Genomic DNA, 111360 nt, shown 5'->3' with positions numbered 1-111360 from the left:
GCGCGGCGAGCACCCGCACCCGGTTGCTGTCCCGGTGGCGTACGACGATGCCGCCGCGCGCGGTCACCGTCCAACTCCGCGACGGCAGCGACACCTCGGTGCTCCGCGCGCCCCGCCGCCCGGCCGCGTCGTACGTCAGCCGGAACACGCCCTTGCCCGCGTCGTACGTGGAGGAGCGCACCGTCCCCGCGACGGCCTCCCCGTACGGCTCGGCGGTCAGCTCCTTGTTGGTGCGCAGGGCGCCCTTGTCGTCGACGGCGCAGTAACCGCCGCCGTAGCACCACACGTAGCCCGCCCAGCCGGAGGAGTAGCGGGCCAGCGACGCCATCGCGTCACGGTAGAAACGGCGCATGTTCGGCAGGGAGTTGTTCAGCGGCCCCCACTCGCCGACGACGACCGGCACCTTGTACTGGCGCGGGTACTGCGTCACCGCCTTCTCGTACGTGTCGACCCAGCCGGCCGCCGGATCGTAGTCGGCGCCCGCCTCCATCGCCGTGTTGTAGAAGTGCGGCGCGTACACCACCTTCTTGTCGTGGACGCGGCCGAGGCCCGTCGGCACGCCCTCGCCGACGATGGGTGTCGGCTCGATGAACACCCAGCCCTTCCGGTCCACTTGGCGGATCGCGCGGGCCACCCGGTCGTACATGGGCGTCAGTTGGTCGCGTTCGATGCGCCGGGCCGACGTCGGCAGGTCCTCGCCGGGGCGCAGCTCGCCCATCGGCTCGTTGATGACGTCGTAGCCGAGGACCGCCGGGTGATGCCCGAAGCGGTCGGCGAGCTCGCGCCACATGCGCTCCTGCGCGCGCCGCAGGTCGGCGTCCTCGTACAGATGCGTGAACGCGCGCTGCACCGCCGGCTGGAAGTACTCCGCGAACCAGTCGTCGGGGTCGCGCTGGAACGGCAGCCCGTCCGTCCGCGTCGCCCACTCCGGGATGCCCCGGTGCCCGAACGCGGGCCCGAACACGTCCTGATGGGCGTCAAGCACCACCTTCACGTCGTAACGGTCCGCCCAGTCGAGCACCCGCCGGATCTTCCTCAGATAGCCCTCGCTGTAGTGCCCACGCGTCGGCTCCAGGTCGTCCCAGAACACGAGCAGCCGCGCGAACCCGAACCCCTTCGCCCGCATGTCACGGAACGTCTTCTCGGTGATCGCGGAGAGCGCGGCGTCGCCCCGGTGCTCCTTGTCCTCCACGTTCCAGCCGCGCAGCGTCAGCGTCCGCCCCTGCGCGTCCGTGACGGCGGGCGCGGGGGCGGTGGGCGCGGGTGCGGGGGTGCGGGCCGGTCTCTCGGCGGCGGCCACGGCCGTCACGGGAAGCAGGGCGGCCGTCAGGGCGGCCACCAGGGTCACACGCAGCAAGGCGGACTCCACGGTGCGAACATGCCAGCCGCCCCCACCCCGCTCCGCGGACCGGCGACGCCTGATCAACGACGTGTCGCACGAGGTTCTACCGGTCCCCACGACGCAGGGGAATGCTTTGAACAGGGTTATTTGAGAGGGGAGTTGGAACGGGTGTGTCGAGCGGGGCGCCGGGCGGCCCCGGCGGGCGGTCTCGGCGGGCGGGGGAGAGGGTTGTGAGCGGAGGATGGCAGGATCGGGGGGTATGAGATTTGATGATCGTCGTGTGGTGATCACCGCCGCCGGGCGCGACTTCGGACGGACCCTCGCCCTGCACCTCGCCGGACTCGGCGCCGAGGTGTTCCTGTCCGCGCGGACCCTCGCCGCCGCCGCGCACGTGCGGGACGAGATCCGGGCGCGGGGCGGGATGGCGCACGCGTTCGCCTGCGATCTGACCGACCCCGCCTCGATCCGGGGCTTCGCCGACGACGTCGCGGCGCGCACCGGGCACGTGGATGTGCTGGTCAACAACGGCTCGCGCTACCTCGAAGGGCCCGACCTGCTGTCCGTGTCCGACTCCGACGTCGTCGACACCCTCGCCTCGGGCGGTACGGGGACCGTCCTCGCGGTGAAGAACTTCCTTCCCCTGCTGCTGCGTTCGAGCACGCCCGACATCGTGACGATGGTCTCCGCGTGCGGCGAGGCCGGGCACCACCGCTCGGATGCGCACGACGCCTTCTACGCGGCCAAGAACGCCCAGGCCGGCTTCACGGAGATCCTCTCCCGGCGACTGCGGCCCCAGGGCGTACGCGTCATCTCCCTGTACCCGCCCGACTTCGAGAACCCCGACCCGCTCTCGCCGGGCTGGGACGACACGCCGCGCGGGTCCGGGGACGCGCTGACCGCGCAGTCCGTCCTGGAGTGCGTCGTCTTCGCGCTGTCCCAGCCCCGCGACTGCTTCATCAAGGCGTTCCACTTCGAGCAGGTCTGACGCGGGCGGATCGCTGCGGCGGCAGAGCCCGTTCCGAACAGGTCCACGCCCCGCCCGAGCCGGCCCGGACGTACGACGATCACGCGCCCGGCGCCGCGTTGCGGCCATCGGACGGGAGTCGCCGCGTGTCGCCGCCCGTCCGGGCCCGGCCGCCGGTGGAGCCTTGGGGCATGAGCGACCCGACCCAGGACCCCCGTTTCCTCCGGGACCCGTACCCGGCGTACGCGGCCATGCGCGCCGCCTGCCCGGTACAGGCCGTGCCCACCGGCTCGGCAGGGCGCACGAGTTACGTCGTCACGGGCTACGAGGCGGCCCGCGAGGCGCTGCGCGACGCGCGGCTCTCCAAGGACACGGCCGCCTTCTTCGCGGGAGCGGACTCCCGCCGCGACCTGCACCCGGCGCTCGCCCGTACCCTGCTCGCCACCGACCCGCCCGCACATGCCCGGCTCCGCGCGCACGTCACGAAGGCCCTGACGACCGGCGCCGTCGCCCGGCTGCGTCCCTTCATCACCCGCGTCACGCACGAACTCCTCGACGCGTGGCGGCTGGACGAACCGTTCGACTTCGTCGCCGGGGTCGCCGAGCCGCTGCCCGTCACCGTCATCTGCGAACTCCTCGGCGTCCCGCACACCGACCGCGCCGACGTCCGCCGCTGGTCGGCGGAGCTGTTCGCTGCGGGGCAGCCCGAGGTCATCGACGCGGCCTCGCACGCGCTCGCCGAGTACATGACGGACCTCATCGCCGCCCGCCGCCGGACCCCCGCCGACGACACCCTCCTCGACCGGCTCATCGCCGCGCGCGAAGGCGACGACCGGCTCAGCGAGCCCGAACTCGTCTCCCTGGCCGCCCTGTTGCTCGTCGCCGGACACGAGACCACCACGCACGCCCTCGGCAACGCCCTCCTCGCCCTGCTGCGCCACCCGGACCACCTCGACCGGCTGCGCCGCGCCCCGCACGAGATCCCCGCCGCCGTCGACGAACTGCTGCGCCACGACTCGCCGGTGAGCACGTCCACGTTCCGGTTCACCACCGAGCCCGTCACCCTCGGCGGCACCGAGATCCCGGCCGGCGCGCCCGTCCTCGTCGCCCTCGGCGCCGCCAACCGGGACCCGGCCCGCTTCCCCGACCCCGACGCCCTCGACCCCGACCGGGACGCCACCGCCCACCTCGCCTTCGGCCACGGCATCCACCGCTGCGCCGGGGCGGCGCTCGCCCGCGCGGAGATGGAGATCGCCCTGGAGGCGGTACTCACCCGCTTCCCGACCCTCACCCTCGCGGTCTCAGACCCCGAACTAACCTGGCTGCACACCCGCTTGGTCCGAGGCCTGACATCCCTCCCCGTCCTGGCGACCCAGGCTTGACAGCCCCAGGGGCCGGGAGGAGTGCACGTAGATCTCACCGGCGTCCGGGTGTTCCACGGCCGGGGAGAGGCGCAATTCACTAGTTTTCCCGACGTGGTAGGGGTACAGGCCGAACTCGCCCGGTTTCGGCCCGCACTCTCCCGCCGCGAAATTGACGGCTACCCATGTGTCGCCGCCCGCGGGGACGGTGTCCACTCCCCAGGAGAAGGGGCATTCCGGCTTGGTGTCGGCCTTCTCCATCAGGTCGCTCAGCTGGAGCTGTGCGCCGTCGGAGATGACTCCTCTGCCACCTTTGGCGAAGGTGATCCAGTCACCGCCGTTGTTCTTCCACGAGCCGACGATCTCTCCATCGCTCGGAACAGAGTCCGAAGCGGAGTCCGCAGTAGTTGAAGACTCCGATTGCTCTGCGCAACTGATCGTTCCCGTGACGAGGAAGGCGGAGACGGAGACGGCGAGAAGCGCACGCCGCCCGCTCCTCATTCGGTACACAGACTCCCTCGATCCAGTTGATCCGTACGGTGATGTCCCTGTGGCCGTCGGGCCGGATGTGCTTGACGGCGTCGTAGCCGCCGCTACAGCCAGTCGCGGTGTTTGAAGATTACGTAGAGGCCCGTGCAGACGGCTGCCATGAGGAGGAGGGCGAAGGGGTAGCCCAGCGTCCAGTGCAGCTCCGGCATGCGGTCGAAGTTCATGCCGTAGATCGTGCCGACGAGGGTCGGGGCGAAGAGGATGGCCGCCCATGAGGAGATCTTCTTGACCTCCTCGTTCTGTTCGAAGCCCGCTTCGGCGAGCGCCCGCATCTCCGCGTTCTGCTGCTGCGTCACCAGCGTCGCGTTCACCGTCAGGATCTCGCTGAGCGCCTGGCGGAAGCCGTCGACGCGCTCGCTGATGTGCGTGACGTGGTCGGCGACATCGCGCAGGTAGCGCTGGAGTTCCTCGTCGGTGCCGTACTTGGCGAAGCCCGCCATCAGGCCGTGCAGCATCGACACCAGCGGACGCGTCGCGCGCTGGAACTCGACCATTTCGCGCGAGAGTTCGTAGATGCGCCGGGAGACCTCGGGGGCGCCGGAGAACACCTCGGTCTCGATCTCGTCCACGTCGTTCTGCACGCCGTCCACGACCGGGGCGTACCCGTCGACGACCGCGTCGAGGATCGCGTACAGGACCGCCTCCGGGCCCCGGCGCAGCAGATCGGGGGTGTCCTCCATGCGGCGCCGGACCGCCGACAGGTCGGGTGCCGCGCCGTGCCGGACGGTGATCACGAAGTCGGGGCCGACGAAGACGTGCAGCTCGCCGAAGTCGACCTCCTCCGGCGCGTCCAGGTAGCGGGCCGCCCGCAACACGACGAACAGGGTCTCCCCGTACCGCTCCAGCTTCGGCCGCTGATGCGCCTCCAGCGCGTCCTCGACCGCCAGTTGATGCAGGTCGAACTCGGCGGCGAGGGACTTCAGCTCGGCCTCCGTCGGGCGGGCGAGACCGATCCACGCCATCGTGCGGGGCGCCTCGCGCAACTGCCGGTACGTCTCCGTCAGCGACTCCGGGCTCGCCACCCGCACCCCGTCGCGGTACAGCGCCGCGTGTACGACACTGCCGGTCTCCGGCGCGGACCCCCGGGCGTCCTCGTCGGGCGTGACCTCGGGGTCCGGCGCGGGCGGGCGCGGGTCGGCGCCCCGGCGCCAGGCGTAGCGGCGCCCGCCGCCCCGGTCGTTCCTGTCCTGCCGTCGCGGCATCGCCGCCTCCTTCCGCCGGTCCCGTCCGGGCAGGGTAACGAGACGAAGTGACCGCCACGCGGAACGCATCGCGGACACCCGCTGACCTACTGGGCCGGTACCGTCCCCCCATGACGACGAAGCCGCTGACCGCCCGCGCCCTCGGCCGCGCCACCCTGCACCGGCAACTCCTCCTGGAACGCGCCGAGTCGAGCGTCGACGACGCCGTCACCCATCTGCTCGGCCTCCAGGCGCAGGAGATCCGGCCGCCGTACGTCGCCCTCGCCGCCCGCCTCGCCGGCTTCCGGCCCGCCGACCTGTCGGCGGCCCTGGAGGAGCGCCGCGTCGGCCGCATCGCCACCATGCGCTCCACCGTCCATCTGCACACCGCCGACGACTGCCTCACCCTGCGCCCCCTCGTCCAGTCCACGCTGGAGCGCCAGGCCCGCGTCTACCGCAAGGGCCTCGCCGACGCCGACGTCGACCAGCTCGTCGCGCTCGCCCGTGACGCCGTGGAGAAGGAGCCCCGCACCCCCGGCGAACTGCGCGAACTCCTGCTCGCCCGGTGGCCGGACGCCGACCCGCACGACCTCATCATCACCGTCCGCTGCGCCCTGCCCCTCGTCCAGGCCACCCCGCGCGGCCTGTGGCGGCGCAGCGGCAGCGTCCGCCTGACGACGACCCGGCACTGGTTCGGCAGGGACGCCGCGCCCGCACCCGCGCCGGACGACACGGTCCTGCGCTATCTCGCCGCGTTCGGGCCCGCCTCCGTACGGGACTTCCAGCAGTGGTCGGGGCTGACCCGGACCAAGGACGCCTTCGAGCGGCTGCGCCCGCGCCTCGTGACGTTCCGCTCCGCGGCGGACGGCACCGAGCTGTTCGACCTGCCGGACGCGGCGCGGCCCGACGAGGACACGCCCGCGCCGCCCCGGCTGCTCGGCCAGTTCGACAACCTGCTGCTGTCGCACGCCGACCGCACGCGCGTCGTCCACGACGAGCACCGGGGACGGCACTGGCGGGTCAACACGGCCTACTCGACGTTCCTCGTCGACGGCTACCTCGCCGGGCTGTGGTCCATGAAGGAGGCGAAGGCGGGCAGCCGGCTCACCCTAGAACCGTACGGGGCCCTCACCCGCGCCCAGCGTGCCGAACTCGTCGCCGAGGCGGAGCACACCGCCACCGTCCTGGAGGCCCCGGGCCCCGTCACGGTCGACTTCGGCACGGTACGCGACGCGTGACCCGGCGGGTCACGGTCCGGCGGGGGTCCGACCCGGCGCCGGCGCCCGAAGCAGCCCCGCCCCGCCCGCATACCGCCCCCGTACGCCGAAGGCCCCGGGCTCAGTCCGCGCGGCCCGTCGCCGCCACCGTCACCCCGAGCCCTATCAGCGCGAACCCCCCGGTCCCGCCGATCAGGGACAGCCGCCGGTCCGAGCGGGCGAACCAGTCCCGTGCCGCCGACGCGGTGAGCCCCCACAGGGTGTCCGTGACCATGCCGATGCCGATCGGCACCAGCCCGAGCAACAGCATCTGCGTCGGCACATGACCCGCGTCATGGTTCACGAACTGCGGCAGCACCGCCGCGAAGAAGACCACGCCCTTCGGGTTCGTCACCCCGACGAGCAGCCCGTCGAACACGGTCCGCAGATCACCGCGCGCCGGACCCGCGGGCCCGCGTATGTCCGCCGCCTTCATCGCGTGCCGGTGCCGGAACGCCCGTACCCCCAGGTACACCAGGTAGGCGGCCCCGGCCAGCTTCACCGCGAGGAACACCTCCGCCGAGCGCTCCACCAGCGACCCGACGCCCAGCGCCACCGCGACCACCAGCAGATACGAGCCGAGCAGGTTGCCGAACGCGGTGGCGAGCGCCGTACGTCTGCCGTGGGCCAGCGCCCGCCCGATCACGAACAGGACGCTCGGCCCCGGGATCACGATCACCAGCAAGGACATCGCCGCGAACGCCAGCAGCCGGTCCGTCGACACCATGTACTTCCCCCCGTCGTAACTCCGTCACGGCCACGGCCACGGCTACCCCCACCGCCTCACCGTCACCGCCCCGTCAGCGTGACTCCTCCATTGAAGCCCACCCCACTGACAACGGCCCCGACCCGCCCCCCGGCGCCCGCCCGCCAGGCCACCTCACGGCAGCACCCCCGCCCGCCGCGCCGCCGCCACCGCCTCCCCGCGCGTATGCGCCCCGAGCTTGCGCATCGCCGCCCGGAGATAGCCCTTGACCGTCTCCGGGCGCAGCCCCAGCCGCTCCGCCGTCGCCGCGTTCGTCGCGCCGCCCGCCACACACGCCAGCACGTCCACCTCGCGCGGCGCGAGCACCACCGCCGCCGCCTCCCGCTCGGGCGGGGCGCTCGCCGATGCCAGCCGCCCGCACACCGCGAGCAGTTCCGCGCGCAGCGCCGGGTCCACGATGCGCGGCGCGAGGGCCCGCAGCGCCCCGTGTGCCTCACGGACCTCCTCCCAGGCGCCGCCCCCGGCCACGGCAGGGGCGCTCGCCGCCGCCAGCAGGGCGCGCACCTCGTCCCGTACGACCAGGGCCTGCTCCACGTCGCGGGCCGCCGCCATGGCCGCTGCGAGGGCCCGGTCGCCGAGGGGTTCGGCGGTGCGCAGCGCCCCGTACAGGACTCCGCGTACCCGGCGCCGTACCACCACCGGCACGGCGAGCACCGCGCGCAGGCCCTCGGCGGCGACGGCGCTGTCGTACTCGTGGGAGATGTGGCGCGAGCCGTGGTAGTCGGTGACCGCGCACGCCCGGGCGAGGCTGAGGGCCTTGCCGCCCAGGCCGCTGCCGGCCGCGATGGCGAGGCCCCGCAACGCGTGCGTGGACGCGCCGCTCAGCTCCGCGATGCGCACCTGGCGGACCTGGCCGGGCCCGGCCGTGAGCCCGCCGAACGCCACCGGCAGGCCCGTGCCCCGGCGCAGCCGCACCAGCGCCGCGCGCATCTCGACCGCCTCCGAGGTGTCTGCGCTCACCCTCGATCCCCTCGCCGTGCTCCGGTCACCCCCGTTCGGGGGTGGTGAGACCTGCGTCACGCCTACACGATGACAGATACGGTCCGCGACGACGCGGGACAAGAAGGACTCCCAGGAGCACACATGACGACGGCGAACGGCCCGACGCAGCAGTTCCGCACGGCCCGGGACTTCCTGTTGCAGCACGCGCACGACTACGAGACGGCGTACGAGGGCTTCGTCTGGCCGCGCCCCGAACGGTTCAACTGGGCCCTCGACTGGTTCGACGTCGTCGCCGAGGGCAACGGCCGTACCGCCCTGCACATCGTGGAGGAGGACGGCCGTGAGATCACCGTCTCGTACGCCGAGATGGCGCTGCGCTCCGCGCAGGTGGCGAACTGGCTGCGCGCGCAGGGCGTCGGCGCGGGCGACCGCATCCTGCTCATGCTCGGCAACCAGCAGGAACTGTGGATGACGATGCTCGCCGCGATGAAGCTGCGCGCGGTCGTCATCCCGGCGACGCCGCTGCTCGGCCCGGCCGATCTGCGTGACCGTATCGAGCGGGGCCGCGCCGCGCACGTCCTGGTGCGCGCGGAGGACACGCCCAAGTTCGACGAGGTGCCCGGCGACTACACCCGGATCGCCGTCAAGAACCCCGGCGCCGAGGCGGTGCCCGGCTGGCGGGACTTCGACGAGGCGTTCGAGGCGAGCGGCGACTTCACGTCCGACGGTGAGACCCTCGCCGACGACCCGCTGCTGCTGTACTTCACGTCCGGTACGACGGCCCGCCCCAAGCTCGTGGAGCACACGCACGTCTCGTACCCGATCGGCCATCTGGCGACGATGTACTGGATCGGGCTGCGTCCCGGCGACGTGCACCTGAACATCTCGTCGCCCGGCTGGGCCAAGCACGCCTGGTCGAACTTCTTCGCCCCGTGGAACGCGGAGGCGACGGTCTTCCTCTACAACTACACGCGCTTCGACGCGGGCCGGCTCATGGCGGCGATGGACCGGGCGGGCGTCACCTCGTTCTGCGCGCCGCCGACCGTGTGGCGCATGCTGATCCAGGCCGACCTGACCCAGTTGCGTACTCCGCCGCGCGAGGTCGTCGCGGCCGGCGAGCCGCTGAACCCGGAGGTCATCGAGCAGGTCAAGCGGGCCTGGAACGTGACGATCCGCGACGGCTTCGGGCAGACCGAGACGGCCGTGCAGGTCTCCAACAGTCCCGGCCAGCTCCTGAAGACCGGCTCCATGGGCCGCCCCAGCCCCGGCTTCACGGTCGAACTGCTCGACCCGGTGACCGGCGCGCCCGGCGCCGACGAGGGCGAGATCAGCCTCGACCTGTCCGCGCACCCGGTCGGCCTGATGGCCGGCTACCACGGCGACCCCGAGCGGACCGCCGAGGCCATGGCCGGCGGCCACTACCGCACCGGCGACATCGGCTCCCGCGACGCCGACGGCTACCTGACGTACGTGGGCCGCGCCGACGACGTCTTCAAGGCGTCCGACTACAAGATCAGCCCGTTCGAGCTGGAGAGCGCGCTGCTTGAGCACGAGGCGGTCGCCGAGGCGGCCGTCGTGCCCGCCCCCGACGAGCTGCGGCTCGCCGTCCCGAAGGCGTACGTGGTCCTCGCCGAGGGCTACGAGCCGGGCCCGGACACCGCGAAGCTGCTGTTCGAGCACTCGCGGGCCACGCTCGCCCCGTACAAGCGGCTGCGCCGCATCGAGTTCGGGGAGCTGCCCAAGACGGTCTCCGGCAAGATCCGCCGCATCGAGCTGCGCGAGGCCACGGCGAAGGGGTCGGCCGCCGAGTACCGCGAGGAGGACTTCCGGTGAGCGCACTGTCGTACACGCACGGGACGAGCACGACACCGCTCCTCGGCGACACGATCGGCGCCAACCTCCAGCGCGCCGTCGACGCCTGGCCGGACCGCGAGGCCCTGGTCGACGTGGTGAGCGGGCGTCGCTGGACGTACCGTCAGTTCGGCGCCGATGTCGCGGAGTTGGCGCGCGGGCTGCTCGCGCGCGGGGTCGGCAAGGGGGACCGGGTCGGCATCTGGGCGGTCAACTGCCCCGAGTGGGTCCTCGTCCAGTACGCCACCGCGCGGGTCGGCGCGATCATGGTGAACATCAACCCCGCTTACCGGGCGCACGAGTTGGCGTACGTGCTCAAGCAGTCCGGTGTCAGCGTGCTCGTCTCCTCGACCGGCCACAAGGGCACCGACTACCGCGAGCTGGTCCGCCAGGTCGCGCCCGAGTGCCCCGCGCTGCGCGAGCGGGTCTTCATCGGCGAGGAGTCCTGGGACGCGCTCGTCGCGGCGGGCGCGTCGGTGACGGGTGCTCAGCTCGCCGCCCGCGAGGCGGAGTTGTCGTGCGACGACCCGGTCAACATCCAGTACACCTCGGGTACGACGGGCTTCCCGAAGGGGGCCACGCTCTCCCACCACAACATCCTCAACAACGGTTACTGGGTGGGCGAGACGGTCGGCTACACGGAGCAGGACCGGGTGTGCCTGCCCGTTCCGTTCTACCACTGTTTCGGCATGGTGATGGGAAACCTGGGAGCCACGTCCCACGCCGCCTGCATCGTGATCCCCGCCCCCTCCTTCGACCCCGCCGCGACCCTGCGCGCGGTCCAGCAGGAGCGGTGTACGTCGCTGTACGGGGTGCCCACGATGTTCATCGCGGAGCTGAACCTGCCGGACTTCGCCTCGTACGATCTGCGCACCCTGCGCACCGGCATCATGGCCGGCTCACCGTGCCCGGTGGAGGTCATGAAGCGGGTCGTCGCCGAGATGCACATGGCGGAGGTGTCGATCTGCTACGGCATGACGGAGACCTCCCCGGTGTCGTTGCAGACGCGCCGCGACGACGACCTGGAGCGCCGCACCGGCACGGTCGGCCGGGTCCTGCCGCACATCGAGGTCAAGGTCGTCGACCCGGTCACCGGCGTCACCCTGCCGCGCGGCGAGCCCGGCGAGCTGTGCACCCGCGGCTACAGCGTGATGCTCGGCTACTGGGAGGAGCCGGAGAAGACCGCCGAGGTCATCGACGCGGGCCGCTGGATGCACACCGGCGACCTCGCCGTGCTGCGCGAGGACGGCTACGGGCAGATCGTCGGCCGCATCAAGGACATGATCATCCGCGGCGGCGAGAACATCTACCCGCGCGAGATCGAGGAGTTCCTGTACGCGCATCCGCGCATCGCCGACGTGCAGGTGGTGGGCGTGCCGCACGAGCGGTACGGGGAGGAGGTGCTCGCCTGTGTCATCCTGCGGGACCCGGACGAGCCGCTCACCCTGGAGGAACTGCGGGAGTTCTGCCGCGACCGGCTCGCCCACTACAAGATCCCGACGAGGTTGAGGGTGCTCGACTCGTTTCCGATGACGGTCAGCGGGAAGGTCCGGAAGGTAGAACTCCGCGAAGGATACGGGGAGTTGTGACACTCGGGGCGCTCGCGTCCCGGTTCACAGCTCGCGTCGCATACAGACCCTCGGCCACCGGTCGAGGCCGGCTTTTGCCTCGGCCGCGCGGATCGCGCGCAGCCCCGGCGTGAGCGCGTCCCCGGTGAGCCGGCGGAACCCGAGACGCTCGTAGTAGGGGGCGTTCCACGGCACGTCGGTGAAGGTGGTCAGAGTGAGACCGGCCAGGCCCTGGTCGCGCGCGCAGTCGGCGGCGTACGCGATCAGGGCCTGGCCCACTTTGCGCCGGGCGGCGTCCGGGTGGACGGTGACCTGCTCGATGTGGAAGGCGCCGTCCACGGGTTCGCCGACGAGGTAGGCGAGGGTGTGGTGCGGGGCGTCCTCGGCGGCGGCGACGAAGGCGTGCCCGGCCGCGCGGTAGCGCTCCAGGTCGGCGAGGGCGGGCGGGTCGTCGTCGGCGACGGCGTCCATCCCGACGTCCCGGAAGACGGCCCCCGCGGCGACCTCGATCTCCTGGATGCGGGGGAGGTCGGCGGGGACGGCGGCGCGGATGATCATGCGGCCAGCCTAAGGGTCGGGTCCCAGCCCAAGGGTCGGGTCAGGGGGTGGCGCCGGCCGCTATCAGTTCGTCGGCCGGCCCGTTGACCGGCTGGGGGACGCCCGCGAGGTCGAGGACGAAGAGGGGGACGCCGAGTTCGTCGGCGCGGGTGCGGGCGGCGTCGGCGTACCCGGCGAGGGAGAAGTAGGCGCAGGCCGCGGACTCGGTCATGGACTGGAGCCACAGGCACTCCACGTCGCGCAGGTCCGCGGGCCGTACCGACGGTTCGATCCCGGCGACGACGCCCCGCGCGGCGAGCCCTATGCCGGAGGGCGGGCGCTGGTCGGCGCGGCGCACGTCCCGGAAGCCGAGCCAGCGCAGATAGAGCGCGGCGGCGGTGACCGCGTCCCGCGCGGAGCGCACGGCGACCGGCTGGAACGCGGGCCGGGGCACGGGCGCGGTCCGCGGCAGCGGGATGTGCGCGGGCGCGGGGGCCTGCGCGGGCGCCTGGTCGTCGCTGTGTACGGGGACGCGCAGCACGGTGCCGCAGGGGCAGCCGAGTTCGGGCCGGGGCCAGCGGTCGTGGCGGCCGCACATCGGGCAGCGCAGGGTGACCCAGTCGTCGGCCCAGGTGCGGGCGCTGACCGCCTCGGCGGCGGCGTCGCGGCGCAGCGGGGGCGCGACGGGGGCGCCGCACGCGCAGGGCAGCGCCGCGGGTATGTAGTCGTGCTCCCGGCGGCATGCCGGGCACTGCACGCGCACGGCTTTGGCCATGGCACTTCCCCCCAGGGCGGCCGGTTTCGAACGGTCTCGGTCTCATCATCCACCTTGACGGCCCCGGAGAGGCCCCCTTACATTGCTTCCATATAGCAGAACCTAGTTTCCGCATAGTGAAAGTTTGCCCGGGGGGTCGCAGGCGGCCCGCCGGGTGCGTACGACACAGCTTCACCACGGAATTCACAGCTCGCCGCGGGGCGCGACGGGAGCGCGAATCCGACCGCCGTAGACAGCCACACAGCACAAGTCGGGAGCACTCATGGCTCGTATGACCGCCGCCCGCGCGGCCGTTGAGATCCTCAAGCGCGAGGGCGTCACGAACGCGTTCGGCGTGCCCGGTGCCGCCATCAACCCCTTCTACCGGGAGCTCAAGCTGAGCGGTGGCATCGACCACACGCTCGCCCGCCACGTCGAGGGCGCCTCGCACATGGCCGAGGGCTACACGCGGGCCAACCCGGGGAACATCGGCGTGTGCATCGGCACGTCCGGCCCCGCCGGCACCGACATGATCACCGGTCTGTACTCGGCCACCGGCGACTCCATCCCGATCCTGTGCATCACGGGCCAGGCCCCGAGCCACCTGCTGCACAAGGAGGACTTCCAGGCCGTCGACATCGCCTCGATCGCCAAGCCGGTCGCCAAGATGGCTGTCACCGTCCTGGAGGCCGCGCAGGTCCCCGGCGTCTTCCAGCAGGCGTTCCACCTGATGCGCTCGGGCCGCCCGGGCCCGGTCCTCATCGACCTGCCCGTCGACGTGCAGCAGACCGAGATCGAGTTCGACCCGGAGACGTACGAGCCGCTGCCGGTCTACAAGCCGACCGCGACCCGCGCCCAGATCGAGAAGGCGATCAAGCTCCTCGTCGCCTCCGAACGCCCGCTGATCATCGCGGGCGGCGGCATCATCAACGCCGACGCGTCCGACCTGCTCGTCGAGTTCGCCGAGATCACCAACACCCCGGTCGTGCCCACCCTGATGGGCTGGGGCACGATCCCCGACGACCACGAGCTGAACGCGGGCATGGTCGGCCAGCAGACCGGTCACCGCTACGGCAACGCCACGTTCCTGGAGTCGGACTTCGTCCTCGGCATCGGCAACCGCTGGGCCAACCGCCACACCGGCTACAAGCTGGACGTGTACCGCGAGGGCCGCACCTTCGTCCACGTCGACATCGAGCCGACCCAGATCGGCAAGATCTTCGCCCCGGACTACGGGATCACCTCCGACGCCAAGGCCGCGCTCGAACTGTTCGTCGAGGTCGCGCGCGAGCTGAAGGCCGCGGGCGAACTGCCCGACCGCAGCGCCTGGGTCGCCTCGCACCTGGAGCGCAAGGAGACCCTCCTGCGCCGTACGCACTTCGACAACATCCCGATGAAGCCGCAGCGCGTGTACGAGGAGATGAACAAGGCGTTCGGCCGTGACACGCGGTACGTGACGACCATCGGCCTCTCCCAGATCGCCGGCGCGCAGATGCTGCACGTCTACAAGCCGCGCCACTGGATCAACTGCGGCCAGGCAGGCCCCCTCGGCTGGACCATCCCGGCCGCGCTCGGCGTCGCCAAGGCCGACCCGGACACGCAGGTCGTCGCCCTCTCCGGCGACTACGACTTCCAGTTCATGATCGAGGAGCTGGCGGTCGGCGCGCAGCACCGCATCCCGTACGTCCACGTCCTCGTCAACAACGCCTACCTGGGCCTGATCCGGCAGGCGCAGATCGGCCTCGACATCAACTTCCAGGTCAACCTGGAGTTCGAGAACCAGAACAGCCCCGAGCTGGGCGTCTACGGCGTCGACCACGTGAAGGTCGCCGAGGGCCTCGGCTGCAAGGCCATCCGCGTCACCGACCCCAGCGAGTTGGGCCAGGCCCTGGAGCAGGCCAAGAAGCTCGCGCAGGAGCACCAGGTGCCGGTCGTCGTCGAGGCGATCCTGGAGCGCATCACCAACATCTCCATGAGCCCGACGGCGGACATCTCCGCGGTCAAGGAGTTCGAGGAACTGGCCACGGAACCGGGCCACGCCCCCACGTCCATCCGCCCGCTGAAGGTCTGACCGACCTGACCCGACCCACCCCGAAGGGGCGGCCCCCGGAACCCCGGGCGGCCGCCCCTTCGGCGTGCGTGGGCCTGTCCGCGCCTGCGCACGCGTCAGCGCCCGGTCTCATGCGCCCGCGCCTGCCTCTCCGCCTACGCGTGCGTATATGCGTGCACCAGCGCCAACGCCCAGGCGCGCGACCGCAGTTACTTCAAGGCCGTACCTGCGCCGGCGGGTGGGGGAGGGGCGTACGGCACGGCGGTTCCGTAGCCGACCCGCAGCCGCCCCGGTCACGGCCTGTTCCGCCCCACCGGGGGTGGGCTCCACAGGGGCGAACGCTCCGAACGCGCGAAAGGCCCCGCAAGAGGCTGCTGCCTCGTCGGGGCCTGGCCCCCACCGGTAGGCGCCGTAGGGGAGCGCTCGCGGTCGGGGCGAAGGGGTGCCAGGGGGGCCGGGCACACGGAGAACACCGAGAAAACGAAGAACGCCGAGCTCGGGACCGTCCGGGCTCGGCGTTCTGGCTGGGAGGTTGGGCCGTCCGACGGTGCGCGACTGGCGAAACATGCATGCGCGCCGCCGGACGGATTCCGGTGTCCCGTGAGGGAGTTGGTGGGGGCCGCGGCGGCTGAGCGACAGCCCTCCCGGTGCCCTCCCTCAGGTCGAGAGGGCGGCCGGGGGGCCTTCACCACCGCACTGGCTCGCACGAGCCGCCGCGGACCCCACGCGGCGCCGGCCGCGAAGCCGGCGCAGTCTCCCGCGTCCCGCCGCACCGCCACCCCTCATCCGGGCGGCGCGGCAGGCGCGGGCTTGTGCGTACGGAGCTGACCTCCCGTCAATCCCCGTACGCAGCCTGGGGGATCAGTCCTCGCGCAGGGCGCGGACCGCTTCCTCCACGCGCTTGCCGTACTCGGGGTCGGCGGCGTGGAAGTGGGCGAGGTTCTTCTCCACGATGTCGTCGCGGGAGACCTGCGAGAGGCCGCCGGCGATGTTGGCGACGAGGCGCTGCTTCTCGTCCTCCGACATCAGGCGGTACAGCTCGCCCGCCTGGAAGAAGTCGTCGTCCTTGGTGTGGGCCGGGGCCTCGTGCGTGCCCGTGTGGCCGGCGATGGCGAGCGGGGCGCTCAGCGGGCGGCCGGTCTCGGTCGGGCCGTCGAAGGAGTTCGGCTCGTAGTTCTTGCGGGCGCGGCCGTAGGCGTTGGTCGCCATGAGGCCGTCGCGGCCGTAGTTGTCGGCGCTGGTCGCCTTCGGGGCGTTGACCGGGAGCTGGGTGTGGTTGACGCCCAGGCGGTAGCGGTGCGCGTCCGCGTAGGCGAACAGGCGGCCCTGGAGCATCTTGTCGGGGGAGGGGCCGATGCCCGGAACGAAGTTGTTCGGGGAGAACGCGGCCTGCTCGACCTCGGCGAAGACGTTGTCGGGGTTGCGGTCGAGGACCAGCCGGCCCACGCGCTGCAACGGGTAGTCCTTGTGCGGCCACACCTTGGTCAGGTCGAACGGGTTGAAGCGGTAGTCCCCCGCCTCGGCCGCCGGCATGAGCTGCACGTACAGCGTCCAGGACGGGTTGACGCCGCGCTCGATGGCCTGGAGCAGGTCCGTCTGGTGGGAGTTCGGGTCCTTGCCCGCGATCTCCTGCGCCTGCTCGGTGGACAGGGAGCGGATGCCCTGGTTCGTCTTGAAGTGGTACTTCACGAAGAAGGCTTCGCCCTGCTCGTTGGTCCACTGGTAGGTGTGCGAGCCGTAGCCGTTCATGTGCCGGTACGAGGCCGGGATGCCGCGGTCGCCCATCAGCCAGGTCACCTGGTGCGTGGCCTCGGGGGCGTGCGCCCAGAAGTCCCAGACGTTCTCCGGCTCCTGCTTGCCCGTGAACGGGTCTCGCTTCTGGGAGTGGATGAAGTCGGGGAACTTCAGCGGGTCCTTGATGAAGAAGACCGGGGTGTTGTTGCCGACGAGGTCGTAGTTGCCCTCCTCGGTGTAGAACTTCACCGCGAAGCCGCGCGGGTCACGGACCGCGTCCGCGCCACCGAGGTTGTCGGCGACCGTGGAGAAGCGCAGGAAGACCTCGGTGCGCTTGCCGACGGTGTTCAGGAAGTCGGCGTACGTGTAGTCGGTGACGTCGTCGGTCACCTCGAAGTAGCCGTAGGCGCCGGAGCCCCGGGCGTGCACCACGCGCTCCGGGATACGCTCGCGGTTGAAGCGGGCGAGCTTCTCCAGCAGGTGCTGGTCCTGAAGCAGGATCGGGCCGCCCACGCCTGCGGTGGCGGAGTTCTGGTTGTCGGCGACAGGCGCGCCGGACTCGGTCGTGAGCACACGCTTCGGCATTATTCGAGGCGACCTTCCGTGCAGTGGCTGCTGGCGATGGAGCTGTCGATGTGGGGGAGCGTAAGGACCCCTGAACAGCCACGTCAACAGTTTGTTGAAGTTCTGGGTGGTGCTTGTTCAACATTTTGTTGAACCTATGGGTAAGGGTGTTCCGGGCCGCGGCGGCGCCTGGGCGCGACAGGACAGGTGTCAACGCCGCCGCGGCCCGGAAGTCTGTGGGCCTGCGCTTCCCGTGCGGGTTACGCGACCTGCTCGCCCGACAGGCGCTCGACGGCGCGCAGCAGGGCGGAGTGGTCGAGGCCGCCGTCGCCCTGGGCGCGCAGCGACGCGACGAGCTGGGCGACCACGGCACCGACGGGCAGGGCCGCGCCGACGTTGCGGGCGGCGTCGGTGACGATGCCCATGTCCTTGTGGTGCAGGTCGATGCGGAAGCCCGGCTTGAAGTCCCGGTTCAGGAAGTTGTCCTTCTTGCGGGTCAGCACGGTCGAGCCGGCGAGGCCGCCGTTGAGCACGTCGAGCGCGGCGCTCAGGTCCACGCCGGACTTCTCCAGGAAGACCACGGCCTCGGCGCACGCCTGGATGTTGACGGCGACGATGAGCTGGTTGGCGGCCTTCACGGTCTGGCCCGAGCCGTGCGGACCGCACAGCACGATGGTCTTGCCGAGGGCCTCAAGCAGCGGCTTGGCCTCGTCGAAGTCGGCCTGCTCACCGCCGACCATGATGGACAGGACGGCCTCGATGGCGCCGGCCTCGCCGCCGGAGACGGGCGCGTCGATGACGCGGATGCCCTTCTCCTTGGCGTTCTTCGCCAGGTCGACCGAGGTCTGCGGGGTGATCGAGGACATGTCGACCAGCAGCGCGCCGGACTTCGCGTTCTCCAGGATGCCCTCGGGGCCGTAGGCGATGGCCTCGACCTGCGGGGAGGCGGGGACCATCGTGACGATGACGTCGGCGTCCTTGACGGCTGCGGCGATCGAGCCGGCCGCCGTGCCGCCGGCCGCGGCGAGGCGGTCCAGCTTGTCCTGCTCCAGGGTGAAGCCCGTGACGTCGTAACCGGCCTTGATCAGGTTCTCCGACATGGGCGAGCCCATGATGCCGAGACCGATCCACGCGACCTTGGGGAGGTTGTTGCTCATGAGGGTGACTCCAAAGACTGAGTAAAGCGGTGATACGTCGCCGTGCCGTCGAAGCGGCGTCGTCAGGGCGGCGTCGTCAGGAACGGGACTCGCGCGGCAGCCAGTCGAAGGCCTCGGCGCTCGGGCGGTCGCCCGGCTTGTACTCCAGGCCGACATAGCCCTCGTACCCGGCCTTGGTGAGCTGGTCGAGCAGCTCCTCCAGCGGCAGCGAGCCGGTGCCCGGCGCGCCGCGGCCCGGGTTGTCGGCGATCTGCACATGCGCGGTCTTGTCGGTGTACGCGCTGATGATCTGCGGCAGGTCCTCGCCGTTCATGGACAGGTGGTAGAGGTCCATGAGGAACTTGGCGTTGCCGAGGCCGGTCGCCTCGTTCACCTTGTCCACGATCTCGATCGCCTTGGGCGCGCTCACGATCGGGCAGGCCGGGGACTCCGGCGCGTTCAGCGCCTCGATCAGCACGACGGCGCCCACCCGGTCGGCAGCGCGGGCCGCCAGCACCAGGTTCTCCAGGGCGAGTTCGTCCTGCACCGCCGGGTCGACGCCCTCCACGCGGTTGCCGTACAGCGCGTTGAGCGCCTTGCAGCCGAGGGAGGCGGCGAAGTCGGCGGCCACGTCGATGTTCGCGCGGAACTTCTCGCTCTCCTCGCCGGGGATCGACAGGGCGCCCCGGTCCGGGCCGGGCAGCTGGCCCGCGTAGAAGTTCAGGCCGGTGAGCTGCACGCCCGCGTCCTTGATCGCGTCCCGCAGGGCGTCGAGCTCGGACTGCGCGGGGGTGGGGGCGTCGACCCAGGGCCACCACAGCTCGACCGCGGTGAAGCCGGCCGCGGCGGCAGCCGCCGGGCGCTCCAGGAGCGGGAGTTCCGTGAAGAGGATCGACAGGTTGACGTTGAAGCGCTGGTCTGCGAATCCCATCGGGGTCGGCGCTCCCTTCCGGTTCGTGTTCCGTACGGAGAAGTCCGGGGCCGCCGGGCGGCCACCTGGGTAATTCCGTATTGCGGAAGTTCGTTTCTGCTTGATGGAAGGTTGCCCCCGACTCGGGGGAGCTGTCAAGAGGGGCTGCCGGAAAAACCCCGAACGGCGTTAGGTTGACGCTGTGCGATTGAGAGTGGAGTTCACGACCGAGCCCTTCGACCTCGACGAGGCGCCCCCGCACGCGGTGGTCGCCCGGGACGTCATCCAGGGCGCCGAGCTGGACGCGGTCGACGTCGGCCCGTTCGGCAACACCGCCGAGGGCGAGGCGGACCGCGTGCTCACCGCGGTGGACGGGCTGCTGCGGCGCGCCCTGGAAGCGGGCGCCACCCGCGTCTCCCTCCAGGTCAACGTGCTCGACGGCGCCGCCGGAGCAGGGGAGGGCGATAAGTGACCGCCATCGGGGACGACCCCTTCGTCAGAGCGGTCAAGCCGCTCGTGGACGCCATGGGCGCCGAGATGCTGCCGCCCGGCGAGGCCGGCAAGGACGACGTCGTACTGAGCTGGGAGGGCGCCGACGTCGTCGCCGTACGCCTGCCGCAGCTCGCCGACTCCCTCGACCACATCCTCGCGGCGATGGAGCGCACCGCGGGCATGCCGCTCGCCTCCCTCGACCGCAAGGAGAAGCAGGAGGTGGTCCGGGCCCTCGAAGCCCGCGGCGCCTTCTCCGTACGGCACGGCGTGGAGACCGTGGCCGGCGCGCTCGGTGTCTCGCGCTTCACCGTCTACAACTACCTGAACCGGGACAAGGCCACCTGACCTGCGATAACTCGCTTCGTGTGGCGCGATCCCCGAGCCGCCGTCCGGATATCGGACGGCGGCTTTTTGTCGCTCCAAGTTTTCAACAAAGTGTTGACGCAGTGTTTCCGAGGGCGTTAGCTATCCGCAGCCCGTCCAGCACAAGGCCACGGAGGCACCCCGTGACTTCAGGTTCGACGCCGGGGCTCACCCGGTTCAACGCCTCGGACGAGAGCGAGGCCACGGCCGCGCTCCACGAGGTGTGTGCTTCATCGGCGTGGGGGAGCAAGATCCTCGCCCAGCGCCCCTTCGCCACCGTCGAGTCCCTCTTCCAGGCCAGCGACGCCGCCATGGCCGAACTGACCGAACAGGACCTCGCCGAGGCGATGGCCGGCCACCCGCCGATCGGCCGCCCGAAGCCGGGAGACCCCACCTCGTCGCGCGAGCAGCGCGGCATGGCGGGCGCCTCCGAGGAGCTCAAGGCACAGATGCTCGAACTCAACCTGGCCTACCAGGAGCGGTTCGGGCACGTCTTCCTCATCTGCGCCACCGGCGCCACGGGGGAGCAGATGCTCGCGGCACTCAAGGACCGGATCGGCAACACGCCCGAGCGCGAACGCGAGATCGTCCGCGCCGAGCTGGGAAAGATCAACCGCATCCGCCTGACGCGCCTCGTGGAAGAAGGAGACAACGCCCGATGAGCACCGAGACCACCGCATCGGTGTCCACGCACATCCTGGACACCAGCATCGGACGCCCCGCCGAGGGCGTCGCCATCTCCCTTGCGGCGCGCGCCGGTTCGGACGCGGCCTGGGTCGCGCTCGGCGGCAGCGCCACCGACGCCGACGGGCGCTGCAAGGACCTGCCGGCCCTGCCGGAGGGCACCACCCATGTACGCCTCGACTTCGAGACCGAGGCGTACTTCCAGAAGAAGTCCGCGAACCAGCAAGCCGATGCGCAGCAGGACGCCCCCGCGAATCGGGACAGCGGCGCGAGGGGAGCGTTCTTCCCGGAGGTGGCGATCACGTTCGCCGTCGTCCCGGGCGAGCACTACCACGTACCGCTGCTGCTCAACCCGTTCGGCTACTCCGTTTACCGAGGGAGCTAGCAGACATGCCCACGATCCTGGGACAGAACCAGTACGGCAAGGCGGAGAACCGCGTTGTCAAGATCACGCGGGACGGCGACACCCACCACATCAAGGACCTGAACGTCTCGGTCGCCCTCAGCGGCGATCTCTCCGACGTGCACCTGACCGGGTCCAACGCCAACTGCCTGCCGACCGACACCACCAAGAACACCTGCTTCGCCTTCGCCAAGGAATACGGCATCGAGTCCGCGGAGCAGTACGGCATCGAGCTGGCCCGCCACTTCGTCGAGAGCCAGCCCTCCATCCACCGCGCGCGCATCCGCATCGAGGAGTACTCCTGGGAGCGCATCGCCGGCTCGGACGCGGGCTCCAAGTTCATCGGCGCCGACGAGGTCAAGCACTCCTTCGTCCGCAAGGGCCAGGAGACGCGCCTCGCCCAGATCACCTATGACGGCGAGAAGTTCGAGGTCCTCACCGGCCTCAAGGACCTCACCGTCATGAACACCACGAACTCCGAGTTCTGGGGCTACATCAAGGACAAGTACACGACGCTCCAGGAGGACTACGACCGCATCCTCGCCACGTCGCTGTCCACTTGGTGGCGTCACACCTGGACGGGCGAGGACGACGAGCGCACGCCCCACTGGAACAAGTCCTACGACCAGGCCAAGAAGCACATCCTCGAAGCCTTCGTCGAGACGTACTCGCTCTCGCTGCAGCAGACCCTCTTCCAGATGGGTTCGCGCGTCATCAACAACCGCAGCGAGATCGACGAGATCCGCTTCTCCGCGCCCAACAAGCACCACTTCCGCCAGGACCTGTCGTTCTGCGGGCTGGAGAACGAGGCGAAGGACGGCGCCGTGTACTACGCCGCCGACCGCCCCTACGGCCTCATCGAGGCCACGATCCTGCGGGACGGCGCCGACCAGCGCATCCCGGTCGACATGACCAACCTCTGACGCGGGGCGCGCGCCCCCGCCCGCCGCAGTCGGCGGGGGCGCGCCACACCGGAGGGAACATCGCAATGGCAGTGCCTGCAAAGGGGCCGGCGGAAGCCGAAGGCCCGTGTTCCACCCCACCGTCCGACGGCCTCGGCACGATCGAGGTCCACCCGGTGGACGAAAAGCTCCACTTCTCGCGGCTCGTCCCCGCCGCGCTCCAGCACATCGCCGCCATGTACGCCGGCGTCGTCACCCCGCCGCTCATCATCGGCCAGGCCGTCCACCTCGACACCGCGGGCCAGACCCGGCTGATCGCCGCGTCGCTGCTCATCGCGGGTGTGGCCACCCTCCTGCAGACGCTCGGCGTCAAGGGCTTCGTCGGAAACCGGCTGCCCTTCGTCAACGCCGCGTCCTCCGCCGGCATCGCACCGATGCTCGCCATCGCGGAGACCAACGCCAAAGGCGACCAACTCCCCGCCATCTACGGGGCGGTCATGGTCGCGGGCGTCTTCTGCCTCGCCATCGGACCGTTCTTCGGACGGCTGCTGCGCTTCTTCCCGCCGCTGGTCACCGGCGTCGTCATCACCCTCATCGGTGTGACGCTGATGCCCGTGCCGGTGAGCTGGGCCCAGGGCGGCGACAAGACCGCCGCCGACTACGGCGACATGCGCCATCTCGCGCTCGCCGGTTTCACCCTCGTCGTCATCCTGCTCATCCAGCGCTTCGGCCGGGGCTTCGTCAAGCAAGTCGCCCTGCTGTTCGGCCTGTTGATCGGCACGCTCGCCGCCATCCCGTTCGGCATGGCCGACTTCAGCGCCATCGAGTCCGCGCCGGTCGCGGCCCTGCCCACGCCGTTCGCCTTCGGCACCCCCGACTTCCAGCCCGCGGCCATCATCTCGCTCTGCCTCGTCATGCTCGTCCTGATGACCGAGTCCAGCGCCGGGATGCTCGCCATCGGGGAGATCTGCGAACGCGACTGCACCGGCAAGACCATCACCCGTGGCCTGCGCACCGACGGCATCGCCACCTTCCTCGGCCCGGTCTTCGGCGGCTTCCCCACCTCGGCCTTCGCCCAGAACGTCGGCGTCGTCTCGCTCACCAAGGTGCGCAGCCGGTACGTCGTCGCCGTCGCCGGCGCCACCCTGCTCGTCCTCGGCGCCTTCCCCGTCCTCGGCGCGGTCGTCTCCCTGGTCCCCATGCCGGTCCTCGGCGGCGCGGGCATCGTCCTGTTCGGCTCGATCGCCGTCAGCGGCATCCGCACCCTGTCCGAAGCGGGCCTCGACGACAGCTCCAACATCATCCTCGTGGCCGTCTCGCTCGGCGCCGGCATCATCCCCCTGGCCGCGCCCACCTTCTACGCCGACTTCCCCGCCTGGGCGCAGACCGTGCTCGGCTCCGGCATCAGCGCCGGCGCGCTCGTCGCCGTGTCGCTGAACCTCTTCTTCCACCATCTCGGCACCCGCGGCAGCGCCAACACCGCCGCGGCACTCAAATCCTCCTAGGGTCCTGCCGTGCCCACATCGCCACACGAAATGAATGAAGGAAGCACCATGGCACCTTCTTCGGCAGACCGCATCGTCATCGAGAACGTCGCCATCGCGACGGTCGACGCCCAGGACACCGAGTACGCCTCGGGCCACATCGTCGTCCATGGCAACAAGATCGAGTCCATCGGCGCGGGCAGCGCGCCCGAGGGACTGGAGAACGTCGTACGCCGTATCGACGGCACCGGCCACCTGGCCACGCCCGGCCTGGTCAACACGCACCACCACTTCTACCAGTGGATCACCAGGGGCCTGGCCACCGACCACAACCTGTTCAACTGGCTGGTGGCGCTGTACCCGACCTGGGCGCGCATCGACGAGCAGATGACGTACGCGGCGGCGCAGGGCTCGCTCGCGATGATGGCCCGCGGCGGTGTCACCACCGCCATGGACCACCACTACGTGTTCCCCAAGGGGTCGGGTGACCTCTCCGGATCGATCATCCGGGCCGCCTCCGAGATGGGCGTGCGCTTCACTCTGGCCCGCGGTTCCATGGACCGCAGCGAGAAGGACGGCGGCCTGCCGCCCGACTTCGCGGTCGAGACGCTGGAAGGCGCCCTCGCGGCGACCGAGGAGACCGTCGCCAAGCACCACGACGCCTCCTTCGACGCGATGACGCAGGTGGCGGTCGCCCCCTGCTCGCCGTTCTCCGTCTCCACCGAACTCCTCAAGCAGGGCGCCGAGTTGGCGCGCCGGCTCGGCGTACGGCTGCACACCCACGGCAGCGAGACCGTCGAGGAGGAGAAGTTCTGCCACGAACTGTTCGGCATGGGCCCCACCGACTACTTCGAGTCGACGGGCTGGCTCGGTGAGGACGTGTGGATGGCGCACAGCGTCCACATGAACGACTCCGACATCGCCGCGTTCGGCCGCACGAAGACGGGCGTCGCCCACTGCCCGTCCTCCAACGCGCGGCTCGCGGCCGGTATCGCCCGCGTCCCCGACATGCTGGCCGCGGGCGTCCCCGTCGGCCTCGGCGTCGACGGCACGGCCTCCAACGAGTCGGGCGAACTCCACACCGAACTGCGCAACGCGCTGCTCATCAACCGCCTCGGCGCCCACCGCGAGGCCGCTCTCACCGCCCGCCAGGCGCTGCGCCTCGGCACGTACGGCGGTGCCCAGGTGCTCGGCCGGGCCACCCAGATCGGGTCGCTCGAAACCGGCAAGCTGGCGGACCTGGTCCTGTGGAAGCTGGACACCCTGGCCCACTCGTCCATCGCCGACCCGGTCACCGCGCTCGTCTTCGGCGCGGCCGCACCGGTCACCCTCTCCCTCGTCAACGGCCGCCCGGTGGTGGAGGACAGCCGCCTGCTGCACGTCGATGAGGACGCCATCGCCCGCTCCACGCGGGACGAGGCACAGCGCCTCGCGCGGATCGCCGCGCGGGACTGATTCCAAGACTCCGGTCAGGGGGGACGGCCCCTGACCGGGGGCTCGAGCAGCCGAGCGGGCTGCTCGAGTGCCGCCCCGGAACGTGGCCCAAAGCCTCACGTTCCCGGGGCGGTCAGTACTACCTGGGCGCACGACAACTCCATACCGAGCACCACAGCACCACCTTGCACCACCTCCCAGAAGCGAAAAGCGCCGGCGACCGTCCGGGGCTGGAAAACAACCGGAGGAGCCGCAGTGGCGACGAAGCCCAGGTTCACCAAGCAAGGCACGACCCCCGACGAGTCCGCGCAGACCGCGGACGCCCCGGGGACGCATACCAAACATCCGGTCGACGAGACGCTGCCGCCGCTGAAGATGGCGACGACCGGTCTCCAGCACGTCGCCGCGATGTACGCGGGAGTCGTCGCACCCCCGCTGATCGTGGGCGCGGCCATCGGCCTCAGCCCGAAGGAGCTCACGTTCCTGACCGGCGCCTGCCTCTTCACGGCCGGCCTCGCCACGTTCCTCCAGACGCTCGGCATATGGAAGATAGGCGCCCGGCTGCCGTTCGTGAACGGCGTGACGTTCGCGGGCGTCGCCCCGATGCTCGCCGTCGTCGCCTCCACCAAGGACAAGACGAACGCCCTGCCGCTGATCTTCGGCGCGGTCATCGTCGCCGGTGTCCTCGGCTTCATCGCGGCCCCCTTCTTCTCGAAGATGGTCCGCTTCTTCCCGCCGGTCGTCACCGGTACGGTGATCACCCTCATCGGTGTCTCCCTGATGCCCGTCGCCTTCGGGTGGGCCCAGGGACCCAACCCCAAGGGCGCCGACTACGGCTCGATGAAGAATCTGGCGCTCGCCGGCATCACCCTCGTCATCGTGCTGCTGCTGCGCCGCTTCACCAGCGGGTTCGTCAAGCAGATCGCGGTCCTGCTCGGCCTGGTCGTCGGCACGCTCATCGCCATCCCGTTCGGCGTCACGGACTTCTCGCCCGTCGGCGAGGCGGACATCATCGGCTTCCCGACGCCGTTCCATTTCGGCGCGCCGCAGTTCGCGGGCGCGGCGATCGTCTCCCTGTGCGTCGTCATGGTCGTGTCGATGACCGAGTCGACCGCCGACATGCTGGCGCTCGGTGAGATCGTCGGCCGGCCCGCCGACGAGAAGACCATCGCCGCGGGGCTGCGCGCCGACACGCTCGGCTCGGCGCTGAGCCCGCTGTTCAACGGCTTCATGTGCAGCGCGTTCGCCCAGAACATCGGGCTGGTCGCCATGACGAAGATCCGCAGCCGGTTCGTCGTGGCGACGGGCGGCGGCTTCCTCGTCCTGATGGGCCTGTGCCCGATGGCCGCGTCGCTCATCGCGGTCGTGCCGCGGCCGGTGCTCGGCGGTGCCGGTGTGGTGCTGTTCGGGTCGGTCGCCGCGAGCGGTATCCAGACGCTGGTCAAGGCGGGTCTGGAGAAGGACAACAACGTCCTCATCGTCGCCGTCTCGCTGGCCGTGGGCCTCATCCCGATCGCGGCCCCGGGCTTCTACCACGCGTTCCCGCAGAACGCGAAGATCATCCTGGACTCCGGTATCTCTACGGGGTGTGTCGCGGCGGTCGTCCTGAACCTGCTGTTCAACCATGTCGGCCGGGGCCGCGAGGACGACGAGGTCACGGCGCCGATGGAATCGGGCGATGCGATTGCTGCGCAGCGGACGGGGACATCGACAGCCGGCGTCCACTGACCCCTGCCCCTCAACGGGCCCCGTCAGGGGCGCGGGGAACTGCGCGAGAACCCCCACGGACCTCGCGGTCGCGTCTGCCGGGCTGAGCTGCCACGGCGGGTGCGGCTCGTGGCGGGCGGGCCGCGCAGTTCCCCGCGCCCCTGGGGAGTTGGGGTGCGCCCTGTCAGGGGCGCGGGGAACGGCGCGAGTAGTCCGACGAAGTCGCGGTCGCGTCTGCCGGGTTGAGGTGCCATGGCGGGTGCGGCTTGTGGCGGGCTGGTCGCGCAGTTCCCCGCGCCCCTTTGGGGCGTTGAGGTGCGCCCCGTCAGGGGCGCGGGGAACGGCGCGAGAAGTCCGATGGACTCGCAGTTCCCCGCGCCCATGGGGAGTTGGGGTGCGGGGAACTGGGGATCAGGCGTCAGCCGATGTGGTACGGGTCGCCGTAGACCTTCCAGTCGAGCGGCGGATCAAGATTCAGGTTCCGCTTCCGCAGGAAAACCCGCTGAGCCGTATCGACCCGGCTCGTGTCACTGTGCGCCTCCTCCTGCTTCATCGCCCACACACGCGCGTCCAGAAACGCGTTGAGCCACCCCACCTCGTCCCCGCCGGAGGCCGGCGGCTTCGCCTTGCCGAGGGCCCGGCGCCGGATGGAGCTGAAACTGGTCGCGTCACCCCCGTCGCCGTGCATGACGATGGCGTCGTAGTACGCGAACTGGCCGAGGACGCCGACCCCGTCCGCCTTGCCCTGACGTACCGCCGGATTGAAGTACACGCGGTCACGCTCGTCGTCCTGCGCCCGCTGGAACGCCGGGTCCTGGGCCGCGCGCCGCCAGTCCTTCGGGAAATCCGGGTCGAGCCCGGCGTGCGAATCGCTGCCGTCGACCCTGCGCAGCGCGGGCAGATAGCGCGCGAGCACATTGCCCGGCTTGCGGTCGGTGTACAGCTTCACGAGGTCGAGCATGTCGCCGGTGCCGGAGCAGAAACCGATGATCCCGGCGGTGTAGCCGCGCCCGTCACCGATGTCCTCGATGTACCGGTACTGCGCCTTCCAGTCGAGCGAGGAGTTCTCCGCGCTCGACACCAACTGCATGGCGATCTCCTTCTTCGCCGGGTCGTCGAGCCCGCCCCCGCTCACCGAGGCGGTGGCCGCCCCGGCGAACTGGGTGGTGAGCAGCGGCGCGGCCACGACGGCGGCGCCGAGGAACGTGAGGAGAGTGCGACGGGAAGTGCCTGAGTGGGGGGTGGACACGGTTCCTCCTAGGGGGAGTTCGTCGTTCCGTCGACTGTTAGGAAGGTTTCCTACCAGAGTTTCGGGACGCCGTACACCCACCAAGGAGCAGTCCGTTACAGGGAGTTGAGACTCGGCGGGCGACTACAGGCCGAACGCCTCCGGGTTCCGCGCCAGCTTCCGGAAGACCTCCTTCGGGTCCTTCACCAGCCGCCGCTCACTCAGATCGAGCAGCCCGCCGACCGCGCTCACCTCGGCCGACACCGTGCCGTCGCTCTTGCGTACCGTCTGCGCGATCCGGAACGTCTTGCCCTCGCCCCACTCGAACGCGCACGTCACGTCCACCTCGTCCCCGGCGCGCAGCTCCCGCAGATACCGGATCGTCGTCTCCAGCGCGACGGGCCCCACCCCGTGCGCCAGCAGATCGCTCTGCTCGACCCCGGCGTGCCGCAGCATCGACCAGCGGGCGTGCTCGGCGTACTGGAGGTAGACGGCCTGGTTGAGATGGCCCTGCGAGTCGGTCTCGTAACCGCGGACCTCGATCCGGACGGAAAACGGCTCTGCCACGACGTGCCTTTCGACGAGGGGCGCGGGACGCGTGCGCGGCCCGCGACGACGGCCCTGAGCGCGTGCTCAGTACCGCCGTGGGGACAACTCCGGGGCCCGGGCCAGGAATTCCGGCCGCCCTCCACCCCGTACGGGCGCTACGCGCGTCTGGGCGAGGCCAGCAGATAGCGCCGCGCGGTGCGGCCCGGCGCGGAGTACGTGCCGACCTGCCAGCCCGCGCCGGTCAGCGCCGCCGCGCACGCCGTGAGCGCCGCCGGATCGGGGTGGTGGACGGCGACGGCCTCGGGCTGCGGGGTCTCCTCCACCCGGTACCCCGGCCCTGACGTGCTCGCCGGGGCGAGGCCCGCCGCTTCCAGGGCGAGGGCCGCCGCGTGCGTGAGCCGGCCCCGCTCCCAGGCGCAGGGGCGGTCGAGCGCGCCGTCCGCGTTCGTCATCCGGCGTATCTCCAGCAGGCCCTGCCACGCCGTGCGCACCTCGCGGGCCCGCGCCGGTGTCGGCTCGTACGCCCCGGGTTCGTCGCCGAGGCGCGCGGCGAACACCCCGTCCTGCGCGGCCGGTGGCGCTGCGGGCAGTGGTTCGTCCGTAGGCGGCGACTCCCGCACCCGATGGCCCTCGGGCGTCAGGAAGTGGTCGTGCGGCGGCCGCGGATGCCGGAACGCCAGCTTCAGCTTCACCAGCCGGGCGAGCTGCGTCTCACTGCCGCTGATCCGGCCCGTGCCGGGGTCCGCGGCCTCGATGATGCGCCGCTGCGCGGCGGTCGGCGGTCGGGTCATGGCGCACCTCCCCAGGGCAGTCACCCCACCTGCTCCCGATGGTGCACCACGCCACTGACAACGGCCCGACGCGACGGACGGCTCGACGCGAGGGACCACGGCCTGAGGCCGGGCTCAGGGCCGCAGGTTCCAGCCCGCGATCACCGGCCTGCCGTGCTCGGTGCTGATCCGGCTGACCGTGCCCGTCGCCAGCAGGAAGTGGGCGCCGTCGGCCGGGCTCAGACCGAGCCTGCGGGCGGTCAGCACGCGCAGGAAATGACTGTGGGAGACGAGCACGACGCTGCCCTCGTTGTTGGCGAGCGCCGCGTCGACCTTCGACAGCATGCGGTCCGCCCGGTCGCCCACCTCCTGCGGCGACTCACCCGGGTGCTCGGGCGGCCCCGGCTCCACGCCGTCGTCGAACAGGAACCAGTTCGGGCGGGTGCGCTGGATCTCCCGCGTCGTGACGCCCTCGTAGGCCCCGTAGTCCCATTCGCACAGGTCAGGGTCGACGAACGCGCCGTCGAGGCCCGCGCGCCTGGCCGTGTCCCGGGCGCGCTCCATCGGGCTCGTGAACACGGCCCCGATGTGATAGCTCCCGACGAGCGGCGCCACGCGGCGCGCCTGCTCCTTGCCGTTCTCGGTGAGCGGGATGTCCGTCCAGCTTGTGTGCCGGCCGTTCAGCGCCCACTCCGTCTCGCCGTGCCGGACGAGCAGCAGATCACCCAAGGTCCACGCCTGTTCTCGAAGGGGTCGTCACGTGCGCCGGCCATTCTCCCCGAGCCGCGGATCAAGGATTGTCAGACCCGGCCCGTAAGGTCGTAGACGGTCCTCGGACGAGGGCCGCCACGATCGAAGGACCAGCAGACGAGGGAGGTGGCGCGGGTGTCGCAGCCGCCGCATGTTCCGCCGGGCGCCGCCGCCGTCTTCCTGCCCGCTGCCCTGCCCCGCGAGGGCCGGATCGCGTTCTGGGCGCCGGACGGCCCGCCGCCGCCCGGAGCGGGCCAGGACCTGACCGTGGTCCGCCCGCACGGCCAGGGCGTACGCGGACGCACCGTGCCCGCGCTGATCGTGCCCGTCGCCGACGCGCTGCCGGCCCTCCTGCGCGCCCGCCGCACCCGGGGCGCCCACCCCGCCGCTGCCGCCTGGGGCGCCGCCGCCGCGCACGCCCTGCACCTGCTCGCCCGGGGCCGTCTGCTGCCCGGGCTCACTCCCACCGATCACGACGCCTGGCGCGCCGGCCCGCTCGACGAGGACGACATGGCGCAGTTGCGGGGGATCGCCGCCGCGCTGCCGCCCGAGGGGTACGCGACGCCCGTGCCGGGGCGCAAGCCGCTCGCCCTGCCGGAGCCGCTGGCGCTGGTCCGCGCGTTCGTGGACGCGGTGACCGACGCGCTGCCCCGCACCCCGGCCGCCGCGCACGCCGCCGGGGCCCCGTTCGCCGCGAGCGCCGCCCAGCACATCCCGCGCGCCCGCCCGTGGGCCGTCGAGGCGGCGGCGGGGCTGGACGCGGGCGTCAAGGTCTCCCTGCGCGTGGACCTGTCCCACCAGTCGTTCTTCGACCCGGCCGAGGAGGACGGCGCCGCCGTGGGCGCGGACGAGGACACCCCGGGGGCCGAGGAACCTGCCGCGCGCCGGGCGGGCGCCGCCGTCGTCCAGGTGCACAGCCTCGCCGACCCCACCCGCGTGGTGGACGCCGCCGCGCTGTGGGCGGGGGAGGCCGACGAGCACTTCGGGCCCCGCGCCCGGATCGACGCCGTCCTCGCCGTGCGCCGGGCCGTCGCCGCCTGGGCCCCGCTCGGCCGCCTCCTGGAGCAGGACGTGCCCGACGTCCTCGCCCTCGGCGAGAGCGAGCTGATCGACCTGCTCGGACCCGGCGCGGCCCACCTCGCGCGCGCGGGCGTCACCGTGCACTGGCCGCGCGAGCTGGCCCGCTCCCTCACCGCCACCGCCGTGGTCCGCGCGCAGACGGCCCCGGGCTCGGCGACGGACGGCACGCCGTTCTTCGACAGCGAGGAACTGCTTTCGTTCAACTGGCAGTTGGCGCTCGACGGCGACCCGCTCACCGAGAGCGAGATGGACCGGCTGGCCGAGTCGCACCGCGCGGTCGTCCGGCTGCGCGACCAGTGGGTCGTCGTCGACCCCGACCTCGTCCGCAAGGCGCGCAAGCGCGAACTGGGGCTGCTGGAGCCGGTCGACGCGCTCGCCGTCGCCCTCACCGGCGAGGCCGAGGTCGACGGCGAGCAGGTGCCCGTCGTGCCCACCGGTCTGCTCGCCGAGGTCCGCGACCGCCTCACCCGGGGCATCGACACCGTCGAGCAGCCCGAGGGCCTGCACGCCACCCTGCGCGACTACCAGCTGCGCGGCCTCGCCTGGCTCGACCTCATGACCTCCCTCGGCCTCGGCGGCTGCCTCGCCGACGACATGGGCCTCGGCAAGACCGTCACCCTCATCGCCCTCCACCTGCGCAGGAACAGGCCGGAGCCCACCCTCGTCGTCTGCCCCGCCTCCCTGCTGGGCAACTGGCAGCGGGAGATCCAGAAGTTCGCCCCCGGCGTCTTCGTGCGCCGCTTCCACGGCAGCGAGCGCGACCTCGAAGGCTTCGGCGGCGGCTTCGTCCTCACCACGTACGGCACCCTGCGCAGCCGCGCCGCCGAGCTGGCCGCCCACACCTGGGGCATGGTCGTCGCCGACGAGGCCCAGCACGTCAAGAATCCGAACGCGGCGACGGCCAAGGCCCTGCGCACCATCGACGCCCCCGCCCGCGTCGCCCTCACCGGCACCCCCGTCGAGAACAACCTGTCGGAGCTGTGGGCGCTGCTCGACTGGACGACGCCCGGACTGCTCGGCCCCCTCAAGGCGTTCCGTGCCCGGCACGCGCGCGCGGTCGAGGGCGAGGTGCCGCTCCAGGGCCACGGCGGTGTCAACCCGGAGGCGGTCGAGCGCCTGTCCAGGCTTGTACGCCCGTTCATCCTGCGCCGCAAGAAGTCCGACCCCGGCATCGTGCCCGAGCTGCCGCCGAAGACCGAGACCGACCACCCCGCGCCGCTCACCCGCGAGCAGGCGTCGCTGTACGAGGCCGTGGTCCGCGAGTCCATGGCCCAGATCGAGGCCGCCGAGGGCATCGGCAGGCGCGGCCTCGTCATGAAGCTGCTCACGTCCCTCAAGCAGGTCTGCAACCATCCGGCGCAGTACCTCAAGGAGGCCGACACACCCGGCGCCCGCCCCCGCCTCGCCGGCCGCTCCGGCAAGCTCGCCCTGCTGGACGAGCTGCTGGACACGATCCTCGCCGAGTTCTACGAGGACGGACAGCCGCCGGCCGAGGGCGCGGGCGGCGCGGGCCGCGGCGGCTCGGTGCTCGTGTTCACGCAGTACGTGGCCATGGCCCGGCTGCTCTCCGCGCACCTGACCACCCGTGGCATCCCGAGCCAGTTGCTGCACGGCGGCACGCCCGTCGCCGAGCGGGAGCGCATGGTGGACCGCTTCCAGTCCGGCGAGGTCCCCGTCTTCCTGCTCTCCCTGAAGGCCGCCGGCACCGGTCTCAACCTCACGCGCGCGTCCCACGTCGTCCACTTCGACCGCTGGTGGAACCCGGCGGTCGAGGAGCAGGCCACCGACCGCGCCTACCGCATCGGGCAGACCCAGCCCGTGCAGGTGCACCGCCTGATCACCGAGGGCACGGTCGAGGACCGTATCGCCGAACTGCTCGCCACCAAGCGGGCGCTGGCCGACGCCGTACTCGGCTCCGGCGAGGCCGCCCTCACCGAGCTGAGCGACCGCGATCTTGCGGACCTCGTGTCACTGCGCAGGGAGGCGGGCCGATGAGCGTCCCGAGGAGAAGACACCGGGTGAGCGCCCCGGGCAGCGGCCCGTACATCCCCGGCCGGGCCGGCGCGGGCGAGCAGGCGCGCGCCCGGCACGCCGACGACCGGCGCACGTTCCCGCCGCTGCCGCCCCGCGCCGAACCGACGGGCCCCTTCGCCCTGACCTGGTGGGGGAACGCGTGGGTGCACGCCCTGGAGGACACCGCCCTCGACCCGGCCCGACTGGAGCGCGGCCGTGGCTACGCCGACCGGGGTCACGTCGACGCCATCACCGTCACCCCCGGCCGCGTCGTCGCCTACGTCCACGGCTCCCGGCCCCGGCCCTACCGCGCGGAGCTGCGCCTGCGCACCCTCGGCGACGACGCCTGGGACCGCTTCCTCGACACGGCCGCCGCCCGCCCCGACCACATGGCGGCCCTGCTCGACAAGGACGTGCCGCACGCGCTGGCCGCCGCCGTCGACCTGCTCCCCGTCGCCGACGACGTCGTGCCCTCGTGCAACTGCCCGGACCACGCCGAGCCGTGCAAGCACGCGGCGGCCCTGTGCTACCAGACGGCGCGGCTGCTGGACGAGGACCCGTTCGTGCTGTTCCTGCTGCGCGGGCGGGGCGAGCACGACCTGCTGGCCGCCCTCACCCGGCGCAACGCCGCGCATGAGGCCGCCGAGCGTACCCCCGGCGAGGGCCCCGACCTGGAGACCGTACCCGCCCGCGAGGTGTACGCCGACAGCGCCAGGACCCGGCCGCCGCTGCCCCCGGAATTCCCCGCGCCGGCCCACCCCGAGCGCCCGCCGTCCTACCCGCAGGCGCCGGACGCGCCCGACCCGCTCGCCCTCGACCTGCTCGCCGGGCAGGCGGCGGCCCGCGCCCACGCCCTGCTGACCACGGGCGCGGACCCGATCGCCGGCCTCACCCCCTGGCAGGACGCGGTCCGGCTGGCCGCCGCGCACCCCGGCTCCGGCCTGACCGCCGCGACCCGCGCGCTGTACGCCTCGCTCGCGCGCGGTACCGGCCGCACCCCCGTCGATCTCGCGCGGGCCGTCGCCGCGTGGCGCCAGGGGGGCCTCGACGGGCTCACGGTCCTGGAGGAGGAGTGGGATCCGCCCGCGGGCCCCTTCGACCGGGCCCGCCCCGCGCTCCTCGCCGCGGGCCACCCCGACTTCCGCCCCCGCCGCAACCACCTGACCACGCCCTCGCTCCAACTCCGGCTCGGCCGCGACGGATTCTGGTACGGCTACGAGTCCGACCCGGGCCGCGAAGACTGGTGGCCCCGCGGCCTCCCCTCCCCGGACCCCCTCGCAGCCCTCGACTCCGTCCTCACCGGCGACTGACAGGCGCGCGGCCCGCGAAGAACCCGTCGTTCACCTGCGGCCCGCTGCCCTGAACGTTGCGCAGTTCCCCGCGCCCCTGTCGGGGCGCTGCCCCCGGGGCCGTCGTTCACCTGCGGCCCGGTGGGTGGCTGGTCGCGCAGTTCCCCGCGCCCCTGAAGCGTGCACTTCGTGCAGCTTCCCCGTGGCCGAGTTCAGGGTGGGCCCACGGTCACTGGCGGTATCCGTTCAGGAAGCGGGCGATGCGGCTGATCGCGGCGTCCAGGTCGTCGGCGTGGGGCAGGGTGAGGATACGGAAGTGGTCGGGGCGGGGCCAGTTGAAGCCGGTGCCCTGCACGACCTGGATCTTCTCGCGCAGCAGCAGATCGAGGACGAACCGCTCGTCGTCGACGACCGGATGCACCTTCGGGTCCAGGCGCGGGAACGCGTACAGCGCCCCCTTCGGCTTGACGCAGCTCACGCCCGGGATCTCGTTCAGCTTCTCCCACGCCTTGTCGCGCTGCTCCCGCAACCGGCCGCCGGGCGCGGTGAGTTCGCGGATCGACTGCCGCCCGCCGAGCGCGGCCTGGATCGCGTACTGGGCGGGCGCGTTGGCGCACAGCCGCATGGACGCCAGCATCGTCAGCCCCTCCAGGTAGTCGCGCGCGTGCTGACGCGGCCCCGAGACCACGAGCCAGCCCGACCGGAACCCGGCCACCCGGTACGTCTTGGACAGCCCGCAGAACGTCAGCACGACGAGGTCGGGGGCGAGGGCCGCCGCACTGTGGTGCACGGCGTCGTCGTACAGGATCTGGTCGTAGATCTCGTCGGCGAAGACCATCAGGCCATGCCGCCGGGCGAGGTCGAGGACGCCCTCCACGACCTCCTTCGGATAGACCGCGCCCGTCGGGTTGTTGGGGTTGATCAGGACCACCGCGCGGGTCCTGTCAGTGATCTTCGCGGCCATGTCGGCGAGGTCCGGGTACCAGTCGGACTGCTCGTCGCACAGGTAGTGCACGGCCTTGCCGCCGGACAGGGTGGTGACGGCCGTCCACAGCGGGAAGTCGGGCGCCGGGATGAGGATCTCGTCGCCGTCCTCCACCAGCGCCTGGACGGCCATGGACACCAGCTCGGAGACGCCGTTGCCGAGGAACACGTCGTCCACGCCGACCTCGACACCGAGCGCCTGATAGCGCTGCGCGACGGCGCGCCGGGCGGAGAGGACGCCGCGCGAGTCGGTGTAGCCGTGCGCCTGCGGCAGCATCCGGATCATGTCCTGGACGATCTCCTCGGGCGCCTCGAACCCGAACAGCGCAGGGTTGCCCGTGTTCAGGCGCAGGACGCTGTGGCCCGCCTCCTCAAGGGCGTTGGCGTGCTCGATCACCGGGCCGCGGATCTCGTAACAGACCTCGCTGAGCTTGCTCGACTGCCGGAACTCCATGCGTGTGCCTCCAGGCCGTCCGGGCGCCGGAGGACTGCCGGCTCCCTGTTGTCGCTTGGTTTTACCAAGTAGGTGCTTGGAAAGTCCAACAACTTGCATAGACTGCGCGGCATGCCACGTCGAAGCTACGACCAGTTCTGCGCCGCCGCCCGCGCCCTCGACGCCGTCGGCGACCGCTGGACGCTCCTGATCGTGCGGGAACTCCTCGCGGGGCCGCGCCGCTACACCGACCTGCACGCCGACCTCCCCGGCGTCAGTACGGACATGCTGGCCACGCGGCTGAAGGACATGGAGCGCGACGGCATCGCCGTACGCCGCAAGCTCGCCCCGCCCGCATCGGCGTACGTCTACGAACTCACCGTACGAGGGCGGGAGTTGCTGCCCGTCCTGCATGCCCTCGGCCAGTGGGGTGCCCCGGAGCTGGCCGAGCGCAGGCCCACCGACGCCGTCCGGGCGCACTGGCTCGCGCTGCCCGTCCTGCGGCACCTGGACGCGCTCGGCGAGAGCGGGACCGTCGAAGTCCGCGTCGAGGAGGGGCTGTTCCACGTACGGGCCGGGGGAGGGGAGCCGGTGTACGGCGAGGGCGCCTACCCGGACGGCGAGCCCGATGTGCGTCTGACGTTCGACGCGCGGGCGGGCGCGGAGCTCGCCCGGGGCGCGCTCGGCGTGGCCGAGGCCGTACGCACCGGCCGGGCGGTCGCGGAAGGCGAAGGACCGCTCGCCAAGGCCCTGCGCGCCGGCGAGGCGTAGCGGGAAAATGGGAAGGGGCGGAGGTCTCTCGACCTCCGCCCCTCAGTCCCCTCACGTCAGTTGACGAAGGGTCACACCCGTGCCGGGCGTCCCGATCCGCGCGTCAGGGCGTAGCCGCCGATGCCCGCGAGCGCGGCGAGGATCGCGCCGACGCCGGTCCACACCCATCGGTCCGACCACCAGCCCGACGCCCAGTCGTGGTCGTCGGACGTGGCCGACGCGGCGCCCGCCGTCAGCGGCGTCGCCAGCTTCCCGCCGACCGCCGCCGCGCCGCCGATCTCCTTCGACGTCGCCTCGGCGGACGCCGACACCGGCAGGCCGAGGTCGGCGGAGTCGAGGCCGGTCACCGTCAGCCGCACGTAGTACGTGCCCGGCAGCGGATCGTTCGCCCACGCCTCCGACCAGGCCCGCACCGTGCGCAGCGTGCACGCCAACTCGACCCGCCCGGCGTCCGCCGCGACCGTGCGCGCCTGCATCCCGTACATGCACGACTGGCGGCGCCGCAGCCCGTCGTACACGTCGACGCGCCAGGTCTGCGCGCCGTGCCGGGCCTTCGGCAGCTCCACCTCCGCCCGCACCGTCGGGCGCTGCGTGGCGTCCGCCGCGAACGACCAGTACAGGTAGTCGCCCGTGGACGCCTGGGCCGTCGCCTTCTGCCCCTGCGCGAACGAGACAGCCGTACGGAACGACGTGCCCGCCCGCGTCGGCGCCTTCTGCGCGGCGTCGCCGTCGCCGTCGTCACCGGCCGCTCCGGCCGGCCCCGCGAGGCCGAGCACCGCCGTCGCGGCGAGCAGACAACCCGTCATGAACCTTCTGGCACGCATCAGTTCGTCCTCCACACCGAGATCCGCCAGCGCGTCAGCCAGCCCCACACCACACCGGCGAGGAAGCCGATGACGACGAGCGCGCCCAGCAGCCACCAGCCCCGGCCGAGGCCGAAGGAGGCCACGTCGGACGCCTGGTCCGGGCCGTCCACGACCTCGACCGTCAGCTCGACGGGCAGCCCCGGCTCACGCTTGACGGACGCCGGCGCGGAGAAGGAGTTCGACACCTGGAGGCAGACCGTCTCGGCCTCGGCCCGGTCGTCGTCGAGTTCGGGCTTGGGATAGCGCAGCCCCGTCGAGATCACGTCCGTACGCCCGTCGCCGGACTCCTGGCCGCGCACGATCTCCCGGTCATGGGTGGTCATCGCGCGCAGCAGCACACCGTAGTCACGGTCGACGGCCCGGTCGGCGGACACGCTCACCGACGCGCGCAGCTCCTTGCCGGGCTCCACGTCGACGCGGTAGTAGCGGTGCTGCCCGAACGTCTCACGGTCTGTGTACAGGCCGGGCTTGAGCTGCGGCGCCGAGGCGCACTGCGCGGCGCCGTCGACGGCGACCGGCGTCACCACCGGATCGGCCGTCTGGTCCACCAACTGGCCGACGCGGTCCGTCAGTTCCTTCTTGTGGCGTACGGAGGTGTACGTGCCGCCGGTCGCGTCCGCGATGCAGGAGAGCTGCGCGCGGGTCTTGGCGTCGGCGACCAGGCCGAGCGTGTCGATGGTCAGGCCGATGCCCTTGGCGGCTATCTCGCGCGCCACCTCGCACGGGTCCAGCGGCTGGCAGGTGTCCTCGCCGTCGCTGATGAGCACGATGCGCTTGGTGCCCTCGCCGGAGAAGTCGTCGGCCGCCTTGAGCAGCGCGGGGCCGATCGGGGTCCAGCCGGTGGGCTGGAGCGTGGCCACGGCCGTCTTCGCGTCGGTGCGGTCGAGCGGGCCCACGGGGTAGAGCCGCGCGGTGTCCTTGCAGCCCGCCTTGCGGTCGTTGCCGGGGTAGTTGGCGCCGAGGGTCCTGATGCCGAGTTCGACCTCGTCGGGCGTCGCGTCCAGCACCTCGTTGAACGCCTGCTTCGCCGCCGCCATCCGCGAACCGCCGTCGATGTCGCGGGTGCGCATGGATCCGCTGACGTCCAGGACGAGTTCGACCTGCGGGGCGGGTTTCTTGCCGGTCTCGTCCGCGTGCGCCTGTGTGGGCGACAGGCCGCCGACGGCGAAGGAGGCGAGGAGGGCGCACAGACCCGCCGCCAGCCGTTGTCTGATGATCATCGGCGGATCTTATGGACCGAAGGGTCCCGGGGCCAAAACGGCCGCCGCCCGGCCCCCGCGTACGGACGCCACCGGGCCGGGCCGACTCCTGAGCGCGGGGCGAGGAGCGCGGGGCGCGGGCGGGTGGTCGCGGCGGGGCGCGGATACGATGGCGGGACCGCCCGGCGGCGGGGACGGGCCGGCGCGGTGGACGGCTGACGGCTGAGGGCGAGAGGTCACGGGCATGCTGAGACAGATCACGGCGACCCGTTACGTCACGCCGCTGCACACCGGCGGGTCGGTGCCCGGGGTGGTCGAGGCGGACGACCTCGGCACGTACGTCCTCAAGTTCACCGGGTCCGCGCAGGGCGTCAAGGCGCTCGTCGCGGAGATCGTCGTCGGGGAGCTGGCGCGGCGGCTCGGGCTGCGCTTCCCCGAACTGGTGCTCGCGCACTTCGACCCCGCCATCGCCGTCGACGAGCCCCACCAGGAGGTCCAGGACCTGCTGCGGGCCAGCGCCGGGCTCAACCTCGGGATGGACTTCCTGCCCGGCGCGGTCGACTTCACGCCCGAGATCGCGGCGGAGTTCCCCGTGGACCCGGTGGAGGCCGGGCGGATCGTCTGGCTCGACGCGCTGACCGTCAACGTCGACCGGACGGTGCACAGTTCGAACCTCATGGTGTGGCCCACGTTCGGCACCGCCGAGCCGCGTCTGTGGCTCATCGACCACGGCGCGGCGCTCGTCTTCCATCACCGGTGGGGCGGGGCGAGCCCCGACAAGGCGTACGACTTCCGCCGGCATGCGCTCGGGGGGTACGGGCCCGACACCCGGGCCGCCGACGCGGAGCTGGCGCCCCTGGTGACGGAGGAACTGCTCCGTGAGGTCGTCGCGCTCGTGCCGGATGCGTGGCTCGCGGGGGAGGAGGGGTTCTCCGGGGCGGAGGCGGTGCGGGAGGCGTACGTGTCGTTCCTGCTGGCGCGGGCGCGGGCCTCGGCGGCGTGGTTGCCTACGGAGTTTCCCTCTCGGGAGGAGTTGGCTCGGGCGGATGCGGTGCGGGCGGCCGATGTGGAGCGGGGGCGGCCGGGGTGGCTCAAGCGGGTGCCGGATCTTCATGGCAAGCCGGCGGCTCGGTCGGACTGGTCGGTCCACCTGGACTGACGTCGCGCTCCGCGCGGGGCGGGGTTTTCAGCGCCGGGCCTCTTCGGCCCCCCGGGGGCGTGACCGTCGTGCGTCCAGTGCGGCGCCGTCGTGGCCGGTCGCGCAGTTCCCCGCGCCCCTGCCGGGGCTGACGTCAGCGCCAACTCCCGGCCTCCGGCCCGGGTGTGCCTGGGGGGCGGGGCTGGGCTCAGCGCCAACTTCCAGCCTCCGGCCCGGACCTGCCTGGGAGGCGGAGCTGGGCTCAGCGCCAACACCCAGCCTCTCCGGCGATTGAGGAGCGGGGGCTGGGGCAGCGCCCCAGAGTGCCGGGTGCGTTGTGGCTGGGCGCGCAGTTCCCCGCGCCCCTTGTGGGGCTGGGTTCAGCGCATGTTTCCGGCCTACGCGGCGATGGCGAAGGGCCCCCGGCGCTGTGCGTGGCGGGGGCCCTTCGGGGGGGGGTCAGGGGAGTTGTTCGTAGGCGGGGAGCGTGAGGAAGTCCGCGTAGTCGGCGTCAAGGGAGACCTGGAGGAGGAGGTCGTGGGCCTGCTGCCACTTGCCCGCGGCGAACGCCTCCTCGCCGATCTCGGCCTTGATGTTCGCCAGTTCCTCCGCCGCGACCTTCCGCGCGAGCTCCGCCGTGGCCGGCTCCCCGTTCTCGAAGACGACCCCGGCGTTGATCCACTGCCAGATCTGCGAACGGGAGATCTCCGCGGTGGCCGCGTCCTCCATCAGGTTGAAGATGGCGACCGCGCCGAGCCCCCGCAGCCACGCCTCGATGTAACGGATGCCGACCTGGACGGCGTTGACGAGACCGTCGTACGTGGGCTTCGCGTCGAGCGAGTCGATGGCGATGAGGTCACCGGCGGCGACGGAGACGTCCTCGCGCAGCCGGTCCTTCTGGTTGGGCTTGTCGCCGAGGACCTTGTCGAAGGACTCCATGGCGATCGGCACGAGGTCGGGGTGCGCGACCCAGGAGCCGTCGAAGCCGTCGCCGGCCTCACGGTCCTTGTCGGCGCGGACCTTCTCGAACGCCACCTTGTTGACCTCGGCGTCCTTGCGGGACGGGATGAAGGCCGCCATGCCGCCGATGGCGTGCGCGCCGCGCTTGTGGCAGGTGCGCACGAGCAGTTCGGTGTACGCGCGCATGAACGGCGCGGTCATCGTCACCGCGTTGCGGTCGGGCAGGACGAACTTCTGGCCGCCGTCACGGAAGTTCTTGACGATGGAGAAGAGGTAGTCCCAGCGGCCCGCGTTCAGCCCGGAGGCGTGGTCGCGCAGCTCGTAGAGGATCTCCTCCATCTCGTACGCGGCGGTGATCGTCTCGATGAGGACCGTGGCGCGGACGGTGCCCTGCGGGATGCCGACGTAGTCCTGGGCGAAGACGAAGATGTCGTTCCAGAGGCGGGCCTCCAGGTACGACTCCGTCTTCGGGAGGTAGAAGTAGGGACCCTTGCCCAGCTCGATGAGCTTCTTCGCGTTGTGGAAGAAGTACAGGCCGAAGTCGACGAGGGCGCCGGGCACGGCCTTGCCGTCGGCGTCGACGAGGTGGCGCTCGTCGAGGTGCCAGCCGCGCGGGCGCATGACGACGGTGGCGAGCTGGTCGGCGTCCTTGAGGGCGTACGACTTGCCGGTGCGCTCGTCGGTGAAGTCGATCGACCGGTCGTAGGCGGCCGTCAGGTTGAGCTGGCCGCCGATGACGTTCGCCCAGGTGGGGGCGGAGGCGTCCTCGAAGTCGGCGAGCCAGACGCGGGCGCCCGAGTTGAGCGCGTTGATCGTCATCTTGCGATCGGTGGGGCCGGTGATCTCGACGCGGCGGTCGTTCAGCGCGGCCGGGGCGGGCGCGACCTTCCAGGAGTCGTCCTCGCGGATCGCGGCCGTCTCGGGGCGGAAGTCGAGCGTGGAGGTGCGGGCGATCTCGGCGCGGCGCTCGGCGCGGCGGGCGAGAAGCTCGTCACGCCGGGGCGTAAACAGCCGGTGCAGCTCGGCCACAAAGGCGAGGGCCGCATCGGTGAGCACCTCGTCCTGCCGGGGCAGGGGCGTGGCGTCGACGATGGCCAGCGGGGACGGCGCTGGTGCGGACATGAGGCTGTCACTTCCTTCAGCGAGCGGATGGCGGGGGCGGCACCGGGTGCCGCGCGCACCGGGGTATGACTGGTGGCCCCGCTACGGGGGACCGGCCCTTCTGATCAGTGGATACTAGTTTCCTTATCGTGGAAGTTCAATGGTTTGTTGATGTCGAGATTCTCTGAGTCGACAGAACGTGGCGCTCGGTGCCACGCCTCTCACTCCAGGTGGCCGAGGTCGGCCGGGGTGTCGATGTCATACGCCCGCGCGATGTCGCCGCACTCGACCAGTTGGATGCCCCGGGCGTGTTCCTTCAGGTAGGCGCGGGCCCCCCGGTCCCCGTCGGCGCTCGCCGCGATCCCGGCCCAGTGCGCACGGCCGAACAGCACGGGGTGCCCGCGTTCACCGTCGTACGAGGCTGCCGCCAGCGTCCCCGGCGAGCGGTACGCCGCCCGCACCCGGGCCACCGCGTCCGCGCCGATGCCCGGCTGGTCCACGAGCATCACCAGCGCCGCGTCCGCGTCCGTCCCGGCCAGCGAATCCAGGCCGGCCCGCAGCGAGGACCCCATGCCGTCCGACCACTCCGGGTTCTCCACGAGCACGCATCCCTCCAGTCGCGCGCGGTCCCGTACGTCGGCCGCGCCCGCCCCGAGTACCACGTGCAGCGGCGCGCATCCCCCCGCGCGCAGCGCCCGTACCGCGCGTTCCACCAAGAGCCCGCCCCGGTGCGGCAGCAGCGCCTTCGGGCCGCGCCCGAGCCGCCGGCCGCCGCCCGCCGCCAGCAGCAGCCCCGCCACCTCGTACGTTTCCTTCGGTGTTTCCTCCGTCGTCATGCCCCCTGCATATCGCACGCGGGGGCCGGGCGCGCGGCGGTGGAAGGTGGTGTGTGCAACGGACTGGCGGAGCGGCGGATCGCCTAGTTAACTGGTCCGCCACACACCCGGGTTGGGCGCCTGACCACCGTGCGGGCCGGGTTGCACAAGGACGTGCGAGGGGGAGAACGGTGTTGCGGAGTGTGGAGCAGAAGCCGGTGGGGCCGGTGACCGGTGGCGTCGAGGATGCGCGGGTGACGCGGTTGCGGGCGGCCGTGTCGCGGCTGCGGCGGGAGCTTGCGGCGTACCCGGCGGAATTCCCTGACCGGGGTATCGCGGAGGAGGAGTTGGCGGCGCTCGATGCGATGGCTCGGGGTGGGGTGCCGGAGGTGCCTCGGCTGCGGCGGTCCCTGTTGTTGATCGCCGCCGCGATCGGGTCCGTGAGCGCGTTGTCGCCGGCGCTGGCCCGGGTCCGCACGGAGGTCGACGCCTTCCTCCACAGCGACCGCTGAGTCCAGCCCCGCCAGGGCAACTGGAATTCGCCGCTGAGGTCAGCCCCGCCAGGGGCGCGGGGAACTGCGCGCTCAGCCCCAACGCACCCGGCACTCTGGGGCTCCGCCCCAGCCCCCGCTCCTCAATCGCCGGAGGGGCTGGGTGTTGGCGCTGAGCCCAGCTCCGCCTTCCAGGCAGGTCCGGGCCGGAGGCCGGGAGTTGGGGTTGAGGCCAGCCCCGTAAGGGGCGCGGGGAACTGCGCGACCAGCCACGGCGTACCCGGCACTCTGGGGCTCCGCCCCAGGCCCCGCTCCTCAATCGCCGGAGGGGCTGGGTGTTGGCGCTGCCCCCAGCTCCGCCTTCCAGGCCCGCCCGGGCCGGAGGCCGGGTGTTGGCGCTGAGCCCAGCTCCGCCTTCCAGGCACGCCAGGGCCGGAGGTCGGGAGTTGGCGCTGAGCCCAGCTCCGGCTTCCAGGCCCGCCCGGGCCGGAGGCCGGGAGTTGGGGTTGAGGCCAGTCTCGGAGGGGCGTCGGAGTTGCGGCTACGCGACCCAGTAGGGGCGGCCCGGGGTGTCCGGCAGGGGCGGTAGGCCTGAGGACACCGCGCGGGAGACCCGGCGTACCGCCTCCCCGGCGATATCCTCCGGCTGCGTGAAGGGCCACCGCACCCGGTTCTCGAACGTACCGGGATCCGCACCGAACCGGGACCCGCCCTCGATCCGCACCCCGTGCCGCAACGCCGCCTGCGACAAGGCGGAGGCGACGGGCCGCCCGACATCGATCCAGAGGGAGAGCCCGCCCGGCGGCACCCGCCACCGCCACTCGGGGAACTCCCGCGCGAGGAGCTCCGCCAGATGATCCCGCCGCCCGCGCAGCACCGGCAGGCGCCGCCGCAGGATCTCCTCCTCGCGCTCCAGCAGCCGCCCCGCGACCAACTGGTCGAGGACCGACCCCGACATGTCCGCCGTCACCCGCAGCGCGGTCAGCTCCGTGATCAGCCGCGTCCCGGCCCGCACCCACCCCACCCGCAGCCCGCTCCAGTGCCCCTTGCTCAACGACCCGACGGTGACGATCTGTTCACCCCCGCCGGGCCCGGCGAGCGAGGCGAACGGCGCCGGCGTCGCCACGTCAAGGGCGATGTCCGCGACCGTCTCGTCGACGACGAGCCAGGTCCCCGTGGCCCGCGCCTGAGCGATGAGCCGCCGCCGCTGCTCGCCCGGCATGAGCCGGCCCGTCGGGTTCTGGAAGTCGGGGATGAGGTAGGCGAGCCGGGGCGCGGCCTGCCGCAGCATCGCCCGAACAGTTCCGCGTCCCAGCCGTCCTCCGTCACCGGCACCGGCGCCGTCCGCAGCCCGAGCCGCCGGATGACGGACAGGGCATTGGCGTACGAGGGGTTCTCCACGAGGATGCGGTCGCCGGGCCGCCCGAGCAGCGTCAGCGTCAGCGACACCGCCTGCTGCGCGCCCGTCGTCACGAGGATCTGGTCGGGCAGCGTCGGCAGGCCCCGGCGCGTGTACCGCTCGGCGATGGCCGCCCGCAACTCCGGCAGCCCGTACGGGTGGTAGCCGGGCGTCGCCGCGTGCCGGGCGAGGTCGGGGGCGGCCGCCGCGTACGCCGCCGAGAGTTCGTCCGCGAGCGCGCCGGGCGCCGCGATGGCCAGGTCGATCACCCCGTCACCGGCGGCGGGCGTCGCCACGCTCGTCGGCCGGGCGCCCTCGGGCAGCCGCGTCCAGGTGCCCGCGCCGCGCCGCGACCGCGCGTACCCGCTCTCGCGCAGCAGGTCGTACGCCGAGGTCACGGTGGCCCGGCTGATCCCGAGGGCCGCCGCGAACTCGCGCTCGGCGGGCAGCCGCGTGTGCAGCGCGACCCGCCCGTCGAGCAGCAACGTCCTAACGCCCTGCGCGAGCGCCCGGTAGCCGGGCCGCCGCCCCGCGACCGCCGTCACCAGTTCGGCGAGCCGGCGGCTGCCCGGCCCCTGGCCCCTGCCGTCCACCTCGTGGACCACCGCGTCCCTCGCCATGCCACATCTCCGAAATTGGCCCTGCAACCCAGGCCAATGAGCGTACAGACTGCCCATGGCCGACCAGAAGTGGTCTGGTGGAGCGATGAGGAGGGGGCACGTCATGCACCGCGATCGGAGCGGCTTCAACGACCGGTTCGAACGCGATCTACAGCGCCACGCCGAGGGCGGTACGCACCGGTTCCCGCGCGGGCGGGGCCGCCGCGTCACGCCCGTGCCGCGCCGGGCGCCCCGCGTCGTCGTCGGCGTCAGCGGCTCCCCGGCGAGTTACGCGGCCCTGCGCCACGCCGTCGCCGAGGCCCGCCGCTCGTCCAGGCCACTGGTCGCCGTCCTGGCCTGGGAACCGCCCGAGGGTGAGGTCCTGTACCGGCGCCGCCCCGACCCCGAGTGGGCCGCGCACTGGCAGCGCGAGGCCCGCGCCACCCTCGCCCGCGCCTTCGCCGACGCCCTCGGCGGGCTCCCGTACGGGATCGACGTCACCCTGCGCGTCGTACGCGACCGCCCGGGCCCGGCGCTCCTGGAGCACGCGGCCCGCCCCGACGACCTGCTCGTCGTCGGCATGCGCCCGCGCGCCCGGCGCGCCGCCGTACGCCGCCACATCCGGCGCCGCGCGCGCTGCGCGGTCCTGTCCGTGCCCGTCCCGGCCCTCGACCGGGCCGCGCTGCGCGCCCTGCGCCGGGTCAGCGCCGCCGACTTCGCCGCGTAACGCTCAAAGGGGGCGCAGCAGACCGCGGTTGACGGCCGCGGCCACCGCCGAGGTGCGCGAGTCGACGCCCAACTTGGCGTAGATGTGCACCAGATGGGACTTCACGGTGGCCTGGCTGAGGAACAGCTCGCGGGCGATCGCCGCGTTGGACAGGCCGTCGCGGACAAGGCGCAGGACCTCCAGCTCGCGCCGGCTCAGCGCCTCCGACGGCGTACGCATCCGGTCCATCAGACGGTCCGCGACCGACGGCGCGAGCGCCGAGCGGCCCGACGCGGAGCGGCGCACGGCCGCCGCCAGCTCCTGCGGCGGCGCGTCCTTCAGCAGATAGCCGGAGGCACCCGCCTCGACCGCCGCGAGGATGTCCGCGTCCGTGTCGTACGTCGTCAGGACCAGCACCCGGGGCCCGTCCGGCAGCGCGGAGATCAGCGCCGTCGCCTCCGCGCCATGCATCCCGGAGCCGAACTGGAGGTCCATCAGGACCACGTCGACACCGCCCGCGGCGGCCAGATCCACCGCCCCCCGGGCCGTCGCCGACTCCGCGACGATCTCGAAGTCTTCCTCGGCGGCGAGCACGGCCCGCAGCCCGGCCCGTACGACGGGATGGTCGTCGGCGAGCAGCAGCCGGATCACGCGGGCCCCCCCGCAGGCACCGGCAGCGTCACCGCGACGGCCGTGCCCCGCCCCGGCGCCGACTCCACCGTGAACGTGCCGCCGAGCGCCCGCACCCGCGCCCGCATCGCCGGCAGGCCGAAGCCGCCGTCACCGCCCGCCACGCGCGCGGGGTCGAAGCCGCGCCCGTCGTCCACCACGTCCAGGGCCACCGAGGTCTCCATGAAGCTGAGAGTGATCTCCGCGCGGCCCGCGTCCGCGTGCCGCACCGTGTTGCCGAGCGCCGACTGCGCGATCCGCAACAGCGCCACCTCGTACGGGGTCGGCAGGTCCAGCGGCGTACCGCTGAGCGTGAAACGGGCCGTCAGACCCGGCGCGGCCGTCGCGCACAGCCGGTCGAGGGCCGCCGTCAGCGAGCCGTTCGCCAGGTCCGGCGGGGTCAGCGCGCGCACGAAGCGGCGGGCCTCCACCAGATTGTCCTGCGCCGCCGCCCGCGCCCGCTCGATGTGCTCGGCGGCCGGTGAACCGTCCGGCAGATCGCGCTGCGCGGCCCGCAGCAGCAACTGGATCGACGACAGGCCCTGCGCCAGCGTGTCGTGGATCTCGCGCGCCAGCCGCTCCCGCTCCGCGAGCGTGCCCGCCGCCCGCTCCGCCTCCGCCAGCTCCGCGCGCGTGGCCATCAGCTCCTCGATCAGCCGCCTGCGCCGCTCGCTCTCCCCGTACAGCGCCTGATAGCCGAGCACGGTCGCCACGGCGACGGCCGCGCCGAGCAGCGGCCCGATGAACGCGCCCGCGTCCAGCGTCCCCGCGTGCCCGATGTACGAGGCGATGGCCGCACCCGCCGCCAGGGCCACCGCCGGCACGCCCCAGCGGGCGGGCAGCAGATGCAGCAGCAGGAAGTACAGGGGGAACGCCAGCCACACCGCGTCCGGCGACAGCGCGAGCAGCGCCGCCCACACCGCGCCGAGTCCCGCCAGCCAGCACGCGGCGCCCGCGCGCGTGTCCCGCACCGGGCGCAGCAGCGGGCCCGCCGCGTACACGGCGCCGAGCAGCACGCTCACCGCCACCACCGCCGCGGCCGGCTCCTCGGAGCGGCCGGTCAGGGCTCGCGCCACGACCAGCGTGAGCAGGGCCGCCATCAGCAGATGCAGGCACAGGCGCAGGACGCGCAGGACAGGGGTGAGGGAACGTGGATCCATGACCTCTCCAGCGTACGGAGCCGTCCGCCGCGAGCCGGTCAATCAAAAGGTGGAAAGCCGCGTCACCCCTTCGATCCGGGTGAAGCGTGCTGTGGCGCGATGCCCGCGCGGGGGCCGGGGCGCCAGGGTGGGGGCATGTTCGTCGCATGGAGAGATCTGCGGTTCGCCCGGGGCCGGTTCGCCCTCATGGGGACCGTGATCGTACTGATCACGCTGCTGGTGGGGCTGTTGTCGGGGCTGACCGCCGGGCTCGCCCGGGACAACACGTCCGCGCTGACCGCGCTGCCCGCCGACCACCTCGCCTTCGCCCGGCCCGCCGACGGCCAGTCGGTGTCCTTCACCGCCTCCACCGTCCGCCCCGCGCAGTGGCGCGCGCTCGCGGAGCGGCCCGGTGTGCGCGCCGCCGAACCGCTCGGCATCGGCACCGTCAACGCGGACGCGGGGCGGCAGACCGCCGCCGTCTCCGTGTTCGGGGTGCGCCCGGACTCCGGGCTCGCGCCCGAGGCGACCGCGTCCGGCAGGGTCGTCCTGTCCCGCAAGGCCGCCGCCGACCTCGGCGCGGGCGTGGGGGACCGGGTCGCCCTCGGCCGGGTACGGCTCACCGTCGGCGCGGTCGCGGGCGACGCCTCGTACAGTCACACGCCCGTCGTCTGGGCCGACCTCGGCGACTGGCAGCGGATCGCGCCCGCCGGCACCGGGGAGCGGGCCACCGTCGTCGCGCTGCGCACGGCGCCGGGCGCGGATCTCGCCGCCGCGGACCGCGCCGCGGGCACCGAGACGACCGACCTCGACGGGGCCCTGTCCGCCATAGGTTCCTACCAGGCGGAGAACGGCTCCTTGCAGCTCATGCGCGGGTTCCTCTTCGTCATCTCGGCGCTCGTCGTCGGCGCCTTCTTCACCGTCTGGACGATCCAGCGCGGCGGCGACATCGCCGTCCTCAAGGCGCTCGGCTCCTCCACGGCGAACCTGCTGCGCGACGCGCTCGGGCAGGCCGTCGTCATGCTCGTCGCCGGTACGGCCGTGGGGACCGGGCTCGCGTGGGGCGTCGGGGCGTTCGTGCCGGACGGCGTGCCGTTCGTCCTCGATCCGCTCACCGCGCTCGGGCCCGCCGCCGTGATGAGCGTCCTCGGCATCGTCGGCGCCGCGCTGTCCATCCGGCGGATCACCGCCGTCGACCCCCTCACCGCGCTCGGGAGCGCCCGATGACTCTGCTGCTCGACGACATCACCCTCACCTACCCCGACGGCGACGGGCGGCTCACCGCGCTCGACCGGGTCCGGCTCGACGTGCCCGCGGGGTCGCTCGCCGCGGTCGTCGGGCCGTCCGGGTCCGGCAAGTCCAGCCTGCTCGCCGTCGCCGCGACGCTGGTCACGCCCGACAGCGGGCGGGTCGTCATCGACGGGGTCGAGGCGGGCGGGCTCGGGCGGGCCGAGGCGGCCGTGCTGCGGCGGGAGCGGATCGGCATCGTCTTCCAGCAGCCGAATCTGCTGCCGTCGCTGACCGCGCTGGAGCAGCTCCAGGTCATGGCGCACCTCGGGGGGCGGCGGGCCGTCGCGGGCGTACGGGAACGGGCTCGGGAGTTGCTGGCGGCGGTGGGGCTTGCGGCGCAGGGGCATCGGCGGCCGCATCAGCTGTCCGGCGGGCAGCGGCAGCGGGTCAATATCGCGCGGGCCCTGATGAACGGGCCTCGGGTGTTGTTGGTCGACGAGCCGACCAGTGCGCTGGATCATGAGCGGGGGGTGGGGGTGCTGGAGTTGATCTCCGGGCTCACTCGGGAGTGTGGGGCGGCGACGGTGCTTGTCACGCATGATCGCGGGCATCTGGGTATCGCCGACCAGGTAGTCACCCTGACCGACGGCCACCTGACCCCGGAGCGCGTCTCCAGCGAGGGCTGCCTGCAGTAACCGTCTTGCGCAGTTCCCCGCGCCCCTTATCGGGGCACTACGCGCGCGTGGTCACCTGCGGGTGGATGGTGGCTGATCGCGCAGTTCCCCGCGCCCCTGGGGAGTTCTCCATGCGGAGGCCGCTTGCAGTGACCGCTCCGCGCAGTTCCCCGCGCCCCTGAAGCATGCACTTCGTGCAGCTTCCCCAGAGGGAAGCGGGGCTTCGCCCCTGCTTCCCCCGATGGAGGTGGCGACGCAGTCGCCCCTCCAGGGGCGCGGGGAACTGCGCGCTCAGCCACGACGAGAGTCGAGGATCAAAGACCACGGGCAGGCCCGCTCACCCGAGGGCGCCGGGAAGGTGAAGGGGGTCAGGAAGAAGAGGCCGTGTTGGCCAGCGCCGCGGAAAGTTCCCGAGCCACCTGCTGAAGCACCGGCACGATCGTCTCCGTAGCCGCCTCGGTGACCCGCCCGGCAGGCCCGGAGATGGAGATGGCCGCAGCCGTCGGAGACTCCGGCACCGGCACGGCGAGGCACCGCACCCCGATCTCCTGCTCGTTGTCGTCGACGGCGTACCCGAGCCGCCGCACGTCCTCCAGCGCGTCGAGGAACCCCTCAGGCGTGGTGATCGTCTTCTCCGTGGCGGCCGGCATCCCGGTCCGCGCCAGCAGCGCCCGCACCTCGTCGGCCGGCGTGTCCGCGAGCAGCGCCTTGCCCACGCCGGTGGAGTGCGGCAGGACCCGCCGCCCGACCTCGGTGAACATCCGCATGGAGTGCTTGGACGGCACCTGGGCCACGTACACGATCTCGTCGCCGTCGAGCAGTGCCATGTTCGCCGTCTCGCCGGTCTCCTCGACGAGCCGCGCGAGATAGGGCCTGGCCCATGTGCCGAGCAGGCGGGACGCGGACTCGCCGAGCCGGATCAGGCGCGGCCCGAGTGCGTAGCGCCGGTTCGACTGCTGGCGGACGTAGCCGCAGGCCACGAGCGTGCGCATGAGGCGGTGGATGGTGGGGAGCGGCAGGCCGCTGCTCGCGGACAGCTCGCTCAGACCGACTTCGCCGCCGGCGTCGGCCATCCGCTCGAGCAGGTCGAAGGCACGCTCCAGGGACTGGACACCGCCGGTCGGCGCGGACTTGGCGGTATCAGTGGTGCTGGCGCTGGACGTCGGCACGAGGCGTTCCTTTCGGGGTGGCAGGCAGTGATGCAGCCTACCCGGCGGCCTGGTGACCAGTGATGTCTTGACCTCGAAGTTCGTCGGTAGCTACGTTCTGCGTACCGGAATTGTAATTTCACTTTGTGGAAACGTCCAGAGAGTCCGCCGGGCACCGGGTGCGCGCCGCTGACCCTTGACGGACCGCGAAGCGGGAGTGAAAACTCCTTCAACAGAACGTTGAAATTGAGGAGGTCCAGGTGTCGGACGTCGAACTGGTACTGCGCTCGACGCGTGTCATCACCCCCGACGGTACGCGGCCCGCGTCGGTCGCCGTCGCCGCCGGGAAGATCGTCGCGGTGCTCGCGCACGACGCGGAGGTACCGGAGGGCGCCCGCCTGGAGGACTTCGGCGACGACGTCCTGCTCCCCGGCATCGTCGACACGCACGTCCACGTGAACGACCCGGGCCGTACGGAGTGGGAGGGCTTCTGGACCGCCACCCGCGCCGCCGCCGCCGGCGGTATCACCACGCTGGTCGACATGCCGCTCAATTCGCTGCCGCCGACCACGACCGTCGACAACCTGCACACCAAGCAGGAGGTCGCCGCCGCCAAGGCCCACATCGACGTCGGCTTCTGGGGCGGCGCGCTCCCCGACAACGTCAAGGACCTGCGCCCCCTGCACGACGCCGGCGTCTTCGGCTTCAAGTGCTTCCTGTCGCCGTCCGGCGTCGACGAGTTCCCGCACCTGAACGGCGACCAGCTCACCGCCTCCATGGCGGAGATCGCCGGCTTCGGCGGCCTGCTCATCGTGCACGCCGAGGACCCGCACGAGCTGGACGTGGCGCCCGCAGGCAGCGGCCCCCGTTACGACGACTACCTCGCCACCCGCCCCCGGGTCTCCGAGGACGTCGCCATCAAGGGCCTGATCGACACGGCGAAGCGGATCGGCGCCCGCGTCCACATCCTGCACCTGTCCTCCTCCGACGCGCTGCCGCTGATCGCCGCCGCGAAGGCCGAGGGCGTCAAGCTCACCGTCGAGACCTGCCCGCACTACCTCACCCTCACCGCCGAGGAAGTCCCGGACGGCGCCAGCGAGTTCAAGTGCTGCCCGCCCATCCGCGAGGCCGCCAACCAGGACCTGCTGTGGCAGGCGCTCGCCGACGGCACGATCGACTGCGTCGTCACCGACCACTCGCCGTCCACGGCCGACCTGAAGACCGACGACTTCGCCACCGCCTGGGGCGGCATCTCCGGCCTCCAGCTCAGCCTGTCCGCCGTGTGGACCGCCGCCCGCGAGCGCGGCCACTCCCTGGAGGACGTCGTGCGCTGGATGTCGGAGCGCACCTCCGCGCTCGTCGGCCTCGACGACCGCAAGGGCGCCATCGCCGCCGGCCGCGATGCCGACTTCGCGGTCCTGGACCCCGAGGCCACCTTCACCGTCGACCCGGCCCGCCTCCAGCACCGCAACCGCGTCACCGCGTACGCGGGCAAGACGCTGCACGGTGTCGTCAAGTCGACCTGGCTGCGCGGCGAGCGCATCGTCGCCGACGGCGAGTTCACCGCCCCGCAGGGCAAGCTTCTGGAGAGGAACAACTGACCCGTGACCGCGAACGCCGAGATACCCCGCTTCACCGGTGACGCCAGCCCGTACGGCGGCGGCGACCCGTACGCCGACTACCGCACCGCCGACTTCCCCTTCACGCAGTACGCCGACCTCGCCGCCCGCCAGCTCGGCGCCGGCGTGATCGCCGCCAACGACGAGTTCTTCGCCCAGCGCGAGAACCTGCTCGTGCCCGAGCGCGCCGAGTTCGACCCCGAGCACTTCGGCCACAAGGGCAAGATCATGGACGGCTGGGAGACCCGCCGTCGCCGCGGCACCGGCGCCGACCACCCGTGGCCCACCGCCGACGACCACGACTGGGCCCTCGTCCGCCTCGGCGCCCCCGGTGTCGTCCGCGGCATCGTCGTCGACACCGCCCACTTCCGCGGCAACTACCCGCAGGCCGTGTCCGTGGAGGCGACCACCGTCGAGGGCGCGCCGACGCCCGAGGAACTGCTTGCCGACGACGTGAAGTGGGTGACCCTCGTCCCGCGCACGGCGGTCGGCGGCCACGCGGCCAACGGCTTCGCCGTCGACGCCGAGCAGCGCTTCACGCACCTGCGCGTCAACCAGCACCCCGACGGCGGCATCGCCCGCCTGCGCGTGTACGGCGAGGTCGTCCCGGACCCGAAGTGGCTCGCCACGCTCGGCACGTTCGACGTCGTCGCCCTGGAGAACGGCGGCAGCGTCGAGGACGCCTCCAACCTGTTCTACTCGCCCGCCACCAACACCATCCAGCCGGGCCGCTCCCGCAAGATGGACGACGGCTGGGAGACCCGGCGCCGCCGCGACACCGGCAACGACTGGATCCGCTACCAGCTCGTCGCCCAGTCCGAGATCCGCGCCCTGGAGATCGACACCGCCTACCTCAAGGGCAACAGCGCCGGCTGGGCCTCCGTCTCCGTCAAGGACGGCGAGGACGGCGAGTGGGTCGAGGTGCTTCCCCGTACGCGGATGCAGCCCGACACCAACCACCGGTTCGTGCTCGACACCCCGGCCGTCGGCACCCACGCGCGCGTGGACATCTTCCCCGACGGCGGCATCTCCCGGCTGCGCCTGTACGGCTCGCTGACCGAGGAGGGCGCCCAGCGCCTCGCCGCGCGCCACGCGGAGGCCGGCGCGTAACACGCGGCCACCCGAGCGCCCGCGAGGGCCACGAACGGCGGGGCGCGCCGGCCTGACAGCACCGGCGCGCCCCGCACACGTACCCCACACGTGCCCACGCGCGCGTACGGGCACGTACGGTCAGGCCGCGTGGCCGCCGTCCACGGCGAACTCGGCGCCCGTCACATACGCGCCGCCCTCGCCCGCGAGGTGCGCGATCGTCGCGGCGACCTCGCCGGCCGTGCCGTAGCGCCCGAGCGCGGTCATCTCCGCCTGCCCGGCCGCGTACGGGCCGTCCGCCGGGTTCATGTCGGTGTCGATCGGGCCCGGGTGCACGATGTTCGCCGTGATCCCGCGCCCGCCCAGCTCCCGGGCCAGCGCCTTCGTCAGGCCGGTCAGCGCGGACTTGCTCATCGTGTACAGCGTGCCACCGGGGCCGGGGACGCGCTGCGTCATGCAGGTGCCGACCGTGATGATCCGCCCGCCGTACGGCAGCACCGACGCCGCGGCCTGTGTGGTGAGCCAGGTGCCGCGCACGTTCACCGCGAGCACCCGGTCCACGTCGGCGGTGGTGAGGCCGTCCAACGGGCCGAGGACGCCGACGCCGACGTTGTTGACGAGGACGTCGAGCCGCCCCAGTTCCCGTACCGTGCGCTCCACGGCCGACGCCGCCTGGTCCGCGTCCCCGGAGTCGGCGCGCACCGCGAGCCCGCGCCGCCCCTCCGCCTCCACCTGCTTGACGACCTTCGCGGCCGCCTCCTGGTTCTGTACGTAGGTGACGGCCACGTCGAAGCCGTCCTGTGCCAGCCGTACCGCCGTCGCCGCGCCGATCCCGCGCGAGCCGCCGGTCACCAGGGCCACCTTGCCGTTCATGTCGTCTCCCAGAGCCGTGCCGTGTTGCCTTGACGCATCGAGTACAGCCGCCGGCGGCGCCCGGGACCGGCGGCAAACGGACACGTAGATCGGCGGGCGGGGAGCGGGCACCTTCTGAGCCGCGCGAGGCCGTGAGGAAGTGTGGGGGAGCGGGTGAACTCATGGCGAACATGCGGGAGTTGGTATTGACATGGACCCGTCTACGCGCGTCACAGTGGAGGCATGAAGATCCCCCCACGCTTCATCAGCGTCACCGCCCTGGCCGCCGCGCTGCTCCTCGGCGGCCCCGCCGCCCTCACCGCGCAGGCCGCCCCCGCACCCGTCGCCTCCGCCGCTGCCTCCATCGGCCACGTCTGCACCTCGGCCCTGCCCTCCCAGGCGCACGACACCCTGGACCTCATCGCGCGGGGCGGCCCGTACCCGTACTCCCAGGACGGCACCGTCTTCAGCAACCGCGAAGGCGTGCTGCCCGCCAAGTCCTCCGGCTACTACCACGAGTTCACCGTGGTCACCCCGGGCTCGCCCGACCGAGGCGCCCGCCGCATCGTGACCGGCGGCGCCGAGGCCGACCACGTCGAGGACTACTACACCGCCGACCACTACGCGACGTTCGCCCTGATCGACTACGGCTGCTGACCCCGCACCCCGGCCGGGGGGCCTACTTCTTCTTCTGGCTGTCCGCCGCCGCCAGCACGGCGATGGCGAACACGATCAGCGCGATCGATCCGTACACCTCCCGGCCGTGGAGGAACCCCACGCGCTCGATCAGCCCCCAGCCGAGCCAGCCCGTGAACTCGTGCACCAGGCCGACCGCGCCCTGCACGAGCACGAACCCGCTCAGGAGCTCGACCAGCTCCCACCATCGCGTCTTGTTCATGCACCGCACTCTCGCCCCGCGGACCCCCCACGCACATCGGCCGCGGGGCGAGGCATGACCGACCGCGGTCGCGTCCGGGCCCGCCCGGCCGCTACCGAAGTCGCGGACTTGTCGACTTCGGTAGCGGACACCCCCGCCGGACGGTGCCGGGGGCCCGGGGTGCGTAGATTTGTCGACCATGGAGGCGACAGAGCAGAGCGAGACCGTGCGGGCGGCCCAGGAGCGGCCGTGGCCCTGGCGGCGGTGGCTGCTGCCCTCTGCCCTCCTCGACGAACTCGACCTCGACCCGGACGGCCGCCCCGGCCGCCGCAGGCGCACCGCCCGCGACTGGGCCGTCGACTTCACGTGCTTCCTCATCGCCGTCTTCCTCGGCTTCATCCTCGCCGAACAGGTCGACAACGACCCCGACACCTCCCGCGTCGTCGTCGCCCTCGACCAGGCGGTCGGCGCCCTCGCCTGCGCCGCCGTCTGGCTGCGCCGGCGCTGGCCGCTCGGCTTCGCCGTCGCCATGGTCCCGGCCGCGTTCGTCTCGAACACGGCGGGCGGCGCGGCCATGATCGCCCTGTTCACGCTCGCCGTGCACCGGCCGTTCCGGTACGTGGCCTGGGTCGGCGCCGCCGACATCGCGCTGCTGCCGCTGTTCTACTGGCTGCGCCCCGACCCCGAGTCCTCCTACCTCACCGCCATCGCCTGGGCCGTGAGCTTCACTGTCATGGTCGTCGGCTGGGGCATGTACGTACGCTCCCGCCGCCAGCTCCTGATGTCCCTGCGCGACCGCGCCCGGCGCGCCGAGACCGAGGCCGAACTGCGCGCCGAGCGCGCCCAGCGCCTCGCCCGCGAGGCCATCGCCCGCGAGATGCACGACGTGCTCGCGCACCGGCTGACCCTGCTCAGCGTGCACGCGGGCGCCCTGGAGTTCCGGCCCGACGCGCCCGAGCCGGAGATCGCCCGCGCCGCCGGAGTCATCCGCGAGAGCGCCCACGAGGCCCTCCAGGACCTGCGCGAGATCATCGGCGTGCTCCGCGCAGGCGACCACGGCGAGGAGTCCGGGCGCCCGCAGCCCACCCTCGCCGCGCTCGACACCCTCGTCGCCGAGTCGCGCGCCGCCGGCATGGACGTCCACCTCGACCAGCACGTCACCGACCCCGGCTCGGTGCCCGCCTCCACCGGGCGCACCGCCTACCGCATCGCCCAGGAGGGCCTGACCAACGCCCGCAAGCACGCCCCCGGCGCCGAGGTCCGCGTCACCGTCGAGGGCGCCCCCGGCAAGGGGCTCACCGTCACCGTCCGCAACCCGGCGCCGCCCGGCGAGGTCCCGCATGTGCCCGGCTCCGGGCAGGGGCTCATCGGGCTCACCGAACGCGCCGTGCTCGCCGGCGGCCGGCTCAGCCACGGGGCCGCCCCCGACGGCGGGTTCACCGTCGACGCCTGGCTGCCGTGGAACGGCTGACCGCGCGGCGCGCCCCCGCCGCCCGGCTGGCTACGGTGGGCCCATGAACGCGATCCGTCTGCTGCTCGTCGACGACGACCCGCTCGTCCGCTCCGGCCTCACCTTCATGCTGGGCGGCGCCGCCGACGTCGAGATCGTCGGCGAGGCGGCCAACGGGCAGGAGGCCCTCGACACCGCCGCGGCCGTCCGCCCCGACGTCGTCCTCATGGACATCCGCATGCCGGTCATGGACGGCCTCACCGCCACCGAGGCGCTGCGCGCGGCCCCCGACGCCCCGCAGATCGTCGTCCTCACCACCTTCCACGCCGACGAGCAGGTCCTACGGGCGCTGCGCGCGGGCGCCGCCGGTTTCGTCCTCAAGGACGCGTCTCCCGCCGACATCCTCGGCGCGGTCCGCAGCGTCGCCGCCGGGGACCCGGTCCTCTCGCCCGCCGTCACCCGCCAGTTGATGACGCACGCCGCCGCCTCCGAGCGGGACGTGCGCGCGGGCGGCGCACGGCGGCGCCTCGCCCAACTCGCCGAGCGGGAACGGGAGGTGGCCGTCGAGGTGGGCCGCGGCAAGAGCAACGCGGAGATCGCCGCGACCCTCTACATGAGCGTCCCCACCGTCAAGACGCACGTCTCGCGCGTCATGAGCAAGCTCGACCTCAACAACCGAGTCCAGATCGCCCTCCTGGTCCACGACGCGGGCCTCCTCGAAGACCCGTCCTGAGCCTCTGGAGCTTCCCGCCCCTGGAAGTGCCGTACGGGGGAGGGGAGTTGAGCCTGGGCCCCCTGGCCCGGGTCGCGCGCCGGGCGTCCGTACACTGCGGGTGCTCCGGCAGCCGACCGCACCCGAGGAGTCGCCCCGCATGACCTCCCGCACCCCCGCCGACGCCGCCTTCGGTCTCGCCGAGGCCGAACGCGTCCTCGCCGCCCAGCCGTTCAGCGTGCTGCTCGGCGCCCGCGTCACCGCCTTCGGCGACGGCGCCGCCACGCTCGAACTCGACATCCGGCCCGACCTGCTCCAGCAGAACGGGTTCGTGCACGGCGGCGTCCTGTCCTACGCCGCGGACAACGCGCTGACGTTCGCCGGGGGCGCCGCTCTCGGCCCCGCCGTCCTCACCGGCGGTTTCACCGTGCAGTACGTGCGCCCCGCCGTCGGCCGCACCCTCGTCGCCCGCGCCGAGACCGTCCACGCGGGCCGCCGCCAGGCCACCGTCCGCTGCGATCTGCTCACCGTCGACGACGCGGGCGCCGAGCGGATCGTCGCCGTGGCGCAGGGCACGATCCTCACCGCCGACCAGCGCTGACCCGCTCCCTGCCCCGCGCGGAAGAGGGCGGGACAGCCAGGCGGGCGCGAGGGTCGCCGGAGTGCGGGACCTTGCCGGGGAAGTCCCGGCCGGGGTCGCGGGACTCAGCCGGCGGCGGGGTCCGCGCCCGGCACCTCCGCCATCCGGACCATCCGCCGCTCGCGCCGCGACAGCTCGCACGCCTCCGCGACGCGCAGCGCCCGCAGCGCCTCCCAGCCGTCGCACGGGTTGTCGCGGACCCCGCGTACGACGTCGACGAACGCCTTCAGTTCGGCCTCGTACGCGGGGGCGAACCGCTCCAGGAAGCCCGGCCAGGGCTTGGCGGCGGCGGGCGGGCCGTCGGGCTCGGTGGAGGCGATGGGGGTGCGGTCGTCGAGGCCCACGACGACGGTGTCGCGCTCGCCGGACAGCTCCATGCGCACGTCGTACCCCGCGCCGTTGCACCGGGTGGCCGTCGCCGTGGCGAGGGTGCCGTCGTCCAGGGTGAGGACCACGGCGGCCGTGTCCACGTCACCGGCCTCGCGGAACATCTCCGGACCCGCGTCCGCGCCCGCCGCGTACACCTCGACGACCTCACGGCCCGTGACCCAGCGCAGCGCGTCGAAGTCGTGCACGAGGCAGTCCCGGTACAGCCCGCCCGACAGCGGCAGGTAGGCGGCGGGCGGCGGCGCGGGGTCCGAGGTGAGGGCGCGCACGGTGTGCAGCCGTCCCAGCCGCCCCGCGCGCACGGCCTCGCGCGCCGCCGTGTAGCCCGCGTCGAAGCGCCGCTGGAAGCCGAGCTGGAGCACCGTCCCCGCCCGCTCCACCTCGCGCAGCGCGGCCAGCGTGCCGGGCAGGTCGAGGGCGATGGGCTTCTCGCAGAACACGGGCAGCCCGGCGCGCGCCGCCCGGCCGATCAGTTCGGCGTGCGCGGCCGTCGCGGCGGTGATCACGAGCGCGTCCACGCCCCACCGGAAGATGTCGTCCACGCTCGGCGCCGCCGTGGCCCCGATCCGGTCGGCGAGGGCGGCGGCGCGCGCCGGTTCCGCGTCGGTGACGACGAGCGAGCCCACCTCCCGGTACCGCTCCAGCACGCCCGCGTGGAAGGTGCCGATACGTCCCGTCCCGATCAGTCCGATGCGCATGGACCCAACGTGCCGCCCCACCCCCACGCTGTCAATCCTTTGTCCTGACAAACCCCCCGGGTGCCGGACGTCCCTCCGGAAGCCCGTGCAAGCCCGCGCATGTCAGGACAACCGGACTTCCGGACGACCGGACTTCCCGTCAACACCCCCCGCCGCTACGCTCGCTCCCGTGGCCAAACCCGTACCCGACCCGACCACGTCGCTCGAACTCGGCGTCGATCGCGGCAGCCCGGTCCCGCTCTACTTCCAGCTCGCCCAGCAGTTGGAGGCGGCGATCGAGCGGGGCGCCCTGACCCCGGGCAGCCTGCTCGGCAACGAGATCCAGCTCGCGGGACGGCTCGGTCTGTCCCGGCCCACGGTCCGCCAGGCCATCCAGTCCCTCGTCGACAAGGGGCTCCTCGTGCGCCGCAGGGGCGTCGGCACCCAGGTCGTCCACAGCCAGGTCAGACGGCCCCTCGAACTCAGCAGCCTCTACGACGACCTCGAAGCCGCAGGTCAGCGCCCCGCGACCCGCGTCCTGCTGTACGCCCTCGAGCCCGCGTCCGCCGAGGTCGCCGCCGCGCTCCGCGTCGCCGACGGAGAGCAGGTGCTCCGCGTCGAGCGGCTGCGCCTCGCCCACGGCGAACCCGTCGCCCACCTGTGCAACCACCTGCCCGCCGGACTCCTCCCGCTGGAGGAGGCCCGCCTGGAGGCCACGGGCCTGTACCGCCTGATGCGGGCCGCCGGGATCACCCTGCACAGCGCCCGCCAGTCCGTCGGCGCGAGGGCGGCAGCCGCCGAGGAGGCGGCGCGGCTCGACGAGGAGCCGGGCGCGCCGCTGCTCACGATGCGCCGCACGACGTTCGACGACACCGGCCGGGCCGTCGAATACGGTTCCCACCTGTACCGGGCGTCGCGCTACTCCTTCGAGTTCCAGCTCCTCGTACGCTCCTGACCCGCCCCCCGACCAGCCCCGGCACCGCCGCCGCGCCGGGTGAGGGCTTTCGCGTACGAGGTCCGGATGTTCTGACACATTCATTGACGCTGCCGTGGGCGCCCCGCTACAAACACCTCCAGCCGCACCGGGCGGCCGAAGGGCAGGTGGCTCCACCATGCGCGAGGTCCGGCGCACGACCCGCACCACCCGTACGGCCCGCACCACCGCGACGCTCGCCGCGGTGCTCGCCCTCGCCGCCGGTTGCAGCGGCTCGGGCGGCAAGGACGCCGAGGACGGCGGCGGGGGAACGGGCGGCGCGAAGGCCGCCGGCACACCCCGCATGAAGATCGCCATGGTGACGCACGCGGGCGAGGGCGACACCTTCTGGGACATCGTGCGCAGCGGCGCGAAACAGGCCGCCGCCAAGGACAACGCGACGCTCCTGTACTCCAACGACAAGGAGGCCAAGGGGCAGGCCGAGCTGGTGCAGGCCGCCATCGACAAGAAGGTCGACGGGCTCGTCGTCACCCTCGCCAAACCGCAGGCCATGCGGGGGGTGCTCGCCAAAGCGAAGGCGGCCGGCATCCCCGTCGTCACGATCAACTCCGGCTCGGAGTTCTCCGCCCGTTTCGGCGCGCTGAGCCACATCGGGCAGGAGGAGTCCGTGGCGGGCGAGGCCGTCGGCACCAAGCTCACCGAACAGGGCCGCGAAAAAGTCCTCTGCGTCATCCACGAAGAGGGCAACGTCTCCCTGGAACAGCGCTGCGCGGGCGTCGCCAAGACCTTCAAGGGCAGCGTGCGGAACCTGAACGTCGAGGGGACGAACGCCCCCGGCGCCCAGTCCTCCATCGAGGCCAAGCTCCAGGCCGACCACTCCATCGACGCGGTCGTCGCGCTCGGCGCGCCCATCGCCGCCCTCGCCGTCAAGGCCGAGCAGGACGCCGGCAGCAAGGCCGAGATCGCCACCTTCGACCTGAACGCCGAGGTCGTACGGCGGCTCAAGGCCAGGCAGGTCTCCTTCGCCGTCGACCAGCAGCCGTGGCTCCAGGGCTATCTGGCCGTCGACGAACTGTGGCTCTACCGGACGAACGCGAACGTCCTCGGCGGCGGCAGACCCGTCCTCACCGGGCCCGCGCTCGTCACCGAGAAGGACGTGCCGAAGCTGGAGAAGTACACCGCGCGCGGTACCCGGTGAACGCATCCACGATCTCCGTGACCCATACTTGTGCGTTTGGGACCGCAAAGCGGTCCTGTCGGACCGGTGAACGGTCCTCCGGGGCCGGCCACGCGCCGGACCCGGAGTTCGACGCAGCAGACCAAGAAGGGCACGGCCTCGTGGCACGGTTTCGGACCTGGGTGAGCATCGCTGTGGCGGGGGCGCTCGGCCTCACGCTCGCCGGATGCAGCAGCACCGGCGGCAAGCGGGCGGAGGACGCCAGGAAAGCCGGGGCCGCCCAGGGCAGGGCGGCGGTCGACACGCCCCGCTGGACGTTCGCCATGATCACCCATTCGGGCGATGGCGACACCTTCTGGGACATCGTCCAGAGCGGCGCCAAACAGGCCGCCGTCAAGGACAACATCAACTTCCTGTACTCGCACGACGACGAGGCGCAGCAGCAGGCGCAGCTCGTGGACGCCGCGATCGACAAGAAGGTCGACGGCATCATCGTCACGCTCGCCAAGCCCGACGCGATGAAGTCCGCCCTGGCCCGCGCCGAGAAGGCCGGCATCCCCGTGGTCACGGTGAACTCGGGCTCCGAGGAGTCCAAGAAGTTCGGCGCGCTCACCCACATCGGGCAGGACGAGACGATCGCCGGCGAGGCCGTCGGCGAGGAGCTGAACAAGCGGGGCCGCAAGAAGGCCCTGTGCATCCTGCACGAGCAGGGCAACGTCGGCCACGAGCAGCGCTGCGCCGGCGCCAAGTCGTCCTTCGACGGCAAGATGACGAACCTGTACGTCACCGGCACCAACATGCCCGACGTGCAGTCCGCCATCGAGGCCAAGCTCCAGTCCGACCACTCCATCGACGCCGTCGTCACGCTCGGCGCGCCGTTCGCCGCGACCGCCGTCAAGGCCAAGCAGGACGCGGGCAGCAAGGCCGAGGTCGACACCTTCGACCTGAACGAGAAGGTCGCCCAGGGTCTGGAGGACGGCAGCCTCGGCTTCGCCGTCGACCAGCAGCCCTACCTCCAGGGCTACGAGGCCGTCGACCTGCTCTGGCTCTACCGCTACAACGCCGACGTGCTCGGCGGCGGCAAGCCCGTCCTGACCGGCCCGCAGATCGTGACCAAGGACCAGGCCGGCAAGCTGCGGGACTACGCGAAGCGGGGGACACGATGAGCACCACGGCTCCGGAGAAGCAGCCCGGCCCCGCCGCCGGGGGCACCGACGAGCGCCTGCTGAAGACGTCCCCGCTGAAGAAGATCATGGGCCGCCCCGAACTGGGCTCGGTCGTCGGCGCCGTCGCCGTCTTCGTCTTTTTCTCGGTCTTCGCCGACAGCTTCCTCCAGGCGTCCAGCCTCGCCACCGTCCTGTACGCGGCCTCCACCCTCGGCATCATGGCCGTGCCGGTGGCGCTGCTGATGATCGGCGGCGAGTTCGACCTGTCGGCCGGTGTGCTGGTGACGTCCTCGGCGCTGATCTCCTCGATGTTCAGCTACCAGATGACGGCGAACACCTGGGTCGGCGTCGGCGTCTCGCTGCTGGTCACGCTCGGCATCGGCGCGTTCAACGGCGTCATGCTCACCCGCACCAAGCTGCCCAGCTTCATCATCACGCTCGGCACGTTCCTCATGCTGACCGGCATGAACCTCGGCTTCACCAAGCTGATCAGCGGCACGGTCTCCACGAAGTCCATCGCCGACATGGAGGGCTTCTCCTCCGCCAAGGACGTCTTCGCCTCGACCTTCACCATCGGCGGCGTCGACTTCAAGATCACCATCGTGTGGTGGCTGGTCCTCGTCCTCGTCGCCACCTGGATCCTGCTGCGCACCCGCGTCGGCAACTGGATCTTCGCGGTCGGCGGCGACGTGGACGCGGCCCGCGCGGTCGGCGTCCCCGTCAACAAGACCAAGATCGGCCTCTACATGGGCGTCGCCCTCGGCGCCTGGATCTCCGGCCAGCACCTGCTGTTCTCGTTCGACACCATCCAGTCCGGCGAGGGCGTCGGCAACGAGCTGATCTACATCGTCGCGGCCGTCATCGGCGGCTGTCTCATCACCGGCGGGTACGGGTCCGCGGTCGGCGCCGCCATCGGCGCGCTGATCTTCGGCATGACCAGCAAGGGCATCGTGTTCGCCGAGTGGAACTCGGACTGGTTCAAGTTCTTCCTCGGGGCGATGCTGCTCCTGGCGACCCTGCTCAACGCGTGGGTCCGCAAGCGCGCGGAGGCGATCAAGTGACGACCGGTACGGACGAGGGGCCCGAGCAGGGCACCGGCACCCCGCTCGTGGAGCTGGCCGGGGTCAGCAAGTACTACGGCAACATCCGCGCCCTGGAGGACGTCTCCCTCGTCGTGAACGCGGGCGAGATCACCTGCGTCCTCGGCGACAACGGCGCCGGCAAGTCCACCCTCATCAAGATCATCGCGGGGCTGCACCGGCACGACACCGGCACGCTCTCCATCGAGGGCGAGGAGTGCCGGTTCGCCAATCCGCGGGCCGCGCTGGACAAGGGCATCGCCACGGTCTACCAGGACCTCGCCGTGGTGCCGCTGATGCCGGTGTGGCGGAACTTCTTCCTCGGCTCCGAGCCGACCAAGGGCGCCGGGCCGCTGCGGCGCATGGACGTCGACTTCATGCGCCGCACGACCCACGAGGAACTGGCCCGCATGGGCATCGACCTGCGCGACGTCGACCAGCCGATCGGCACGCTGTCCGGCGGTGAGCGGCAGTGTGTCGCCATCGCGCGGGCGGTGTACTTCGGGGCGAAGGTGCTGGTGCTCGACGAGCCGACCGCCGCGCTCGGGGTGAAGCAGTCCGGGGTCGTGCTGAAGTATGTGGCGGCGGCGCGGGACGCGGGGCTCGGGGTGGTCCTCATCACGCACAACCCGCACCACGCGTATCTGGTCGGGGACCGGTTCGTGCTGCTCAAGCGCGGGGCGATGTTCGGGAGTCATACGCGGGCGGAGATCACGCTCGATGAGTTGACCCGGCAGATGGCGGGGGGTTCCGAACTGGATGACCTCCGTCACGAGCTGGAACGGGCGCCGGCCCCGACGCACCTGGGCGGCCCCGCGCGGGGCGCCTAGCCGGCGGAGGCTGCTTGTAGCTGAGGTCGCGCAGTTCCCCGCGCCCCTGTCGGGGCGGACCTGTGCGTGGTCACCTTTCGGCCGGTGGGGGCTGGTCGCGCAGTTCCCCGCGCCCCTATCGGGGCACGACCGTGCGTGGTCATCTGCGGGTGCGTGGGGCTTCTCGCGCAGTTCCCCGCGCCCCTGAAGCATGCACTGCGTGCAGCTTCCCCAGGGGGGAGGCGGCGACGCAGTCGCCCCTTCAGGGGCGCGGGGAACTGCGCGCTCAGCCACGACGCAAGTCGAGGCCAAAGAACCCGCCCGAAGGGGCACTCACCTCAGGGGCGCGGGGAACTGCGCGATCAGCCACGACGCGAGTCGAGGATTCTCACCGGCGGAGCCGACCACCTGCCCAGGGGCGCGGGGAACTGCGCGACCTCAGCCACGACGCGAGTCGAGGGTCCCCGCCGGCCGGAGCCACCCACCCCCCCGGGGAGGGGAAAGGCCCCGGGGACGTCCTCACCGGCACACAAGAAAACCCGGCATGCGGCGCAGCCCCCCCGTGAGGCAGAATCGCCGCAATGAGCACCTACCGCGACCTCGCACACCGTGGCACCGCCCGAGCCACCGTCCTGCGTACCGTCGGCACCCGGGAACGCCGCTCGCATCTGACCGCCCCCCGCGTCCCCACGGTCGGCATCGACATCGGCGGCACCAAGGTGATGGCGGGAGTCGTGGACGCGGACGGCCAGATCCTGGAGACCCTGCGCACGGAGACCCCGGACAAGTCCAAGAGCCCGAAGGTCGTCGAGGACACCATCACCGAGCTGGTGCTCGACCTGTCCGACCGGCACGACGTGCACGCCGTCGGCATCGGCGCCGCCGGCTGGGTCGACGCGGACCGCAACCGGGTCCTGTTCGCCCCGCACCTGTCCTGGCGTAACGAACCCCTCAGGGACCGCCTCTCGGGCCGCCTGGCCGTCCCGGTGATGGTCGACAACGACGCGAACACGGCCGCCTGGGCGGAGTGGCGCTTCGGCGCGGGCCGCGGCGAGGACCACCTCGTCATGATCACCCTCGGTACCGGCATCGGCGGCGCGATCCTGGAGGACGGCCAGGTCAAGCGCGGCAAGTTCGGCGTCGCCGGCGAGTTCGGCCATATGCAGGTCGTGCCCGGCGGCCACCGCTGCCCGTGCGGCAACCGAGGCTGCTGGGAGCAGTACAGCTCGGGCAACGCACTGGTCAGAGAGGCCCGCGAGCTGGCCGCCGCCGACTCCCCGGTCGCGTACAACATCATCGAGCGGGTCAAGGGCCATGTCCCCGACATCACCGGCCCGCTCATCACGGAGCTGGCCCGCGAGGGCGATGCCATGTGCGTGGAGCTGCTCCAGGACATCGGGCAGTGGCTCGGCGTCGGCATCGCCAACCTCGCCGCCGCCCTCGACCCGTCCTGCTTCGTCATCGGCGGCGGGGTGAGCGCCGCCGACGACCTGCTCATCGGGCCCGCCCGCGACGCGTTCCGCCGCCACCTCACGGGCCGCGGCTACCGCCCCGAGGCCCGGATCGCCCGCGCCCAGCTCGGCCCCGAGGCCGGCATGGTCGGCGCCGCCGACCTGGCCCGCCTCGTCGCCCGCCGCTTCCGCCGCGCCAAGCGCCGCCGCGTGGAGCGCTACGAGCGCTATGAGCGGTACGCGGATGCGCGCACCGGCGCCGAGGGCTGAGCCCGGGAACAGCAACAGGATGCCTGCCATGACCACCGTGTCCCCTCCGCCCTCGCCGCCCGCGGGCGACCCCCGCCCCGCCGGGAGCCGCCGCCGCGTGCTCCGCCGCCGGGCCCTCACGCTGCTGACCATCGTGCTGCTCATCGGCATCCCGGCCGGCTACCTCGTGATCTCCGCGAACCAGAGCCGCGACAGCGGCAAGGACAAGGAGGCGAAGTACTCGGCGACGGGCCTGACCATCGGCTGGCCCTCGAAGGTGCAGCGCCGCCTCTACCAGATCCCGATCCCCGCGGGCTCGCGCTCGGTCGCGTACTACGAGACGAACAACTACAAGGTCAGCCGCCTGTACGCGCAGTTCGTGACCAGCGACAAGGGCCTCGACGCCTTCCTCACCGACATGCGCACCGACAGCGGCCGCCTCGTACGCAACGACCTCGCCGTCACCGCCAAGGACCGGAGGGTCGCGGGCTGGGACTTCTCGGGCCCCGGCCCCTGGTTCGGCCTGACCCACACCCAGAAGGACCCGCTGCCCACCCAGACCGTCGTGGTGAACCGCTCCAACGCGGACCATCCCATGGTCTACGTGGTCTCGACGACGCACCCCTGAGCGCGCCGTCACCCGCCCGCCCGCCGAAGCCCGTATCCCTGGGGGGAGCCGAGTCGAAGGAGCAGAGATGTCCGATGTGACCCCCGGGGCCCCCGCGCCCGAGGTGTTCGTGGAGAGCGAGTTCGCGCCGCTGCGCACGGTGGTGCTCGCCGAGAGCGAGGTGGCGATCCCCGCGTCGGCCGCGTCCTCCGCCGACATGCGTTTCCTGCCCGCCGACTCCCCGGCCCGCACCGGGTTCGTCGGCGACATGCGCGACGCCGACCCCGCCCGGCAGGCCCGCTGGGAGCAGGAACGGGACGCGTTCCGCGAGGTCCTCACCCGGCACGGCGTACGGGTGCACCGACCGCGCCGCCTGACCGACGCGGAGAAGGCCGCCGCCGGCGCCGACGGCTACGCCAACTTCTTCGCCCGCGACCCCTTCTTCACCGTCGGCCACCATGTCGTCGAGGCGTCGATGCGGTTCCTACACCGGCGCCGCGAGGTGCTGCCGCTGCGCACGGTCCTCACCGAGCACGTCCTGCCGGCGGACTGCGCGTACGTCGCCGTACCCATGCCCGAGGTGGCCGCGCCCGGCGACGCGACGCTCGGCGCGGGACCGTTCCTGGAGGGCGGCGATGTGCTCGTCCTCGGCAAGCACGTCTACGTCGGCACGTCGGGCCTCGCCTCGAACGCGCTCGGCATCCGCTGGCTCGCCAAGCTCCTCGCCCCGCACGGCTACACCGTCGAGACCGTCCGCCTGCACGAGCGGATGCTGCACCTGGACTGCGCGCTCGGCCTCGTCCGCGAGGGCCTGCTCGTCATGTGCGAGGAGGCCCTGCCGGACGGGCTGCCCGCCTCCCTGCGCGACTGGGACCGCGTCACCGTCGATCTGGCACAGGCCACGGCCCTCGCCACCAACGGCCTCCCGCTCGGCCCCGACGCCTACGTCACCGACCCCGCCTTCGCCTCCGTGGGCGAGCGCCTGGAACGGCACGGCGTGGGCGTCGAGTACGTGGACTTCTCGATCACGCGCTCCCTCGGCGGCTCCTTCCGGTGCAGCACCCAGCCCCTGCTGCGCACGTCCGACTGACGCGCCGTCCGTGCCCCCGGCGGGCCCGCGCCCGTACCCGCGCCGCGGGCCGAAAGCCCCCGCGCCAAGGACTTACGCACCCGGTCCGCCCGGATCCGGAATGGCCCCGCCCGCCGCGCCGTTGAGCCCGGCGGGCATGCGGACATACGCCGCATGCCGGACAGTTCCATTGTTCCGAGGTGCCCCATGACCACGCCGACCCGCCCCCGCCCCAGCGCCCCGCAGGCCCCCGGGCGAGCGCCGGCCCGGCCGGCGGGCGCCGACCCGCGCCTGCTGTTCGGCGGCGTGTACGGGACGGTCCTCGCCAGCTCGATGGCCGCCGCGCTGCCCGCCCACCACGAGGACTCCCTCGCGGGCCCGCACCACAACGCGCTGTGGCTCCTGGTCACCGGCGTCTCCGCCGCCCTCGCCCACGGCTACGCGCACTTCATCTCGTACGCCCCGCGCCACCGCCACACCCCGCGCGAACTGGGCCGCCGCCTCCTGGACGAGTGGACCCTCGTCGCCGCGACCCTGCCCTCGGTCGTGCTGCTGCTCGGCGCCGACACGGGCCTGTGGCCGTCGCCGTACGTGGAGTACGTCATCCTCGGCATGAACACCTTCCTGCTGTTCGGCTGGGGCGTCGCCGTCGGCCGCACCGGCGGGCGCGGACGGGCGGGCGCCGCCCTCATCGGCCTCGGCGACGCGCTGCTCGGCGTCGTCGTCATCGTCGCCAACGCCCTCATCAAGTGACGCCCCGCGCCCCGGCCGCTGGATAGGGTCGGGGCGTGGACCGCAGTACGAGAACCGAGCGCGGCGCGGCAGCCGAGCGCGGCGCGGCAGCCGAGCGCGGCACGACAGCCGGGCGCGGTGCGGCAGCCGACGCCGGACCGCCGCTTTCGCCGGGCACCGCCCTGACGCCGCCGCGCGCGGAGCGGGCGCTGTGGTGGGTCTCGGCCGGTGTGGTGACCGCCGTGCTCGGTACGGCGGTCCCCGTCGCGGGCGCCGGGCGCCCCTGGCGGCTCGCGGCGGCCCTCGCGCTGCTCCTCGTCCAGCTCGCCGCGCTGCGCCGGCAGACCCGGGCGCCGCTGGCCGCCCTCGCCGTGAACGCGGTCACCGGCATCGCCGTCTGGGCGCTGCTGCCCGCCGTGTCGCTGACGGGCGCCCTGCTCGCCGCGCAGCTCAGCCTGTGCGTCCTCGCCGCGCTGCGGCCCCGGCGGCTCGCCGCGTGGGCGCTGGCCGCGATGTGCCTGCCCGCGCCGCTGGCGTTCGTCGCGGGCGGCGCCGCCGGGCTCGCCGTGTATCTGCTGACCGTCGTGCTCGCCTGGACCGCCGGCCAGTGGCGCCGCGCGCAGCGGGAGCGGGCGCGCGCCGAGGCCCGGCGCGCCGTCGCGGAGGAACGGGCGCGGATCGCGCGCGAGGTCCATGACGTGGTCGCGCACACGCTGTCGGTGCTGGTCGTGCAGGCGAGCGCCGCCGACGACGTGTTCACCGAGCGGCCCGACCAGGCGCGCGAGGCACTGCGGGCCATCGAGTCGGGCGCCCGCTCGGCCCTCGGCGAACTGCGCCTGCTGCTGCGAGCGTTCCGCCCCGACGACCCCGACGACCCCGGCGACCCCGGCGACCCCGGCGCAGAGGAGAGCGCCGCCGCGCACACCGCCCCCCGGGGCACTTCGACGGCCGCCACCCCGGGCTCCGCCACCGGCCCGCCGACGGGCGCCACCCCAGGTTCCGCCGGTCCGCCGAACGCCCCGCGCCCCACCCTGGCCCGCCTCGACGACCTCGCCGACGCCGTCCGCGCCACGGGCCTGCCCGTACGGGTCCTGCGCGACGGCGACCTCGGCGCGCTGCCCGCCCCGGTGGATCTCGCCGCCTACCGCATCGTGCAGGAAGCCCTCACCAACGCGCTGCGGCACGCCACCGGCGCCCACGCGGTCACCGTCCGCGTGCACGCCGCGGCCGGCCGCCTCGACGTCACCGTCACCGACGACGGCCGCGCCCGGCACGGCGGCCAACCGTCCCCGGGGTCCGGGCGCGGCCTCGTCGGCATGCGCGAGCGCGTCCGGCTCGTCGGCGGCACCCTGCGCGCCGGACCGCTGCCCGGGGGCGGCTTCGAGGTGGCGGCGCGCCTGCCGCACGGGGAGGCGGCATGACCGTACGCGTGGTGGTCGCCGACGACCAGGCCCTCGTCCGCACCGGCTTCCGCATGATCATCGACGCGCGCGAGGACCTGGAGGTCGTCGGCGAGGCGGGCGACGGCGCCGAAGCGGTGCGTCTGACCCGGGACCTCGCCCCCGACGTCGTCCTCATGGATGTCCGCATGCCCGGCGTGGACGGCATCGAGGCGACCCGCCGGATCGTCGCGGACGGTGGCGGCGCCCGTGTCCTCGTCCTGACCACCTGGGACGTCGACGCGCACGTCGTGGACGCGCTGCGCGCGGGCGCCAGCGGCTTCCTGCTCAAGGACATCCGCCCCGCCGAACTCGTCGACGCCGTCCGTGTCACCGCGCGCGGCGACGCGCTGCTGGCCCCGGCCGTGCTCCGCCGCGTCCTCGACCGGTTCCTGCGCACCACGCGCGACCCCGCCCCGCCGCCCTCCCTCGCCGGTCTGTCCGGGCGCGAGCGCGAAGTGCTCACCCTCATCGGGCAGGCCCTGTCCAACGCGGAGATCGCCGGACGGCTCGGCCTGTCCGAAGCCACCGTCAAGAACCACGTCACCGCCGTGCTGCGCAAACTGGGCCTGCGCGACCGCGTCCAGGCCGTCGTCGCCGCCTACGACCACGGTCTCGTCACCCCGCGCCCCCGCCCCGAATGACCGCCCCGCACACCCCCTCACCGGCCCCCGCCCGGCCGCGTCTCGTCCTCAAGGAGGAGAACGGGCGGCGATCCTCCCGGGTTCCCAGTACGAGACCGCCCGCGCGGCCGATCCCCGGGCGCCCGGCCTCCCCGTAGCGTCGAAGCGTGACCGAAGACCTGCCCCGCCTCATGTATCTGCTCGCCTACGACGACGCCGCCCACGGCCCCCACGACCGGGCCCGCGCCCAGCTCCTGCTGCGCGCCGCCGCGCTCGTCGACCTCACCGCCCGCGGCCGCCTCACCGACGACGACGGCACCGCCACCCCGGCCGGCGACGGCCCCACCGGCAGCCCCGCCCTCGACGCCGTACTCGCCGACGCCGCCGGCCGGCACGGCTGGAAGCACCTCGTGCGCACCCACCGCAAGCGCACCCTGACGGACGTCGAGGACGACCTCGCCGCCTCGGGCGCCGCCACGGTGAAGGAGCCCCGCACCCCGCTCGGCCACCGCCGACTCACCCTCACCGACCCGGCCGCGGCCCGCGCCCTGCGCGCGAGGATCACCGCCGCCCTCCACTCCGACACGCCCGTACGCGACCTGCCGCTCACCGACACCGCCCTGCTCGCGCTCGCCGCCGCCGGCCACTTGCGTACTGTCGTCACCCGCGCGGACGCCACCACGTACGCGACGCGCCTCGACGCCTGCGCCGCCGCGCTCGGCACCCTCGCGCCGGGCCTGGAGAAGACGGTCCGCGACCTGCCCACCACCATGATCGCGGCACAGGGCGGCATGGGCGGCGGCTGACCCGCGTCCCGGCCGCCCGCATCCCACGGGGAGACGAAGACCATGCACCGCGTACCGACCCTGGCGGCCTGCGTCCTCGCGGCCACCCTCGCCCTGGCCCCCGCCGCGCAGGCCGGACCCGCGGCCTCGCCCCGCCCGGCACCGGGCGCGCACGCCGCCCGCGCGGAGGCGACCGCCAGCGTCCGTACCCGCGCCGGCCTGGTGCGCGGCGCCGCCCACCCCGGCTACCGCACCTTCCAGGGCATCCCGTACGCCGCGCCGCCCGTCGGCCCGCTGCGCTGGGCGCCGCCCCGGCCCGCCGCGCCCTGGGCCGGACTACGGGACGCGACCCGCCCCGGCGCCGCCTGCCCCCAGCCGGCCGGCGAGGTGCCGGGCGGCAGCACCGACGAGGACTGCCTCCACCTGGACATCACCGCACCCGACGACGCCCGGCCCGCACACCCGCGCCCGGTGCTCGTGTGGCTGCACGGCGGCGGCTTCACGACCGGCGCCGCCGCCTCCTACGACGCCCACCGCCTCGCCACGCGCGGCGACACGGTCGTCGTCACCGTCGACTACCGGCTCGGCGCCCTCGGCTTCCTGGCGCGCCCCAACCTGCCCGGCGCGGGCACCTTCGGCCTCGCCGACCAGCAGGCGGCCCTGCGCTGGGTCCGCGCCGAGATCGGCGCCTTCGGCGGCGACGCCCGCCAAGTCACCCTCGCCGGTGAGTCGGCGGGCGGCTACAGCGTCTGCGCCCAGCTCGCCGCCCCGGCCGCGGCCCGCCTCTTCGACCGGGCCGTCATCCAGAGCGGCCCCTGCACCGGCCGCGCGGAACGCCCCTTCGCCCCGTACTCCGTGCCACCGCGCGCCGCGTACACCGCGGGCGCCGACCTCGCCGCGCGCGTCGGCTGCGGCCACGCCCGCGACGCACTCGCCTGCCTGCGCCGCGTGCCCGTCGCCCGTCTCCTGAAGGAGCAGAGCGGCGACCAACAGACCATTTACGGCTCGCCGTTGCTGCCCGCGGACCCGGCGGCGGCGCTGCGCTCCTGGCACGTCCACCGCGTGCCCGTGCTGCTCGGCTCGACCCGCGACGAGGGCAACGGCTGGGCGGCCGGCATCGTCGCCGCGGGCAACCCGGTCACCGCCGCGACCTGGCCGGAGGTGGCGGCGACGTTCTTCTCCGCGCCGGGCGAGGCCCAGGCCGTCGTACGCCGTTACCCGGTGCGTGGCGACGCGGGCGGACCGGTGCTCGGCGCGGCCATCGGCGACAGTTCCTTCGCGTGTCCCACCGCCCGCACCGCGCGCCTGCTGGGCGCCCATGTTCCGGTATGGCGCTACGAGTTCGCCGACGAGCACGCGCCGCCGCTCACCCCGGGCACCCCGCCGTTCCCGCTCGGGGCGCCGCACGCGAGTGAACTGCCGTATCTCTTCGACCTCGGTGGCCGGCCCCGCGACCTGACGCCCGCTCAGCACCGGCTGGCGGACGCGATGATCGACTACTGGACGGCGTTCGCCCGCACCGCCGACCCGAACGGCCCGGCCGCGCCCCACTGGCCCCGCCGCACCGTCCAGACCCTCGCCCCGGACGCGATCACCCCGACGCCCGCCACGGACGCCCGCCACCACTGCGGATTCTGGCGGGGATTGGACCGGTAGCCCGAAGCCTGATGCCTCCGCACCGAGGCGAGCGGGGGCCGGCGATCCCGGCGGAGCCTACGCCGAAGCGAGGGAGGACCGGACCCAGGCTGTCACCGTCTCCGTCGCCGCCCGGTGCCAGGCCGCGCTGTCCCGGAGCATCGCGTGATCGCCGCCGCGCAGCAGCCGCACCCGGGCCCGCGCACCCGCCGCGCGGGCCCGCACCGCGAACGCCACCGACGCGCCCGGCTCCGTGACCCGGTCCCGGTCGCCGTGCAGCACCAGCACGTCCTTCCCGGCCAGATGCGCCACCGGCTCCCCGTCCGGGCACCAGGGCGCCAGCGCGAGGACCCCGCGTACCGTCTCCACCCGCGCGGCACCCAGCGCGGCCCGGCCGCCCATCGAATGCCCCACCAGGAACACCGGTACGTCACCGACGACTTGGGCCAGCTCCGCGAGGGCCCGCTCGGCGTCGCGCAGGGCGTCCGCCTCCGCGCCGTTCCACCCGCGTACGCGGTAGCGGACCTCCGCGACGACCACCGGTTCCCCGGCGAACGCCGTGAGCAGGGCCCGTACGAACGGACGCATCCGCAGCGCCGCGAGCTGCCACGGCCGCGCCCGCGTCCGCCCGTCGGCACGCCCGCCGTGCAACACCACCACCGCGGCCCGGGGCGCCGTCCCCGGCATCCGCCGCACCACGAGCGCCCGCGCCTCGCCACTCATCGAACCTCCACTCACCACGGCCCCTGCCCCTCCATGATCCGCCACCGCCCGCCGAGACCGCACGGTGCGGGAGACGGCCCTGCCGCCGGGCGCGGGGGAGAATCGCGGCGGGACCGCAGGTCGAGTGGACGGAAGCCGGAGGGCGCGCATGGAGGAGGACGGGGAACCGGCGCGGTTCCAGCGGGCGGTGACGGCCCGGCTGCGGCCCTACGCGGCTGTCACCCTCGCGGGGCCCTGGCGCGTACGCGGGTGCGTGCCGGACCCGGAGGGCGACGGGGTCGTCGTCGGCCTGTGGGCCGGACCGGGTGCCCGGCACAAGAGCAACTTCTTCCTGTGGTTCCCGCACCGCATGGACGGCCGAGCGGTCTCCGCCGGTCAAGTCCTCTGCGGGCTGCGCGCGTTGGGGCTGCGCCGCACGTACGTCTTCGGGTGGTCGGGGCGTTGCTTCGACGGGAAGCCGGTCATGAACGGCACGGCCCTGATCGCCACAGGATCCCAGCCGCCTCCCTCGACCCCTGCCTCCGCCCCGGCTTCGTCCGCCGACCCGGCCGGCCCTCTGGGGGTTCTATTTCAAGCGCCCCGATGTGGTGGTGACGTACGGCGGTTGAGGCGTCGTCCGCTGACTGGGGGAGTTCACAGCCAGCCGCGCTCGTCGGCGACGCGTTGGGCCTCCATGCGGTTGCGGGTGCCGGTCTTGGCGATGGCGGACGAGAGGTAGTTGCGGACCGTGCCCTCCGACAGGTGCAGGGCGCCCGCGATGTCTGCGACGGAACCGCTCGCGCGGGCGGCGAGCAGCACGTCCCGTTCGCGCGGGGTCAGCGGGGACTCGCCCGCGGCGAGGGTCGCGGCGGCCAGTTCGGGGTCCACGACGCGCTCGCCGCGCATCACGCGGCGCACGGCGTCCGCGAGCGCCTCGGGCGGCGCGTCCTTGACGACGAAGCCGACCGCCCCGGCCGTCATGGCGCGCCGCAGATAGCCCGCCCTGCCGAACGTGGTGAGGACGACGACCCGGCAGCGCGGCACCCGCGCGGCCAGCGCCGCCGCCGCGGCGAGCCCGTCGAGGCCCGGCATCTCGATGTCGAGGAGCGCGACGTCCGGGGCGGTGGCGAGCGCCGCGTCGACGACCTTGTCGCCCCGGTCGACGGAGGCGACGACCTCGAAGTCGTCCTCCAGGTCGAGCAGGGCGGCCAGCGCGCTGCGGATCAGGTCCTGATCGTCGGCGAGCAGCAGCCGGATCGTACGGTCGGTCGTCATCGCGTCGCCTCTCCTGGAGCGTCATCCGGCCGAGAGGCCCTCGGGTCCGGTCCCCGGACCGTGCCGGGGGTACGGGCCTGAACTGGCGGGACTGCCCTGGCCGCGTTCCGCGCCGTCCCGCTCACATCGTCACCCGCAGCCGCCACCCGCGCGGTGCGAGCGGCCCTGCCTCAAGCGTGCCGCCGGCCTCCGCGACCCGCTCCCGCAGCCCCGCGAGCCCGTTGCCCGCGCCGCCGCCGCTCCCCGTGCCGCCCGTGCCGCCCGGCTCGTCCCCGGGCCCGTCGTCGCGGATCTCCACCGAGTCCGCCGTCACCGTCACCTCGCAGCGGCCGGCCCGCGCGTGCCGGACGACGTTCGTCAGGCCCTCGCGCACGACCCAGCCGAACAGCTCCTGGTATGCGGGCCCCACGGCGTCCGTGGCCTGCGGCAGTCGCGCCTCGACGCCCGCCGCCCGCAACAGCTCGCGCCCGCGCGCCAGTTCACCGGCGAGGGTGACCTCGCGGTACCCGGAGACCGCGGCCCGTACGTCGGCCAGCGTCTGCCGGGACAACTGCTCGACCTCGGTGATCTCCTCCACCGCCCGCTCGGAACCGGCGGCGGCCAGCTTGCGCGCGAGGCCGCTCTTGACGGTGATGACGGTCAGGGAGTGGCCGAGCAGATCGTGCAGGTCGCGGGCGATCCGGTCGCGCTCCGCCTGCTGGGCGAGCCGGGCGACCTCGGCGCGGGCCTCGACCAGCGCCCGGTTGGCCTGCGCGATCTCGCCGAACGCCGACACCGTGAGCGCCGTGAAGACCAGCGCCACCGCCTCCATCCAGCCGGGCCCGCTCCGCCACGACGGCACCGCCCAGGGCACGACGACGGCGGCCACCGCCCCGGCGGCGACCAGCGGCACGGCGTGGCGGCGGTGGCGCAGCGCGGCGAACGCGACGACGACCGTGCACAGGAAGAACGCGTACTCGTGCGCGAACGGCAGCGCCGCGACGAACAGCGCGCCCAGCACCAGCAGCACGGCCGGCGGCGCTGTCGTACGGCGGTGCGCGCCCCGTGCGGCGGCAATTGCCCCGGCGACGTAGCAGACGCAGAACGCGGCGACGACGGCGAACCCGGCGATCCGCGCGCCGCCCGCGCTGTACTGGGCGACGCCTACGGCGGTGACGGCCGGATACGCGAGCATCCCGGCGGCGAGCAGCGTCCGCCGCCAGCCCTCGGACCAGCGCTGCGGATCGCGGCCCCCGGCCGGGGCGCCCATGCCCGCGTCCCTGTCCGCGTCCGTGCCCGCGACGGTGCCCGTGCCCGTGCCTGTGCCTGGCGCCTGCATGGCGGGCACGCTAACACCGTCGCCGGGACGCGGGACGCTCATCGGGCCTGGAACAGGGCGCGCATGTCACGGCCGTTGACGAGGACCACGACACAGAGCAGCAGCAGCCCGCACACGCTCTGCTCGACGCGCAGCCAGAGGGGGAACAGGCCGGGCAGCGCGACGACGACGGCGATGGCCACCGTCATCACGGCCGTGACGATGCGCAGCCGCAGGAAGGCGCGGCGCGAACCGCGCGCGGCGCGGGCGGCGAAGGCGAAGCAGAGGGCGGCGCTGGCGACGACGATGATGCTGCGGGTCCATACGGCGTCGTCCACGGCGCCCGCGTGGTGGCGCAGCAGGAAGGCGGCGACGAGGGTCGCGGCGCTGAGGGCGAGGTAGCCGCCGACGAGACGCTTGACGGGGCGCAGCGCGTGCGCGGCCGGTGCCGTGGCGGGGGTCGGAGGGGGAGTGGGCTCGGAGTGTGCGGCAGATGAGGTCATGCCTTGAGGATCCCGCCGTGCCCCCGCCTCCCGGCAGTGAGCTGACCCACGACTCCGCCATGACATTTGTCAGCCCCGGAGACCCGGGTGTCGGCCCCCGAGGTCCGGGCGCGCGTACGCCCGGACCGTGCGGCATCGCTCAGGGGCCGGCCGTGCGCGCCACGTGCCGCACCAGCCACTCCAGCATCGTTTCCATCGCGGCGGCGGCCGCGAGGACCCGCTCCACGCCCGCGTGGGTGTGCAGCGACGCCTCGTCGTCGAAGGTGCGGGCCGCGATGAGCGAGCGGTGGCGCAGCAGGTCCGTACGGGCGTGGCTGGGCGGGAAGCCACGCGGCGGACGCTTCATGACGTCCCCGCCGACCTCGTAGCCGGAGCGGCGCAACTCCGCTACGGCGGCGGCGAGTTCACGTCCGCTGCCCTCGGCGGCCACGGCGGCGCGGAACCGGTCCACCTGGCCCGGGTCCGGGTACCACCAGGCGCCCTGGACGCGCAGCCCGTCGAGGGAGAGGCGGACGCCGATCTCGACCTTGCGGCCGAGGCGGATCACCGCGCTCTGGTTCTGCCACCACCAGGCGCCTGTGCGGTAGTGCCACACGGAGAAGTCCTCGTAGCGGGCGTCGGCGTCCGCCACGTCGTGGAGAAGGTCGATCATCGGCTGTCTGACCAGGCGTTCGCGGTCCGCGCGGCACCGCTCGCGGACCGTGGGGGAGGGGTCGCCGCGCAGCTTCCACAGCACGTCCATGGCCTGCTCGGGCCAACCGCTGAACCGTCCGCACATGCGCGGAGGATAGCCCCCGGCGGCCGCACGCGCGGGCGGCCGCCACCGCCACCGCCCGCGCGCCCCGCCGGCCGTCCGCCGCGCCCGCCACCGCATCACCGCGTACGGAACCTCCGGTACAGGTTGCGGGCGACGTACATGCCCGGCCCGCCGAACCCGACGAGGTCCACGCGTCCGTCGCCGGTCACGTCGGCGAGGAAACGCGGGTGGCGGTCCACTCGCCAGGCGCCCGCGTCGTCGGCGTACCCGAAGCCCCAGCACACCAACTGCGCCTGTGCGAACCGGCCTTCGCCCAGATTGTGCGCCACCCACACCCCCTCGTCGCCGAAGCCGACGATGTCGGGCAGGCCGTCTCCGGTGACGTCGGCGAGGAGCCGCAGATGCTTCGCCGCCGTCCAGCCCTGCGCGCCGCCGAAGTCGTTCAGGACGAGCCGCGCCGGCGCGAACGTGCCGTCCCCGCGGCCGCGTGCGACGACGACACCCTGGGGGCCGAAGCCGACGAGGTCCGCCGTCCCGTCGCCGGTGACCGGCAGGGCGTACCGGGGGTGCTCGGCCGCCGACTCCCACCCCTGCCCGGTGCCGAAGTCGTCGAGGACGTACAGGGGTTCGTCGAATCCGCCGTCCTCGCCCTGGGCGGCGACCCACACGCCGTCGTCGTGGCAGCCCACGAGGTCGAGGCGTCCGTCGCCGGTCGTGTCGGCGAGGAAGCGCGGGTGTACGTCGGCGCGCCAGCCGCCCGCCTCCTCGCTCTGCCCGAACGCCTTGAGTGCGGGCTCGTCGCCGGGCTCCGCCCAGGTGCCGTCCTCGCCCTGGAGGGAGATCCACACGCCGTCGTCGTGGCAGCCGACGAGGTCGAGGCGTCCGTCGCCGGTCGTGTCGGCGAGGAAACGCGGGTGTACGTCGGCCCGCCAGCCGCCCGCCTGGTCGCCGTGCCCGAACGCCTTCAGCGCGGGCTCGCCCGCCACCGCCGCGAACGTCCCGTCGGCCCCGCGCGCCGCGACCCGCAGGCCGTCGGCACCGAGGACGACGGCGGACAGTGTGCCGTCCCCCGCGAGGTCCGCGAGGCTCCACAGGTCGGCGGGGGCCGCGCCGGGCCCGGGCCGCTGCACCACCCGCTCCTCGTCCTCGAACGTGCCGTCGCCCCTGCCAGCCGCCGCCACAACCCCCTTGCCGGGCTTGAGCCCGACGACATCGGCGCGCCCCTCGCCGCTCACATCGGCGAGGAACCGCGCCCCCAGCCCGGCCCACCGGCCCGGCCGTCCGTCCGGCGACGGAAGGGGAGGGGTCCCGCCCTGCCAGCCGCCCGCGTCGGCGTCACCGCCGAACCGGTCGAGGACACGCAGCATGTCGCTGAACGCGGGGGCCGCGCCGGGCACCGGACGCAGCGCCGCCGACCGCGCGAGACGCCAGGACCTGCGCCCGTTCCAGTGGTCGAGGGAGGACCAGCGCAGCACGGGATCGCTGACCCGCTCGGGCTCGGCGGGCGCCAGCCGCCAGCGCTGGCTCTCGGCGCTCTCGTCGTACTCCCGCAGCACGACCGGCGTGCCGCTCCCGCCGCCGGACGCGGCGGGGTCCAGGTCGAGGACGGCGGCGTCGACCGCGCTCTCGATGAAGTAGAGGCCGCCCGCGCCCTCGACCGGCACGATCTGCCACTGCTGGCTCTTCTTCCCGGCGGTGGCGGCGGCGCGGCGCACGGCACCGGTCGCGGTGGCGGGCCGCTCCAGGACCTTGCCGTCGGCGGCATCCCGGATCACGTACACCCGCGCGTCCTGCTCGTCCGGCGCGCCGACGACGGGGACGCACTGCCACAGGTGCGGGCCCGGGCCGCCGTCGCCGGGGAGGTCGTGGACGACGAGCGTGCCGTCGGCGGCGGGCACGGCCCGGGCGCCGAGGGCTCCGCCCGTGACGGCGTGGGCGATCTCCAGTTTCAGTTCTTCCGTGGGCACGGGCATCGTGGTGCCTCTTCCAGGCGGTACGGGCTGGGGGTCGGGGCGGGCAGGGCGGCGGGCCCGGGGCCGCGGCTCACGTGAAGACGTGGTGGTACGGGACGTTCCACTCGCTGGGCAGGCGCGGGTAGAACGTGTTGATGACGGTGCCGGTGAAGTCCCCGCCCCAGTTGGGCGTCACCCGCACCTCGCTGTTCGCGGTCACGGCGTGGTCCTTGAACCCGAGGATCGTGTCGGGGTGCGTGATGGGCACGAAGGTGATGCCGCCCCACGGGGTGACGGTCACGACCCAGAGCTGTGTGTCCTCCGGCGCGCCGTTCTTCCCGCGCCACTTGGCGCCCACCTTGTCGGGCAGCCCGACCTGCACGACGTCGGCGGTGTTCTGCGGCGCGTCCTGATGGACGGTGACGCGCCGGCGCACGGGCTTCGCCAGGCCGTCGTCGCCGCGTCCGGCGTCGGCGGCTCCCGTACCCGCGGTCCCTGAGGCGGCGGTGCCCGGGGCGGTGGGGGCGGGGCGCGGCTTGCCCGTGGCGCTCTCCAGGAAGTACAGCGGCCGCTGCCCGAAGAAGCCGGCGGGCGTGATGTACCAGAGGTGGCCCTTGGCCTCCTTCACGGTCTCGTCGAGGGCGGTCGCCAACTGCACGCCCTTGTCGTGGCTCTCCTCGTTCAGCTCGACGGGGCGCAGGTAGCCGCCGTTGAACGCGTGGACGAGCATCACCGGCCGGTTCTCGACCAGCGCCGCCACGATCGCGTTGTCGTAGCTGTTCACCGCCACCGGCCCGCCGACCACCAGATTGGACATCGCCGTGCGCTCTTGTGTGTACATCCCGAGAACCTCACCTGATCTGGACGGAGGAGAAGAATTCACCCGGTGCCCGCCCGGAGAATTCCCGCGCGGACGGCGCGGGAATAGGGCACCGGAAGGAAGAGGGCGGTAAGAAGGGAGGGCGAGAATGCCGTCGGCGGTCGCGCCCGCTTTCACGCTACCCGCCCAAGCGGCCGTCAGAAACCCCTTGTTGTCGGGCCGGCGTCTGGAGAAAGGTCACTTCATCGGCGTTTCGGAAACGGTTTCCGAAAATCGATCACTCGATGGAGCGGGGCGCGTGAATTCCCCTTCCCGGGCCGGCGGGTGAACGGTAATTTCGATTGCCGAAGCGCGTGGATTCCCCGCGCATTTCACCGCGTGCGTTCCGGCCCCCCATCAGTCGAGGACGGGTAGATGCCTTCCACCGCATACAGCCTGGTCGACGCCATGCGTCAGCCGCTGACGAAGAAGAACCTGCGGGAACTCAACATCGAACAGACCTGGCAGTCGATCCTGAACCACCCGAACCTCGTCTACGTCGACACCTCCGGAGCGAAGCACAAACCCATCGGCTTCTCCCTGAACAAGTCGAGCTTCGGGACCTTCTCCGGATCCGCGTACGAGCGCGGCTGGCTCTCCTACATGAACCTCGGGGAGCCGCTGATCGAGGTGCGCGGCGACGTGGGCCAGCCCCCGCCCGACACGTTCTCCGCGCGCACCTACGTGAACCGCAGCGACCAGGAGATGACCTTCACGGACTCCGTCGACTTCACCGTCTCCAACGGCGTCACCTGGTCACTGCACGGTGACGCCAAGCTCACGTTCGGCGGCAGCGTCGGCGCCTCCCTGCAACTGCAACTGCAGAACCAGCTCCGCCTCGACCTCCAGTCACAGCTCGCGGCCTCCTGCCAGAACGGCACGGCCAACAAGAACGCGAACACGGTGACCAACAAGAACAGCAAGGACAGCGTCGGCGTCGACAACGCCAACACCACCGAGTCCTCCGCGAGCAGCTCCGCGACGAACTCCTCCTCCCAGACGATGACGAACTCCGTGGGCTTCACGACCTCCGGCAGCGCCACCGGCAACGCCTCGCTCAACGCCCAACTGGCCCTCGGCGTCGCCGCCACCGTGGGCGGCTCGCTGACCACGAGCTGGGCCTCGAAGTCGCAGATCTCGGGCAAGGTGCCGGCCCACTCCCGGGTGCGGACCCTCGTCACCCAGCGCCGCAGCCGCAAGCAGTACACGTACGAGATCCCCGTGACGTTCTCCGGACTGCTCGCGGTGGAGTACGCCGTGCCGGTCGCCGTCCTCTCGCCCCCGCAGTCCGGCGCCTACCCCGGCCTGAGCCCGGTCGTCGCCCGCGACATCGCCGACATCGACCTGGCGCCCGGCGGCTTTCGCATGCAGGGCCTCGCCGAAGTCGTCTCCGCCCTCGATGTCGATCACTCCCTGCTCGACATCGAGACCCTGACCCTCAGCCCGCAGACGCTCTACAAGCAGCCCTGACCGCGCGGCACCCCGCGCTCCCCCTCCCGACCAGAGGTGACGACCATGGTGTTCGACAACATCTTCCACTCCGCGGGCAAGGGCGCCGGCCTCTTCTCCGTGACGACCGACGGCACGAAGCCGACACCGGGCGAGGGCGTCGACTTCGAGGATTCCGACGACTCCACCTACGAGGACACCAGCACCAGCCTGTTCACCAGCGCGATCCACGGCGGCTCCGCCGGCGCGAAGACCGTGCGCGAGACCTCGCCGGAGGCGCGCGCGGTCCTCGGCTTCCTCGGCTCCCTCATCCAGACCACGCAGGCGTCCGCCGACGCGCAGGCCCGGTACGCCCAGGACTCGGGCTCGGTGACGAAGGCGGCCTCCGCGCGGATGGAGGACGCGAGTTCGACCGTCTCCGGGCACGACGGCCTCCAGAAGGACGAGGACCTCGCGGACCGGCCGAAGAAGAGCGACTTCAGCAAGCCCCCGAAGACCCCCGACGCGCCCAAGGCCCCGGAGGCCCCGAAAGCGGCCAAGCCGAGCGCGGACAAGCCGGCCCGCAGCGAGTAGCGGGCGCGGGCGCCGCCCGCGAGGATGCCGGTCAGTCACCCTCGCGGGCGGGCAGCGGGCAGCGTGCAGCAGCGGGACGCCGACCCGGCCGCTGATCGGCTCCCCGGGGGCGGCTCCCGAGGCGGCTCCTGGCGGCCGCGCACTGACGGGCGCCGATCGTCGGGCGTCGATCGGAGCGCCGACTGGTCCGCGCCGACTGGGCACTGGCTGGTCCGTGCCGAGTGAGCAGCCGACTGGTCCGCGCGGAATGGGCGCCGCCCGATCCGCGTCACATGCCGTGCGCTACACCATCCGCGCCGACCGGGCACCGCACCGCCCCCCAGCATCCCCGTCAACTGCCTTGCGCTACACAGGAAGCAGTTGCCATTGGCGGCCCCGGTGGTCGCCGTCCGCGCCCTGCTGCCTGAGGACCGTACGGGCGTTGGTGTCGACGCCCAGGAGCAGGCCGCTGTGCCGGTTGGCGATCTCGTAGACGCGTGGGGAGGCGGTCGCCGAGCCGACCGGGACGAGTCTCCACTGCTGGTGGTGCGCGCCGCCTCCCTCGTAGGACCGCTGCGCGACCACCGCCCCGGTCCGCTCGCCCGCGCCCGCGACTTCCAGGACCCTGCCGCTGCGCACGTTCTCGAGCCGGTACAGGACCTCCCCGTCTGCCTGGCCCGCGGGGACGAGCCGCCAGCGCTGATGGTCCCGGGCCGCCGCGAGCACCTGATGCACCTCGGCGCCGTCCTTGGTCGACTCCCGCTCCACGCCCACCCGGAGTCTGCTGCGGACGTTGGCCCAGGAGACGACGGCGCCGGCCTCGGGCAGATCGGCCATGCGCGACGAGACGACCTTGCGCACACGGTTGTTCTTGTAGTCGGCGATGTAGAGCGCGTCGACGCAGTCCAGGGCCAGTCCGAACGGGTTGTTCAGTTGCGCCGAGGCTGCGGGGCCTCCGTCGCCCGCGGAGCCGGCCGTGCCGGTGCCGGCGACCGTGCTGATCGTGCAGTCGGCCGCGACCTTGCGTACCCGGTGATTGCCGAAGTCAGCGATGTACAGGCCGCCTTCGCTGTCCACAGCCACGCCGATCGGATTCCGCAACTGGGCGGAAGCGGCGGGGCCTCCGTCGCCCGCGGAGCCGGCGGTGCCGGTGCCGGCGACCGTGCTGATCGTGCCGTCCGCCGTGACCCTGCGCACCCGGTGGTTCCCGTACTCCGCGATGTAGAAGTCGCCCTCGGGTCCCACCGCCACGCCATAAGGGGAGTTCAGCTGGGCGGAGACGGCGGGCCCGGAGTCGCCCCGGGCGCCCGCTGTCCCGCTCCCCGCGACGGTGCTGATCGTGCCGTCCGGGGCGATCCTGCGGACGCGGTTGTTGGTGTCGTCGCAGACGAGGAGGGCGCCGTCGCCGTCCACCGCCACCGCAAGCGGTCTGTTGAGCCGGGCCGCGACAGCGGGACCTCCGTCGCCGCTGAACCCCGCCGTGCCTGAGCCCGCGACGGTGCTGATGATGCCGCCCCGCGAGATCCTGCGGACGCGGTTGTTGCCCTCGTCGACGAAGAGGACGTTGTCCGCGCTGTCCACGGCCACGCCGCGTGGCCGGTTGACCTGCGCCGACGCGGCTGGGCCCCCGTCGCCCGTGAAGCCGGCCGCGCCCGTCCCGACGACCGTGCTGATCCTGCCGTCGGTCGTGATCTTCCGGACCCGGTGGTTGTTGTAGTCGGAGACGTACAGCGTGCCGGTGCTGTCCACGGCGATTCCGTACGGGAGGTTCAACTGGGCCCCTTCCGCCCGCTCGCCGTCCCCCGCGAACCCCGCCGCGCCCGTCCCCGCGAGCGTCTTGATGGGCGGGGCCGTCCCCGCCTGGCCCGCGTCCCCCTGAGAAGTGCTCATGGTCATCCCCTTCGCCGTCCACCACCCGCCGCTACGGGCAGTTACGCAACGATTCCATAAAGTCACAGGCGTGTCGGCTTGGCAAGATCGCTTGAGGGTGATCGTGAGTGTGCGTGTTGACGTTCACCCCGTAACTCTCACGCGACCCATGCGGCCCACGCGCCCCGGCGGGCCGCCGCGTCAAGCGGTGTGTGCTGTCCGGTACTTGACGTTTGGTGAGGGTGGCTGTGGATCGTCGACCGCGCCGCAGGTGGTGGCGTAGGAGGTGAGTGGGGGGCCGGGCGGGTGGTGGCGCCGCGACCGACACAGTCACGCACCGTGATCGGCTGTGTTGCGGAGGGTGAGAGGGCGGCGCACCGTGGAGAGCGTGAGGCCCCACACACCGTGGAGCCCCCCGAAACAGGAGATCACTCATGGGTAAGGCAAAGGCCAAGGCGAAGCAGGTCAAGGGCTCCATGAAGGAGAACATGGGCAAGGTGACCGGCGACCACGGCAAGCAGGCCGAGGGCCGGCTGGAGCAGGCCAAGGGCAAGATCGACGAGAAGGTCGACCGCCGCCGGCCGCAGGGGCGCTGACCGCTTCCCCCAGCAGACGTGTGGCCCGGCACGAGCGCGTGCCGGGCCACAGGCGTTCTGGAGCGCAGGGCGTTTCTGGAACCACAGGGTGTTCTGGGGCCGGATCGGCGCATTCACCGGGGCTGCCGAGGTACTCGGGCGGCGCGCCCGGCGCCCGGAAGAGAACGGGCTCCGCGTCGCCCCACCGACCGCGCCCGACCCGGATGAACCGGCCGACCCGAGCCGGATGACCCCGGCCGACCCGAGGAGCCGTACATGCACCCCGCCCCCGTCCCCGACATCGCCCCGCACCACCCTGCCCAGCGGGCCGCCGACCCCAGGCTGCTCGGCATCTACCTCAACGATCACCTCGCCGGAGCCACGGCGGGTACCGAGCGCGCCGCACGCCTGGCGCGTACCGCCGAAGGTTCGGCGCTGGGCCGCGCGCTGGGTCCCGTCGCCGCCGAGATCGCCGAAGACCGTCAGGCGCTGCTCGGCATCATGGGCGACCTCGGCATCCCCGTACGGCGCTACAAGGTGTGCGCGGGATGGGCGGCCGAGCGGCTCGGGCGGCTGAAGTTCAACGGGCATCTCGTCCGGCCCTCGCCGCTCGGCATCATCGTGGACCTCGAAGCGCTGCGGATCGGGGTCGAGGGCAAGGCGGCCGGTTGGCGGACCCTGCGCCGGGTCGCCGCCGTCGACGAGCGGCTGGAGAAGGCGCGGCTGGACGCCCTGCTCGAACGCGCCGACCGTCAGCAGCGGCGTATCGAGGAGTGGCGCGTTCGTGAGGCCGACAAGGTGCTGGCGGGCGCTGGGGGTTGAGCCGGAGCGGAACCGGCCGGGGCCGGAGGCGCCCAGGGAGCGGGGTCGCCCTGCGCGGCCCCGCTCGCGCCCGGCACCCCGGCTTCCCAGGGCCCGGCACGAGCCGGAGGGCAGTCGCAGTCGCGTACGCGGACGGCAGTCGCGGTCGCGCACGCGGGTAGCAGTCGCGGTCGCGTATCGCGCATGCGGGAGGCGGTCGCGGGTCGCGTATCAGGGCGCAGGCCGGTCGGGCATCCGGTCGCAAGCCGGTTGCGGGCCGGGCCCTTCCTCCCGCACGCGCTCAGCAACCACCGCCCCGCGCCAGCGACCACCGCCCCCGGATCACGGACCCGTGACCGCCAAACCGCCACACACGGCTTCCGACCGCCGCCTGCGACCCGCGCCAGCGCCCCCGACCGCCGTCACCCCCGACCGGCGCCAGGCCGGACCAGCGGCAGGCCCAACCGGCGCCGGCCCAACCCAACGCCAAGCCCCCCGGATCGCTCAGCCCGGCCAGGTACCCGTGAGGCGGCGCGTGGCGGATGCGCCCGCCCGGTCCACGGCCGCCTTGACGCCCGCGAAGATCGCCCCCTGGAGCGCCGCGGCCAGCAGCACCTCGCCCCAGCGGCGGTCCTCGTCGGTGGCGTCCGGCGCGTCCTCGTCGTGGCCGAGCACCTTCCACGCCTGCTTGAACAGGCCCCCGGCCGCCATGCCGCTGAGCGCGCCCAGGGCGAGGCCCACCGGCTTGTACGCGATCTTCGATGCCTTCACGGAGTCATCCCTTCGTCAGCCTTGGCCTTCCGTCGACGCGGCCTGACGCGGCCCGTCGTCAGCCCTTCCGCCGCCGCCACAGCAGCCACACCGCGACCGCCGAACCGGCGGCGGCCAGCAGCACACGGTTGTCGCGTGCCGCGTGCGCGGCGCGCGAGGCCGTGGTCCGCACCTGCCCGGCCGTCCGCACCGCCGTGTCCTTGACGGGGTCCGGCAGCTTCTCCTGTACGAGAACCGCCGCCTGCGCCGCCTTGTCCTTCAACTGCTCTGCCTGAAGCGCGGCCTGTTCCTTCAGCTCGCCCGCCTTGACGGCGGCCTGGTCCTTGACCTCGGCCGCCTTCACGGCGGCCTGGTCCTTGACTTCGGCGGCCTTCTCCTGCGCGCGGGCCTTCACATCGGTCTTGGCTGCCAGGGCCTCCACCGTCTGGCCGAGTTCCGCGCGGGTCTGCTCGACCTGCTCGCGCAGTTCCTCGGTGCTCTGCGCCGTCGGTTCGTCGTGCGGCTGGGTCATCGGTGTGCCCTCTCCTTGATCTCGGCCATGTCGGCCTTCACGTTCTCGACCGTCTGTTCCGGGGTGGGCGGGGCCGCCGCGTCGACCTGCTTCTTCCCGCTCACGGCCAGCACCGCGGCGATCACACCGAGGACGGCCGTGACGATCAGCGCCGCCGCCCATACCGGCAGCGGCACCGCGAGCGCGGCGATCGCGGTGGCCACCAACGCCTGGAGCATGAGGAAGCCGACGACGCCGGCGCCGCCGAACAGGCCGCCGCCCTTGCCGTAACGCTTCCCCTTCTGCTTCATCTCCGCCTGTGCGAGGCGCATTTCGCTGCGCACCAGTTCGGTCAGTTGCTGCGAGGCGCGCTGGACCAGTTCTCCCACCGGCTCGTCCGCCGGCGTCTGCCGGCCCGGGCCGCTGTGAGGCTGCGTACCGGAGGACATGGCGATCAGCTCCCTGTACTGGTTCTTCCGTCGGCTTCCTGGGGCCTGATGTCCGCTGTGCCGCTTTCGCCGCCATCGCGGACGCCAGGGCGGACGCCACGGCGCCCACGGTGAACGCGCGTACCCCGACAAGACCGGTCCAGACACGACATACGAGGTCAACGGGCGGACGCCTTCCCGTGGCCGTCCCAGGTCCAAAGGCCCGTCGATCGTGACCTTCGGCCCCTGGAGCCGCCACCCACGCTGCTTAGGCTTACCTAAGTAACCGTCAGCCGTGGCGCCGACCGTGAACCGTCGATCCCGGGAAAGGGGAAAGCCCTCGTGCCGTCCCTGAACGACTGCCGCCCCGGCGCCACCGTCCGCGTCGCGGGCGCCGCCGGACCCGAGCGCCGGCGGCTGCTCGCCTTCGGGTTCGTGCCCGGCGCGGAGGTCACCGTCATCGCCCGGGGCGCGACCGGTGGCGTACTCGTCGGCGTGGGCGAGGCCCGCGTGGCGCTGGACGCGCGGACGGCGGCCGGATTGCGGCACCTGTGATGACCGCGGGGTGTCACGGCGGCGCGCCCGCGCAGCTCGACACCGGCACCCGGCTGGTCGCTCTCGTCGGCAATCCGAACGTCGGCAAGTCGACTCTCTTCAACGCCCTGACTGGCGCTCAGCAGCACATCGGCAACTGGCCCGGCAAGACCGTCCAGGTCTCCCAGGGCCACTGGCGCCTCCCGGGCGGCGAGCGGCTGCGGGTCGCCGATCTGCCCGGCACGTACAGCCTGGTGCCCGAGTCGCCGGACGAGGCGCTCGTACGGGATCTGCTCACCGCGCCCGAGCCCGAGCGGCCCGATCTGGTGCTGTTCGCGCTGGACGCGGCGAACCTCGCGCGCAATCTGTATCTGCTCTCGCAGGTCCTGGACACCGGGGTGCCGGTGGTGGTCGTGCTGACCATGACCGACGTCGCCGCCAAGCGCGGCACCGCGCCGGACCCCGATGCCTTGCGGCGAGCGCTCGGGCTGCCCGTGATCTCGGTAAGGGCGCGCACGGGCAAGGGACTTGCGGAACTCGCTGCGGCGGTCGCTGAAGCGCCCGCCGCGCCACCCGCCGGGTTCGACGCGCCCCCGGGCCTCGCGGCCGTTCTCGATCCCCTCGTCGCCGCCGCCGGCGGGCGGCGTTGGCCGGCGCTGCGCCTGCTGTGCGGGGAGCGGGTGCCGGACGCGCCGGACGAGCTCGTCGCCGCGGCCGCCCGGGCCGCCGAGGAGGTGGAGCGCGCCGACCCCGACGGGGCGGACGCCGAACTCCTCGTCGCCGAGGCCCGTTACGCGTGGGCGCACCGCGTTCTCGTACAGGCACTGCCCGCGTCCGAAGCCGCGCGCAGGGCGACGCTGACCGACCGGGTCGACCGGCTGCTGCTGTCGCGGTGGTTCGGGATCCCGTTCTTCCTGGCGGTGATGTGGGGCGTCTTCCAGGCGACGACCGCCGTGGCCAAGCCGTTGCAGGACGCGCTCGGCGACTTCGTCTCCGGACCGGTCGGCGGCGGGGCGACATCGCTGCTCGACGCGGTGCACGCGCCGGGCTGGCTGCACGGGTTGCTGGTCGACGGCCTGATCGACGGAGTGGGCCAACTCCTCACGTTCGTACCGCTGATGGCCATCATGTTCCTGCTGCTCGCGCTCCTGGAGGACTCCGGGTACTTCGCGCGGGCCGCGTTCCTCGCCGACCGTGCCATGCGGGCGCTGCGGCTGCCGGGGCGGGCGTTCCTGCCGCTCGTGGTGGGCTTCGGCTGCAACGTGCCCGCGATCGCCGGGACCCGCATCCTCAAGCAGCGCTCGCACCGCCTCCTGGTCGGCCTGCTGGTGCCGTACATGAGCTGCACCGCGCGTCTGACCGTCTTCGCGATGATCGCGGGCGTCTTCTTCGGCGCGCACTCCGGCACCGTCATCTTCTTCCTGTACGTGCTCTCGGTCGTCCTTGTCGTGGCGATGGGCCTGATCCTGCGGCCGCTGCTGTTCAAGGACATGAAGCCCGAGCCGCTGATCCTGGAACTGCCGCCGTACCGTCTCCTCACGCCGCGGGTGATCGGGGCGCAGGTGCGTCAGCGGCTGATGTCGTTCCTGCGGACGGCCGGCGGGATCATCGTCGCCACGGTGGCGGCGGTGTGGCTGCTGATGGCGGTTCCGGCGGGCGCGTCGGCCGGGTCGTTCGGTGATGTCCCGGTCCAGAAGAGCGTGTTCGGGACGGTATGCGAGGCGATCGCGCCGGTGATGACACCCGCCGGGTTCGGCGACTGGCATGCCTCCGCCGCGCTCGCCACCGGGTTCGTCGCCAAGGAGGGAGTCGTGGCGACGGTCGCGCAGACCTACGGCACGACGGGCGACGCGGTCGGCGGGGCGGATCTGTCCCGGCAGTTGCACGCGACGTTCGACGAGTCGTCGGGCGGGCACGCGGACGCGGCCGCGCTGGCGTTCCTGGTCTTCGTCCTCGCCTATACGCCCTGCATGGCGACGCTCGCCGCGCAGCGCACGGAGCTCGGCACCCGGCTCACACTGCTCGGACTCGGCATACAGCTGGCGGTGGCGTGGCTGCTCGCCGTCGGAACGTTCCAGTTGGTGCGGGTGATCTGGTGAGCGGCGTCCTGAGGGAGTTTCTCCGGGAGTTCGAGGCGGCCGAACCGGGCACCGGCCTTGCCGAGGTCGCGGCCCGGCTCGGCGTCAGCACCGCGGAGGCGGCCGCGCTCGCCCAGTACTGGGTACGCAAGGGCCGTATCAGGCAGGAGCTGGTGGGGACGCCGGACTGCGCGGGCTGCGTCTTCGCCGCGCGCGGCTGCACGGGGTGCCCGACGGTCTCGGGGGCGGCGCCCTTGGTTCGGCTGACGTCGGGGCCGGAGCGGCGCCCCTGATCCGGCTGACGCCGGGGCCCGGCGCCGAGCAGCGCGGGGGCGTTTCCCCGTACCGCCCCGGCTCAGCGGGTGGCGAGCGGGAGGCCGAGGCGCTCGCTGAGTTCCGCGACGCCGGCGCCCCAGGTCTCGCGGACGACGACGCCGTGCGGGCCGCCGACGTCGAAGACGCCGTGCGGGGTGTAGACGCGGTCGACGCAGCCGACGCCGGTCAGCGGGTAGGTGCAGGCGGGGACGAGCTTCGGGGAGCCGTCCTTGCCGAAGAGGGCCATCATCACGAAGACCTGCTTGGCGCCGACAGCGAGGTCCATCGCACCGCCGACGGCGGGGATCGCGCCGGGCCTGCCGGTGTGCCAATTGGCCAGATCGCCGTTGGCGGCGACCTGGTAGGCGCCGAGGACGCACACGTCGAGGTGGCCGCCGCGCATCATGGCGAAGGAGTCGGCGTGGTGGAAGTAAGCGGCGCCCGGCAGGGCCGTGACGGGGACCTTGCCGGCGTTGGTGAGGTCGGGGTCGATCTCGTCGCCGTGAGCGGCGGGCCCCATGCCGAGCATGCCGTTCTCGGTGTGGAGGACGACGCCGCGCTCGGGCGGGAGGTGGTCGCCGATCCGGGTGGGCTGCCCGATGCCCAGGTTGACGAAGGCGCCCTCGGGGATGTCGCGGCCGATCACGGCGGCGAGTTCGTCCGTCGACAGCGGGCCGCGCTCGGTGTGTTCGATGGTCATCGTGCCCCCTGGACGGTGTGGCGCAGCGCCTCGACGGCGACGACGCGGTCGACGTAGACGGACGGCGTGACGACGGCCTCGGGGTCGAGAGCGCCGGTGTCGAGGATTTCGCCGGCCTGGACGACGGTGGTCGCGGCGGCGGTGGCCATGACGGGCCCGAAATTGCGGGCGGTCTTGCTGTAGACGAGGTTGCCGAGCCGGTCGGCGCGGTGGGCGGCGATGAGCGCGTAGTCGCCCTTGATCGGGTACTCCAGGAGGTACGGGCGGCCGTCGATGACCCGGGTCTCCTTGCCCTCGGCGAGCGGGGTGCCGACGGCGGTGGGGCAGAAGAAGGCGCCGATGCCGGCCCCGGCGGCGCGCATCCGCTCGGCGAGGTTGCCCTGCGGCACGACCTCCAGCTCGATCCGCCCGGAGAGGTACAGCTCGTCGAAGACGTACGAGTCGACCTGGCGCGGGAACGAGCAGACGACCTTGCGCACGCGGCCGGCCTTGAGGAGCGCGGCGAGGCCGACGTCGCCGTTGCCCGCGTTGTTCGCGACGACGGTGAGGTCGCGGGCGCCCTGCCGGATGAGGGCGTCGATGAGGGCGAACGGCATGCCGGCGAGCCCGAAGCCGCCGATCAGGACGGTGGATCCGTCCTCGATGCCGGCGACGGCCTCGTCGGTCGTGTCGAGGATCTGCGTACGGCTCATCGGCCGGCCTCCCTGTCGCGCGGGGCGACGTTCTTCTCCGAGCAGGTGTTCTCCAGGACGACGGCCAGGGTGCGGACGGGCCGGACGCCGGCCCGGGCGCCGTCGAAGCGGCCGAAGGGGGTGCGGACGGCCGCGCAGATGTACGGGTTCACCGGGTGCCCCGCTCTCGGGCCGGCCAGCCGGTGTAGCACTCGGCCAGGTAGGCGGCGCCCGCGTCCGAGCCGGTCACGCAGGTGAGTTCGCCCACCTGGCGGCGCACGTCGAAGTCGGACCCGTCGGGCAGCCGGTGGAGCATGGTGGTCATCCAGTACGAGAAGTGCTGGGCCTTCCAGACGCGTTGGAGTGCGCGCTCGGTGTACTGGTCGAGGGCGTCGTCGGCCCCGTGGCGCAGGTGCCGTTCGAGTTCCTCGGCGAGGACGCGGACGTCGGCGAGGGCGAGGTTGAGGCCCTTGGCGCCGGTCGGCGGGACGGTGTGGGCGGCGTCGCCGGCGAGGACGAGGTTCCCGTACCGCAGGGGTTCCTGGACGAAGCTGCGGAACGGCAGGACGACTTTGGAGGTGATACGGCCCTCCTTGAGGGTGTGGCCGTTGGCGCCGACGCGGCGCTGCAGCTCCTCCCAGATCCGGTCGTCGGACCAGTCGGCGGTGTTCTCGGCCGGGTCGCACTGGAAGTACATGCGCTGGAGGCGCTCGGTGCGCCGGCTGATGAGCGCGAAGCCGAGGTCCGAGTGGTTGTAGATCAGCTCCTCGCTGGAGGGCGGGGCCTCGCAGAGGATGCCGAACCAGGCGAAGGGGTACTCGCGGAAGAACTGCCGGCGCCGCGCCGCGGGGAACGCGTGGCGGCAGATGCCGCGCGAGCCGTCGGAGCCCACGAGGATCCGCGCGGCCACCTCGTGCCGGGTGCCGCCGACGTCGGTGAACCGCATCAGGGGGCGCTCGCCGGTCACGTCCGCGACACTGACGTCGCTGACGCCGAACCGGACGTCCCCGCCGTCGCGTTCACGCGCGTCGGCGAGGTCGATGAAGACGTCGGTCTGCGGATAGAGCCGCACGGTGGCGTCGGTCAGCGCCTCGAAGTCGATACGGTGCCCGCCGCCGCCGAAGGCGAGTTCGATGCCGGCGTGCCGGCTTCCCTCGCGCAGGACGCGGTCGGACACGCCGGACTCGACGAGCAGCCTGACGCTGTCCTGTTCGAGGATTCCGGCGCGGTGGGTCTCCTCTATCGCGCGCCGGGTGCGGATGTCGACGGCCACGGAGTGGATGCCGGCCCGCTGGAGCAGGTGCGCGAGCATCAGTCCGGCGGGGCCCGCGCCGACGATGGCGACGTCGGTGGTGGTGCGGTTCATGGCTGCTCCTGCCGGTGGTCGGCGGCGTCGGCGGTGTCGGAGGCGGTACGGGGTGACGTGTCAGGTGTGTCGGAGGCGGTACGAGGTGACGTGTCAGGTGTGCCGGAGGCGACCAGGCCGTCGAGAACCTCCTGGGCGACGGCGAAACCGTGGTTGGCGACGGGGACACCGCAGTAGACCGCCGACTGGAGGATCACCTCGCCGATCTCCTCGTCGGTCAGGCCGTTGGTGCGGGCGGCGCGGACGTGCATCGCGAACTCCCCCCAGTGGCCGAGCGCGAGCATCGCGGTGAGCACGGCGACGGAACGGGACTTGCGGTCGAGGCCCGGACGCGACCAGACGCTGCCCCACGCGTAGCTGGTGATGAGGTCCTGGAAGGGCTGCGTGAACGGGGTCGTGGCCGCCTGGGCGCGGTCGACGTGCGGGTCGCCGAGCACCTCGCGGCGGACCTTCATGCCGTCGTCGTAGGGGTCGTTCATCGCTGCTCCTCGGGCGTCAGGTGGTCGGTGAGGAGGCGGGCGGTGGCGGCCGGGTCCTCGACGGGCGGCAGGTGGGCGACGCCGTCGAGGACGGCCTCGACCTGGTCGGGGGTGACGACGGTGTCCTCCGCGCCGCCCGCCACGAGGGGCCGCACCTTCGCGCAGGCGACGCGGTCCCGCAGGTCGTGGGCGGCGAGCGCCTCGCAGGCCAGGGCGTACGACTCGTCGTCCACGTGCGGGAGTCCGAGCAGCAGGGCCGAGCCGCAGGCCGGGTCGCGGTCGAGGAAGCCGGGGGCGAACCAGCGGGTGGCGGAGCCCTCGACCATGGCGGAGGTGCCGGCCCCCCGGACGTACGCGGCGCGCTCCCGCCAGCCGTCGGGGGTGCCGATCCTCGGCGCGGAGGCGAGGGTGACGACGGCGTCGAAGGGCCCGGGGTCGAGCGCGAGGGCGAAGCCGACGGCTCCGCCGAGCGAGACGCCGGCGTAGGCGGCGGGGCGCCCGGCGGCGAGCTCGGCGGTACGGGTGCGGACGGCGGCGGCGAGTTCGGCGACCGTGAAGGGTTCGGTCACGGGCTGCCCCGCCCCGTGGCCGGGCAGGTCCCAGCCCACGATCTGCCAGTGCGCTGGCAGGAGTTCGGCGCACTGGGCCCACAGGCCGGCGACACCGGTTCCGAGGGAGGGGCCGAGCACGACCACTTGCCGCCCGCCGTCGTCACCGGCAAGCCGGGTGAAGGTGAGGGTGGGCTCAGCCATGGGAGGTCTCCGGGGGAGGGAAGGCGCCGCCGGGGTCGGCGACCGTGACGGGACGGCGGGCCGGGACTGCGGGGCGGGCGAGGTGCTGCTTGAGCGGGGAGGACGGTCCGGCTACGGACGACTGCGGGCGGGCGAGCGCCCGGTCGCCGCCAAGTCGCCTGTCCGCAAAGGAGAGTTCAGTCGCAGGCGCTTTGCTGCGGGCCGACGCCCGGCAGGCGGAAAGTGGCCCGACCGCAAAGGCGTGACCAGTCACGTGCGCCTTCTGACGGACCGGCACCGTATGGACGGCAAGGCCCCCGCGCTCAAAGGTCGGTTCACGCACGTCGTGCCTCCCAGGAGCTGACGGCGGCGTCGACGAGTTCGCCTGCTTCGCCCAGGTACGTGCGTACGTCCGGGGCGCCGGGGCCTCGTTCGGCGAGCAGACTGGTAGCGGCGCTGTCGGCACGGGCCGCCGCCGTGGCGGTGTCGACGTGCAGGCCGGCGACGAGTTCGGCGGCCTGCGACCCGGCGGTGACGGCCAGTTCGAGGAGCCGGGCGAGGGCCGGCCACTCGGCGTGCCAGGCGCCGTCCGGGCGTTCGTCGACGGCCTGGGCGGCGGACCGGTGGAGCTGGGCGGCGAGGCCCGGCGCCTGGTGCGCGGCGGCGTGGACGAGGACGGAGAGGACCGGGTTCCGCTTGTGCGGCATCGTGGAGGAACCGCCGCTCCCGGGGGCCCCGGTCTCGCGGACCTCGGCGGTCTCGGGGCGCCCGAGCAGCAGCACGTCGGCGGCGAGGACGCCGAGCGCGTCGGTCGCGGTGGCCAGCGCGTCGCCGATCGCGGTGACCGGGGTGCGGCGCGTGTGCCAGGGCAACACGGCGGGCGCGAGGCCCAGTTCGGCCGCGAGGGTACCCGGCGCGGCGGCGGCACCGGCACCCGCGAGGTGGGTGAGCAGGGCGCGGGTGCCCGCGGCGCCCCCGTACTGGACCGGGAAGGTGAGGGTGTCGAGGCGGTCGACGGCGTCGCCGACCCCGGCCAGCCACTGGGCGGCGCGCAGCCCGAACGTCGTGGGGACCGCCCACTGGGTGAGGGTGCGGGCGGCGGCGACGTCGTCGCGGTGCGTGCGGGCGAGCCCGGCGAGCCGGTCGCCGGTGACGAGGAGGTCGGCGCGGAGCCGGGCGACCGCGTCGCGGGCCAGCAGCATGAGGGCGGTGTCGAGGACGTCCTGGCTGGTCAGCCCCCGGTGGACGGCGTCGGCCGCGTCGCAGGCGGCCGCCCGGAGCAGCTTGACGAGCGGGACGACGGGGTTGCCGGCGGCCTCCGCGTCGGCGGCGAGCACGGCGAGGTCGGGGTCGAGTCGGGCGGCGGCGTCCGCGACCCGCCGCGCGTCGGCGTCCGTGGCGAGCCCTGCGGCGACGAGGGCACGGGCCCAGGCCGTCTCGACGCGGAGCAGCGCGGCGGCCACGGCCGCGTCGTCGGCGACACCGGCCGCGCGGTGCGCCCCGGGGCGGAGCAGGCCGCTCATCGGGCGTGCCGGGGGTAGCGCAGGAAGACGGTCTCGCGGTCGCCCTGCAGGTGGATGTCGAAGCGGAGGTGGCCGTCGTCGTCGCGTACGGCCAAGAGGGTCGCGCGGTCGGCCTCGGGCAGTCCGGCGAGGAACGCGTCGCTCTCGCCGGGCAGGTAGACGCGGGTGAAGAGCCGGTCGAGCAGACCGCGGGCGAACACGGTGACGGCGAAGAAGGCGGCGGCACCCTCGGGCGCGCCCGGCGCGACGGTGGTGAAGGCGTAGCGGCCGGAGGCGTCGGTGGCCGCCCGGCCCCAGCCGGTGAAGCGGCCGTCGCGGCGCAGGGAGCCCTCGACGCGGGGCACGCGGCCATGCGCGTCGGCCTGCCGGATCTCGATGAGCGCGTCGGGCACGGGCGCGCCGTCACCGTCGTACACCGTGCCGTGCAGCCGGACCGCGCCGGCCGAGCCGGGCGGGACGAGGGTGCTGTCGCCGTCGTACGGGAGGGCGTAGTGGAAGAACGGTCCGACGGTCTGCCCGGGGGTGGCAGCGAGGGCCTCACTCATGGTCGTCACGCTCCAGGAGGGTCGCGTGGGTGCCGGTCAGCACGATGTCCCAGCGGTAACCGGTGGCCCACTCGTGGGTGGTCAGGTCGTGGTCGTACGCGGCGACCATCCGGTCACGCGCCGCCTGGTCGGTGACCGACTGGTAGATCGGGTCGAGCGGGAACAGCGGGTCGCCCGGGAAGTACATCTGGGTGACGAGCCGCTGGGTGAACTCAGTGCCGAAGAGGGAGAAGTGGATGTGGGCGGGCCGCCAGGCGTTGTGGTGGTTGCGCCACGGGTAGGGGCCCGGCTTGATGGTGGTGAAGCGGTAGTTCCCGTCGTCGTCGGTCAGACAGCGGCCGACGCCGGTGAAGTGGGGGTCGAGGGCGGCGGGGTGCCGGTCGCGCTTGTGCAGGTAGCGGCCCGCTGCGTTGGCCTGCCATATTTCGACGAGCTGGCGGCGCACGGGGCGGCCGTCGCCGTCGAGGACCCGGCCCGTGAGCAGCATGCGTTCGCCGATGGGTTCGCCGCCGTGCTGGATGGTGAGGTCGGCCTCCAGGGGGTCGACGTCGGAGTGCCCGAAGACGGGCGCCACCAGCTCGATCCCCTCGGGGTCGGCGGGGCGCGGGTCCTTGGTGGGGTGGCGCAGGAGTGAGCTGCGGTAGGGCGTGAAGTCGAGCCGCGGCTGGGCGGATCCGGGCGCGGTCGCGGCCTGGACGGCGGCGATCTCCGCGGTGATCCGTGCCTGCGGGACCGGTTCCGGGGCTGCGTCGGTGGTGGTCGTCGTCACACCGTCACGCTAGGTCGCGGGCCTGGACGGCCGCATCGAAACCTTTTCACTGAGTGAAAACGGGGGATGATGGCCGCGGGGCGCCCTCAGTTCAGGGACGGCGAGGCGATACATGGCAGGGAACACCGGGCAGCCGGGCGCGAGCGTGACGGGCCGTGCGCTCTCGATCCTGGGCGCCTTCGACGAGGAGCACCGGTCGCTGTCGCTGAGCGAGCTCGCGGCCCGCGCCGGCCTGCCGCCGGCGACAGCGCACCGCCTGACGGCCGAACTGGTCCAGTGGGGCGCGCTGGAGCGCCGGTCGTCGGGCGAGTACGTCGTCGGCCGGCGGATGTGGGACCTTGGTCATCTGTCCTCGGCGGAGACCGGGCTGCGCCAGGTCGCCGAGCCGTTCCTGCACGACCTGTACGGGGCTACGCACGCGACCGTGCACCTCGCCGTCCGCGAGGGGACGGACGTGGTCTACCTGGACCGGCTGCGCGGAAACCGGTCCGTGCCGGTCGTGAGCAAGGTCGGCACGCGTCTGCCGCTGTACGCCACGGGCGTCGGCAAGGTCCTGCTGGCCCACGCCCCGGCCGACGTCCAGCACGCGGTCCTCGGCGGACTCACCCCCGTCACCCGGCACACCATCGTCCAACCGGGCGTGCTGCGGCGCCAGTTGCGCCAGATCCTCGACCGCGGTTACGCGGTCACGAACGAGGAGATGAGCCTCGGGGCCTGCTCGATCGCGGTGCCCATCCGGCACGACGAGGAGGTCGTCGCCGCGCTCGGGATGGTGGTCGCCTCGCTCAAGGGGGGCGAGCAGCGGATGTACGGGGCGCTGCGGGTCGCCGCGCAGTCGATCGGGCGCCATCTCTGAAGGGACCCGCGGAAGTGGCGCCCTTCGGCTGGACCGCTGCCATGGCGCCGGCCCACGACGCCTGGCGCGGCACCGGGGGCGGGGGCTTGCTCAGGCAGTGTTTCCCCGGGCTGGACCACGTGCGTAGCCGACGCCGGGGGCAGCCCCGGTGGGTCTCTTGGGGCGCGGGTCACTCACGGCCGTTCCCTGTCGCGCCGCCGGCCGGTCGGCACCGGTACGGGAACCGTGCCGGGGGCGACGGTGTTGGTCAGGCTGCCGATGCCCTCCACCGTGAGGATGACGGTGTCGCCGGGCTTCAGCGGCGGCGGCGTCCGCTCGCCGCGTCGGCCCCACAGTTCGGCCAGGCAGCCGCCGTTGCCGCAGGTGCCCGAGCCGAGGACGTCGCCGGGTACGACACGGGTGCCGCGGGAGGCGTAGGCGGTCATCTCCTCGAACGTCCAGCTCATGTTGGACAGCAGGTCCTCGCCGACCTTCTCGCCGTTGACCTCGGCGGTCAGCGCAAGGCGCAGGAAGCCGTCGGCGTCCCGGTGGGGCTCCAGCTCGTCGGCGGTGACCAGGTACGGGCCGAGGGTGGTCGCGGTGTCCTTGCCCTTGCAGGGGCCGAGGCCGACCTTCATCTCCGCGCCCTGGAGGTCACGGGCGGACCAGTCGTTGAACACGGTGTAGCCGACGATGTGGTCGCGTGCCTGCTCAGGGGTGAGGTCGCGGCCCTCCCGGCCGATCACCGCGCCCACCTCCAGCTCGAAGTCGAGGACGGCCGAACCGGGCGGTACCGGAATGTCGTCGCGGTGACCGTAGATCGCGTGAGGGTTGGTGAAGTAGAAGGTCGGCGCCGCGTACCACTGCTCGGGTACCCCGGCGGCGCCGTCGACCCAGCGGCGTACACCCTCCACGTGTTCCTCGAAGGTGACGAAGTCCCGTACGGACGCGGGCCGCAGCGGAGCGAGGAGTCGTACCTCGGAGGTGTGCGGACCGGGCGGCACGCCGAGGGCGTCCTGTCCGGCGGCGATCAGCCCGGGCAGCCCGTCGGCCTCGGCGATCAGGCGGGCGAGCGAGGTGACGCCGGGCAGCGGGTGGAGGGTGCCGTCGCCCTCGACGACGGCCACGTGGTGGCGGTGACGGTGTTCGTAGGCGGCGAAACGCATGGTGCGGCTCCTGGGGGTGGGGCCGGGGACGCGGCGGCGGGAGTCCGGGCGTGGACACCGCTGCCGCGTCCCCGGTGTGCGGGCGCGGATCAGACCGGCGGGGCGACGAACACACCGCGGTCGGGGTCATTGAACGACTCCTTGGCGACGAACTCGTTCATGGCGTTGGCGGTGCCCCACTGGTCGGCGACCTCCGGCTGGGAGAAGTCGTAGACGTGCGGATGCCAGGTGTCCTCGTCGAGCGTCTCCAGCTCCGTCGTGTACTCGACGGTGTTGCCGTGCGGGTCGAGGAAGTACGTGAACGTGTTGTCACCGGCGAGGTGCCGGCCGGGGCCCCAGATCTTCTTGAACCCGGCGCGCATCACCCGGCCCGAGCCGCGCATGTACTCGTCCAGGCCGCGCATCTCGAACGAGACATGGTGCAGCGCGGTGTGCGGGCCCCGCGCGATCGCCATCGAGTGGTGCTGGCTGGAGATCCGCATGAAGTGCATCGCCTCGCCCATCTTCGGGTGGCTGAGCGTGTCGGACAGGGCGAAGCCCAGGTGCCGCTCGTACCACTCCCGCGTCCTGTTCAGGTCGGGGGAGTTGAGGACGACGTGGGAGAGCTTGACCGGGATGGCCTCCTTCTCCTCGATCTTGCGGTGCTCGCGGACCGCCACGTCGGCGGAGACCTCGATGGTGCGGCCGTCGACGTCGAAGAACCGGAAGCCGTAGCCGCCGCCGGGGGTGTCGAGGGTTCCGGGCCGCGAAACCAGCTGCACGTTCCCGGCCAGCAGCCGTTCGGCGAGGGTGTCCACGTCGGCCTCGGTCGCGGCACCGTACGAGACAAGGTCCAGACGCTTCTCCTCGGCCTTTCGCAGCCGCACCACGTACTGCTCCGGGGAGCCCTCGGCGGCCAGGAAGGAGATGCCGGAGTCCTCGGCGACCTTGGTCAGGCCCCAGACGCCGGCGTAGAAGTCGAGCTGCTTGTCGTAGTCGGGCACGGCGAGGTCGACGTGGCGCAGGTGGGTGAGGAGACGGTCACTCATGAGAGGTCAGTCCTTCCGGAGGAGGGCGGCCGCGTTGCCGCCCCGGACGGCGTGGAAGTCGGCTTCGGACAGGCGGGCGGCGCGCAGTGCGCCGAGGGGGTCCTCGGCGCCCATGTCGAAGGGGAAGTCGGAGCCGAGCAGCACCTGGCCGGCCCCGGCGGCGCGCACCAACTCCCGCAGGACGTGCGGGTCGTGGACCAGGGAGTCGAAGTACAGCCGCTTCAGATAGCTGCTGGGGCGGTGGGCGCAGCCGGCGCCGGCGTCGGGACGGGACTCCCAGGCGTGGTCGGCGCGGCCGATGTGGGTGGGGAGGTAGCCACCGCCGTGGGCCGCGATGATCCGCAGGTCAGGGTGGCGGTCGAGGACGCCGGAGAAGATCAGATGGGACAGGGCGACGGCGTTCTCGGTGGGCTGGCCGACGGTGTTGGACAGGTACCACTGGTCGAGGCGCTCGTCGAGGGAGCAGCCGAAGGGGTGCAGGAAGACGATCGCGCCGGTCTTCGCCGCTCTGGCCCAGAAGGGCTCGTAGGCGGGGTCGGACAGCTCGCGGCCGGGGGCGTGGCTGGAGATCTCCACGCCCAGCAGTCCTTGGGCCAGGGCGTGATCGAGCGCTTCGACCGCGAGCGCCGGGTGCTGGAGCGGCACCAGGCCCAGTCCGCGCAGCCTGTCGGGGGCGGCCGAACAGTGCGCGGCCGTCGCCTCGTTGACGAGCCGGTACAGCTTCTCGGCCGCGGCCTCGTCGGCCCAGTAGTGGTAGTGCGAGGGGGAGGGGCTGACCAACTGGACGTCCACTGCCTGGGCGTCCATCGCCGTCAGCCGCACGATCGGATCGGTCATCCGGGGCACGCGTTCGCGCACCATGGGTCCGTTGACGGCGAGGGCTGCCGGGCCGTTGCGGCGGGCGTCCAGCTCCCTGGCCCCGGCGTGCCCGGGCAGACCGGCGACGAGCGTCTCGGCCTCGGGCAGCAGGACGTGGGCGTGCACATCGACGGTGGCGGGTGTCACGGCGGTCACGGAAGCTCCCTGAGCATGGTCATCGTCCGGCTCATCAGTCCGGGCACGTCGGCGTCGCGCACCCCGTCGAGCTGCCACCGCCCGAGCTGGACGGACGCCTCCACGACCGGGCGTACGCGGGCGATCCGCCGCTCGTAGTACGCCTGGAACAGCGCGTCGTCCCCCGCGCCGGCGCCGGCCCTGGTCAGCATCTGGGCGAGCACCCACGCGTCCTCCAGGGAGAGGGCGGCGCCCTGGGCGAGGGTGGGCGGGCAGCAGTGCGCGGCGTCTCCGACCAGCACGACCCGGCCGCGGTGCCAGGAGCCCTCGACCAACATGCGGTCGAACCAGGTGTAGTTGACCCGGGCCGGGTCCGTGATGTGCGCGGTGATCTCGGGCCAGTTGCCGCCGTAGTGCTGTGCCAGGGAACGCATCTCGTCCGCGTACGACTCGGGCGGGATCGAGGCACGGTCGCGGTTGGCCTCGACGACGTACGCGTAGAGGGTGTCGTCGCTGGTGGGGCAGTAGCCGGCGATGTACGCGGGGCCGCCGTAGGAGAGGTCGGTACGGGTCACGCCGGCGGGGCGAGGGGCGGCGACGCGCCAGATGGCCATGCCGGTCGCTTCGGGCTTGTCCGTGATGCCGATGGCGGCGCGGGTGGCGGAACCGATGCCGTCGGCGGCGATCACCAGGTCGTAGCGGCCCTCGGTGCCGTCGCTGAAGCGCACGGAGACACCGTCCGCGTCCTGGTCCAGGATCTCGGCGGTGGTCCCCGGCCGGACGGACGCACCGCCGGCCCGCACCGCCTCGATGAGGATCTGCTGCAGCCGGGGGCGCTGCATGCCGACGGTGGCGGGCAGGTCGTCGCCGCCGGTGCGCAGGTCCTCGGCGACATGCAGGACGGTCCCGTCGGGGGCGGTGATCCCGACCGAGCCGAAGCCGAATCCGGACGCCTCCACCTGCTCCCAGACGCCGAGTTCGCGCAGCACGCGCAAGGCGTTGCCCTGCAGGGTGATGCCGGAGCCCGCAGTCGCGTTCCAGTCGTCCTTGGCCTCGACGAGGTCCACCGCGTACCCGGCGCGGCGCAACAGGATCGTGATGGCGTTGCCGGCCGCGCCACCGCCGACGACGAGGACAGTAGGGGATTGAGGCATGGGTGACTCCCTTGTTCCTCGGTCTACTTGACGGCGATCGGGTTGACGGGAGAGCCGACCGCGCCGGTGATGGGCAGGGGCGCGGCGGTGAGCCAGAACTCGTACACGCCGTCGTCCGCGCAGTCAGCGGCGAGGGCGTCCAGGTCCCACATCTCGCCGATGAGCAGGCCGATGTGCGGGATGGCGACCTGGTGCAGCGGCTGGAAGGCGTGGTCGAACTCGTTCGGGCGGACCTCGAAGCCCCAGGTGTCGGTGGCGACCGCGGCGATCTCCGTGCCGTGCAGCCAGCCGGCCGTGGTGAACGACAGGCCAGGAGCGGGTCCGCCGGCGTAGTCGCCCCAGCCCTCGCGGCGGGCCCTGGCGAGCCGGCCGGAGCGCACGAGGACGATGTCGCCGCGCCCCACCTCCACCCCGTGCGCGTCGGCGGTCGCGGCCAGGTGCTCCCGCGTGATCGCGAACCCGTCCGGCAGTTCACCGTCCTCGCCCACGACACGGCCCACGTCGAGGAGGACGCCGCGCCCGGCTACGTACGGGGCCATGTGCTCGATACCGGTGACGAGGTCGCCGTCGGAGGTGACGACCTTCTCGGCCGCGCGGCCGTTCCACGCCTTGCCGTGGTCGAAGATGTGGCCGAGCCCGTCCCACTGCGTCGAGCACTGCAGCGGCATCGCGATCACGTCGTCGGCGCCGCCGATGCCGTGCGGGAAGCCCTGGTTGCCCAGCGCGGCGTCGGTGCCGGTGTCCAGCATGGTGTGCACCGGGTTGGTGCGCCGCCGCCAGCCCTTCTGCGGGCCGTCCATGTCGAACCGCTGCGAGAGGGAGAAGCTGACGCCCCGGCGGACCAGTGCGGCGCCCTCGCGGCGCTTGGCCGCGTCGAGGAAGTTGAGGGTGCCGATGCGGTCGTCCTCGCCCCAGCGGCCCCAGTTGGAGTACGCTGCGGCGGCCTCGGCGATCGCGCTCTCGGGGTCGCTCCGGTCCAGAGACCCCGGAGATTCCAGCGATCCGGTGGTCATGACGGCCTCACCTCGCTCACGCACCGGGTGCGTTGCGCGCCGAGCCCGGTGATGGAGCCGTCCATCACGTCGCCGTCGCGCAGCAGGCGCCCCCAGTGCAGGCCGTTGCCGGACGGCGATCCGGTCAGGACCAGGTCGCCGGGCAGGAGGCGGGCGCTCTGCGAGGCGAAGGACACCACGCGGGCGATGTCGAAGATCATGTCCTTGGTGGACTCGTCCTGCATGGTCTCGCCGTTCAGCTTGAGCAGCAGGCGCAGGTCGCCGGGGTCCGCGACCGACTCGGCGGGCACGAGCCACGGGCCGAGCGGGGTGAAGCCCGGAGCGTTCTTGCTGCGCAGCCAGTCCGTGCCGATCTGCGGCATGTCCCGGCGGAAGACTGTCGCCCGGTCCGTGAGGTCGTTGGCGATCGTGTAACCGGCGACGTACTCCAGGGCCTCCTCCACGGACACCCGGTGCGCGGGGCGGCCGATGACGGCGGCCAACTCCAGCTCCCAGTCCGGCTTCTCGGCCCACGCGGGCAGGACGACATCGTCGTACGGCCCGGTGATGGCGCTCGGCAGGCCGATGAACACGTACGGCAGGTCCTCTTCCGCACGCCGGTCCATGATCTCGGCGGCCTCGGCGCGACGTTCGGCCTCGGGCCGGTCGTCACCGGGCGCGCGGTGGGCGACGTGGAGATCGATGACGTGCTGCCGGTAGTTGGCCCCGGACTGGAACACCTGGCGCGGTTCGAGCGGAGCGTGCACGCGGAACTCCGTCAACGCCCGGCGCGCGCCGCCGGAGGCAGCCAGCTCGGACAGCCGCGGCAGCATCGTGCCCCAGTCGTCCAGGACCCCCCGCACGGTCAACTCGGCGTCGCCCAGGGCGGATCGCAGGTCGGTCACCTGAGCGTCGGGCGTGACGAGAGCGGGAAAGAGCGGTTCCTCGGCGGCGGAAAGGGTGGCGAGGGCGAAGGGTCCGGCGAAGAGGGCGGACGGGGCTTCAGGTTTCACGGACATGTCCTCCTGATTGCGGTGGCACTAATCTGGGCCCGTCACCCGTGATCACGGAAATCGATTCTGTGGATGGCGGTCATCCATGCCGCGAATTGCCGCAGGTCGTCGCCGGAAGCTAGGAAAATCGACGTGAATCTCAGTCGCCTGGACCTCAACCTCGTGGTGGCTCTGCGTGCCCTGCTGGAGGAGCGCAACGTGACCCGCGCTGGCCGGCGCGTCGGTCTCAGCCAGCCGGCGATGAGCGCGGCACTGTCCCGCTTGCGCCGGCACTTCGACGACGACCTGCTCGCCCGGGTGGGTGGCCACTACGAACTGACCGCCCTCGGACAGGTCCTCCTCGACCGCGTGTCCACGGCCTACGATCTGTTGGAGCGGCTCTTCGCCAGCCAGGCGGACTTCGACCCGGCCAGGGAGAGCCGTGAGTTCAAGCTCCTGGCCTCCGACTACGCGGTCGCCGTCTTCGGCGCTGAACTGGCCCGCGTCGTGCACCAGGAGGCCCCGGGCATCCGGCTGCGTTTCGCGCAGACGCCGCCCGGCGTGGTGGACGCCACGGACACCCTGCTCAGCGCCGCCGACGGCCTGCTCATGCCGCACGGCGTCATCAGTGACTTCCCCGCCACCGACCTGTATCAGGACCGGTGGGTCTTCCTCGTCGCGGACGACCACCCGAGTGTCGACGACCGGCTGACCCGGGAAGACCTGGCCCGCCTGCCCTGGGTCACCTACCAGCGCACCTACGACGCCCCGGCCGTCCGCCAGCTCGGCATGCTGGGCATCGAGCCCCGCGTGGAGGTCTCCGTCGACAGCTTCCAGGTCATGCCGCTGCTGGTGAGCGGAACCCGGCGCATCGCCCTCGTCCAGGCCCGCCTCGCCCGACTCCTCACGCCGCTCGCCGCCGTACGCGTGGTGGAGCCGCCCTACGAAGCGGTGTCCCTGCAGGAGGCCATGTGGTGGCATCCCGTGCACACCCACGACGCGGCCCACATCTGGCTCCGTGAGACCGCCGCCCGGGTCGGCAGGACGATGGCCGACGAGCCGGGTGATTGAACGAGCCCCGCGGCTCGTGTCCGGGGGACTGGTGGGGTTCTTCCGCGATGTGAAGGGTTCCGCGCACGCCTGCCCTGTGACAGATGAGGCAGCGCGGGCGGGAGGGTGCCGCTGTGCCCAAGTCGTACGGACGTCGCTGATGACTACTGGGGAGGCGTCGAGTCGGTGATTCAGCTCGACGAGGCAGAGTTCCCGCTCGACTCCGTGCAGGGCCTGGAGGAGTTCTCGCACCTGATCGTCGTGTGGCATTTCGACCAGGCGTCACCCGATGCCGTCGAGTACCACGCCCGCAGCCCGCGCGGGAACACGGACTGGCCGGCCACCGGCACGTTCGCTCATCGTAATCACCGTCGCCCCAACCAGTTGGCGCAGAGCTTTCCGCGGTTGCTCAAGGTCGACGGGCTCAGCGTGCGCGTGACCGACCTGGACGCTGTGGTCGGCACGAAGATCTACGATCTTTCGCCCTACTTCGCGGCGATGGGACCCCGCAGGGAAATCCACCAACCTGCGTGGCCGGGTGAGATGTTGACGGACTACTGGGCCAATCCGGCCTGACGCTCAGACACCTGCAAGGGCCGCGGGGGACCGACTACCCAGGCGGACTGCGGGTTGGGTAAGACCCAGTACGTGTACGCCTTCTGTGACTGGGGTGCCCTGTTCGCCAAGGACCAGGCCCGAACCGCCCGACACGCAATGAAGGCCCGGTGGATACCGGGCCTTCACGTCTGAGTGGGCGTCAAGTCTGTTTCTCGTAGAGGCCCCGACCGGGCTGCGTGAGATGGCCTTGGCGTAGAAGACGGCCGAGTCGGGCGCGGGTGACGTCGTTCGGTACCGGCACTGCGCCAGTACCACGAGTCGTGGAGAAAGCCACCTTGCTGGTACTGGTGTCAATGTCCGTTGGGTGGAGGTACGGCCAGTGCGTTCGGCACGGCGTAGGTGAGCGGTACTCTGGTGAAGAGGTCTTCGTGATCGAGGAGTCGTGCGGTGGTGCCGTCGGAGCTGGTGTAGCCGAGGCTGTCCAAGGTGAGCTCCTTGTGTGCCTTGCCCCGGGCCCACAGAGACAGGGGTCTGTGCTGCTTGTCCCAGTCGATACGGATGCGCAGTCGGGCCTGTGTCTCCACGACGGTCGCCCCGTCCGGGAAGGTGAAATTGTCGATGTGGTCGTAGCCCAGGCTCCGGCTGGACCCTTTGGTGGTCTCCCGTTTGAAAGCGACCGTGGCAGCTCCCGTGTCGGCGGGCTGTCCGACCACGGTGACCGTGGGGCCGGTGATGATGCCGTTGTTCCGCGCCACCGTGCCGTGTGTCTGGCGTGAGTAGTTCATTCCGGCCGCCATCTGGATTTCCCGCAGGGGCTGCTCGTCCGGGATCAGCGAGATGCGTATCCGGCAGCGGTAGTTCCAGGTCATGTTGCTGCCCTCGATCTGCGGCAGCACGTGTTCCCCGGCACCGATGAAGTTCGGGCCCTGCTCGGCGAGCCGCTGTCCCGTCAGCTCTTGGGCGAGCAGGGCGCGGTTGAAGTCGTTCTGCAGGGCCTGCGGCAGGGCATGGTAGACCGTCTCGAAGAGTGTGGGTGCGGAGCCCAGTTGCAGCACCTGGCTGCCCGCTGGCAGTGGCCGGCCCCAAGATTCCGCCGCCCTCGCGGCCTTGGTGCGCAGTGCGGCGAAGCGCGCCTCGTGCTGACGCTGCCGCCGCCTGTTCTGCCACGTGTCGAGCAATCCCGGGATGCCGTGAGCGGGTGGCGTGGTCGCGTGGCTGAGCGGTGGGGACGGGAGGAGGGGGGTACTGGCCCGTACGGGTCGCCGTGCGGGCTGATTCCTCCGCAGCGCTGGAACGAATTGACTCTCGGGCATAGGGAACCGGCCTGTTGTTGCGATGTTGCAGGTTTTCCGAGAAGTATCGCACGGTAAGTGTGATAAGTGGCGTTAAGTTCCGCTTCCCGGGGTTCGGTATCGCTCGTGTGTGGGATTGCCGGTCTGTCCGGGCGGTGCTGTCCTGTCCTGTCCGCACGGAGTGTGATGCCGATGTTCCCGCAGGACACAGTGCTCACGGAATTGCGGACCCTACAGTGCCGAGAGGGCTCGCTCGATCTCCCCGCTGCCCACTATTCGCTAGATGGCCGGGGCTTCGCCGTTGATAGGCGAAGCTTCCGCTGGGGAGTGACGTGGACACGGACCGGCGTCGTGTGCTCGCGGGTGGCGTGTACTCCGCAGCGGCCCTGATCCTTCCGGACGAGACGTGTCGCGTCCCCCGGTGAAGGAAGCATCGACGGGCAAGCGTGTTGGACGAGGGGACGTTGAGACCGTCCCAGAACTGACCTTGGTGTTCTCCCGCATCGACCAGAAGCGAGGCGGTGGCCATGGACGCCGGGCGGTCGACAAGTACCTGAAGCACGAAGCCCCTCGACTTGCTTCAGGGGGAGGTTCGCCGACGACTCGACGCGGCGCGCGATGTTCTCCGCCGCTGCGGAGCTTGCCTACGTGTCCGGCTGGATGGCCTTCGACAACAGCGAGCACGCGCCGACGCCGTGGGTGTTGGTGACGGGCCAGGCGTCGCAGGCCAGCAGGCTGTCGGCGAGCACCGGGCCGAAGGCGGGGGAGGCCTTGACGAAGTCGGCCACGCGTGCCTCGGCCTGCTGTAGCGCGCTCGGGGCGGTGCAGGCCGACCAGGTCAGCTTCTGCTTGGTCAGCGCAGCGGGAAGGTCTGGAGCACGGTCTGCCGCCGTGGTCGCCGCTTTGCTGGCACTGACGATGGGGTCGGAGCCCGTCGCTGTGTTGTTGCTGGTGCAGGTCGTTGTCCTCGTCATAGACGGTTAGTACCAGTGAGACTTCGCGTCCTGAGCTGGTGTGGGTCGTTGTCAGGGCATGGTGGGGATGGTTGACGCCGAAGTGTGGGCGGCAGAGCTGGAGTCGGTGTTCGGGCAGGTTGCGGGTCGGTTTTCGCGGGTGGACCTGCGGTGGCGGATGCGTGGGTATGTGCGGGGTCTGCTGGCTCCGGTGGCGCGGAAGAATAGCTGGCAGTTGGCCGAATGGGCAGGTCACCGTGATCCGGCCGGGATGCAGCACCTGCTGGCGGGAGCTCGCTGGGATGCGGACGCGGTCCGTGACGATATGCGGGACTACGTCGCGGAGAAACTCGGCCCGGCTGGTGTGCTGATCATCGACGACACCGGGTTCGTCAAGAAGGGCAGCACGTCTGCGGGGGTGAGCCGGCAGTACACCGGCACCTCGGGAAAGATCGACAACTGTCAGATCGGGGTGTTCGCCGCCTATGCCACCGAACACGGACGGGCCTTGGTGGACCGGGAGTTGTATCTGCCCAAGTCCTGGACAGCCGACCGTGAGCGGTGCCGGGCGGCGAAGATCCCGGAGGAGCGGGCCTTCGCGACCAAGGGCGAACTTGCGAAGGCGATGGTCACCCGCACGGTGGCCGCGGGGCTGCCGGCCTCGTGGGTGACGGCGGACGAGGCCTACGGCCAGGAATGGAAGTTCAGGCGTCTTTTGGAGGAACTCGGCGTCGGATATGTCGTCGCGGTTCCCAAGTCACAGCAGGTCAAGAGCCTGGCTGGGTTCTGGCGGATCGACGAGCTCATCAGCGAAGCACCCGAAGATGCCTGGCAGCGGATCTCCTGCGGTGACGGGGCCAAAGGCCCGCGGATCCATGACTGGGCCAGGGCCAGGCTGCCGTCGATCAGCTTCTTCGACGGCGACACCCCCACCCACCATCGCTGGATCCTGGCCCACCGCAGCCTGACACGGCCCGAGGAGATCGCCTACTACTCCGCTTACGCACCCGTGACCTGCACAGTCACGGATCTCGCCCGGGTGGCCGGGATGCGCTGGGCCATCGAGGAATGCTTCCAGGCCGCGAAGAACGAGCGCGGCCTGGACGAGTACGAAGTCCGCCGCTACACCGGCTGGTACCGGCACATCACCCTGTCAATGCTTGCCCACGCCCTGCTCGCCGGCCTGGCTGCCGACGCGGCCGCAAAGGGGGCTGCAGAAACGACCCCACCAGCAGGATCATCCCACTCACCGTGGCAGAGATTCGACGGCTCCTGGACATTCTCTGGGGCCGCCCCCGACCCCGTGACCATCCACGAGATCACGCACTGAACTGGTCCCACTCGCGCAGACAGCACCAGGCCACAGCCCGACGATGCCACTACCGAAGAAGAACCAGCCCAGGACACGAAGTCTCACTGGAATACTAGGAGCCAGTCGACGCCAGCACGTTCACGATGCGCCGCTTGAGGTAGCGGTACGGACAGTGAGCATCGCGGGCACGCTGTCGGTGAGCGCCTGAGCCGCCGTGGAGATGCGTGCGGGGTAGGGGCTGGCGCGAGCTGGCCCCTACCCCGCACCACACCCAGTACCGACCCCCCTCCAGCCCCCCTCGCACAAGCCATGGCGTGACAGCGCCCAACTCGTACCACCGACGTCGGAATCTCTAATGAAACGATCTTCGAGGGGCCGGATCACTCCGGAGCGCCGGTCCGGCACTGCGGGTGGCAGAGGTCAGCCGCGGCCGGGAACGACCTCCCCCTTGACGGCCGAGGGGGGGACCGGGAGCTTCTTCGGCTTCCCCTCGTCCAGGAAGGAGCGTCGGCAGCCGGGTGCCGCGCCCTGGCGCACGCTGATCGCGAAGGTCTCGGCGAACTCCTTGGCCGAACGGGGGAAGAGGAACTCCAGGTGGGTGCCCGCCGGGAGCTGGCGGGGGTCGACGGAGACGGTGAGGGCGCCGTCGCGGTGCTGGAAATCGATTCTCTTCAAGGTGGGATTGTCGAGTTCGGCAGCGTCGCCCTCGTCCGGCGGGCAGGTGGGATCGTCCCGGTAGACGCGGGCCGGCACTCCCATCCGCTCCAGATCGCGCTGGAGCCGGGCCAGGTCAGGCTGCGCACCGTCCTCGCGGATGGTCACCGTGACGGTTCCCCGCCGCTCGCGGTTCAGGGTGTAGGCCACGGTCGAGATCTGCTCCGGGAGGCTGCCTGCACCGGCACGGTCGGTCGCCGTGACCGGGAGTGCCGTGGGCGGTGCGCTCCGGTGGACGGCGAGGGCGGTCCCGGCCAGGCAAGCGGTCAGGGCCACGGGAGCCGCCAGACGCACGGCCAGCCGGCGGCGCGGGCGGACGGGTCGGGGATCCTCGGTGAGGTTGCGCATCAGGTAGTCCTCAAGCAGGCGTTGGCGGTCGTTCGAGAGGACCGGATCGCTGGGCGCCGGCAGCAGCCGGGCCAGCTCCGCGTGATCCAGCGGTTCACGCCGCCGCCACGGATGGAAGATCATCGGTTCCTCTCCTTGTCCGACCGGGCCGCTTCGGTGCGGCCACCCTGTACTTGTCCGGCTTCCGCGGCGGGTTCCCGGATTTCTCTCCCCGCCCGCCTCCGCCGCCTCAGCTCCGCCTCGGCGAGCCCGCGCAGTCTCGACCGCGCACGGGCGAGGCGGGAGCGCACCGTTCCCACCGGAACGCCCAGTGCGTGTGCCGCCTCCGCGTAGCTGAGCCCGGACCACACGCACAGCGTGAACACCTCCCGCTCGGCCCGGCGCAGGTGCGCCAGCACCGCCTGCGCCGCGGCGAGCTGCTCGGCATCGGCTATGCGGCCGATCAGCTCGTCTGCGAAGTCCGGCACGGTCTCTGTCGCCGGTATACGGGCCATCGCACGGTCATGCCGCCGTGCCGCCCGCGCCGCGTTGCGCAGCACATTGGTCGCGATGCCCATCAGCCAGGGCCGCGGAGTGTCTCCCTCGTCACGCAGTTTGCCGCGTAGCCGCCACGCCTCCAGAAACGTCAGCGAGACGATGTCCTGGGCCACCGCCCAGTCACCGCTCACCCGTACGGCATGGCGGTACACCGTCTGCGCATGTTCTTGGAACATTTCCCTGAACGCCTCAGGGTCTCCAGCCCGGATCCGGGCGTGCAAAGAAGAATCCACACCCAGTCTTGTCCGCCTCTCCCCGAGCATTACAGTGATCCCCGTCACATCACGCTGTGCCGCAACGAGGGCTCGTTCGTCCGCGAGCCGGAAGGCAGCGGGGCTCGACCCGAGCGATGCTACTGATCGCTCGGGTCGAGCCCCGTGACGCCGCCCGTGAGGAACGTCATCCCGCCGCACACCATCGCGCCCACGGCCTTGCCGTTGGTCGGCGGCGGC

General features: G+C 72.6%; 107 protein-coding genes and 1 pseudogene (1 of these 108 only partly in view). 52 read left to right on the top strand and 56 right to left on the bottom strand.

From position 1 onward, the window contains the following. Positions 1-1354: the 5' portion of a glycoside hydrolase family 5 protein gene (locus ACZ7LY_RS00540; protein WP_471622611.1), read on the bottom strand. Its footprint begins 38 nt before the window's first position; 1354 of the gene's 1392 nt are visible here — the first part of the coding sequence; the start codon lies at positions 1352-1354; its stop codon lies off the left edge, out of view. A 247-nt stretch (positions 1355-1601) separates the two neighbouring features. Between ACZ7LY_RS00540 and ACZ7LY_RS00535 the strand changes: the two genes are divergently transcribed. Together ACZ7LY_RS00535 and ACZ7LY_RS00530 are read left to right on the top strand one after the other, a co-directional pair. Beyond that, positions 1602-2327, top strand: coding sequence for an SDR family oxidoreductase (locus ACZ7LY_RS00535; RefSeq protein WP_471622248.1), 726 nt, complete (start codon positions 1602-1604; stop codon positions 2325-2327). Between the two features lie 170 nt (positions 2328-2497). After that, entirely contained in the window at positions 2498-3688 is a 1191-nt protein-coding gene (locus ACZ7LY_RS00530) for a cytochrome P450 family protein (protein WP_471622247.1), read from the top strand. A gap of 572 nt (positions 3689-4260) precedes the next feature. Here ACZ7LY_RS00530 and ACZ7LY_RS00525 read toward each other — a convergent pair. After that, complete coding sequence (locus ACZ7LY_RS00525; protein WP_471622246.1) at positions 4261-5418, bottom strand: magnesium and cobalt transport protein CorA; 1158 nt, start codon at positions 5416-5418, stop codon at positions 4261-4263. A gap of 110 nt (positions 5419-5528) precedes the next feature. Between ACZ7LY_RS00525 and ACZ7LY_RS00520 the strand changes: the two genes are divergently transcribed. Then, positions 5529-6635: a winged helix DNA-binding domain-containing protein gene (locus tag ACZ7LY_RS00520; RefSeq protein WP_471622245.1), complete on the top strand. Its 1107-nt coding sequence runs from the start codon at positions 5529-5531 to the stop codon at positions 6633-6635. A 100-nt stretch (positions 6636-6735) separates the two neighbouring features. Here ACZ7LY_RS00520 and ACZ7LY_RS00515 read toward each other — a convergent pair whose 3' ends face one another. Together ACZ7LY_RS00515 and ACZ7LY_RS00510 are read right to left on the bottom strand one after the other, a co-directional pair. After that, complete coding sequence (locus ACZ7LY_RS00515) at positions 6736-7380, bottom strand: LysE family translocator (RefSeq protein WP_471622244.1); 645 nt, start codon at positions 7378-7380, stop codon at positions 6736-6738. A gap of 153 nt (positions 7381-7533) precedes the next feature. Next, positions 7534-8379 (bottom strand): LuxR C-terminal-related transcriptional regulator, encoded by an 846-nt coding sequence (locus ACZ7LY_RS00510; RefSeq protein WP_471622243.1) that lies wholly within the window; start codon positions 8377-8379, stop codon positions 7534-7536. A gap of 123 nt (positions 8380-8502) precedes the next feature. On the opposite strand from ACZ7LY_RS00510, the gene ACZ7LY_RS00505 reads away from it, so the two are divergent. Next, the gene (locus ACZ7LY_RS00505; RefSeq protein ID WP_471622242.1) at positions 8503-10194 is read left to right on the top strand and encodes an AMP-binding protein; all 1692 of its coding nucleotides are present in this window, start codon (positions 8503-8505) and stop codon (positions 10192-10194) included. After that, a complete protein-coding gene (locus ACZ7LY_RS00500; RefSeq protein ID WP_471622241.1) occupies positions 10191-11801 on the top strand; it encodes an AMP-binding protein in 1611 nt (536 codons plus the stop codon). The genes ACZ7LY_RS00505 and ACZ7LY_RS00500 overlap by 4 nt, the downstream gene beginning before the upstream one ends. A gap of 24 nt (positions 11802-11825) precedes the next feature. On the opposite strand, the gene ACZ7LY_RS00495 is transcribed toward ACZ7LY_RS00500, so the two are convergent. Both ACZ7LY_RS00495 and ACZ7LY_RS00490 read right to left on the bottom strand, forming a co-directional pair. Continuing rightward, positions 11826-12338 carry a GNAT family N-acetyltransferase gene (locus ACZ7LY_RS00495; RefSeq protein WP_471622240.1) on the bottom strand — a complete coding sequence of 171 codons (513 nt, stop codon included), beginning with the start codon at positions 12336-12338 and terminating at the stop codon, positions 11826-11828. A gap of 40 nt (positions 12339-12378) precedes the next feature. Continuing rightward, positions 12379-13092, bottom strand: a complete 714-nt coding sequence (locus ACZ7LY_RS00490; protein ID WP_471622239.1) for a hypothetical protein — start codon at positions 13090-13092, stop codon at positions 12379-12381. Positions 13093-13363: 271 nt separating this feature from the next. Here ACZ7LY_RS00490 and gcl point away from each other — a divergent pair, with 271 nt between their 5' ends. Then, the gene (gcl, locus tag ACZ7LY_RS00485; protein ID WP_471622610.1) at positions 13364-15142 is read left to right on the top strand and encodes a glyoxylate carboligase; all 1779 of its coding nucleotides are present in this window, start codon (positions 13364-13366) and stop codon (positions 15140-15142) included. A gap of 840 nt (positions 15143-15982) precedes the next feature. On the opposite strand, the gene ACZ7LY_RS00480 is transcribed toward gcl, so the two are convergent. The 3 genes from ACZ7LY_RS00480 to ACZ7LY_RS00470 form a co-directional block, all read right to left on the bottom strand. Next, a complete protein-coding gene (locus tag ACZ7LY_RS00480; RefSeq protein WP_471622238.1) occupies positions 15983-17440 on the bottom strand; it encodes a catalase in 1458 nt (485 codons plus the stop codon). Between the two features lie 239 nt (positions 17441-17679). Beyond that, complete coding sequence (locus ACZ7LY_RS00475) at positions 17680-18576, bottom strand: 2-hydroxy-3-oxopropionate reductase (RefSeq protein ID WP_471622237.1); 897 nt, start codon at positions 18574-18576, stop codon at positions 17680-17682. Between the two features lie 76 nt (positions 18577-18652). Next, complete coding sequence (locus tag ACZ7LY_RS00470) at positions 18653-19486, bottom strand: TIM barrel protein (protein WP_471622236.1); 834 nt, start codon at positions 19484-19486, stop codon at positions 18653-18655. A 181-nt stretch (positions 19487-19667) separates the two neighbouring features. On the opposite strand from ACZ7LY_RS00470, the gene ACZ7LY_RS00465 reads away from it, so the two are divergent. The 8 genes from ACZ7LY_RS00465 (at position 19668) to ACZ7LY_RS00430 (ending at position 26955) form a co-directional block, all read left to right on the top strand. Further along, positions 19668-19937: a YkoF family thiamine-binding protein gene (locus ACZ7LY_RS00465; protein ID WP_471622235.1), complete on the top strand. Its 270-nt coding sequence runs from the start codon at positions 19668-19670 to the stop codon at positions 19935-19937. Then, a complete protein-coding gene (locus tag ACZ7LY_RS00460; protein ID WP_471622234.1) occupies positions 19934-20302 on the top strand; it encodes a helix-turn-helix domain-containing protein in 369 nt (122 codons plus the stop codon). The genes ACZ7LY_RS00465 and ACZ7LY_RS00460 overlap by 4 nt, the downstream gene beginning before the upstream one ends. 161 nt (positions 20303-20463) lie before the next feature. Next, positions 20464-20982, top strand: coding sequence for a 2-oxo-4-hydroxy-4-carboxy-5-ureidoimidazoline decarboxylase (gene uraD, locus ACZ7LY_RS00455; protein WP_471622233.1), 519 nt, complete (start codon positions 20464-20466; stop codon positions 20980-20982). Then, complete coding sequence (gene uraH / locus ACZ7LY_RS00450; protein ID WP_471622232.1) at positions 20979-21389, top strand: hydroxyisourate hydrolase; 411 nt, start codon at positions 20979-20981, stop codon at positions 21387-21389. The genes uraD and uraH overlap by 4 nt, the downstream gene beginning before the upstream one ends. A 5-nt stretch (positions 21390-21394) precedes the next feature. Beyond that, complete coding sequence (gene pucL, locus ACZ7LY_RS00445; protein ID WP_471622231.1) at positions 21395-22330, top strand: factor-independent urate hydroxylase; 936 nt, start codon at positions 21395-21397, stop codon at positions 22328-22330. A 65-nt stretch (positions 22331-22395) separates the two neighbouring features. Beyond that, positions 22396-23814: a nucleobase:cation symporter-2 family protein gene (locus tag ACZ7LY_RS00440; RefSeq protein WP_471622230.1), complete on the top strand. Its 1419-nt coding sequence runs from the start codon at positions 22396-22398 to the stop codon at positions 23812-23814. Positions 23815-23862: 48 nt separating this feature from the next. Beyond that, positions 23863-25248: an 8-oxoguanine deaminase gene (locus ACZ7LY_RS00435; RefSeq protein ID WP_471622229.1), complete on the top strand. Its 1386-nt coding sequence runs from the start codon at positions 23863-23865 to the stop codon at positions 25246-25248. 234 nt (positions 25249-25482) lie between these two features. After that, on the top strand, positions 25483-26955 hold the full coding sequence (locus ACZ7LY_RS00430; RefSeq protein ID WP_471622228.1) for a nucleobase:cation symporter-2 family protein: 1473 nt from the start codon (positions 25483-25485) through the stop codon (positions 26953-26955). Positions 26956-27352: 397 nt separating this feature from the next. Here ACZ7LY_RS00430 and ACZ7LY_RS00425 read toward each other — a convergent pair whose 3' ends face one another. The 4 genes from ACZ7LY_RS00425 to ACZ7LY_RS00410 form a co-directional block, all read right to left on the bottom strand. After that, complete coding sequence (locus ACZ7LY_RS00425; protein ID WP_471622227.1) at positions 27353-28183, bottom strand: chitosanase; 831 nt, start codon at positions 28181-28183, stop codon at positions 27353-27355. A 123-nt stretch (positions 28184-28306) separates the two neighbouring features. Further along, entirely contained in the window at positions 28307-28729 is a 423-nt protein-coding gene (locus tag ACZ7LY_RS00420; RefSeq protein ID WP_471622226.1) for an acyl-CoA thioesterase, read from the bottom strand. A 137-nt stretch (positions 28730-28866) separates the two neighbouring features. Beyond that, the gene (locus ACZ7LY_RS00415; protein WP_471622225.1) at positions 28867-29502 is read right to left on the bottom strand and encodes a hypothetical protein; all 636 of its coding nucleotides are present in this window, start codon (positions 29500-29502) and stop codon (positions 28867-28869) included. Positions 29503-29616: 114 nt separating this feature from the next. After that, complete coding sequence (locus ACZ7LY_RS00410) at positions 29617-30210, bottom strand: histidine phosphatase family protein (protein WP_471622224.1); 594 nt, start codon at positions 30208-30210, stop codon at positions 29617-29619. A 156-nt stretch (positions 30211-30366) separates the two neighbouring features. Here ACZ7LY_RS00410 and ACZ7LY_RS00405 point away from each other — a divergent pair, with 156 nt between their 5' ends. Together ACZ7LY_RS00405 and ACZ7LY_RS00400 are read left to right on the top strand one after the other, a co-directional pair. Further along, complete coding sequence (locus tag ACZ7LY_RS00405; protein WP_471622223.1) at positions 30367-33306, top strand: DEAD/DEAH box helicase; 2940 nt, start codon at positions 30367-30369, stop codon at positions 33304-33306. A gap of 23 nt (positions 33307-33329) precedes the next feature. Further along, a complete protein-coding gene (locus ACZ7LY_RS00400; protein ID WP_471622222.1) occupies positions 33330-34634 on the top strand; it encodes an SWIM zinc finger family protein in 1305 nt (434 codons plus the stop codon). A 208-nt stretch (positions 34635-34842) separates the two neighbouring features. Here the strand turns inward: ACZ7LY_RS00400 and ACZ7LY_RS00395 are convergent, their stop codons facing one another. Beyond that, positions 34843-36051: a pyridoxal phosphate-dependent aminotransferase gene (locus ACZ7LY_RS00395; protein ID WP_471622221.1), complete on the bottom strand. Its 1209-nt coding sequence runs from the start codon at positions 36049-36051 to the stop codon at positions 34843-34845. A gap of 111 nt (positions 36052-36162) precedes the next feature. On the opposite strand from ACZ7LY_RS00395, the gene ACZ7LY_RS00390 reads away from it, so the two are divergent. Then, entirely contained in the window at positions 36163-36801 is a 639-nt protein-coding gene (locus ACZ7LY_RS00390; protein ID WP_471622220.1) for a winged helix-turn-helix transcriptional regulator, read from the top strand. A gap of 71 nt (positions 36802-36872) precedes the next feature. Here ACZ7LY_RS00390 and ACZ7LY_RS00385 read toward each other — a convergent pair whose 3' ends face one another. Next, positions 36873-37625, bottom strand: a complete 753-nt coding sequence (locus ACZ7LY_RS00385; protein ID WP_471622219.1) for a hypothetical protein — start codon at positions 37623-37625, stop codon at positions 36873-36875. Beyond that, entirely contained in the window at positions 37625-38887 is a 1263-nt protein-coding gene (locus tag ACZ7LY_RS00380; RefSeq protein WP_471622218.1) for a VWA domain-containing protein, read from the bottom strand. The genes ACZ7LY_RS00385 and ACZ7LY_RS00380 overlap by 1 nt, the downstream gene beginning before the upstream one ends. 223 nt (positions 38888-39110) lie before the next feature. Here ACZ7LY_RS00380 and ACZ7LY_RS00375 point away from each other — a divergent pair, with 223 nt between their 5' ends. Next, entirely contained in the window at positions 39111-40025 is a 915-nt protein-coding gene (locus ACZ7LY_RS00375) for a HipA family kinase (protein ID WP_471622217.1), read from the top strand. Between the two features lie 438 nt (positions 40026-40463). Here ACZ7LY_RS00375 and aceB read toward each other — a convergent pair whose 3' ends face one another. Both aceB and ACZ7LY_RS00365 read right to left on the bottom strand, forming a co-directional pair. Next, positions 40464-42086 carry a malate synthase A gene (gene aceB, locus ACZ7LY_RS00370; RefSeq protein ID WP_471622216.1) on the bottom strand — a complete coding sequence of 541 codons (1623 nt, stop codon included), beginning with the start codon at positions 42084-42086 and terminating at the stop codon, positions 40464-40466. A gap of 200 nt (positions 42087-42286) precedes the next feature. Next, on the bottom strand, positions 42287-42901 hold the full coding sequence (locus ACZ7LY_RS00365) for a nucleotidyltransferase family protein (protein WP_471622215.1): 615 nt from the start codon (positions 42899-42901) through the stop codon (positions 42287-42289). A 182-nt stretch (positions 42902-43083) separates the two neighbouring features. Here ACZ7LY_RS00365 and ACZ7LY_RS00360 point away from each other — a divergent pair, with 182 nt between their 5' ends. Then, positions 43084-43392, top strand: a complete 309-nt coding sequence (locus ACZ7LY_RS00360) for a DUF5955 family protein (RefSeq protein WP_471622214.1) — start codon at positions 43084-43086, stop codon at positions 43390-43392. A gap of 520 nt (positions 43393-43912) precedes the next feature. On the opposite strand, the gene ACZ7LY_RS00355 is transcribed toward ACZ7LY_RS00360, so the two are convergent. Further along, entirely contained in the window at positions 43913-44593 is a 681-nt protein-coding gene (locus tag ACZ7LY_RS00355) for an aminotransferase class I/II-fold pyridoxal phosphate-dependent enzyme (RefSeq protein ID WP_471622213.1), read from the bottom strand. 149 nt (positions 44594-44742) lie between these two features. Then, a pseudogene (locus ACZ7LY_RS00350) lies at positions 44743-45390 on the bottom strand (aminotransferase class I/II-fold pyridoxal phosphate-dependent enzyme); the annotation flags it as partial. A gap of 103 nt (positions 45391-45493) precedes the next feature. Between ACZ7LY_RS00350 and ACZ7LY_RS00345 the strand changes: the two are divergent. After that, positions 45494-46096 carry a universal stress protein gene (locus ACZ7LY_RS00345; RefSeq protein ID WP_471622212.1) on the top strand — a complete coding sequence of 201 codons (603 nt, stop codon included), beginning with the start codon at positions 45494-45496 and terminating at the stop codon, positions 46094-46096. Positions 46097-46099: 3 nt separating this feature from the next. Here the strand turns inward: ACZ7LY_RS00345 and ACZ7LY_RS00340 are convergent, their stop codons facing one another. Further along, positions 46100-46726 carry a response regulator gene (locus ACZ7LY_RS00340; protein ID WP_471622211.1) on the bottom strand — a complete coding sequence of 209 codons (627 nt, stop codon included), beginning with the start codon at positions 46724-46726 and terminating at the stop codon, positions 46100-46102. Then, entirely contained in the window at positions 46723-47904 is a 1182-nt protein-coding gene (locus ACZ7LY_RS00335; protein WP_471622210.1) for a sensor histidine kinase, read from the bottom strand. Before ACZ7LY_RS00335 ends, ACZ7LY_RS00340 begins: the two co-directional genes overlap by 4 nt. Positions 47905-48039: 135 nt before the next feature. Between ACZ7LY_RS00335 and ACZ7LY_RS00330 the strand changes: the two genes are divergently transcribed. Both ACZ7LY_RS00330 and ACZ7LY_RS00325 read left to right on the top strand, forming a co-directional pair. After that, positions 48040-49110, top strand: coding sequence for an ABC transporter permease (locus ACZ7LY_RS00330; RefSeq protein WP_471622209.1), 1071 nt, complete (start codon positions 48040-48042; stop codon positions 49108-49110). Further along, positions 49107-49808: an ABC transporter ATP-binding protein gene (locus ACZ7LY_RS00325; RefSeq protein WP_471622208.1), complete on the top strand. Its 702-nt coding sequence runs from the start codon at positions 49107-49109 to the stop codon at positions 49806-49808. Before ACZ7LY_RS00330 ends, ACZ7LY_RS00325 begins: the two co-directional genes overlap by 4 nt. Positions 49809-50155: 347 nt before the next feature. Here the strand turns inward: ACZ7LY_RS00325 and ACZ7LY_RS00320 are convergent, their stop codons facing one another. Then, entirely contained in the window at positions 50156-50956 is an 801-nt protein-coding gene (locus ACZ7LY_RS00320; protein WP_471622207.1) for an IclR family transcriptional regulator, read from the bottom strand. Between the two features lie 239 nt (positions 50957-51195). Here ACZ7LY_RS00320 and allB point away from each other — a divergent pair, with 239 nt between their 5' ends. Continuing rightward, positions 51196-52536 (top strand): allantoinase AllB, encoded by a 1341-nt coding sequence (allB, locus tag ACZ7LY_RS00315; RefSeq protein ID WP_471622206.1) that lies wholly within the window; start codon positions 51196-51198, stop codon positions 52534-52536. Between the two features lie 3 nt (positions 52537-52539). Next, positions 52540-53664, top strand: a complete 1125-nt coding sequence (gene alc / locus ACZ7LY_RS00310; RefSeq protein WP_471622205.1) for an allantoicase — start codon at positions 52540-52542, stop codon at positions 53662-53664. A 120-nt stretch (positions 53665-53784) separates the two neighbouring features. Here alc and ACZ7LY_RS00305 read toward each other — a convergent pair whose 3' ends face one another. Then, on the bottom strand, positions 53785-54516 hold the full coding sequence (locus ACZ7LY_RS00305) for an SDR family oxidoreductase (RefSeq protein ID WP_471622204.1): 732 nt from the start codon (positions 54514-54516) through the stop codon (positions 53785-53787). A 222-nt stretch (positions 54517-54738) separates the two neighbouring features. On the opposite strand from ACZ7LY_RS00305, the gene ACZ7LY_RS00300 reads away from it, so the two are divergent. Next, positions 54739-55152: a ribonuclease gene (locus tag ACZ7LY_RS00300; protein WP_471622203.1), complete on the top strand. Its 414-nt coding sequence runs from the start codon at positions 54739-54741 to the stop codon at positions 55150-55152. A gap of 22 nt (positions 55153-55174) precedes the next feature. On the opposite strand, the gene ACZ7LY_RS00295 is transcribed toward ACZ7LY_RS00300, so the two are convergent. Continuing rightward, positions 55175-55393 (bottom strand): hypothetical protein, encoded by a 219-nt coding sequence (locus ACZ7LY_RS00295; RefSeq protein WP_471622202.1) that lies wholly within the window; start codon positions 55391-55393, stop codon positions 55175-55177. A 178-nt stretch (positions 55394-55571) separates the two neighbouring features. On the opposite strand from ACZ7LY_RS00295, the gene ACZ7LY_RS00290 reads away from it, so the two are divergent. The 3 genes from ACZ7LY_RS00290 (at position 55572) to ACZ7LY_RS00280 (ending at position 58135) form a co-directional block, all read left to right on the top strand. Then, the gene (locus tag ACZ7LY_RS00290; RefSeq protein WP_471622201.1) at positions 55572-56843 is read left to right on the top strand and encodes a histidine kinase; all 1272 of its coding nucleotides are present in this window, start codon (positions 55572-55574) and stop codon (positions 56841-56843) included. Between the two features lie 43 nt (positions 56844-56886). After that, positions 56887-57555: a response regulator gene (locus ACZ7LY_RS00285; protein ID WP_471622200.1), complete on the top strand. Its 669-nt coding sequence runs from the start codon at positions 56887-56889 to the stop codon at positions 57553-57555. A 139-nt stretch (positions 57556-57694) separates the two neighbouring features. After that, on the top strand, positions 57695-58135 hold the full coding sequence (locus ACZ7LY_RS00280) for a PaaI family thioesterase (RefSeq protein ID WP_471622199.1): 441 nt from the start codon (positions 57695-57697) through the stop codon (positions 58133-58135). Between the two features lie 104 nt (positions 58136-58239). Here the strand turns inward: ACZ7LY_RS00280 and ACZ7LY_RS00275 are convergent, their stop codons facing one another. Further along, complete coding sequence (locus tag ACZ7LY_RS00275; RefSeq protein ID WP_471622198.1) at positions 58240-59259, bottom strand: Gfo/Idh/MocA family protein; 1020 nt, start codon at positions 59257-59259, stop codon at positions 58240-58242. A 169-nt stretch (positions 59260-59428) separates the two neighbouring features. On the opposite strand from ACZ7LY_RS00275, the gene ACZ7LY_RS00270 reads away from it, so the two are divergent. The 13 genes from ACZ7LY_RS00270 (at position 59429) to ACZ7LY_RS00210 (ending at position 73014) form a co-directional block, all read left to right on the top strand. Further along, the gene (locus tag ACZ7LY_RS00270; protein ID WP_471622197.1) at positions 59429-60193 is read left to right on the top strand and encodes a GntR family transcriptional regulator; all 765 of its coding nucleotides are present in this window, start codon (positions 59429-59431) and stop codon (positions 60191-60193) included. Positions 60194-60350: 157 nt separating this feature from the next. After that, positions 60351-61370 (top strand): sugar ABC transporter substrate-binding protein, encoded by a 1020-nt coding sequence (locus tag ACZ7LY_RS00265; protein ID WP_471622196.1) that lies wholly within the window; start codon positions 60351-60353, stop codon positions 61368-61370. 140 nt (positions 61371-61510) lie between these two features. Continuing rightward, positions 61511-62515, top strand: coding sequence for a sugar ABC transporter substrate-binding protein (locus tag ACZ7LY_RS00260; RefSeq protein ID WP_471622195.1), 1005 nt, complete (start codon positions 61511-61513; stop codon positions 62513-62515). Then, positions 62512-63576, top strand: coding sequence for an ABC transporter permease (locus ACZ7LY_RS00255; protein WP_471622194.1), 1065 nt, complete (start codon positions 62512-62514; stop codon positions 63574-63576). Before ACZ7LY_RS00260 ends, ACZ7LY_RS00255 begins: the two co-directional genes overlap by 4 nt. Continuing rightward, positions 63573-64424, top strand: a complete 852-nt coding sequence (locus tag ACZ7LY_RS00250; protein ID WP_471622193.1) for an ATP-binding cassette domain-containing protein — start codon at positions 63573-63575, stop codon at positions 64422-64424. Before ACZ7LY_RS00255 ends, ACZ7LY_RS00250 begins: the two co-directional genes overlap by 4 nt. A 560-nt stretch (positions 64425-64984) precedes the next feature. Beyond that, positions 64985-66124, top strand: a complete 1140-nt coding sequence (locus ACZ7LY_RS00245; RefSeq protein WP_471622192.1) for an ROK family glucokinase — start codon at positions 64985-64987, stop codon at positions 66122-66124. Positions 66125-66152: 28 nt separating this feature from the next. After that, a complete protein-coding gene (locus ACZ7LY_RS00240) occupies positions 66153-66731 on the top strand; it encodes a sugar kinase (RefSeq protein ID WP_471622191.1) in 579 nt (192 codons plus the stop codon). Positions 66732-66798: 67 nt separating this feature from the next. Then, positions 66799-67800 (top strand): dimethylarginine dimethylaminohydrolase family protein, encoded by a 1002-nt coding sequence (locus ACZ7LY_RS00235; protein WP_471622190.1) that lies wholly within the window; start codon positions 66799-66801, stop codon positions 67798-67800. Positions 67801-67986: 186 nt separating this feature from the next. Beyond that, on the top strand, positions 67987-68532 hold the full coding sequence (locus tag ACZ7LY_RS00230) for a hypothetical protein (protein WP_471622189.1): 546 nt from the start codon (positions 67987-67989) through the stop codon (positions 68530-68532). Positions 68533-68693: 161 nt separating this feature from the next. Next, positions 68694-69932 carry a sensor histidine kinase gene (locus ACZ7LY_RS00225; protein ID WP_471622609.1) on the top strand — a complete coding sequence of 413 codons (1239 nt, stop codon included), beginning with the start codon at positions 68694-68696 and terminating at the stop codon, positions 69930-69932. Next, positions 69929-70594, top strand: a complete 666-nt coding sequence (locus ACZ7LY_RS00220) for a response regulator (RefSeq protein WP_471622188.1) — start codon at positions 69929-69931, stop codon at positions 70592-70594. Before ACZ7LY_RS00225 ends, ACZ7LY_RS00220 begins: the two co-directional genes overlap by 4 nt. Before the next feature lie 146 nt (positions 70595-70740). After that, on the top strand, positions 70741-71379 hold the full coding sequence (locus tag ACZ7LY_RS00215) for a GPP34 family phosphoprotein (RefSeq protein WP_471622187.1): 639 nt from the start codon (positions 70741-70743) through the stop codon (positions 71377-71379). Between the two features lie 42 nt (positions 71380-71421). Then, positions 71422-73014: a carboxylesterase/lipase family protein gene (locus ACZ7LY_RS00210; RefSeq protein ID WP_471622186.1), complete on the top strand. Its 1593-nt coding sequence runs from the start codon at positions 71422-71424 to the stop codon at positions 73012-73014. Between the two features lie 57 nt (positions 73015-73071). Here the strand turns inward: ACZ7LY_RS00210 and ACZ7LY_RS00205 are convergent, their stop codons facing one another. The 7 genes from ACZ7LY_RS00205 to ACZ7LY_RS00175 form a co-directional block, all read right to left on the bottom strand. Further along, on the bottom strand, positions 73072-73716 hold the full coding sequence (locus ACZ7LY_RS00205) for an alpha/beta hydrolase (RefSeq protein WP_471622185.1): 645 nt from the start codon (positions 73714-73716) through the stop codon (positions 73072-73074). A 633-nt stretch (positions 73717-74349) separates the two neighbouring features. Continuing rightward, positions 74350-74970 (bottom strand): response regulator transcription factor, encoded by a 621-nt coding sequence (locus ACZ7LY_RS00200; RefSeq protein ID WP_471622184.1) that lies wholly within the window; start codon positions 74968-74970, stop codon positions 74350-74352. A 121-nt stretch (positions 74971-75091) separates the two neighbouring features. Then, complete coding sequence (locus ACZ7LY_RS00195) at positions 75092-76288, bottom strand: sensor histidine kinase (RefSeq protein ID WP_471622183.1); 1197 nt, start codon at positions 76286-76288, stop codon at positions 75092-75094. Between the two features lie 38 nt (positions 76289-76326). Continuing rightward, a complete protein-coding gene (locus tag ACZ7LY_RS00190; RefSeq protein ID WP_471622182.1) occupies positions 76327-76770 on the bottom strand; it encodes a hypothetical protein in 444 nt (147 codons plus the stop codon). A gap of 139 nt (positions 76771-76909) precedes the next feature. Further along, a complete protein-coding gene (locus tag ACZ7LY_RS00185; RefSeq protein WP_471622181.1) occupies positions 76910-77548 on the bottom strand; it encodes a DUF2461 family protein in 639 nt (212 codons plus the stop codon). Positions 77549-77643: 95 nt separating this feature from the next. Then, entirely contained in the window at positions 77644-79500 is a 1857-nt protein-coding gene (locus tag ACZ7LY_RS00180; protein WP_471622180.1) for an FG-GAP-like repeat-containing protein, read from the bottom strand. Positions 79501-79570: 70 nt separating this feature from the next. Further along, entirely contained in the window at positions 79571-80320 is a 750-nt protein-coding gene (locus tag ACZ7LY_RS00175; RefSeq protein ID WP_471622179.1) for a hypothetical protein, read from the bottom strand. 393 nt (positions 80321-80713) lie between these two features. Between ACZ7LY_RS00175 and ACZ7LY_RS00170 the strand changes: the two genes are divergently transcribed. Together ACZ7LY_RS00170 and ACZ7LY_RS00165 are read left to right on the top strand one after the other, a co-directional pair. Then, positions 80714-81808, top strand: coding sequence for a hypothetical protein (locus tag ACZ7LY_RS00170; RefSeq protein ID WP_471622178.1), 1095 nt, complete (start codon positions 80714-80716; stop codon positions 81806-81808). A 45-nt stretch (positions 81809-81853) separates the two neighbouring features. Further along, positions 81854-82360 (top strand): hypothetical protein, encoded by a 507-nt coding sequence (locus ACZ7LY_RS00165; protein WP_471622177.1) that lies wholly within the window; start codon positions 81854-81856, stop codon positions 82358-82360. Between the two features lie 345 nt (positions 82361-82705). Here ACZ7LY_RS00165 and ACZ7LY_RS00160 read toward each other — a convergent pair whose 3' ends face one another. Continuing rightward, the gene (locus tag ACZ7LY_RS00160; RefSeq protein ID WP_471622176.1) at positions 82706-84229 is read right to left on the bottom strand and encodes an NHL domain-containing protein; all 1524 of its coding nucleotides are present in this window, start codon (positions 84227-84229) and stop codon (positions 82706-82708) included. Positions 84230-84642: 413 nt separating this feature from the next. On the opposite strand from ACZ7LY_RS00160, the gene ACZ7LY_RS00155 reads away from it, so the two are divergent. Next, positions 84643-84804: a CsbD family protein gene (locus ACZ7LY_RS00155; RefSeq protein WP_471622175.1), complete on the top strand. Its 162-nt coding sequence runs from the start codon at positions 84643-84645 to the stop codon at positions 84802-84804. A 255-nt stretch (positions 84805-85059) separates the two neighbouring features. Continuing rightward, positions 85060-85605: a hypothetical protein gene (locus tag ACZ7LY_RS00150; protein WP_471622174.1), complete on the top strand. Its 546-nt coding sequence runs from the start codon at positions 85060-85062 to the stop codon at positions 85603-85605. Positions 85606-86088: 483 nt separating this feature from the next. On the opposite strand, the gene ACZ7LY_RS00145 is transcribed toward ACZ7LY_RS00150, so the two are convergent. From ACZ7LY_RS00145 to ACZ7LY_RS00135, 3 genes are read right to left on the bottom strand one after another with little or no spacing between them, the layout of a single operon-like run. Continuing rightward, positions 86089-86355, bottom strand: a complete 267-nt coding sequence (locus ACZ7LY_RS00145) for a DUF4235 domain-containing protein (RefSeq protein ID WP_471622173.1) — start codon at positions 86353-86355, stop codon at positions 86089-86091. 58 nt (positions 86356-86413) lie between these two features. Then, a complete protein-coding gene (locus ACZ7LY_RS00140) occupies positions 86414-86866 on the bottom strand; it encodes a DUF3618 domain-containing protein (RefSeq protein WP_471622172.1) in 453 nt (150 codons plus the stop codon). Then, positions 86863-87294, bottom strand: a complete 432-nt coding sequence (locus tag ACZ7LY_RS00135) for a phage holin family protein (RefSeq protein ID WP_471622171.1) — start codon at positions 87292-87294, stop codon at positions 86863-86865. The genes ACZ7LY_RS00140 and ACZ7LY_RS00135 overlap by 4 nt, the downstream gene beginning before the upstream one ends. 321 nt (positions 87295-87615) lie before the next feature. Here ACZ7LY_RS00135 and ACZ7LY_RS00130 point away from each other — a divergent pair, with 321 nt between their 5' ends. From ACZ7LY_RS00130 to ACZ7LY_RS00120, 3 genes are read left to right on the top strand one after another with little or no spacing between them, the layout of a single operon-like run. Further along, positions 87616-87828, top strand: a complete 213-nt coding sequence (locus ACZ7LY_RS00130; protein WP_471622170.1) for a FeoA family protein — start codon at positions 87616-87618, stop codon at positions 87826-87828. Then, positions 87828-89906 carry a ferrous iron transport protein B gene (gene feoB, locus ACZ7LY_RS00125; protein WP_471622169.1) on the top strand — a complete coding sequence of 693 codons (2079 nt, stop codon included), beginning with the start codon at positions 87828-87830 and terminating at the stop codon, positions 89904-89906. Before ACZ7LY_RS00130 ends, feoB begins: the two co-directional genes overlap by 1 nt. Continuing rightward, a complete protein-coding gene (locus tag ACZ7LY_RS00120; protein WP_471622168.1) occupies positions 89903-90178 on the top strand; it encodes a FeoC-like transcriptional regulator in 276 nt (91 codons plus the stop codon). The genes feoB and ACZ7LY_RS00120 overlap by 4 nt, the downstream gene beginning before the upstream one ends. Positions 90179-90240: 62 nt before the next feature. On the opposite strand, the gene ACZ7LY_RS00115 is transcribed toward ACZ7LY_RS00120, so the two are convergent. The 9 genes from ACZ7LY_RS00115 to pcaH form a co-directional block, all read right to left on the bottom strand. Further along, a complete protein-coding gene (locus ACZ7LY_RS00115) occupies positions 90241-90900 on the bottom strand; it encodes a 3-oxoacid CoA-transferase subunit B (RefSeq protein ID WP_471622167.1) in 660 nt (219 codons plus the stop codon). After that, positions 90897-91592 (bottom strand): 3-oxoacid CoA-transferase subunit A, encoded by a 696-nt coding sequence (locus ACZ7LY_RS00110; protein ID WP_471622166.1) that lies wholly within the window; start codon positions 91590-91592, stop codon positions 90897-90899. Before ACZ7LY_RS00110 ends, ACZ7LY_RS00115 begins: the two co-directional genes overlap by 4 nt. After that, a complete protein-coding gene (locus tag ACZ7LY_RS00105; protein WP_471622165.1) occupies positions 91589-91744 on the bottom strand; it encodes a hypothetical protein in 156 nt (51 codons plus the stop codon). Before ACZ7LY_RS00105 ends, ACZ7LY_RS00110 begins: the two co-directional genes overlap by 4 nt. Further along, entirely contained in the window at positions 91741-92937 is a 1197-nt protein-coding gene (locus ACZ7LY_RS00100; RefSeq protein ID WP_471622164.1) for a 4-hydroxybenzoate 3-monooxygenase, read from the bottom strand. Before ACZ7LY_RS00100 ends, ACZ7LY_RS00105 begins: the two co-directional genes overlap by 4 nt. After that, positions 92934-93416, bottom strand: a complete 483-nt coding sequence (gene pcaC / locus ACZ7LY_RS00095) for a 4-carboxymuconolactone decarboxylase (RefSeq protein WP_471622163.1) — start codon at positions 93414-93416, stop codon at positions 92934-92936. The genes ACZ7LY_RS00100 and pcaC overlap by 4 nt, the downstream gene beginning before the upstream one ends. After that, positions 93413-94168 carry an alpha/beta fold hydrolase gene (locus ACZ7LY_RS00090; RefSeq protein WP_471622162.1) on the bottom strand — a complete coding sequence of 252 codons (756 nt, stop codon included), beginning with the start codon at positions 94166-94168 and terminating at the stop codon, positions 93413-93415. The genes pcaC and ACZ7LY_RS00090 overlap by 4 nt, the downstream gene beginning before the upstream one ends. A 314-nt stretch (positions 94169-94482) precedes the next feature. Then, entirely contained in the window at positions 94483-95670 is a 1188-nt protein-coding gene (locus ACZ7LY_RS00085; protein WP_471622161.1) for a lyase family protein, read from the bottom strand. Beyond that, on the bottom strand, positions 95667-96215 hold the full coding sequence (gene pcaG, locus ACZ7LY_RS00080; protein WP_471622608.1) for a protocatechuate 3,4-dioxygenase subunit alpha: 549 nt from the start codon (positions 96213-96215) through the stop codon (positions 95667-95669). The genes ACZ7LY_RS00085 and pcaG overlap by 4 nt, the downstream gene beginning before the upstream one ends. After that, the gene (gene pcaH / locus ACZ7LY_RS00075; protein WP_471622160.1) at positions 96208-96984 is read right to left on the bottom strand and encodes a protocatechuate 3,4-dioxygenase subunit beta; all 777 of its coding nucleotides are present in this window, start codon (positions 96982-96984) and stop codon (positions 96208-96210) included. Before pcaH ends, pcaG begins: the two co-directional genes overlap by 8 nt. 112 nt (positions 96985-97096) lie before the next feature. Here pcaH and ACZ7LY_RS00070 point away from each other — a divergent pair, with 112 nt between their 5' ends. Continuing rightward, a complete protein-coding gene (locus tag ACZ7LY_RS00070; RefSeq protein ID WP_471622159.1) occupies positions 97097-97840 on the top strand; it encodes an IclR family transcriptional regulator in 744 nt (247 codons plus the stop codon). A 173-nt stretch (positions 97841-98013) separates the two neighbouring features. Here ACZ7LY_RS00070 and ACZ7LY_RS00065 read toward each other — a convergent pair whose 3' ends face one another. The 6 genes from ACZ7LY_RS00065 to ACZ7LY_RS00040 all read right to left on the bottom strand — a co-directional run bounded on the left by ACZ7LY_RS00065 (position 98014) and on the right by ACZ7LY_RS00040 (position 104171). Beyond that, on the bottom strand, positions 98014-98985 hold the full coding sequence (locus tag ACZ7LY_RS00065; RefSeq protein ID WP_471622158.1) for a fumarylacetoacetate hydrolase family protein: 972 nt from the start codon (positions 98983-98985) through the stop codon (positions 98014-98016). 89 nt (positions 98986-99074) lie between these two features. Next, a complete protein-coding gene (locus ACZ7LY_RS00060; RefSeq protein WP_471622157.1) occupies positions 99075-100013 on the bottom strand; it encodes a VOC family protein in 939 nt (312 codons plus the stop codon). A gap of 6 nt (positions 100014-100019) precedes the next feature. Further along, entirely contained in the window at positions 100020-101018 is a 999-nt protein-coding gene (locus tag ACZ7LY_RS00055; RefSeq protein ID WP_471622607.1) for an amidohydrolase family protein, read from the bottom strand. A gap of 5 nt (positions 101019-101023) precedes the next feature. Beyond that, positions 101024-102160 carry an FAD-dependent oxidoreductase gene (locus ACZ7LY_RS00050; protein ID WP_471622156.1) on the bottom strand — a complete coding sequence of 379 codons (1137 nt, stop codon included), beginning with the start codon at positions 102158-102160 and terminating at the stop codon, positions 101024-101026. Between the two features lie 23 nt (positions 102161-102183). Next, a complete protein-coding gene (locus ACZ7LY_RS00045; protein ID WP_471622155.1) occupies positions 102184-103173 on the bottom strand; it encodes a cyclase family protein in 990 nt (329 codons plus the stop codon). After that, positions 103170-104171: a fumarylacetoacetate hydrolase family protein gene (locus tag ACZ7LY_RS00040; RefSeq protein WP_471622154.1), complete on the bottom strand. Its 1002-nt coding sequence runs from the start codon at positions 104169-104171 to the stop codon at positions 103170-103172. Before ACZ7LY_RS00040 ends, ACZ7LY_RS00045 begins: the two co-directional genes overlap by 4 nt. A gap of 126 nt (positions 104172-104297) precedes the next feature. On the opposite strand from ACZ7LY_RS00040, the gene ACZ7LY_RS00035 reads away from it, so the two are divergent. Next, positions 104298-105215, top strand: coding sequence for a LysR family transcriptional regulator (locus ACZ7LY_RS00035; RefSeq protein WP_471622153.1), 918 nt, complete (start codon positions 104298-104300; stop codon positions 105213-105215). Positions 105216-105320: 105 nt separating this feature from the next. Further along, the gene (locus tag ACZ7LY_RS00030) at positions 105321-105770 is read left to right on the top strand and encodes a TrmO family methyltransferase domain-containing protein (protein ID WP_471622152.1); all 450 of its coding nucleotides are present in this window, start codon (positions 105321-105323) and stop codon (positions 105768-105770) included. Between the two features lie 332 nt (positions 105771-106102). Here ACZ7LY_RS00030 and ACZ7LY_RS00025 read toward each other — a convergent pair whose 3' ends face one another. After that, positions 106103-106930 carry a hypothetical protein gene (locus tag ACZ7LY_RS00025; protein WP_471622151.1) on the bottom strand — a complete coding sequence of 276 codons (828 nt, stop codon included), beginning with the start codon at positions 106928-106930 and terminating at the stop codon, positions 106103-106105. Between the two features lie 758 nt (positions 106931-107688). Next, the gene (locus tag ACZ7LY_RS00020; RefSeq protein WP_471622150.1) at positions 107689-108018 is read right to left on the bottom strand and encodes a hypothetical protein; all 330 of its coding nucleotides are present in this window, start codon (positions 108016-108018) and stop codon (positions 107689-107691) included. Between the two features lie 67 nt (positions 108019-108085). On the opposite strand from ACZ7LY_RS00020, the gene ACZ7LY_RS00015 reads away from it, so the two are divergent. Further along, on the top strand, positions 108086-109327 hold the full coding sequence (locus tag ACZ7LY_RS00015) for an IS701 family transposase (RefSeq protein WP_471622149.1): 1242 nt from the start codon (positions 108086-108088) through the stop codon (positions 109325-109327). A gap of 402 nt (positions 109328-109729) precedes the next feature. On the opposite strand, the gene ACZ7LY_RS00010 is transcribed toward ACZ7LY_RS00015, so the two are convergent. Together ACZ7LY_RS00010 and ACZ7LY_RS00005 are read right to left on the bottom strand one after the other, a co-directional pair. Further along, positions 109730-110494 (bottom strand): hypothetical protein, encoded by a 765-nt coding sequence (locus tag ACZ7LY_RS00010; RefSeq protein ID WP_471622148.1) that lies wholly within the window; start codon positions 110492-110494, stop codon positions 109730-109732. Further along, positions 110491-111141 (bottom strand): RNA polymerase sigma factor, encoded by a 651-nt coding sequence (locus ACZ7LY_RS00005; RefSeq protein ID WP_471622147.1) that lies wholly within the window; start codon positions 111139-111141, stop codon positions 110491-110493. The genes ACZ7LY_RS00010 and ACZ7LY_RS00005 overlap by 4 nt, the downstream gene beginning before the upstream one ends. Between the last annotated feature and the right edge of the window lie 219 nt (positions 111142-111360).

It is taken from the genome of Streptomyces sp. NPDC107550 (assembly GCF_055639095.1).
This window is presented reverse-complemented; position numbering and strand designations above follow the sequence as displayed.

Excerpts from the sequence above, each read along its gene's own strand:
- ACZ7LY_RS00515 (WP_471622244.1), bottom strand. The coding sequence starts at position 7,380 with ATGGTGTCGACGGACCGGCTGCTGGCGTTCGCGGCGATGTCCTTGCTG.
- feoB (WP_471622169.1), top strand. The coding sequence starts at position 87,828 with ATGACCGCGGGGTGTCACGGCGGCGCGCCCGCGCAGCTCGACACCGGC.
- ACZ7LY_RS00210 (WP_471622186.1), top strand. The coding sequence starts at position 71,422 with ATGCACCGCGTACCGACCCTGGCGGCCTGCGTCCTCGCGGCCACCCTC.
- ACZ7LY_RS00140 (WP_471622172.1), bottom strand. The coding sequence starts at position 86,866 with ATGACCCAGCCGCACGACGAACCGACGGCGCAGAGCACCGAGGAACTG.
- pcaG (WP_471622608.1), bottom strand. The coding sequence starts at position 96,215 with ATGAGTGAGGCCCTCGCTGCCACCCCCGGGCAGACCGTCGGACCGTTC.
- ACZ7LY_RS00375 (WP_471622217.1), top strand. The coding sequence starts at position 39,111 with ATGCTGAGACAGATCACGGCGACCCGTTACGTCACGCCGCTGCACACC.
- ACZ7LY_RS00010 (WP_471622148.1), bottom strand. The coding sequence starts at position 110,494 with ATGATCTTCCATCCGTGGCGGCGGCGTGAACCGCTGGATCACGCGGAG.
- ACZ7LY_RS00480 (WP_471622238.1), bottom strand. The coding sequence starts at position 17,440 with ATGCCGAAGCGTGTGCTCACGACCGAGTCCGGCGCGCCTGTCGCCGAC.
- ACZ7LY_RS00365 (WP_471622215.1), bottom strand. The coding sequence starts at position 42,901 with ATGACGACGGAGGAAACACCGAAGGAAACGTACGAGGTGGCGGGGCTG.
- ACZ7LY_RS00200 (WP_471622184.1), bottom strand. The coding sequence starts at position 74,970 with ATGACGACCGACCGTACGATCCGGCTGCTGCTCGCCGACGATCAGGAC.
- ACZ7LY_RS00440 (WP_471622230.1), top strand. The coding sequence starts at position 22,396 with ATGGCAGTGCCTGCAAAGGGGCCGGCGGAAGCCGAAGGCCCGTGTTCC.
- ACZ7LY_RS00295 (WP_471622202.1), bottom strand. The coding sequence starts at position 55,393 with ATGAACAAGACGCGATGGTGGGAGCTGGTCGAGCTCCTGAGCGGGTTC.
- gcl (WP_471622610.1), top strand. The coding sequence starts at position 13,364 with ATGACCGCCGCCCGCGCGGCCGTTGAGATCCTCAAGCGCGAGGGCGTC.
- ACZ7LY_RS00530 (WP_471622247.1), top strand. The coding sequence starts at position 2,498 with ATGAGCGACCCGACCCAGGACCCCCGTTTCCTCCGGGACCCGTACCCG.
- ACZ7LY_RS00505 (WP_471622242.1), top strand. The coding sequence starts at position 8,503 with ATGACGACGGCGAACGGCCCGACGCAGCAGTTCCGCACGGCCCGGGAC.
- ACZ7LY_RS00385 (WP_471622219.1), bottom strand. The coding sequence starts at position 37,625 with ATGCGTGCCAGAAGGTTCATGACGGGTTGTCTGCTCGCCGCGACGGCG.
- ACZ7LY_RS00300 (WP_471622203.1), top strand. The coding sequence starts at position 54,739 with ATGAAGATCCCCCCACGCTTCATCAGCGTCACCGCCCTGGCCGCCGCG.
- ACZ7LY_RS00040 (WP_471622154.1), bottom strand. The coding sequence starts at position 104,171 with ATGTCCGTGAAACCTGAAGCCCCGTCCGCCCTCTTCGCCGGACCCTTC.
- pucL (WP_471622231.1), top strand. The coding sequence starts at position 21,395 with ATGCCCACGATCCTGGGACAGAACCAGTACGGCAAGGCGGAGAACCGC.
- ACZ7LY_RS00525 (WP_471622246.1), bottom strand. The coding sequence starts at position 5,418 with ATGCCGCGACGGCAGGACAGGAACGACCGGGGCGGCGGGCGCCGCTAC.
- ACZ7LY_RS00135 (WP_471622171.1), bottom strand. The coding sequence starts at position 87,294 with ATGTCCTCCGGTACGCAGCCTCACAGCGGCCCGGGCCGGCAGACGCCG.
- ACZ7LY_RS00305 (WP_471622204.1), bottom strand. The coding sequence starts at position 54,516 with ATGAACGGCAAGGTGGCCCTGGTGACCGGCGGCTCGCGCGGGATCGGC.
- ACZ7LY_RS00110 (WP_471622166.1), bottom strand. The coding sequence starts at position 91,592 with ATGAGCCGTACGCAGATCCTCGACACGACCGACGAGGCCGTCGCCGGC.
- ACZ7LY_RS00155 (WP_471622175.1), top strand. The coding sequence starts at position 84,643 with ATGGGTAAGGCAAAGGCCAAGGCGAAGCAGGTCAAGGGCTCCATGAAG.
- ACZ7LY_RS00070 (WP_471622159.1), top strand. The coding sequence starts at position 97,097 with ATGGCAGGGAACACCGGGCAGCCGGGCGCGAGCGTGACGGGCCGTGCG.
- ACZ7LY_RS00495 (WP_471622240.1), bottom strand. The coding sequence starts at position 12,338 with ATGATCATCCGCGCCGCCGTCCCCGCCGACCTCCCCCGCATCCAGGAG.
- ACZ7LY_RS00415 (WP_471622225.1), bottom strand. The coding sequence starts at position 29,502 with ATGACCCGACCGCCGACCGCCGCGCAGCGGCGCATCATCGAGGCCGCG.
- ACZ7LY_RS00470 (WP_471622236.1), bottom strand. The coding sequence starts at position 19,486 with ATGGGATTCGCAGACCAGCGCTTCAACGTCAACCTGTCGATCCTCTTC.
- ACZ7LY_RS00335 (WP_471622210.1), bottom strand. The coding sequence starts at position 47,904 with ATGGATCCACGTTCCCTCACCCCTGTCCTGCGCGTCCTGCGCCTGTGC.
- ACZ7LY_RS00165 (WP_471622177.1), top strand. The coding sequence starts at position 81,854 with ATGGTGTTCGACAACATCTTCCACTCCGCGGGCAAGGGCGCCGGCCTC.
- ACZ7LY_RS00240 (WP_471622191.1), top strand. The coding sequence starts at position 66,153 with ATGACCACCGTGTCCCCTCCGCCCTCGCCGCCCGCGGGCGACCCCCGC.
- ACZ7LY_RS00265 (WP_471622196.1), top strand. The coding sequence starts at position 60,351 with ATGCGCGAGGTCCGGCGCACGACCCGCACCACCCGTACGGCCCGCACC.
- ACZ7LY_RS00160 (WP_471622176.1), bottom strand. The coding sequence starts at position 84,229 with ATGAGCACTTCTCAGGGGGACGCGGGCCAGGCGGGGACGGCCCCGCCC.
- ACZ7LY_RS00395 (WP_471622221.1), bottom strand. The coding sequence starts at position 36,051 with ATGGAGTTCCGGCAGTCGAGCAAGCTCAGCGAGGTCTGTTACGAGATC.
- ACZ7LY_RS00050 (WP_471622156.1), bottom strand. The coding sequence starts at position 102,160 with ATGCCTCAATCCCCTACTGTCCTCGTCGTCGGCGGTGGCGCGGCCGGC.
- ACZ7LY_RS00220 (WP_471622188.1), top strand. The coding sequence starts at position 69,929 with ATGACCGTACGCGTGGTGGTCGCCGACGACCAGGCCCTCGTCCGCACC.
- ACZ7LY_RS00230 (WP_471622189.1), top strand. The coding sequence starts at position 67,987 with ATGACCACGCCGACCCGCCCCCGCCCCAGCGCCCCGCAGGCCCCCGGG.
- ACZ7LY_RS00490 (WP_471622239.1), bottom strand. The coding sequence starts at position 13,092 with ATGGCCAAAGCCGTGCGCGTGCAGTGCCCGGCATGCCGCCGGGAGCAC.
- ACZ7LY_RS00355 (WP_471622213.1), bottom strand. The coding sequence starts at position 44,593 with ATGCCGGGCGAGCAGCGGCGGCGGCTCATCGCTCAGGCGCGGGCCACG.
- ACZ7LY_RS00535 (WP_471622248.1), top strand. The coding sequence starts at position 1,602 with ATGAGATTTGATGATCGTCGTGTGGTGATCACCGCCGCCGGGCGCGAC.
- ACZ7LY_RS00380 (WP_471622218.1), bottom strand. The coding sequence starts at position 38,887 with ATGATCATCAGACAACGGCTGGCGGCGGGTCTGTGCGCCCTCCTCGCC.
- ACZ7LY_RS00060 (WP_471622157.1), bottom strand. The coding sequence starts at position 100,013 with ATGAGTGACCGTCTCCTCACCCACCTGCGCCACGTCGACCTCGCCGTG.
- ACZ7LY_RS00520 (WP_471622245.1), top strand. The coding sequence starts at position 5,529 with ATGACGACGAAGCCGCTGACCGCCCGCGCCCTCGGCCGCGCCACCCTG.
- ACZ7LY_RS00150 (WP_471622174.1), top strand. The coding sequence starts at position 85,060 with ATGCACCCCGCCCCCGTCCCCGACATCGCCCCGCACCACCCTGCCCAG.
- ACZ7LY_RS00020 (WP_471622150.1), bottom strand. The coding sequence starts at position 108,018 with ATGACGAGGACAACGACCTGCACCAGCAACAACACAGCGACGGGCTCC.
- ACZ7LY_RS00290 (WP_471622201.1), top strand. The coding sequence starts at position 55,572 with ATGGAGGCGACAGAGCAGAGCGAGACCGTGCGGGCGGCCCAGGAGCGG.
- ACZ7LY_RS00390 (WP_471622220.1), top strand. The coding sequence starts at position 36,163 with ATGCCACGTCGAAGCTACGACCAGTTCTGCGCCGCCGCCCGCGCCCTC.
- pcaC (WP_471622163.1), bottom strand. The coding sequence starts at position 93,416 with ATGAACGACCCCTACGACGACGGCATGAAGGTCCGCCGCGAGGTGCTC.
- ACZ7LY_RS00180 (WP_471622180.1), bottom strand. The coding sequence starts at position 79,500 with ATGCCCGTGCCCACGGAAGAACTGAAACTGGAGATCGCCCACGCCGTC.
- ACZ7LY_RS00330 (WP_471622209.1), top strand. The coding sequence starts at position 48,040 with ATGTTCGTCGCATGGAGAGATCTGCGGTTCGCCCGGGGCCGGTTCGCC.
- ACZ7LY_RS00245 (WP_471622192.1), top strand. The coding sequence starts at position 64,985 with ATGAGCACCTACCGCGACCTCGCACACCGTGGCACCGCCCGAGCCACC.
- ACZ7LY_RS00275 (WP_471622198.1), bottom strand. The coding sequence starts at position 59,259 with ATGCGCATCGGACTGATCGGGACGGGACGTATCGGCACCTTCCACGCG.
- ACZ7LY_RS00115 (WP_471622167.1), bottom strand. The coding sequence starts at position 90,900 with ATGACCATCGAACACACCGAGCGCGGCCCGCTGTCGACGGACGAACTC.
- ACZ7LY_RS00015 (WP_471622149.1), top strand. The coding sequence starts at position 108,086 with ATGGTTGACGCCGAAGTGTGGGCGGCAGAGCTGGAGTCGGTGTTCGGG.
- ACZ7LY_RS00345 (WP_471622212.1), top strand. The coding sequence starts at position 45,494 with ATGCACCGCGATCGGAGCGGCTTCAACGACCGGTTCGAACGCGATCTA.
- ACZ7LY_RS00065 (WP_471622158.1), bottom strand. The coding sequence starts at position 98,985 with ATGCGTTTCGCCGCCTACGAACACCGTCACCGCCACCACGTGGCCGTC.
- ACZ7LY_RS00475 (WP_471622237.1), bottom strand. The coding sequence starts at position 18,576 with ATGAGCAACAACCTCCCCAAGGTCGCGTGGATCGGTCTCGGCATCATG.
- ACZ7LY_RS00045 (WP_471622155.1), bottom strand. The coding sequence starts at position 103,173 with ATGACCACCGGATCGCTGGAATCTCCGGGGTCTCTGGACCGGAGCGAC.
- ACZ7LY_RS00435 (WP_471622229.1), top strand. The coding sequence starts at position 23,863 with ATGGCACCTTCTTCGGCAGACCGCATCGTCATCGAGAACGTCGCCATC.
- ACZ7LY_RS00205 (WP_471622185.1), bottom strand. The coding sequence starts at position 73,716 with ATGAGTGGCGAGGCGCGGGCGCTCGTGGTGCGGCGGATGCCGGGGACG.
- ACZ7LY_RS00100 (WP_471622164.1), bottom strand. The coding sequence starts at position 92,937 with ATGAACCGCACCACCACCGACGTCGCCATCGTCGGCGCGGGCCCCGCC.
- aceB (WP_471622216.1), bottom strand. The coding sequence starts at position 42,086 with ATGTCCGCACCAGCGCCGTCCCCGCTGGCCATCGTCGACGCCACGCCC.
- ACZ7LY_RS00255 (WP_471622194.1), top strand. The coding sequence starts at position 62,512 with ATGAGCACCACGGCTCCGGAGAAGCAGCCCGGCCCCGCCGCCGGGGGC.
- ACZ7LY_RS00280 (WP_471622199.1), top strand. The coding sequence starts at position 57,695 with ATGACCTCCCGCACCCCCGCCGACGCCGCCTTCGGTCTCGCCGAGGCC.
- ACZ7LY_RS00195 (WP_471622183.1), bottom strand. The coding sequence starts at position 76,288 with ATGCAGGCGCCAGGCACAGGCACGGGCACGGGCACCGTCGCGGGCACG.
- ACZ7LY_RS00085 (WP_471622161.1), bottom strand. The coding sequence starts at position 95,670 with ATGAGCGGCCTGCTCCGCCCCGGGGCGCACCGCGCGGCCGGTGTCGCC.
- uraH (WP_471622232.1), top strand. The coding sequence starts at position 20,979 with ATGAGCACCGAGACCACCGCATCGGTGTCCACGCACATCCTGGACACC.
- ACZ7LY_RS00235 (WP_471622190.1), top strand. The coding sequence starts at position 66,799 with ATGTCCGATGTGACCCCCGGGGCCCCCGCGCCCGAGGTGTTCGTGGAG.
- ACZ7LY_RS00185 (WP_471622181.1), bottom strand. The coding sequence starts at position 77,548 with ATGTGCGGACGGTTCAGCGGTTGGCCCGAGCAGGCCATGGACGTGCTG.
- ACZ7LY_RS00190 (WP_471622182.1), bottom strand. The coding sequence starts at position 76,770 with ATGACCTCATCTGCCGCACACTCCGAGCCCACTCCCCCTCCGACCCCC.
- ACZ7LY_RS00090 (WP_471622162.1), bottom strand. The coding sequence starts at position 94,168 with ATGGCTGAGCCCACCCTCACCTTCACCCGGCTTGCCGGTGACGACGGC.
- ACZ7LY_RS00285 (WP_471622200.1), top strand. The coding sequence starts at position 56,887 with ATGAACGCGATCCGTCTGCTGCTCGTCGACGACGACCCGCTCGTCCGC.
- ACZ7LY_RS00170 (WP_471622178.1), top strand. The coding sequence starts at position 80,714 with ATGCCTTCCACCGCATACAGCCTGGTCGACGCCATGCGTCAGCCGCTG.
- ACZ7LY_RS00325 (WP_471622208.1), top strand. The coding sequence starts at position 49,107 with ATGACTCTGCTGCTCGACGACATCACCCTCACCTACCCCGACGGCGAC.
- ACZ7LY_RS00175 (WP_471622179.1), bottom strand. The coding sequence starts at position 80,320 with ATGTACACACAAGAGCGCACGGCGATGTCCAATCTGGTGGTCGGCGGG.